We start from the raw sequence: 115343 nt of genomic DNA on the forward strand, positions 1-115343 counted from the left end.
TGTCAGAACCCTCCCCGAAAGACCCCGCGCCTGCAGAGGACACAGACCCCGAGCCGCGGCCGGGGCGCGTGCGCAAGCCGATCGGCTGGTCGACCATCATCATTGCGGTCCTGGTGGCGGTGAGCGCGGGCATGGTCTGGCGGCGTGACGGCACCGAAGGTGTCCTCGAGATTCTCACCCACGACCTTTCGCTGTTCTCAGGCATCCTGCCGCGCGTGCTGGCCGGCTGCCTGCTCGGCGCGTTCATCTCGGAGATCCTGCCGCACGAGAAAGTCTCGCGGTCGCTCGGGCCGAAATCCGGCCTGATGGGCCTTCTGATCGGCGCTGCCTTCGGTGCGATCCTGCCGGGCGGCCCCTTCACCGCCTATCCGGTCGCGAGCGCGCTGCTCGCAGTCGGCGCCGATTTCGGCGCCACCATCGCCATGGTCGTGAGCTGGACCCTGATCGGCTATGGCCGGGCGGTGGCCTGGGAGATCCCGATCATGGGCACGGATTTCACGCTGTGGCGGATCGTCATCTCGCTGCCGCTGCCGGTGCTGGCCGGCGCGCTCGGCCGCTTCGTCTACGTTCGGCTCTATCCGAAGCCGGCCATGAAGGACGACGAAACTTGAGCGCCGCGCTTCTGATCGACATCCTGCTTTGGGGCTCGGTTCTCGGCGTTGGCCTGATCGCTTTCCGCCGCGGACCTGCCGTGTTCAAGGCGTCGCTGCGCGAAGGGTCCATGGACTTCATCAACATCGTGCCGCGGATCGCGCTGGGTGTGATCGGCTCCGGCTACATCGCCGCCATCATCCCGCAGGAGGTGATCACGGGCTGGCTGGGCCCGGACAGCGGCTGGCTCGGGGTCGCAACTGCCGTGGTCGCCGGCGCCGCCACGCCCGGTGGTCCCGTGATCGGCTTCTCCATCGGTACGGTGGCGCTGAAGTCGGGCGGCGGGGCGCCCCAGGTGGTCGCCTATGTCGTGGCCTGGGCGCTGTTCGCCTTCCAGCGGGTGATCTTGTGGGAGATCCCGTTCATGCCGGCCCGTTTCGTCTGGTTCCGCTGCGCCGTCTCGCTGCCGTTCCCGTTCGTGGCCGCCGCCATCGCCATGATTATCGGCAAGCCGTGACCTCGTCGTGGACAGGGGTAATGTTATAATATAACGTGCCTATTATGGTTCCCGCTGCGTCTCACGCCCATCATCACCCTGCCCACGGCCACTCCCATGCCCACGGGCATCCGCACGGGCACGATCACGGCCATGATGCGACGTCTCCGCATCCGGCCCAGGCGGCGCCCTGGTCGATCCTGCGCATGACCATGGCGGGCCGGCTCGTGGCTGCGCTTGCGGTCTGTGCGGTGCTCTGGGGGATCGTCTTCCTGGCGATGAGGTGAGGATGGCGGCGCTGCATTTCCACAACGTTACGCTGGGCTATGACCGGCACCCGGCCGTGCATCATCTCAGCGGCGAGATCGCGCCGGGTGCGCTGGTCGCCGTGGTCGGCCCGAACGGCGCCGGCAAGTCGACCCTGCTGCGCGGCATCGTCGGTATCCTCAAGCCGCTCGACGGCAGCATCCATCTCGGCGCCCTCGACAACCGGGATATCGCCTATCTGCCGCAGAGCGCGGAGATCGACCGCAGCTTTCCGATCTCGGTGTTCGATTTCGTCGGCACCGGGCTGTGGCGCGGCACCGGCCTGTTCGGCGGCATCGGCAAGGCCGCGCGCGAGAAGATCTTGCGCGCGATCACCGCCGTTGGTCTCAATGGTTTCGAGAATCGCCCGATCGGGACGCTCTCCGGCGGCCAGATGCAGCGCGTGCTGTTCGCGCGGGTGCTGCTCCAGGACGCAAGTCTGATCGTGCTCGACGAGCCCTTCAACGCCATCGACAGCAAGACCACGGCCGATCTGCTCGCGCTGGTGAAGGAGTGGCACGCCGAGGGCCGCACCGTGCTGGCCGCGCTGCACGACATGGAGATGGTGCGCAACCATTTCAGCGAGACGCTGGTGCTGGCGCGGGGCCCGGTGGCGTGGGGACCGACTGCCGAGGTGCTGACGCCGGACAACCTGATGGTCGCGATGCGGATGTGCGAGGCCTTCGACGACACTGCCGCGGCCTGCGCGGACGACGATATCAGCTCGCGGGCGGCTTGATATGCGATGATCTATGACGCGCTGATCGGTCCGTTCACAGAATTCGAGTTCATGCGGCGGGCGCTCGCCGCCGTGATCGCGCTGGCGCTGGCGGGCGCGCCGATCGGCGTATTCCTGATGCTGCGGCGGATGAGCCTCGTCGGCGATGCCATGGCGCACGCGATCCTGCCCGGCGCGGCCGTCGGATTCCTGCTGTCCGGTCTGAACCTGTTTGCGATGACGGCCGGTGGCCTGATTGCCGGTTTCGCCGTCGCGATCCTCGCCGGGGTGGTCGCGCGCTCGACCGGGCTGAAGGAGGATGCTTCGCTCGCGACCTTCTATCTCGCTTCGCTGGCCCTCGGCGTCACCATCGTCTCGATCAAGGGTACCAACATCGACCTGCTGCACGTGCTGTTCGGCAACATCCTCGCGATGGACGACCAGACGCTGCTGGTGGTCGCCTTCAACGCCACGGTGACGCTGCTGGTGCTCGCGGTGATCTATCGTCCGCTGGTGATCGAGAGCGTCGATCCCCTGTTCCTGCGCACCGTGAGCCGGGCCGGGGGACCTGCGCATCTCGCCTTCCTCGCGCTCGTCGTCATCAACCTCGTCAACGGCTTCCAGGCGCTCGGCACGCTGCTTGCGGTCGGCCTCATGATCCTGCCCGCGGGCATCGCCCGGTTCTGGTCGCGCGATCTCACCGCAATGATCTGCATCGCCGTCGTCGCTGCCGCGGTCTCGGGCTATGCCGGCCTCGTGTTGTCATTCCAGACCCGCGTGCCCTCGGGCCCGGCGATCATTCTCGTCGCGACGGTGATCTACGTGGTCTCCGTCCTGTTCGGCCGGGTCGGCGGTATCGTCCGGCAGCTGTTTCCCGGCCGGCATCTGGAAGCGTGACGATGCGGCTCATCCTGCTTTGTGCGCTGTTGCTGATCGCCTCGCCGCTGCAAGCCGCGGAGCGGCTCAACGTCGTCGCGAGCTTCTCGATCCTCGGCGACTTCGTCCGCAACGTCGGCGGCGACCGCATCAACCTGACGACGCTGGTCGGCGCGGACGGCGACGTCCATGTCTATACGCCGGGGCCCGCCGATGCGAAGCGGATCTCTTCCGCAAAGCTCGTCATCGTCAACGGGCTCGGCCTCGAGGGCTGGCTGCCGCGCCTCGTGCAGTCCGCGGGCAGCAAGGCCCAGGTCGTGATTGCGAGCGCCGGCATCTCGCCGTTGAAACTCGGCACCGCCGCCGACCCCCATGCCTGGCAATCCATCCCCAACGCCAAGGTCTACGTCACCGACATCGCCAATGCGCTGGCGACCGCCAGTCCGGATGATGCGGAGTTCTTCCGCGCCCAGGCCAAGGCCTATCTGGAAAAGCTCGAAACGCTGGACCGCGAGGTCCGCGACGCCGTGGCGACAATCCCACGGGAGCGGCGCAAGGTGATCTCCACCCACGACGCCTTCGGCTATTTTTCCGCCGAGTACCGTATCCAGTTCATCGCCCCCCGGGGCGTCTCCACGGAAACCGAACCCAGCGCGCGCGACGTGGCGGCCATCATCGGCCAGATCAAGGCCCAGAAGATCCCGGCCGTGTTCCTGGAGAATATCAGCGACGACCGGCTGATCCGCCGGATCGCGGCCGAGACTGGCGCGAGGGTCGGCGGGACCCTGATTTCGGACGGTTTGACGGGCGAAAAGGGGCCTGCACCCACTTACATTGACATGGTCAGGCACAATATAAAGGCCCTGACCAGCGCGCTTGACCATTAGGCAGGGGCCACCCCGCCTCGCGTCGCGCGAAAAGCCCGAAGTCCGGAGTTGTTATGTCTGACGCGACCTCCCAAAAGATTCCCGTGACCGTCCTGACCGGCTATCTCGGTGCCGGCAAGACCACGCTGCTCAACCGCATCCTGTCCGAAAACCACGGCAAGAAATACGCCGTCATCGTCAACGAATTCGGCGAGATCGGCATCGACAACGACCTCATCATCGGCGCCGATGAGGAAGTGTTCGAGATGAACAATGGCTGCATCTGCTGCACCGTGCGCGGCGACCTCGTCCGCATCATGGATGGCCTGATGAAGCGCAAGGGCAAGTTCGACGCCATCATCGTCGAGACCACCGGCCTTGCCGATCCCGCGCCGGTCGCCCAGACCTTCTTCGTCGACGAGGACGTGCAGAAGAACGCGCGGCTCGACGCGGTGGTCACGGTGGCCGACGCAAAGTGGCTGTCCGACCGGCTCAAGGATGCGCCCGAAGCCAAGAACCAGATCGCCTTTGCCGACGTGATCGTGCTGAACAAGACCGATCTCGTTACCAAGGGCGAGCTCGCCGAGGTCGAGGCCCGCATTCGCGGTATCAACCCCTATGCGAAACTCCACCGCACCGAGCGTTGCGCTGTGGCGCTGGGCGACGTGCTCGACCGCGGGGCGTTCGACCTCGACCGCATCCTCGACATCGAGCCGGACTTCCTGGAGGCCGATGATCATGACCACGATCATGATCACCACCATCACGGCCACGACCATCACCACCATGATCACGGTCACGGCCTGAAGCACTATCACGATGAAGAAATGCAGTCGCTCTCGCTCAAGACCGACAAGCCGCTCGATCCGAATGTGTTCATGCCCTGGCTCCAGAACCTGGTGCAGGTCGAGGGCGGCAAGATCCTGCGCTCCAAGGGTATCCTCGCCTTCCACGACGACGACGACCGCTACGTCTTCCAGGGCGTCCACATGATGCTGGAGGGCAATCACCAGCGGAAGTGGAAGGAGGGCGAGCCGCGCGAGAGCCGCCTCGTCTTCATCGGTCGCGAATTGCCGGAAGAGGCGATCCGCAAGGGTTTCGAGAGCTGCATCGTCTCGTGATGAAAGAGTTTACGCCGCCTCCCGATTCCGCCTCGATCGTCTCCGTCACCGACCGCGTCAAGCCGGTCGAACTCGGCATGGCCGTGACCTCGGTGCATTTCCTTGGTCCGCGCGCCGCTTTCGTCGGGGGCGAGGAAAACGTCGCGTTCGTCGACGACAAAGGTGAGATCACCACTGTCGCCGTGCACAACGGCGGCATTCTCTCGACCGCCTCCGACGGCAAGCGGCTCGTGTTGGGCGGTGACGACGGCAAGGTCGTCTCGCTCGACGCCAAGGGTGAGGTAACGCTGCTCGCCACCGATCCGAAGCGGCGCTGGATCGATGCGGTGGCGCTCCATGCGGACGGCGCCTTCGCCTGGTCGGCCGGCAAGACGGCCACCGTCAAGAGCGGCAAGACCGAGGAGAAGTCGATCGAGGTGCCGTCGACCGTCGGCGGACTCGCGTTCGCGCCGAAGGGCCTTCGGCTCGCGATCGCGCATTACAACGGCGTGACGCTGTGGTTTCCGAACATGGCGGGATCGGCCGAATTCCTGCCCTGGGCCGGTTCGCATCACAGCGTCACCTTCAGCCCGGACAACAAATTCCTGGTCACCGCGATGCACGAGCCGGCCCTGCATGGCTGGCGGCTCGCCGACAACAGGCACATGCGCATGACCGGCTATCCCGGCCGCGTTCGCTCGATGTCGTGGAGCGCAGGGGGCAAGGCGCTGGCGACTTCAGGCGCCGATACGGTCATCATGTGGCCGTTCGGCAGCAAGGACGGCCCGATGGGCAAGGAGCCCGCGATGCTCGCCCCGCTCCAGGCACGCGTGTCCGTGGTCGCCTGCCATCCGAAGAACGACATCCTCGCCGCCGGCTACAGCGACGGCACCGTGCTGATGGTGCGCCTGGAGGACGGCGCGGAGATCCTGGTGCGCCGTAACGGCACTCCGCCCGTCGCCGCGCTCGCCTGGAATGCCAAGGGCTCGCTGCTGGCCTTTGCCGATGAAAATGGGGACGGCGGCCTGCTGGAGCTTTAATCTGTCATGGATCCCGCCGTATAGGGAACCATGCGATTTCTGACGACATTCCAGCTTGCCGACTTCGCGGATACCCTGGTCAGCCTGATCACGGCCTTCGTGCTGGGCACGCTGATCGGCGCCGAGCGGCAGTACCGCCAGCGCACCGCGGGCCTGCGCACCAACGTGCTGGTCGCGGTCGGCGCCGCGGCTTTCGTCGACCTGGCGATGCATCTGGACGGCGCCGAGGGCGCGGTCCGTGTAATCTCCTACGTCGTCTCAGGCATCGGCTTCCTAGGGGCCGGTGTCATCATGAAGCAGGGCATGGACGTCCGTGGGCTCAACACCGCGGCGACGCTCTGGGCATCGGCCGCCGTCGGCTCCTGCGCCGGGGGCGACATGGTCGCGCAAGCGGCGGCGCTCACCTTCTTCGTCATCGCCGGCAACACGCTGCTGCGTCCGCTGGTCAACGCCATCAACCGTATTCCGCTGAACGAGAAGACCTCGGAAGCGACCTACTACTTCAAGCTCGCAGTGGCGACTGACGCCCTGCCGGATATGCGCGACCGGCTCATCGACAAGCTCGAGGCCGCCAAATATCCGGTGGCCGATGTCGACGTGGTCGAGATCGGCGAGGATGTTCTGGAGATCGTCGCAAGGCTGGTCGCGAGCGCGGTCGATCCAAACGAGCTGAACGCGGTGGCGACGGATTTGCAGCATTTGCCGGGCGTGCGGCACGCGACGTGGGAGGTCAGCACGACCGATTAGCGCGGCGTTTTGGCGCGCGGCGGTCGGGTTCCCCTCTCGGCCTGCTGCGGAACTGCCGTCGCGCAATTTCGTTGATCCTGCTGAAAAGGCGGTGATCGACATGACCGGCAATGGAAATCGCAGACTCAAACGCGACCTGATAGTCGCCTGCTCCCTGTTCGCAGCAGGTGTCGTGGTGTCGGTGATGTCACTCGCTCAAATCCGTGCCGAAAGCCGGATGGAGCTGGCACAGGCGACACCACCGCTCCAGGGCACCCCGTCCAACGATCAGAGCAAGACGCCCGCGGAATCCAAGCCCGGCGGGGACCGTCCGACCACGCCGGCCCCAGAGCCCGCGCGGCCGGATTCCGAGACGCAGGGCGCCGCGACCAGGCCGGCGTTGCCGCCGGCTCCGGCCGAGAAGGTCGGGCCGCCCATCAGGGAGAAATAGTTTTCTCGCCGTCATTCCGGGGCGCGCGTAGCGCGAGCCCGGAATCCGTTCATCTGCACGTACTGTCGCCCGATGGATTCCGGGCTCGGCGCTGCGCGCCGCCCCGGAATGACATGTTGCCTCACCGCACCAGAACGTTCCGGAACTGCCAGGGATCGCTCGTGTCGATATCTTCCGGAAACAGTCCCGGCCGATCCGTCAGCGGCGTCCAGTCGGTGTAGAAGCCCTTCACCGGGCCGAGATAGGGCAACTGGATTTCCAAGAGACGATCGAAATCCATCTCGTCGGCCTCGACGATGCCTTCGTTCGGGTTCTCCAGCGCCCACACCATGCCGCCGAGCACGGCGGAGGTGACTTGCAGGCCGGTGGCGTTCTGATAGGGCGCGAGCTTGCGGGTTTCTTCGATGGAGAGCTGCGAGCCGTACCAATAGGCGTTCTTGTCATGGCCGAACAGCAGCACGCCGAGCTCGTCGATGCCGTCGACGATCTCGTTCTCATCGAGGATATGGTGCTTCTCCTGCATCTTCCCGGCGCGGCCGAACATTTCATGCAGTGACAGCACGGCATCGTCGGCCGGATGGTAGGCATAGTGGCAGGTCGGCCGATAGACCGCCGCGCCCGATGCGTCGCGCACGGTGAAGTAATCCGCGATCGAGATCGACTCGTTGTGGGTGACGAGGAAGCCATATTGCGCGCCGCGGGTCGGGCACCAGGTGCGCACGCGCGTGTTGGCGCCGGGCTGCATCAGATAGATGGCGGCGCCGCAGCCGGTTTGGTGGGTATGTGCATTCTCGGGCATCCATTTCTCATGGGTGCCCCAGCCGAGTTCGGACGGCTGCATGCCTTCCGACAGGAAGCCTTCCACCGACCAGGTGTTGACGAAGACATCGGGCTCCTTCGGCTTCTTGGAACGCTGGGTGTCGCGCTCGGCGATGTGGATGCCCTTGATGCCGGCCTGCCGCATCAAATCCGCCCACTCCGCCTTGGTCTTCGGCCTGGGAGCATTGAGCTTCAGATCGGCGGCGACATTGAGCAGCGCCTGCTTGACGAAGAAGGAGACCATGCCGGGGTTGGCGCCGCAGCAGGAGATGGCCGTCGTCGAGCCCGCCGGGCGCGCCTTCTTGGCGGCCAGGGTGGTTTCGCGCAGGGCGTAGTTGGAGCGCGCTTCGGGCCCCTTCGACGAATCGAAATAGAAGCCGAGCCAGGGCTCGTTGACGGTGTCGATGTAGAGAGCGCCGAGCTCGTTGCACAGCTCCATGATGTCGGTCGAGCCGGTATCGACCGAGAGGTTGACGCAAAAACCCTGGCCTCCGCCCTCGGTGAGCAGCGGGGTCAGCACCTCGCGATAATTGTCCTTGGTCAGGCCCTTCTGGATGAACCTGACATTGTGCTTCTCGCAAAGCGCCTTGCGGCCCTCGTCCTTGGGATCGAGCACGGTGATGCGCGACTTGTCGTAGTCGAGATGCCGCTCGATCAGCGGCAATGTGCCTTTGCCGATGGAGCCGAAGCCGACCATGACGATGGGACCGGTGATCTTCGCGTAGATCTGCGAGGCGGGGCTCATGGGATGGTTTCTCCGGAAAGTGCTGGCAGACAGGGGGAGGGGTGGATCAGGCGCTGCGGCGCTTTTTAGACGCCGCGGCGCTTGGCGGTGACTTCGATCTCGACCTTCATCTCGGGCTTGGCGAGGGCGGCGACGACCAGCAACGTCGCCGCCGGCCTGATGTCACCGAGAACCTCGCCGCAGACGGCGAAGTGGGCATCGATGTAGCTTGCGTCGGTGACGTAGTAGGTCGCACGGACGATATCGGCCATCTCGAATCCGCCCTCCTTCAGGGCGGCTTCGATGGTCTTGAAGCAGTTGCGTGACTGGCTCGTGACATCGGCCGGCATCGTCATCGTGGTGTAGTCATAGCCAGTGGTCCCCGCGACGAAGGCAAAATCGCCGTCGATCACGGCGCGGCTGTAGCCGACGGTCTTCTCGAGCGGGGAGCCGGTGGAGATCAGGCGACGGGACATGGTCGTGGGCCTCGACGGATGGGATGTTTCGCGGGGTTAAAGGGCGTTTCCCTCGCCTGCGCAACCCCAAAGGGAGCCAGCGCAGGCGCGTTTGGGCGCTGCCGCTCAGTACGGCTGCGCCCTTCGCTATGAAGGCGATCCCTCAGGCCGCGTGCGCCTGGAGGGCGCGAACCGCCCTCCGTTTGGGCAGGGCCGTGCCGGTCGCGACGATCATCCCTTCGGCACCAGCGAGCGCGCCGTCGGCGAATTCGATCGCGAGCAACCGATCGCGCTCGAACGGGCCGGGCAGCGACAGCGCGCCGGTCTTCTCGGCCGAGAAGCCGAAACGGGCATAATAGGGCGCGTCGCCGAGCAGGATCACGGCGGCATGCCCGCGTGCCCGGGCGGCGGCCAGCGCCTGATGCATCAGCGCGGCGCCGATCCCGAGCTCGCGGAAGGCAGGGTCGACCGCCAGCGGTCCGAGGACCAGAGCGGGCCTGCCTCCGGCGCTGACGTGCCACAGCCGCACGGTTCCCACCAGCTTACCCTCGCGCATCGCCGACAGGGCAAGGCCTGCGGCGGGTGCACGTCCGTCGCGCAGGCGCTGGCAGGTGCGGCCGTGGCGGTTCTCGCCAAAGCAGGCATCGAGCAGCGCTTCACGCATCGCGACGTCGGCAGCACGTTCCGCGCGGATCACGAACGGAGCGGCTTTCGAGGTGAGGGCGAACTGTGGCTTCCGAGGAGCAGTCATGGCGCGTCAATCCCCGCTTGAACGGGCACGCGCGAGGCACGCCAGTCCAAGACGTCGTCAGAAATCGAAGATGTGAGGGAGGAGCCGGCACGCCGGCTCCCGGGGTTCGTCAGGCCTCAGACGGAGAGGCGGATCAGATGTGGTACGTCTTCAGCGGCGGGATACCGTTGAACGCCACCGACGAGTAGGTCGACGTATAGGCCCCGGTGCCTTCGATCAGAACCTTGTCGCCGATCTCGAGCGTGACCGGAAGCGGATACGGGTTCTTCTCGTACAGCACGTCGGCGCTGTCGCAGGTCGGACCTGCGAGCACGCACGGCGTCATGTCCGCACCGTCGTGACAGGTGCGGATGGCATAACGGATCGACTCGTCCATCGTCTCGGCGAGACCGCCGAACTTGCCGATGTCGAGATAGACCCAGCGCACCTCGTCCTCGTCGCTCTTCTTCGAGATGAGCACGACCTCGGATTCGATGATGCCGGCATTGCCCACCATGCCACGGCCCGGCTCGATGATGGTCTCCGGAATCTGGTTGCCGAAGTGCTTGCGCAGCGCGCGGAAGATCGAACGGCCGTAGGTGACCACCGGCGGCACGTCCTTCAGGTACTTGGTCGGGAAGCCGCCGCCCATGTTGACCATGGACAGGTTGATGCCGCGCTCGGCGCAGTCGCGGAACACCTGCGAGGCCATCGCGAGCGCACGGTCCCACGCCTTCACCTTGCGCTGCTGCGAGCCGACATGGAAGGAGATGCCGCACGGCTCCAGCCCCAGGCGCTTGGCGAGGTCGAGCACCTCGACCGCCATTTCCGGGTCGCAGCCGAACTTGCGCGACAGCGGCCACTCGGCGCCGGCGCAGTCATAGAGGATGCGGCAGAACACCTTCGCGCCGGGGGCGGCACGGGCGACCTTCTCGACCTCGGCGGCGCAGTCGACCGCGAACAGCCGGATGCCGAGCGCGAACGCGCGCGCGATGTCGCGCTCCTTCTTGATCGTGTTGCCGAAGGAGATGCGGTCGGGCGTCGCACCCGCGGCCAGCGCCATCTCGATCTCGGCGACCGTTGCGGTGTCGAAGCAGGAGCCCATGGAGGCGAGCAGGCTCAGCACTTCCGGCGCCGGGTTCGCCTTGACGGCATAGAACACGCGGCTGTCGGGCAGCGCCTTGGCGAAGCTCTGGTAATTGTCGCGCACGACCTCGAGGTCGACGACGAGGCACGGCTCGGTGTCGAGGCCATCCTTGCGGCGGTTGCGCAGGAATTCCTGGATACGTTCGGTCATAGCACTCTCCAAAGCGGCCCCAGCGACGGAGCTCGTTCAAAGTGGTTCTCGGACGAGGGTGCTACGCCGCTGCCGCACGATGGAGGCGCGACAGGGCCAAGAACCCTAGACCGAATTGTGCTGCCGTGGATTGGTTGGGAATTTTCCCGCCCGCACACCTGGCAATGAAGGACAAGCCTTTTCAGTAGCCCGCGCCGGCGTTGGACTGCCGGTAGAGACCAAAAAAGCCCGATCCGTCGTTGCTTTAAGTCGCGTCCCCCGTTGAGAGCGGGGTGCGCCGGTTCGCCTCCGGCTGCCAGTCACGGTTGCAAAAAGTGAAGTCACCTTCGACAAGGCATCTCTTGAGAGAGATGCTGGACGCTCCGGGTTTGCCTTCCGTCGTTCGACTTCTTCAGTCTCGCGACTTCCGCACTTCCGAAGAGCCCCTCGGCTTCTTCACCCCTTGGCGGCTGTCCGGCCTCTTGTCCGGATACCTACCGACTGACACACGACCACAGGCACGTGCGAAATTGGGCAAGAGCGCACATAAGCGTTTTGACTCTGCTTCGCAAGAATTTTTTTAGGCTGAGAACAGAATTGCCTAACATCTGCTTGCGCAGTGTTGCGCGAGCGACGCGGAAGATGAACGGGCGTTAAGTTTTTCGCGGCGCGCGGAGTCTCTCGCGCGCGAGAAGCGTCAGCCGCGCTTCGTGAAGGGCTCGATGCGCTGCGCTGCGCGGATGAACGCGGTCATCACGAACACGCCGAGTGCGAACAGCACCGCTTGTAGGATGTGCGCACCCTGGTCGCCGAGTCCGAACAGGATCGCGAGCGCCCAGCCGCCGGCAAAGGCCGCGCCGAACACCTCCGCGCCGATCAGGATGGCGGCGCTGATGACGGTGATGACGCTGGGCCAGACGATCTGGCGGGACGAGGAGGCGGGCGCGTTCATGAGCTCAGGGTCCGTAGCTTCGAGGGCCGCAATCTCCCCGAAAAGACGGCCGGGAGCAAGGGCAAACGGCCCAAAAAAGCCCCATCGCGTGCTATAGCTAGCCGCAACAATCGAGCCAGGAAAATCGGACTTGTGATGTCAGAATCCCGCCAAATTACGGACACCGAGACCAACCCGCTGCTGAAGGCCTGGGTGACGCCGTTTGCGACCCCGCCTTTCGACGAGATCAAGCCGGAGCACTTCCTGCCGGCCTTCGAGCAGGCCTTTGCCGACCACGCCGCCGAGATCGCGGCGATCACCAGTGACCCGGCGGCACCCGACTTCGCCAACACCGTCACGGCGCTGGAGCGCTCAGGCAAGCTGCTGAGCAAGGTCGCCTCGGTCTTCTACGACCTCGTCTCGGCGCATTCCAATCCGGCCATCCTGGAGATCGACAAGGAGGTCTCCTTGCGGATGGCGCGGCACTGGAATCCGATCATGATGAACGCCGTGCTGTTTGGCCGCATCGCCCAGCTGCACGAGAACCGCGCCGATCTTGGGCTGACCCCGGAGCAGCTTCGCCTGCTGGAGCGCACCTACACCCGCTTCCACCGCTCCGGCGCCGGTCTCTCCGAGGAGGCCAAGACGCGGATGGCCGAGATCAACGAAAGGCTCGCCCAGCTCGGCACCGGCTTCAGCCACCATCTGCTCGGCGACGAGCAGGACTGGTTCATGGAGCTCGGGGAGGCCGATTGCGAGGGCCTGCCGGAGAGCTTTGTCGCCGGTGCCAAGGCTGCGGCAGAAGAGCGCGGCATGGAAGGCAAGGCCATCGTCACGCTGTCGCGCTCCTCGGTCGAGCAGTTCCTGAAGAGCTCTGCCCGGCGTGACCTGCGCGAGAAGGTCTACAAAGCCTTCATCGCGCGTGGCGACAACGGCAACGCCAATGACAACAATGGAACCATCGTCGAGATCCTGAAGCTGCGCGAGGAAAGCGCCAAGCTCCTGGGCTACCCGACTTTCGCCGCCTACCGGCTCGAAGACTCCATGGCCAAGACGCCGGAAGCGGTGCGGGGCCTGTTGGAGCGGGTCTGGAAGCCGGCGAGAGCACGCGCGCTCGCCGACCGCGACGAGATGCAGGCGCTGATCGCGGCCGAGGGCGGCAATTTCAAGCTCGCGCCCTGGGACTGGCGCTTCTACGCCGAGAAGCTGCGCCTTCAGCGCGCCAATTTCGACGACGCGGCGATCAAGCCCTACCTGTCGCTCGACAACATGATCGCCGCCGCCTTCGATTGCGCGACGCGCCTGTTCGGCGTCACCTTCGAGGAGCGCAAGGACGTTCCGGTCTGGCACCCCGACGTCCGGGTCTGGGAGATGAAGGGCAGGGACGGCAAGCACAAGGCGCTGTTCTATGGTGACTACTTCGCCCGGCCCTCGAAGCGCTCCGGCGCCTGGATGACCTCGCTGCGCGACCAGCAGAAGCTCGACGGCGACGTCGCGCCGCTCGTTCTCAACATCTGTAATTTTGCCAAGGGGGCCGGCGGCGAGCCTTCGCTGCTGTCGCCCGACGATGCCCGCACCCTGTTCCACGAGTTCGGCCATGGCCTGCACGGCATGCTCTCCAACGTGACCTACCCCTCGCTGTCGGGCACCTCCGTGTTCACCGACTTCGTCGAGCTGCCGTCCCAGCTCTACGAGCACTGGCAGGAGCGGCCCGAGGTGCTGCAGAAGTTCGCGCGCCATTACCAGACCGGTGAACCGCTGCCGGACGAGCTGCTGCAGCGGTTCCTCGCCGCGCGAAAGTTCAACCAGGGCTTTGCCACCGTCGAGTTCGTCTCCTCGGCGCTGATCGACCTGGAATTCCACACCCAGCCGGCCGCCGCCGCGCAGGATGTCCGCGCCTTCGAGAGACGCGAGCTGGAGAAGATCGGCATGCCCGAGGAGATTGCGCTGCGTCACCGGCCCACGCAGTTCGGCCACATCTTCACCGGCGATCATTATGCCGCGGGCTATTACAGCTACATGTGGTCGGAGGTGATGGACGCCGATGCCTTCGGCGCGTTCGAGGAGACCGGGGACATCTTCGATCCCGCGGTCGCCAAGCGTCTGCACGACGACATCTACGCCTCGGGCGGATCGGTCGATCCGGAGGCCGCCTATGAGGCCTTCCGCGGCCGCCCGCCGGAGCCGGACGCGCTGCTGCGCCGGCGTGGTCTGCTCGATACCCCCAAGGCGGCCTGATGGGCATGCGCGTCCTTCTCGGTCTGCTGCTTGCCGCCGGTCTGTCACTCGCGGCGGGCGCGGCGCGCGCGCATCCGCATGTCTGGATCACCGCGACCAGCGAGCTGCTCTATGCCGCCGACGGGACCATCACCGGCGTCCGCCATGCATGGACCTTCGATGACATGTTCTCGGCCTATGCGGTGCAGGGGCTCGAGAGCAAGACCAAGGGGGCCTATACCCGCGAGGAGCTCGGGCCGCTGGCGCAGACCAATGTCGAGTCGCTCAAGGAATACGCCTACTTCACCTTCGCGCGAGCGGACGGCAAGAAGGAGCGATTCCAGGAGCCGGTCGACTATTTCCTCGACTACAAGGACACGGTGCTGACCCTGCACTTCACGCTGCCGCTGAAGAATCCGGTCAAGCCCAAGCAGCTGGTGCTCGAAGTGTTCGACCGCTCCTTCTTCATCGACTTCAAGATGGCCAAGGACAATCCGATCAAGCTGGTCGGCGCGCCCGCGGGCTGCCAGATGAAGCTCGAGCGGCCGAACGACGGCACCGCGAGCGCGCAGAAGCTGAACGAGCAGACCTTCCTGAACGGCGAGAATTCGAATTTCGGCATGATGTTCGCCAACAAGATCACGGTGGATTGCCCTTGAAGCCGCAACTCTCTCCGCTCGCGCGCGGGCTGACCGCCTGCGCCGCCGTTCTGGTGGTCGTGGTCGCGGCTGATGCCGCGCTTCACGATCTGCTGGCGCAAAATCCGTTCGGCGCGCCGCGCACGCAGCAGGCGGCCGCCCCCGAGGCGGGTGGCCTGATCGGCTGGCTCCTGGCAAAACAGTCGGAATTCTATCGGCAGATGTCGTCGACCATCCGCGCGGCGAAGTCCGACGGCTCGGCGGTGTGGACGCTGCTGTTCATCTCCTTCGCGTATGGAATCTTCCATGCCGCTGGCCCGGGTCATGGCAAGGCGGTGATCGCTTCTTACGTGGTCGCCAACCGCGAGACGGCGCGGCGCGGCATTGCGTTGTCCTTTGCCTCGGCCCTGATGCAGTCGCTGGTGGCGATCCTCATCGTCGGCATTTCGGCCTGGATCCTGAATGCGACCGCAAAGACCATGTGCAAGGCGGAAGGCGTGATCGAGATCGCGAGCTACGCCCTGATCGCGTTGTTCGGCCTGCGCCTGGTCTGGGTCAAGGGCGGCGCCTTCATCCGCGCGCTCCAGGTGGCGCACCCGGTACCGGCGATCGCAGGCGTGCCGCATGACCATCATGCCCACGATCACCATCACCTTGATGCCCACGATCACCATGACCATGGTCACGGGCATGATCACCACCATGGCCACAGCCATGCTCACCATGACCACGACCATGGTCACGTCCATGACGAGCATTGCGGCCATTCGCACGGCCCCACCCCCAGCGAACTCGCTGGCCCCGGTGGCTGGCGGCGCGGGTTCGCTGCGATCCTGACCGTCGGCATCCGCCCCTGCTCGGGTGCGATCCTGGTCCTGGTGTTCGCGCTGGCGCAGGGCCTGTTCTGGGCCGGCGTCGCCGCAACGTTCCTGATGGGTCTCGGCACCGCGATCACGGTCGCGGCCATCGCGGTCATCGCCGTCTCCGCCAAGGAGATCGCGCAGCGTCTCAGCGCCGGGCGCGACGGCGGCGGTGCGCTGTTCATGCGCGGCGTCGAATTCGGCGCCGCCGGCCTGGTCCTGCTGTTCGGCGTCGGCCTGTTGTTCGGCTACATTGCGGCTGAACGGACGACGTGTTTCTGAGGTGAGCTCTCGTGCCCCGGCTTTGCGGGGCGTCGCAAGAGTGCTGCACCGCGTCCGGGACACGAGAGCTGTTGGCTTTGCGAACTCCCTCAGGTCCGCTATTCAAACGGACAAATCAACAGCGTTTCGGTCGGGGGGATTGAATGTCGCGCGAAGATTTCTGGTTCTTTCATCCGTTCCGGGTGCGCTATTCCGAGATCGACGGCCAGGGCGTCGTGTTCAATGCCCACTACCTGACCTATTTCGACACTGGCATCACCGAGTACTTCCGCGCGCTCGGCTTTGACCAATACGCGGACGCGCAGGCGAGCGGCATCGATTTCCACGTCGTCAAGTCCGTCATCGAATACAAGGCGCCGGTCCGCTTCGACTGGGAGCTCGACGTCGGCGTGCGCGTTGCGCGGATTGGCAATTCGAGCCTCGTCTTCGAGCTCGCCATTTTCCTGAAGGACGGCATTGACGCGCTAGTGACCGGCGAGATCGTCTGGGTTTACACCAACCAGGAGACACATCGTCCGGTCACGATCCCGGCCTCGATGCGGGCGCTGATCGCGACGCGGGAACGTCATCTGGCGGCGTGAGGCCGCCTCACACCGGCAGAAACCGCTTCAAGGCCGGCATGAAGAAGATCCCGAGATTGATTGCAAAGCCGATGCTCCAGAGGATCGACCGCAGCGTCGGGCGGTTGCCGAGATAGGTCAGCACATAAGCGATCCGCACGATCAGGAACAGCGCTGCGAGCTCATCGATCAGTCGCTGCGGCGAGTCCCTGTATTCGGCGAGCAGCACCGCGAAGGCGAAGAACGGAAAGGTCTCGATGCCGTTCTGGTGCGCGCCGAGAGCGCGTTGCGAGAGGGCGTCCTCATAGAAGGCGGGGTCGCGCGGCCGGGAATTGTCGAAGCGGCGAAACCTGATCCATTTGATCGACGCGATCGTTAAGAGGTAAAGCAGCAGCGCTCCGAGGACGCACCATTCCGCGAGTGTCATCTTTCCTCCCCGCTTGGGTGCGACCCTAGCGAACCCGGCCTCATCTTGACAAGTTCGGACCAAAGCGCGACCCACAGAGCCATGACCAGCGTCGTCCCCCTCGAGACCGCGAAACCGGTCGCCCAATCCGCAATGCCGCGCGTCGGCGTGCTCCTGATCAATCTCGGCACGCCCGATACGGCCGATGCCCGGGGGGTGCGGGTCTATCTGAAGGAGTTCCTCTCGGACGCCCGGGTGATCGAGGATCAGGGCCTGATCTGGAAGCTGGTCCTCAACGGCATCATCCTGAACACCCGCCCCCGGGCCAAGGCACGCGACTATCAGAAGATCTGGAACACCGAAAAGAACGAGTCCCCGCTCAAGACCATCACGCGCTCGCAGAGCGACAAGCTCGCCGCGGCGCTGTCGAACCACGCCCATGTCGTGGTCGATTGGGCGATGCGCTACGGCAATCCCTCGATCAAGGCGGGAGTCGACGGGCTGATCGCCAGGGGCTGCGAGCGCATCCTCACCGTGCCGCTCTATCCGCAATATTCGGCCTCGACCTCCGCAACGGTCTGCGACGAGGTGTTCCGCGTCCTCTCGCAGATGCGGTCCCAGCCCACGCTGCGCGTGACGCCACCCTATTACGAGGACGAGGCCTATATCGACGCTCTCGCGACTTCGATCGAGACGCATCTTTCGACGCTCTCCTTCGAGCCGGAGCTGATCGTCGCCTCCTTTCACGGCATGCCGAAATCCTATGTCGACAAGGGCGACCCCTATCAGAGCCATTGCGTGGCGACGACGGAGGCGCTGCGCCGGCGGATGAAGCTGGACGATACCAAGCTGCTGCTGACATTCCAGTCGCGCTTCGGCTTCGACGAGTGGCTGCAGCCCTACACCGACAAGACCATGGAGCGTCTCGCCAAGGAGGGCGTGCGCCGGATCGCGGTGGTGACGCCGGGCTTTTCCGCCGATTGCCTGGAGACGCTGGAGGAGATCGCGCAGGAGAATGCCGAGATCTTCGAGCACAATGGCGGCGAGCAGTTTTCCGCGATCCCCTGCCTCAACGACAGCGTACCCGGCATGGACGTGATCCGTACCCTGGTGCTGCGCGAGCTCCAGGGCTGGATCTGATGGGGGCCTCCTCCATGCTTCCCGTCCGGGACGTTCGCGCGCCGCCCTCGGCCGGGCCTTGCGGGCAGCAAGCGCGATACGCCCGATGCTCCGGCTTCGCCGATTTTCGCTGCCAGGTCCGGGCTCGCACCCTTTCAAGAGCCTGTCGCAAATACATATCGTGACCATCCCCTCGCTCGAAGTCTTGTGCAGAATCGCGGCTATACCGACGTGAACTGCTACCGCTGAACCGCTAGGGTGACGAACCCGACCAATGACGGCGCGGGAAAAGGCTTTTCCTGCCTTGGAGGAAATATGAGCGGTTTCGACATTTTCGCGATTGTTCTGGTGTTGCTCGTCATCGTCACGCTGGTGGCCGGCGTGAAGACCGTGCCGCAGGGCTATGACTGGACCATCGAACGGTTCGGCAAATACACCCAGACGCTGAGCCCCGGCCTCAATCTGATCGTCCCCTATTTCGACCGCGTCGGGCGCAAGATCAACATGATGGAGCAGGTGATCGACATTCCCGAGCAGGAGGTGATCACCAAGGACAACGCCACCGTGACGGTGGACGGCGTCGCCTTCTACCAGGTATTCGATGCCGCAAAGGCGAGCTACGAGGTCGCCAACCTCAACCAGGGGATCACGGTCCTCACCATGACCAACATCCGCTCGGTGATGGGCTCGATGGACCTCGACCAGGTGCTGTCGCATCGCGACGAGATCAACGAGCGCCTGCTCCGCGTCGTCGACGCCGCGGTCTCGCCCTGGGGCATCAAGGTCAACCGTATCGAGATCAAGGACATCGTGCCGCCTGCCGATCTGGTCGAGGCCATGGGCCGGCAGATGAAGGCCGAGCGCGTCAAGCGCGCCGACATCCTCGCCGCCGAAGGCCAGCGCCAGTCCGAGATCCTGCGCGCCGAGGGCGCCAAGCAGGGCCAGATCCTCCAGGCGGAAGGCCGCAAGGAAGCGGCGTTCCGCGACGCCGAGGCGCGCGAGCGTTCGGCGGAGGCCGAGGCGAAGGCCACCCAGATGGTGAGCGAGGCGATTTCCAAGGGCGACGTCGCCGCATTGAACTATTTCATCGCCGACAAGTATATCAAGGCGTTCGGGCAACTGGCGGACTCGCCGAACCAGAAGGTCATCATGCTTCCGGTCGAAGCGATGAGCATGCTGGGCTCGCTCGCCGGCATCGGAGAGATCGCCAAGGCAACATTCGGCGAAGGCGCTGCCTCTGTAGCGGGCGCCGCGCGCCGTCCTGGCTCAGTGCCGCCGACCGGCAGCACGCCGCCGGCGGTGCCGCCGCGGCAGGGATAGTGAGAGAGGTCGTATCATGACCGACATGTTCGTATCGCTCGGCACCTGGAACTGGCTGATCTTCGGCTTCGTCCTGATGGCGCTGGAGGTGCTGGCTCCGGGCATCTTCCTGTTCTGGCTCGGGCTGGCTGCGCTGCTGGTCGGGCTGATATCGTTCACGGTCGTCATATCCTGGCAGATCCAGCTGGTCATGTTCGCGATCTTCGCCGCCGCGGCCGTGCCGGTGTGGCGCCGCCTTGCCCGGCCGAAGCCGGACGCGAGCGGAAGCCCCTTCCTCAACAAGCGCAGCGAGGCGCTGCTGGGGCGCGAGTTCACGCTGGAGAAGCCGATCATCGACGGCCAAGGCACCATGCGCATCGGCGACACGGTATGGCGCGTTGCAGGCCCGGATACGCCCGCGGGAACGCGGGTGAAGGTGGTGCAGGTGGACGGCGCGAACCTGACGGTGGCTGCGGCGTAGTTTGTTTGCCCGCTCCCCACTTGCGGGGACCGGCCGGATCAAGCGCCGCTCGGTTTCTGGATGGGGGCCTCCGCGAGTCCAACTGTTACCGTCTTCGCGGAGGCTCCCCCTCTCCTCGCAAGCGGGGTGAGGGAGAGGAATTCCACCTCTCCGCAAACCTGTGCAGCGGCATGAACGTCTCGCACAATTCACGCCCCAAGGCCGTCAGCCCATAGCCTCCGCCGTCGCCCAGCTCCACGAAGCCCGCCTCGCGCAGTTCGGTCAGCCGGGCCTGCAGCACCGTCGGCGAGGCCTCGTCGCAGGCGCTGCGCAGCGCGCGCGAGGTGAGGGGCTGTTCGCGCAACTCCCATAATATCCGCAGGCTCCAGCGCCGGCCGAGCAGGTCGAGCAACGCCATGATCGGCCGACCGGTGCGCGAGCCGCGCACGCTGCGTGTCTTCGAGCCAGCCTGCTTCGCCATCGTCGCCTCTTGCGTCGTGCTACAAATAATGTAGCGTACTGCTACTGTAAATGTAGCACAGGAGCCGGCCCATGTCCGAAGCCTCACCGCGCATCGCCCCGCTCGCGCCACCTTATCCCCCGGAGATCCAGGCGCAGTTCGACCGCGTCATGCGCGGCGCGCCTCCGCTGGTGCTGTTCCGGGTCATCGCGGGCCACAGCCGCGCCTGGGACAAGTTTCGCGCCGGCGGCCTGCTCGATCCCGGCCCGCTCTCCTTGCGCCAGCGCGAGATCGTCATCGACCGCACCTGCGCGCTGAACAGATGCGAGTACGAGTGGGGCGTGCATGTCGCGATTTTTGCCGGGCCGGCAAAGCTCACCGACGATGAAGTGCGTGCGACGGTGCAGGGCGACGCAGCATCAACATGCTGGTCACCGGGCGAGCAGGCGCTGATCGCAGCCGTCGACGCGCTGCATCACCGCGCGACGTTGAGCGACGAGGAATTCGCCGCACTCTCGGCGCACTACGACGAGGCACAGATCCTGGAGATCATGCTGTTGTGCGGCTTCTATCGCACCGTGTCGTATCTCGCGAACGGGCTGCGGCTGCCCCTGGAGGAGAACGTGGCGCGGTTTCCGCAATGAAACTCCTTGCCGTCATTCCGGGGCACGCGGAGCGTGAGCCCGGAATCCATCGTGCAGCGCCCTCGGAGATGAATGGATTCCGGGCTCGCGCCAAGTGGCGCGCCCCGGAATGACACGGCGCCCGTACAGACCGCGCGCCTACGCCACGCCCGCGCGCAGCAGATCGTGCAGATGCACGATGCCGACCACCTTGCCCGCCTCCGTCACCAGCAGCGTCGTGATCTTGCGGGTGTTCAGCACCTCGATCATTTCGGTCGCGAGCATCGAGGGCGGCACGGACTTGGGCTGCTTCGTCATGATCTCATCGACCGTCACGGTCAGCAGGTCGGGCCGCATATGGCGGCGCAGATCGCCATCGGTGATGATGCCGACGGCCTCGCCCGCATCGTTGACGATGCAGACGCAGCCGAGCCCCTTGGCCGACATCTCGACCACCGCCTCCGACATCTTGGTGCCTTCAGGCTTGAGCGGAATCTCCGCGCCCGTACGCATGTAGTCGCGGACGAATTTCAGCATCGCGCCCAGCTTGCCGCCGGGGTGGAAATGCGCGAACTCCAGCGCGGTGAAGCCGCGGCCTTCGAGCAGCGCGATCGCGAGGGCGTCGCCGATCGCGGCCTGCATCAGAGTCGAGGTGGTCGGCGCCAGATTGTGCGGGCAGGCTTCGCGCGCCTTCGGCAGCTCGATCACGAGGTCGGCGGCCTGGCCGAGCGAGGAGGCCGCGTTCGACGTCACCGCGATCATGGGGATCGCGAACCGCGCCGAATAGTTCACGAGGTTCTTCATCTCCGGCTGCTCGCCGGACCAGGACAGCGCCAGGATGACGTCGTCGGCCGTAATCATGCCGAGATCGCCATGGCCGGCTTCGGCGGCGTGGACGAAGAAGGCGGGGGTGCCGGTCGAGGCCAGCGTCGCTGCGATCTTGCGCCCCATGTGGCCGGACTTGCCGAGGCCGGTGACGATGACGCGGCCCTTGGCCTGCCGGATCAGTTCGACCGCCCTCGCGAAGGTCTCGCCCAGCGGGCCGCGCAGGGCGGCTGCGAGCGCATTGATGCCGCCGCTCTCCGTCTCCAGCGTGCGGAGCGCGGATTCGACGCTATCGGGAGTGGGGCCGGATGCTGCGGTCATCAGCGGTTTCGAACTCGGCATGTTCTGGTCCAGGGAGGGGAGGCGTTCGCCCGTTGGCGCCTGCTTAGCACGCCCAAACCGGTGAGGCGACGAGCGCCCCAACACCCTCAACCGGTCATTAACCATAATTGTTTTAACTCCATTAACGATGGTTCCCGCCCCTCGGTTGGAGGCCGTCATGAAGTGTTTGATTTCGTTGGAGTTACTCAATCGTGGGGTCGTCTCCAGGCAGGGGCCGGAGCAAGCGCGGGCGTTTCCTGCGCGCCGCTTTGCCGTGCCTGGCGCTGACGGCCCTCGGAAGCGGCCCCGTGGCCGCCCAGAGCCTCACGCCCGACCTGTTCAATCCCAACCGCGGCGGCTTTGCCTCGCCCGACACGCTGCCGACGCGCCGCACGGCGGGCGTGCCGCAGGCGCCATCGGATTCATTGCCGGCGCTGCCCGATCCCAATGCCGATCCGCGCAAGGCCCGCGAGAGGCCGGCGACCTCGCGCATCGGTCAGGTCCCGACCTACGGCCTGCCCGCCGCCACCGGCGCGAGCAGCTCCGGCTACGATTCGCTCAACCGCAAGCGGCAGCAGCCAAAGCTCTATCCCGGCCAGCCGAAGCCCAAGCGCGCGGCCGGCCCCGGCTCACCGGTGCCGCCCGCACCACCGCCGGCCACTACGCTCGGCCTGCCGCGGATCGCGCCGCCGCCATCCGCGTCAGCGAACAAGGCTCCAGTGCCTGCGGCGATGGCGGGCACCGTGCCCGGCCAGCCGCTGCGTCGCCGCCTGAGGGCCGATGACGATCCTTTCGGAGCCGTCGGCGACTATGCCGGCAGCTTCCTGATCAAGGGCGGGCTCGAGCTCTCCGCGGGCTATGACACCAATCCGACGCGCCTCAACAGGCCTGTCGGTTCGCCAGCCTATGTGATCGCGCCCGACCTCCTGGTGGTGTCCGATTGGGAGCGCCATGCGCTGGTCGCCGATCTGCGCGGCTCGTTCTCGGGCTACACCAACGACATGCCGGCGACGATCAACGGCTTCGCCTCGCCGTCGCCGGTCGAGGCCAATCGTCCCAATTTCGTCGGCCATGTGGACGGCCGGCTGGACGTCACCCGCGATTTCAAGCTGACCTCGCAGCTTCGCCTGCGGCTCGCCACCGACAATCCCGGCAGCCCGAACGTGCAGGCCGGCCTGCAGAAATACCCTGTCTACGCCACCTACGGCACGACGGTCGGCTTCGACCAGACCTTCAACCGATTCCAGGTGGCCGCCGGCGCCACTGTCGATCGCACGGCGTATACCGATTCAAAACTCACCGATGGTTCGACGTTTCCCAACACCGACCGCGACTTCAACCAGTATGGCGGCATCGGCCGCTTCTCCTATGATCTCAAGCCGGGCCTGAAGCCGTTCGTCGAGATCCAGGGCGACACCCGCGTCCACGACCAGGCCGCCGACCGCAACGGCTATTTCCGCGATTCAAACGGCGGCTACGCCAAGGTCGGTTCGTCCTTCGAATTCTCGCGCATCCTCATCGGCGAGATCTCGGTCGGATATTCCGCGCGCAACTATACCGACCCGCGCCTCAGCCAGCTTGCGGGCTTCCTCACCACGGGCTCCCTGATCTGGAACGCCAGCGGCCTCACCACGGTGAAATTCTTCACCGACACGCAGATCAACGAGACCACGATCCCCGGGTCCTCCGGCGTCCTGGTGCGCACCTACGCCGCCGAAGTCGACCACGACTTCCGGCGCTGGCTCACGGCGGTCGGCAAGTTCACCTACGGCACCTACGACTACCAGGGCCAGAATCGCAACGACAAGACCTACTCGCTCGAAGGGAACCTGATCTACAAGCTCAACCGCAACATCTGGATCAAGGGCACGCTGCGCCACGACATCCTGGACTCGAACCAGGCCGGGTCGAGTTCGCAGGGGACGGTGATGCTGGTCGGGGTAAGGCTGCAGAACTAGGGGAGGACCCATAGTTCCTCACGCGAACCAGATCGGCGCCAAACACCAGATTGTCTCCGCTGATGGTGTAGCTTTCTCCCTTCAGAGCGCCAAAGCCCAGAGACGAGTTGATCTTGTTGGCTACCGACCATTTGGCCATCACGCTGGCATTATCCTTGAACAGGACGTCCACGTGCACGTTGCCAACGATGATGCCGCGTATCTTCTGGATGCCTGGACGCTTCATGATGGCGTCGACGCAAGCCTTCACGTGGCGCGGCACGGGAGCATGGCCACGGATCGAGTAGGTTCGCGGAGAGTCGATCCGGATCGTGACGCGTCGAATGAACTCGATCTCGTTCTCCTCGAGATTGAGGTCGGCCTTGGCCTTGTGCAAATGCAGCACGCGACGCAGTGAGAGATCGAAATTGTAGGTGACGCGAGTCGGAGATCTGTCTCGCCAGCTCACGTCGGATAGCGGATAGCCCGGCGGACAATAGATCGGGTCCGCCTGCCAGAGCGCGGCTTCCCTGTAGGACGCCGGCCTGAGCTCGACCGCCGACATGAGGGTACCGGGAACGAACTCGTAGTTGCGATCGCTGAGGCTCACCGAAGTGGCAGGCAAGACCTGCTGATAGCCCGGAAACCGGTCCTTGAGCACGCTGCCAAGGGTCGGTGGCCGCGCGCAAGCCCCAACCGCCACCACCAGAACGGCGGCAACGGCCCGAAGTGCGAATAAGCTCATGCGCATGAATCAGCCGCCGACTGGATCTATCGCAGTGGTGCGGGCATGGCCGTGACGGCGAAGATCTGATTGCTCTCGGTAAGCACCATCGCCGGCTTTTCGGGCGTGCCAACCTGCACGGGCGTGACGTTGAAGCCGAGATTCGCCTTCACCCTGGACGCGATGTTGAACTGAAGTGTCGCGCTGACCCCGGCGACGAAGTAGATTTTCACCGTGACATCACCTGCGATGGCTGACGTGAGCACTCTGCTGAAGGACGGGCACCGGGTCAGCGCGTCGTTGGACCAGTTCACCAGGATGTCAAACGGCGCCGTGTATTTCACCGCGTTCTTGATATCGACCGTAACGTCCTTGATGTACTTCGCATCGATGGCGGAGAGCTTAAAGATGGTGTCCTCGGGCCTTGCTCCGGACACGGTGAATTCGCCCGTGACGGTGATCTCTGTCTTGTAGCGCCAGTCTTGTATGCGCAAGGTTTTGCGCGGGGTGGGCATGACGGCCTGGTTTGGGTTGCAGTAGAGGCCCAGGTCGCCGTGCGAATAGGTCCCGCCCTGCGTCCTGCCCTTTTCCCTCGTCGCCCTCCAGACGCTGCCGAGGTAGCCGCTCTGGAAGTGAAGCGGATCGTTGCTGGGCGCTTCGATAAAGGGCGCAAACACGCTGTAGCCCGGATAGGTCTGACTGACGATGTCGGCAAAGCGCTCGAGCCCGAAGTCGCGAGCATGTGCGGTGGACACCGCCGTGCACAAGGCGACGGCGGGCAGCAAATATCTCAACATGATGCCCCCAAAAAATATCAAGTAAGAGTTGAAAGCTAGACCAGACGTTTCCCGCCGACAACCTAGAATATATGGGTTGTCCAGCCTATCGTCCCTGTTCGGTAGCGATGCCGACCCATCGATCCGGGAGTTTTGCGGAATAGACGAATTCATCTCCCGTGGCCTTCTGGAAGGCTACCGGGCTGTTCGGCGACAGCGTCCTTGCCGCGCTGTCGAGCTGTCGAGGCGACAGCGGACGGCGCGAGGCGATCGTGACGTCCACGGTGGCAACCAGCGACCGGCTGACGACGGATCGATTGCCGGACGTGGCAGCGCACTCCGCATCGGCGCCGCTCCGGGCAGAGAACTCGCTCAAGCGATCGAACGGGATGCTGAACAGCCGAGGCTGAGAAAGCTCCAGGCTATAACCTTTGAGGGAGCCCAGGGTCTCCTGGTCGAAGCCGAACAGCAGCATCGCCTCGCGGTTGTCCGATCCCGGCTCGGGTGAATGCGGCGATTGCGATTGGCGGTAGGCGAAAGTTTTTTGCCCGCTGCCATAGTCGATTCCGGAGACGGGACAAATGGTTGCGCCGGACAGGCGTAGTATCCTGCCCTTGTCCGCGAAGCTGTTGACGTCGATCCTGGTGACCACCGCGCCGGGGAATAGCGCCCGGGAGGATGTCGGGTCGAAGCGCTCCAGCGGCACGACGAGGTCCACGCCGAAGCGCCGTAGCGTACTCGCGAAGGTCCCCGCCGACACCGCGAATGTAGCACCCTCACCCATGACGGCGATGCAAATCGCGCAGACCACCAGAAGAGTACGCCGCATTCTGTGCTTTCGTCGTCGGTCATTGTTGCCCGGAAGACGGCTTGAACGTCCGCCGCAAGCATTCTCGGATTTGCGGGGCACTAAACGAAGGGCACGGCGTGGAGGTGCTTGCCCCGGAACGCGTTGTATGAATTGATCAATCTTGGCGTGTATGCGACTAATTGAACGCTGGCAAAAGCCTCGGCCGATGCGGCGAGCCTAGAGTTTCAGGAGACATTGCACAAGCAGTTGCTGAATTGGGGGCGTTTATGGATAGGTTTGTACTTTCTTGTCTTGCGTTGTTGTTCACGGTGCCGGCTCACGCGCAGAGCCTGCTCGACAAGGCTCCGATTGACGTTGCGGTCGGCACGGCCGTGAGCGTCACGCGAATTGGAAACGCGCTTGCGGTTTCGGGCAAGGCTGAGCTGGCCATGAAGCAGGCGAACCGTACGTTCGAGGCGCTGCTACCTGCGGCCAGCAGCCAGCTTCCGTGCCGCGGCGGCAACAAGGTCAAGGCCGTGACGTTGTCCAACCTCTCGCTTGGTCAGACGAACTGGGGCGCGGGGATCTCTTCGCTGCCGATCTCGGTCGATGCGCATGTCGAACTCTGCAGCGCCCTGCTGAACAATCTGTATATGCGTGTCACCGTTCCCATAGTGGTCGCCGGGCAGGGCAAGCCCGGATCGCAGTCGCAGTACGTGACCGCCGGGGAACCGGTGATCGCTCCGACGGGATTTGTATCCGCAGGCGTGGATCACTTCGCCCACGATCGCATTGTCGACATGACGAAGAGGAAGATCGATCCACTGGTCGCGCAGATGAATGCCGCCATCGGCCGCTTCGTGAAACGCGCCGGCGTGCTGGCTGGCACGCGCGCCACGATTGAATCGATCGCGCTGGAGAGCGACGGCAGCGCGCTCAGCGTGCGCGTCGCATTTTCAGGTCAGGTATCCACCAAGACCGCCAGCGGGTGGCTTGGCGGCATCTGATCGCGCATCGATCCGGACATCTCATCCGGGATCGCGGGGAACGATATGGTGTGCTCGGGCGAGGTCCGAACCTGCGGATATGAATCCTGCCGCGGAAAAACTTACCGCGGCAGGTCCGTCTTCCCCATCAGGAACGTGTCGATCGAGCGTGCGCACAGCCGGCCCTCGCGGATCGCCCAGACCACCAGCGATTGGCCGCGGCGCATGTCGCCGGCGGTGAACACGTTCGGGCGCGAGGTCTGGTAGTCGAGCGTGTTGGCCTTGACGTTGCCGCGCGGGTCGAGGTCGACCGCGAGCAGCCTGAGCAGGCCTTCGTGCACGGGATGGACGAAGCCCATCGCGAGCAGGACGAGGTCGGCATCGAGCTCGAACTCGGTGCCGGCAATCGGCTTGAACTTGTCGTCGACGCGCACGCAGTGCAGCTTCTTGACCTTGCCGTTCTCGCCCGAGAACTTCTGCGTCAGCACGGCGTATTCACGGATCGCGCCTTCGGCCTGGCTGGACGAGGTGCGCATCTTGAGCGGCCAATTCGGCCAGGTCAGGCCCTTGTTCTCGCGCTCGGGCGGGGCGGGCATGATCTCGAGCTGGGTCACCGAGAGCGCGCCCTGGCGCAGCGAGGTGCCGATGCAGTCGGAGCCGGTGTCGCCGCCGCCGATGACGACGACATGCTTGCCGCCGGCCAGGATCTCCTGGACGCCGCCGAGCGGCTCCTCGGAGACGCGGCGGTTCTGCTGCGGCAGGAAGTCCATGGCGTAGTGGATGCCGGCGAGATCGCGGCCGGGGATCGGCAGGTCGCGCGGGGCTTCGGCGCCGCCGGTCAGCGCCACCGCGTCGTACTCATTGAGCATCTCGCGGGGATCGACGTTGCCGTCTGCGCCGACATGGCTGTTGTAGTGGAAGGTGACGCCTTCGGCTTCCATCTGCGCCACACGGCGGTCGATGACGCCCTTCTCCATCTTGAAGTCGGGGATGCCGTAGCGCAGCAGGCCGCCGGCCTTGGCGTACTTCTCGTAGACGTGGACGTCGTGGCCGGCGCGCGCCAGCTGCTGCGCGCAGGCCATGCCGGCCGGGCCGGAGCCGATCACCGCGACCTTCTTGCCGGTCTTCACGGCCGCCACTTCCGGCTTCAGCCAGCCATTGTCCCAGGCGCGGTCGACGATCGCGCATTCGATGGTCTTGATGGTGACGGGGTTGTCGTCGATGTTGAGCGTGCAGGACGCCTCGCATGGCGCCGGGCAGATGCGCCCGGTGAACTCCGGGAAATTGTTGGTCGAGTGCAGGTTGCGCGAGGCCTCTTCCCAATTGCCCTGATAGACGAGGTCGTTCCAGTCCGGGATCTGGTTGTTGACCGGGCAGCCGGGCGTGCCGGGCGCCACCGAGCCGGTGCCGTGGCAATAGGGAATGCCGCAGTTCATGCAGCGCGCGGCCTGGTCGCGCACCTCCTTCTCGGACAGGGGTACGACGAATTCCTTGTAATGCTTCACGCGCTCGGCGACCGGGGTGTACTTGCGGTCGTGCCGTTCGATTTCCAGAAATCCCGTGATCTTGCCCATTAAACCCGAAGTCCCTGCCGCTTAAATTCGTCTTCTCTCTAGCCAGACCCTCATCCTGAGGAGCGGCGCACTTTGCGCCGCGTCTCGAAGGATGAAAGGCCCCGCTGGTGACCTCATGGTTCGAGACGCGCTACGCGCTCCTCACCATGAGGGCTTATTTTTCTTACGCCCCGATCGCGATTTTCGGCTCGGCGTCCGCATTGGCGGCCAGTTCGCGCAGCGCGCGCCGGTACTCGACCGGCATCACCTTGCGGAATTTGGGCAGCCATTCCTTCCAATTGGCGAGGATATCGGCGGCACGCTTGGAGCCGGTCGCCTTGGCATGGCGCGTGATCAGGACGTGCAGCCGCTCGACGTCGGAGGCGAGCAGGTTCTTGAACACGTCGACCCGGCCGTGCGCCTCGAGGTCACCGGAGGCGTGATAGGTTTCGGCGTTGATCATCTCTTCCGACAGCACCGGTTCGAGCTCGACCATCGCCATGTTGCAGAGCCGGTCGAAATCGCCGGTCTCGTCCAGCACATAGGCGATGCCGCCGGACATGCCGGCCGCGAAGTTGCGCCCGGTCTTGCCGAGCACGACCACGATGCCGCCGGTCATGTATTCGCAGCAATGGTCGCCCGCGCCTTCGACCACCGCGACCGCGCCCGAGTTACGCACGGCAAAACGCTCGCCGGCGATGCCGCGGAAGTAGCACTCGCCCTCGATCGCACCGTACATCACGGTGTTGCCGACGATGATGCTCTCTTCCGGCACGATCGCGGAGTTCTTCGGCGGCTTGACGATGATCTTGCCGCCCGAGAGGCCCTTGCCGACATAGTCGTTGCCTTCGCCCTCGAGCTCGAAGGTGACGCCGTGGGCGAGCCATGCGCCGAAGGCCTGTCCGGCGGTGCCCTTGAGGCTGACATGGATGGTGTCGTGCGGCAGGCCGGCATGACCGTAGATCTTGGCGACCGCGCCCGACAGCATCGCACCCGCCGAACGGTTGGTGCTGTTGATCGTGGCCTCGATCTTGACCGGCGCGCCGCGGTCGAGCGCGGGCTGCGCCCGCTCGATCAGCGTGCGGTCGAGCACCGCCTCCAGATGATGGTTCTGGCGCTCGGAGTGATAGATCTTCTGGCCCTTCTCTTCCTTCTGCCTGACGAACAGCTTCGAGAAGTCGAGGCCCTTGGCCTTCCAGTGCGCGACGAGCTTGGTCTGGTCGAGCAGCTGCACCTGGCCGACCATCTCGTTGAAGGTGCGGAAGCCGAGGCTCGCCATGATCTCCCGGACTTCCTCGGCGACGAAGAAGAAGTAGTTGATCACGTGCTCGGGCTGGCCGGTGAAGCGCTTGCGCAGGACGGGGTCCTGGGTCGCGACGCCGACGGGGCAAGTGTTGAGGTGGCACTTGCGCATCATGATGCAGCCGGCCGCGATCAAAGGCGCGGTGGCGAAGCCGAACTCGTCGGCGCCCAGCAGCGCGCCGATCACGACGTCACGTCCGGTGCGGAAGCCGCCGTCGACCTGAACCACGATGCGGCTGCGCAGCCGCTCGCGCACCAAGGTCTGGTGGGTTTCGGCGAGGCCGATCTCCCAGGGCGAGCCGGCATGCTTGATCGAGGTCAGCGGCGAAGCGCCGGTGCCGCCTTCGAAGCCCGCGATGGTGACATGGTCGGCTCGCGCCTTGGCGACGCCCGCGGCCACGGTGCCGACGCCGATCTCGGAGACGAGCTTGACCGAGACGTCGCCCGTCGGGTTGACGTTCTTGAGGTCGTAGATCAGCTGCGCCAGATCCTCGATCGAGTAGATGTCGTGGTGCGGCGGCGGCGAGATCAGGCCGACGCCCGGCGTCGAGTGCCGGACCCTTGCGATGGTCGCGTCGACCTTGTGGCCGGGCAGCTGGCCGCCTTCGCCGGGCTTGGCGCCCTGCGCCATCTTGATCTGCATCATGTCGGAGTTGACGAGATACTCCGTGGTGACGCCGAAGCGGCCGGAGGCGACCTGCTTGATCGCCGAGCGCATGGAATCGCCGTTCGGCATCGGCTTGAAGCGGTCGGCTTCCTCACCGCCTTCGCCGGTGTTCGACTTGCCGCCGATCCGGTTCATCGCGATCGCGAGCGTGGTGTGCGCCTCGCGCGAGATCGAGCCGAAGCTCATCGCGCCGGTGGCGAAACGCTTGACGATGTCCTTGGCCGGCTCGACCTGGTCGAGCGGCACCGGCTTGCGCTTCTCTTCCTCCGCGTTCTTGATCCGGAACAGGCCGCGCAGCGTCAGAAGCCGCTCGGACTGCTCGTTGAGGATTTTTGCGAAGGCGCGGTAGCGCTCCTGCGAATTGCCGCGCGCGGCGTGCTGGAGCAGCGACACCGATTCGGCGGTCCAGGCATGGTCCTCGCCGCGGCTGCGATAGGCATATTCGCCGCCGACATCGAGTGCGCTCTTGTAGACCAGAGCCTCGCCGAACGCGTCGGCATGGCGGCGCACGGCTTCTTCGGCGATCTCGGCGAGACCGACGCCTTCGACGCGGGTGTGCGTGCCGGCAAAGAACTTCGCGACGAAATCCGCCTTGAGGCCGACTGCGTCGAAGATCTGCGCGCCGCAATAGGACTGGTAGGTCGAGATGCCCATCTTGGACATCACCTTGAGCAGGCCCTTGCCGATCGACTTGATGTAGCGCTTGACGATCTCATAGTCGTCGAGCGAGCCGGGCAGGCGGTCCTTCATCGCGATGATGGTCTCGAACGCGAGATAGGGATTGATCGCTTCGGCGCCGTAGCCCGCGAGGCAGGCGAAGTGGTGCACCTCGCGCGGCTCGCCGGATTCGACGACGAGGCCGACCGATGTGCGCAGGCCGGTGCGGATCAAATGGTGATGCACCGCGGCGCAGGCCAGCAGCGAGGGGATCGGCACGCGGTCGGTGCCGACCATGCGGTCGGACAGGATGATGATGTTGACGCCCTCGCGCACCGCGCTTTCCGCCCGCGCGCAGAGCTCGTCCAGCACCTGGTCCATGCCGGCCGCGCCGAGGCCGGCGTGGAAGGTGGTGTCGAGCGTACGCGACTTGAAGTGCGATTCCGCCACTTCGGAGATCGAGCGGATCTTTTCCAGATCAGCGTCGGTCAGGATCGGCTGGCGCACTTCGAGGCGCTTGGTCGTGGCCATGCCCTGCAAGTCGAACAGGTTCGGCCGCGGCCCGATGATCGAGACGAGGCTCATCACCAGCTCCTCGCGGATCGGGTCGATCGGCGGGTTGGTGACCTGCGCGAAGTTCTGCTTGAAGTAGGTGAACAGCGGCTTGGCCTTGTCCGACAGCGCCGAGATCGGCGTGTCGTTGCCCATCGAGCCCGCGGCTTCCTCGCCGGTGGCCGCCATCGGTGTCATCAGGATGGTGATGTCTTCCTGGCTGTAGCCGAACGCCTGCTGGCGATCGAGCAGGGAGAGGTTCGAGCGCACGCCGGTGGTCGCAACCTTCGGCAGCTCCTCCAGCACGATCTGGGTCCGCTCCAGCCACTCCTTGTAGGGATGGCTCCTGGCGAGCTCGGCCTTGATCTCGTCGTCCGGGATCAGGCGGCCCTGCTCGAGGTCGACCAGCAGCATCTTGCCGGGCTGCAAGCGCCACTTGGTGATGATCTGGTCCTCGGGGATCGTCAGCACGCCCATCTCGGACGCCATCACGATGCGGTCGTCCTTGGTCACGAGATAGCGCGCCGGCCGCAGGCCGTTGCGGTCGAGCGTGGCGCCGATCTGGCGGCCGTCGGTGAAGGCGATCGCGGCGGGGCCGTCCCACGGCTCCATCAGCGCGGCGTGATATTCGTAGAAGGCGCGGCGCTTCTCATCCATCAAGGGATTGCCGGCCCAGGCCTCCGGAATCATCATCATGACGGCGTGCGGCAGCGAGTAGCCGCCCTGCACCAGAAACTCAAGCGCGTTGTCGAAGCAGGCGGTGTCCGACTGGCCTTCATAGGAGATCGGCCAGAGCCGGTTGATGTCCTTGCCGTAGAGCTCGGAGCTGACCGAGGCCTGCCGCGCCGCCATCCAGTTGACGTTGCCGCGCAGCGTGTTGATCTCGCCGTTATGCGCGATCATGCGGTAGGGATGCGCCAGCGACCAGGCCGGGAAGGTGTTGGTCGAGAAGCGCTGGTGAACGAGCGCCAGCGCGCTCTCGAAATCCTTCTCGTGCAGATCGGGATAGTACTTGCCGAGCTGGTCGGCCAGGAACATGCCCTTGTAGATCACGGTGCGGCAGGACATCGAGCACGGGTAATAGCCGGCAAGACCACGGTCGCGGCGCTGGTAGATCGCCTGCGAGATCGACTTGCGCAGGATGTAGAGCCGGCGCTCGAACTCGTCCTCCGACTTGGCGGTGCCGTTGCGGCCAATGAACACCTGCATGCAGGCGGGCTCGGTCGGCTTCACGGTGACGCCGAGCGAGGAATTGTCGGTCGGCACGTCGCGCCAGCCGAGCAGGGTCAGGCCCTCCTCCTTGATCTGGTCGGCGATGATGCTTTTGATGACGTTCCGCCAGGCGGTGTCGCGCGGCATGAACAGCGCGCCAATGGCGTATTCGCCCGGGTTGGGGAGCGCAAAGCCGAGCTCCTTGGCCTTGCGGCTGAAGAATGCGTGCGGGATTTGCACCAGGATGCCGGCGCCGTCGCCGGCGCGCGGGTCGGCACCGACGGCGCCGCGATGCTCGAGATTGCAGAGGATGCTCAGCGCGTCCGAGACGATCTCGTGCGACTTCTTGCCCTTGATGTTGGCGATGAAGCCGACGCCGCAGCTGTCCTTCTCCAGGCTCGGATCGTACAGACCCTCGGCCTTGGGGCGCGAATTGTGCTCCTGAATCGGATCGGTCGTTTTCGAGGCGACCGTCGCCGACAGCTCTTCTGCCACGATGTTTGCGCGCTCGAATTGCGACCCGTTCATTGTTCCGTCCTCTCCATGCGGCAAGCTGCCTCACCGCTATCTTCGGCGCACCTTGGGCGTTCCGCGGCACCCGCCTCTGGGTCACCGCTCGTCCGCCAGCGAGCCGCATTTTCTTAAATTCAAGCCCAGGCCGTTCTTCGTCCCCGAGAACGGCTTTGCCTGTTGCCTTCCCGGCGCTCGAGAGCACCGGTTCTCGCTGCAATCCCTGTGCCGGAACCGCAAGCAAAATTGAGACAGCTTTCCTGTCCTAACCATCACCTTGCCAAATTTTTGTCTAGCACACAAGCGCGCGGAAGTCCCGATTCCCGATATGTCAATCAATCGCTTTCCAAATGTTGCGCGGCCCCGGTTTTGAAGCAAACGCGCCCCGATCCGGCCCCGCGCGCGCCGAAATCCCCAATGAAGCTTCGGATCAACCCTTCGGAAGGCGCGCCACGCCGCGAGAAGCGAAAGATGGCGGCCATCGGGGGGCCTGACAGGAGCGTCTCGACCATGAAGTTTTTCACAGGATGCGTGGCCGCCGCCGCGCTGGCGCTGGCCGCAAGCGTGGGCCATGCGCAGGTTCCCGCGAGCGGTATCGCGAGCGGGGCCGTGATCGCGGTGTCGGATTTCGACGGGCCCTATGCGCCGCTGGAGGTTGCGCCGCCCCCGCCGCGGTACGGCTACGGCTATGGCTACGAGGAGCGTGGCCCGGCCCCGGCGCTTTTGCCGGCCACCGAGGTCTATGCGGTGCTGCGCGAAAACGGCTTCTCGCCGCTCGGCATCCCGCGCCTGCGCGGCAGTGTCTACACCATCGCGGTGATCGATCATCGCGGCGACGATGGCCGGCTGGTGATCGATGCCCGTGACGGACGCATCATCCGCTTCATGCCGGCCGCCGACGCCTATGGCATGGCGCCCGGCTATGACGAGCGCACGGTCGCGCCTTACGGCCCGCAAAGCGCGCTGCCGCCGCCGCGCCGTGCCGCTGCCCAAGGCCGCCCCGCGTCGCGCCGAGACGCCGGTCGCTGCGGCGAAGCCGGCCGAGCCCGTGGCGCAGCAGGTCCAATCACCGCAGGCCCAGCCTCCGCAGCAAGCGGCCGCCGTGCAAGCCAGGCCCGCCGACGCAGCGGCGCCAACCGTCGGCCAGGCCAAGCCCGCCCCGACCATCCTGCCGACGCAGGAGATGCCGGCCGCGCAGGGGCTGGACTAGCGCCGGGAGTCCGGCGCAACCGCGCCAGCCCAACTCACGCTGTCGTCCCTGCGAAAGCATGCGTTCGCAGGGACGACAGTTGGGCGAGAGTTGAGGAATCAAAAGGCGCTTGTGATGCTCAATGGCGCATTTTGCATCACAGCGATCACTGCTCAGCTCCGCGGATACCCCGCCGCTTCCAGAATCAGATTCGCCACCTCCTTCGGATGCGACACCAGCGAGAGGTGGCCGGCATCGAGCTCGATCGTGGTTGCGTTCATGCGCTTGGCGAGGAAGCGCTCGAAATCGGGGTTGATGGTGTAGTCGTTCTTCGACACCGCATACCAGCTCGGCTTGCTGTGCCATGCTGCTTCCGTGGTCCGGCCGGCGAAGATCGAAGCCGCGGTCGGCCATTGCACCGCGTAGAGCTCCTTGGCCTGCTCGGGCTTCACGCCGTTGGCGAAATACTTCAGGAAAGCCTCTTCCGAGAGTTTCGTGTAGCCGTCGCGCTCGACGATGCCGGCACGCGCAGGCCCGCTCGGAAACTGCTTCGACAGCGCCACGAAGTCCTCGTTCGCGTCGGGGGCGCGCGCGGCGATGTAGACGAGGCCGGTGACCTTCGGGTCGGTGCCGACCTGGCTGATCACGGTGCCGCCCCAGGAATGCGCGACCAGCACGGTCGGCCCGTCCTGCTCGGCCAGCGCACGCTTGGTCGCCTCGACGGAGTCCGCAAGCGACGACAGCGGATTCTGCACGGCCGTCACGTGCAGGCCCGCGGCCTGGAGGATCGGGATCACCTCGGACCAGCTCGAGCCGTCGGCCCAGGCGCCGTGCACCAGGACGACGTTCTTGGCCTTCACCGTCTGAGCTGTCTGCGCATGTGCGAGGCCGAGGGGAGCCGCCAAAAGGCTCGCGGCGACGAAGAGGCTGCGCCAGAGTGACATGATCTTTCTCCATCTTGTTTGGGTTCGATGCCCAAAGGACGGAGGCAGCGGCGGCGGCGTTACGTGTCTTCACCGTACCGTGATGCAATGCACAACGAAAAAGCGCCCCGGGGCACCGGGGCGCTCTCGCAACTTGGACGTCGCTTGCTGCTTAGGCGGCTTGCGCGGCCGAGTTCTCGATCACCTGCGCCTTGGCGCCGGCGTTGATCGCGATCTGGCGCGGCTTCTTGGCCTCGGGAATTTCGCGTACGAGGTCGACGTGAAGCAGCCCGTTCTCGAGCGAAGCATCCTTGACCTGCACGAAGTCGGCAAGCTGGAAGGCGCGCTCGAAGGCACGCGCGGCGATGCCGCGGTAGAGCACTTCGGACTTCGAGTTCTCGTTGGCGACTTTCTCGCCCTTGATCGTCAGCGTGTTTTCCTTCGCGACGATGGAGAGCTCATCCTTGGCGAAGCCCGAGACCGCAACGGTGATGCGGTAGGCGTTCTCGCCGGTGCGCTCGATGTTGTAGGGGGGATAGCCGGGGCTGCCGTCCGAACTGGCCTGGTCGAGCAGGTTGAAGAGGCGGTCGAAGCCGACGGTGGAACGATAGAAGGGGGTGAGATCGTAGCTACGCATGGTCAAGTCCTCCATTGAGCGACTGTTAGGTAACCCGCCCGCCAATCGGGCCGGGCTTTCGTCTGTGTGCAGCCTGATGTTCCGGTTCCGAAACACTGGTAGCGGCCTGCACGGAAATGATATGGGTGGAACGAGACGGCGTTCAAGAGGGCGGCATTTGCGCCTTTTCGGCGCTTTAGCCCCTTGCTTTGCAGTACTTCCCGCCTATGACGCTGGTCTCGATCCCGTCCAATCCTGTCCCCGAAAACGTCGTCAGCGGCACCATCAGGACCCCCGATGGCGCCGAGTTGCGCTTTGCGCGGTGGGCGCCGCCGGCGGGCCGCAAGGGCACCGTCTGCGTCTTCACCGGGCGCAGCGAGCAGATCGAGAAATATTTCGAGACCGTGCGCGACCTGCGCGACCGCGGCTTTGCGGTGGCGATGATCGACTGGCGCGGGCAGGGCCATTCCTCGCGCCGCCTGCGCGATCCGCGCAAGGGCTATGTGCGCAATTTCTCCGATTTCGAGATCGACGTCGAGACCTTCGTGCAGCAGGTGGTGCTGCCGGATTGCCCGCCGCCGTTCTTCGCGCTCGCTCACTCCATGGGCGGCACGGTGATGCTGCGGGTGGCGCATGCCGGCAAGCGCTGGTTCGACCGCATGGTGCTGTCGGCGCCGATGATCGACCTGCCGGGACGCACCACCTCGTTGCCGGTGCGTGCGCTGCTCAAGACGATGCGCCTGCTCGGGCAGGGCGGCCGCTACGTGCCCGGCGGCAGCGACCGCCTCACCGGGCTCGATCCCTTCATCAACAATCCCCTGACCAGCGATCCCGTGCGCTATGCGCGCAATGCCGCGATCCTGGAGGAGGATCCGACGCTCGGACTGGCGTCACCGACGGTCGCCTGGGCCGATACCGCCTTCCGCGCGATGCACACATTCAAGCGCGTGGACTATCCTTCCCAGATCCGCCAGCCGATCCTGATGCTGGCGGCCTCCAACGACACCGTGGTCTCGACCGCGGCGATCGAGGAGTTCGCCTATCACTTGCGCGCCGGCTCCCATCTCGTGATCGCCGGCGCCAAGCATGAGATCCTGCAGGAGCAGGACCGCTACCGCTCCCAGTTCTGGGCCGCCTTCGACGCCTTCGTCCCGGGCACGCCGCTGTTCAAGTGAGATGAGAGGTGGACTCGCGAAGGGGCCTCGCTCTCCGTCATTGCGAGGAGCTCTTGCGACGAAGCAATCCAGACTGACTCCGCGGAGAGATCCTGGATTGCTTCGCTGCGTTCGCAATGACGAAGTGACGTTCACTACGAAGTGACGTTCACTACAGCGTCTTCAGATACTCGATCAGGTCGTAGCGCTCGGCGTCGTCCTTGAACATGCGGCCGATGACGCCCGGCCGTTTCGGCTCGCCCTCCTTGCGCTCGAAGGAATGGCCGAGCACGCTGTTGCCCTGGATCGGCTTTCCGTCAGATGCCGTCGCGGAGAACTCCGTCTCACCCGTCTTGCAACGTTCGTTGGCAGCAACTGCGAAACCGACGGTGTCGGGGTCGTAGTCGCGGCGGCCCATGCAGAATTTTTGCGGGCGCTCGCTCGCCGGCTTCAAGAGCCAGTACAGCGAAGGCACCGAACCGTTGTGCAGGTAAGGCGCCGTCGCCCAGATGCCGTTCAGCGGCCGGGCGCGATAGCGCGGATCGGGCGCGGGATTGAGACAATTCTTGCGCGCCAGATTCCACATTTGTGCCCGTTCGGCCTCCGGGACTTTCTCGTCGTCCATCCATTTGCGAGCGACGAGATCGACCACCGTCATGAGGCCGAGCGCATAGACCATCTCGTTGGGCGAAGTGCTCGCGGTCGGAATCTCGCATTGCCACCATTTCTGCAGGTCGGCCGTGTTGACCTTCAGGAATCCGGGCACATCGACGGTCCTCTTGCTGAGCACGAGCGACTGTTCGGGATCCGTCTTGATCTCGTCGAGGGGTATCGTCACCGCGTTCAAGACCTTGCTGTCGCCGTTCGGCTCCCAATGCTTCGATGACCAGAAGGCGGGGGTGTCGACGGCCGGCAGGTGGCAGCCGGAGCACATCTCGGCGTAGATGGCGCGGCCGCGCTCGACGCGATCGGGCTTCAGTCTCCATGCGTCCCCCAGGATCTGCGAGGGCCATTTGGGCGCGAGCAGGCCGCCGAACTTCGGACCGTCGGCCGCCTTGAATGGATCGGGGCCCCTCAGCATGTCCTCGATCCAGCCGAGCGTCCTGATGTTCACCGAGGAGCGCCACAGCCTGTCCTCCGGATAGGCGTCGGACAGGTTGAGCAACGCCGTCACGCCGAGGGCTTCGCCGGCGTTGCGGATCAGCGGCTGCTCGATCGAGGCGTCGTACTGGGCGAACTTGAACCACGGCACGGTCCAGATCGCGGGGTAGCTGACCGGCGCGTCCTGGGCATGCAGGTTCTTCTCGAATCCCTTGACGCCACTCATCGCGAGGTCCTGCGAAAAGACCTGGTTGCCGATGCGGTTGAGGGCGTCGAGGCGGCCGAACCCTTCCTCCGTATCCTGCTGCTGCTTGCCGTCCCAGGTTGTCTTGCCTTCGATCGTCTTCTCGTAGTTCTTGGCCCAGTCGATCAGGAAGCTGCCGATCGCGCTGAGCTTCTGCTTGAGCGCGGCGCGGTCCGTCTGGCTGGCCTCAGGGCCGAGCACGCGATCGGCAAAGCGCTGGAAGCGGAACGGGACGTAGAGGGTGTAGGCGATCGACAGGCCGGTCGCGAGCTCGAGCTTCTTCAGGTCGGTCATCGCCGCGCCGCCGTCGAAGCGGACGTCGACGCCCTGATAGTGGATTTGGCCGGTATGGCAGGCCGCGCAGGTCAGCCCGATCATGTCCTGTTCGCGGCGGCCCGTCGCGGGATCGACGACGCCGGTCATGCGCGCGAAGCCGACCGGCAGGCCATCGACGTTCTCCGCCGGCGTCCATCGCGTCGACCAGTCCGGCACCTGCGCCGTCTCGTAGACGTTGGCATAGCCGAAGCGGCGCAGCGTTGCCGTGTCGGTCTGGATCGACCGCGGGCTCGGGATGAAGCCGAAGCGCTCGAGATAGGCGCTGTCCTTCATCATGCCCGGCTTCGAGAACAGATGAAGTTGCGGCTGCTCGAGCGCCACGAACCACTCATAGGGCACCGGGAAGGTCGCGGTGCCCTGGCTGGCATGGTGGAACCAGTGCCGGTCTTTCAGCGACCAGTTCTGTTCGAGCCAGTAGGCTGCCTTCGTTTCGGGGACCGCTGGCAGCGGCGGCGGCAGGAGATTCACCAGCACGCCCTTCTGCGGCAGCACGGCGCGGAGCTGGTTGGGGAATTCGGCGACCGCCACCAGGGCGACGAGGCCAAGGCCGATGACGAGGGCCGAGAGCGCGGCCGCCCAGCGAAAACGGAGCTGGCAAGACGACAACAGCGGCTGCGACAAGATCCGCTGGTTGATACGCTCGGGAAATTTGCGCTCTTCGAACAGCGTGCGTACGTCGGCGACGCTGAGATAGCGCTCCTCGCCCTCTTTGCCCTTGCCGATGATCTTCAGGAGGATCGGCCATTCGAACTTCATCAGCAGCGGGTAGTACCATCGCGCGGCGCTGCCGGCGCGCTTGAGGTTGTCGCGCATGAAGGTCTTGATTTCCGCGGCGTTCAGGCCGGGCTCGCTGCTGCCGGTGTTCGGGTCGGTGTAGCTCCGGCCGAAGCTCGCGAAGCGGGCGATCTCGTCCTCGTCGACCTTGCCGTCGACGCCGAGGATGCGCGAGCCGGCGCCGCGCTTGTCGAGCGGACCGCCGCGCAGCGCGTCGAGCTGCGCGCCCGACCAGATGCTCTTCAGGATGTGCTTGATGCCGTTGGCGATGAGCGCAACGCCGCGGACCTGGATGCGGGCCGAGATCTTCTTCAGCCCCGTCTCACCGGTCGCATTCGCGATGGTCTGCGACAGCGTATTGAGCGGCACGGTCCCGCCGTCGACGAAACCTTCGCCGACCAGGCCGCGCAGGAACGGGCACGGATTGTTCGGCGAGACCGGGATCGAGGGATCGAAGGGCGGCTTCGAAACGGGGGGATGCATGGCCCAAATCCTGAAAACGCGAATCGTGAAAAGAAGACGCGCCGATCAAGCGCGGAAAGTCCTAACAAAACGACAGCACGGTATACTACTTCAGCGTGCAAAGAAGTGTGGCTGAATTCACTGTCCTGTCAATAAAGGCCGGTGCGGGACGGGCGGTCTCTCAGGATTCGGCGGCGCGTTTGACGTCGCTCTGAATCAGCGTCAGCTTGCCGAGCGGCACGCCGGCCTTCAGCAATCCCTCGCGATAGTGCGCGATGTCCTCGGGCCGCTTCCAATGAAAGTTGCGCAAGTGACGATCGACACTGAGGTTCGGGTAGTTGCCCATGAGCACGCCGGCGGCCTCGCTCGCCTCGTCGCTCCGGCCCAGTTGCGCCAGCGCCGCGGCGCGGATCGCCAGCGCCTGCATGTGGTTCGGATTGATGTAGAGCTGCTCGCGGGCCCACGACAGTGTCGCGTCATATTGGCGCAACAGGTAGTGGCTGAAGGCGTTCAGCGCCGCCCATTGATAGCGCGGATCGCTGTTGTCGCGCTGCGATGCCATCGAGAACAGCTCGATCGCCTCGCGGTGCTCGCCGATGACGAAATGGCAGATGCCGAGCACGCCGCGCGCGCCGTTGTCGTAGGGGTTGAGCGCGACGGCACGCTTGGCGGCGTCCATCGCCGCCTCGTAATGCCCTTCCAGCGCATGAGCCCAGGACAGGATCGAGAACGCGAAGGAGGAGCGCGGGTCGAGCCGGACGCTGGTCTCAGCCAGGTTCATCGCCTCGGCCCACATTTCCCGCGTGCCCTTGACCCAGCCGAACTGGATGCTCTGGATCTGGATCGTGCCGAGATAGGCGTGCGCGATCGACAGTTTGGGATCGAGCCTGATGGCCTCGCGGAACAGGTCGACGGCGGCAGCCAGATCCTCCTTGGTGTGCCGGTAGTAATGCGACAGGCCCTTGAGGAAACGGTCCCAGGCGGTCACGTCGGTCGAGAGCCGCGCCGGCGCCGAGGCCTCGGCACGGACGATCTCGGTGGCGATGGCGGCGGACAAATTGGTGGTGATCTCGTCCTGCATCGCGAAGAGGTCGCCGATGTCGCGGTCGTAACGGCCGGTCCAGAGCTGCTCCCCGGTTTCCGGCGCGATCAGCTCGGCGGTGACGCGGATCTTGGCTCCGGCGCGCCGCACCGAACCCTGGATCAGATAGGTGGCGTCGATCTCGCGCGCGATCAGGCGGGTGCTCGTGTTCGTGCCCTTGAAGGCGAAGGTCGAGTTGCGGCTCAGCACGCGATAGAAGGATTGCAGCGACAGCGCGTGGATGAGATCTTCCGTGAGCCCGTCCGAGAAATACTCGTCCTGGCTGTCGCTGAGATTGGCGAAGGGCAGCACACCGACGATCGCCGTGCGGTACTGCTGCGACAGCGCCGAGGCCTCGCGGAGCTCGGGCGCAAGCGCCGGCGCGCCCTCGGGCGTCCAGGTCCAGACCCCGATCGCATCCTTGATGTTCTTGAAGCGATGGTTGCCGGCATCGGTCAGCGGCGCCGTGAGATGCTTGCTTGCCTCCCGATAGGCCTTGGCCGAGATCGCGAAACCACCGGGGCTCGCCACCGATTCCAGGCGGACGGCGATGTTGACGTCGTCACCGAAGACCTCGTCCTCGTCGGCGATAACATCGCCCATGTGGATGCCGAGCCGGAACTGCATGGCACGGTCGGCGGGCAGATGGTGGTTGCGTTCGGCCATCAGCGTCTGCATCGCGATCGCGGCCTCGGTGGCGCCGACGATCGAAGGGAACTCGAGCAGGAAGCCATCGCCGGTGTTCTTCACGACGCGGCCGCCGTGATTGAGGATGATGGGATGGATCGCTGCGCGATGGGCTTTGAAGGCGGCATGGGTGCCGGCCTCGTCGCTGCCCATCATGCGCGAATAGCCGGCGACATCGGCGCAGACGATGGCGGCCAGACGTCTTTCCATATCCGCGAAGCTCCAAGGGACAGGGGACCAGCCACGGCGTGGCGGTCGCCTCGATTCCCGCATTCCAAGAACCCTGCCTTTATAGAGCAGATGAGGCCGAGCGGAAGCATGATCCGATTTGCAAATTCGAGATAAATCCTGCGCAATCCCGGCGGTGGACGGGAACGGGCGAACCGACTAAGCGGAACCAGGACCGCCCGGCCGGGTGGCGGAGGCACCTTGCATGCTGGGCATTCATGAAATCGGGCTTTTCATCCTGTCGGGCGTGCTGCTCAACATCACGCCAGGGCCGGATTCGGTCTATGTGATCGGCCGCAGCATGCAGATGGGGTGGCGCGGCGGCGCCGCTGCCGCCCTCGGCATCAGCTGCGGCTGCGTTGTCCATGTCGCCGGCGCGGCGATCGGGCTTTCGGCCCTGCTGATGGCCTCCTCGACCGCCTTCTCGATCCTGAAGCTGGTCGGCGCGGCCTATCTGGTGGTGACCGGGCTTCAGATGCTGTGGTCGCGCCCGGTGCTGGCGTCGGCGATGGCGGAGCCGGTGCGGAGCCCGCTGCGGCGGGTCTTCCTCCAGGGTGTCTTCACCAACGCGCTCAATCCCAAGGTCGCGTTGTTCTTTCTCGCCTTCCTGCCGCAATTCGTCGCAACCGACGCGCCGCACAAGCCGCTCGCCTTCCTGACGCTCGGCCTGATCTTCATCTTTACGGGGACGCTGTGGTGCCTGGTGCTGGCGGCGTTCGCGGCAAAGGCCGCTCACCGGCTGCGTCAATCCGAGGGCGCGATCGCCTGGGTCAATCGCGCGCTCGGCGGCCTCTTCATCTATCTCGGCATCCGCGTCGCCATGCTGGAGACGCGGTAACGTCCTTCAGGCGAATTCCTTCAACAGCGCACTGCCGGCGAGATAGAGGCCGAGCAGGATCATCGCGATCAGGAACCACCGGCGAAACGATTCCGCGGGCATCCGCGCCCGCACCGACTGGCCGATGAACATGCCGGCAAAGGCCATGGCGAGGCCCACGGCGCCCGGCACGGCATTGGCGGGCGTCAGCAATCCGGCGGCGGTCAGGTTGAATGCGAGCGCCAGCGTCGCCGTCGTGAAGAACACGCCGAGCGCCTGCACCAGCTCGTCCTTTTCCATGCCGATTGCCTGCATGAACGGCATCGAGGGGATTACCTGCACGCCCGTCGATGCCGAGATCACGCCGGTGACGACGCCGACCACGCCGCCGACCCACTTCTCGTTCCCGCGTGAAACGCGGAACTGGAATTTGCTCAGGCCGATCACGGCGTAGACGACGAGGAGCGCGCCGAGCACGATCGTGCCGTAACGCGCGTGCGGGCCGGTCAGCGCGCCGGCATTGAGCCAGCATCCGACCACGGTGCCGATCATCAGCGGCCACAGCCGCCTCAGGATGTCGCGCAGATAGGGGCCGACGAAGGTCTGCCAGATGTTGGTGACGATGGCCGGCACGATGACGATGGCGATGGCGCGGCTCGGGGCCATGCTCACCGCGAGCAGGCCCATGGACACCGTCGGCAGGCCAAGCCCGACCACGCCCTTGACGAATCCGGCAAGCAGGAAGACGGCAGCGATCACGATGAGAAGCGGGTCGATCATGTCTGCACATTGACCGAAGCCGCGCGCCGGCACAATCTGGAGGTTACGGAGGGAGCCTTCGCTCCAAGCGAAGGCTAAGGGACCATCTGCCATGCGCTTCGATCTCGTCGATCTCCAGCTCTTCATCGCGGTGGCCGACCAGCGCAGCATTACGGGCGGTGCGGAGCGCTCGCACATGGCGCTGGCCTCGGCCAGTGCGCGCATCAAGGGGCTCGAGGATGCGCTCGGCGTCGCGCTGCTCAAGCGCGGGCGACGCGGCGTCGAGCTGACCGCGGCCGGCGAGAGCCTGCTCGATCATGCAAGGCTGGTCATCCACCAGATCGACGCCATGCGCGGCGATCTCGCCGGCTTTGCCAGCGGCGTCCGCGCCAGCGTGCATCTGCTCGCCAACACCTCGGGGCTCTCGGAGCATCTGCCGAGGGCGCTCGCGGGCTTCCTGCGCGCGCATCGCGACGTCGCCGTCGATATCGAGGAGCGCGAGAGCACCGACATCGCCGCCGCGATCACGGCGGGGGCCGCCGATCTCGGCTTCGCTGCCGAGCACGCGCTGCCCGAGCATATCGAGCGCTTCCTCTTCAGCGAAGATCGGCTGACGCTGGTGACGTCGAAACGCGGGCCGTTCGCCGGCCGCCGCCAGATCGATTTCCAGGAGGCCGGCGCTTGCGAGTTCGTCGGACTCACCAGCGCGACCGCACTGCAGGTGCACATTTCGAAGCACGCGGCACGACTCGGCATGCGCCCGCATTTCCGCGCGCGTCTGCGCGATTTCGATGCGATCTGCCAGATGGTCGCCGCCGATGTCGGCGTGGCCCTGGTGCCCGAAGCCGCGGCGCGGCGCTGCGCCAAGACCATGCCGCTCGCCATGGTCCGCCTCCGCGACGCCTTCGCCAACCGCAAGCTCGTGATCTGCGCCCGCAGCTTCAAGACGCTGCCGCGGCCGGCCAAGATGCTCGTGGAGCACTTGCGGGCGCAGGCGGTGTGAGGGCTCACTCTCGCGTGGAGGCTTCCTGAGCGATGGTGCAGGCGTATGAACTTTTCAAAGAGACGATGCCGGGCGGAGTACCCCCACTGGGAGCGTATCCGCACACCAGAGGGCAAATTTTGCTTCTCGATGTTTCTAGCTTCGTCGTTCGAAGGTCATGATCATTTCCCATCCGATCTGGCGCATCATTGCAGATTCAATCTCGGGGAGATTGGGAGAAAGCCTCTTATCATCCTTCAATTCTACATATCGGGGATCGTCTAAATCACCGAAGTGGCCTCCGCCCTCTTTGTTACGAAGTGCGAAGACAAGCCCTCTTCTTGAGAGTCCAAAATTGGTCCCGCGAGAAATTTTCTCTTTTTCCCACCAAGTGGGAAATTGCACATATTCGTGCGTCCAGACGTTGTTGCGACTGGTCTGAGGGCCCTCGCCCAACATGGGATGACACTTGATCCCAACCTGGGTCATTTCCGCGCTCACAAGCGGACTCCAAGCCAGCTCACTATCGCCACGGACTCGTCCAGACGACAGGAACCGAAGCGATCCCCTGATCCCAAGTTGCGTCAGTATGGAGTGATAGCTCTTTCCGTGATCATGAACGAGCGTATGAACTGTGGTGGCGATCCTCATCGCTTCCCACTTTTCGCCAGCGTCGTATGCTCTACACGAAGCTTGAAGGGCTTTGTATTGTGCCTCAAAAGCCTTCTGAACTTCCTCCAACGTTCTTTTCGATATGGTCATCAAAGCCAATCCGAGCAAGAAATCATCGAACTGAAGCCACTTAACTCACCTCCAAGGAAGCAGCAGAAGCTCGCAACTTCGCCGTCTCGACCCCGGCGTTCTTGATCACCTTCGCCCACTCCTTCATCCCATCGGTGATGAAGGTTCAAAAATGCTGCGGTTCGTACCAGTTTTCGATGCGAAGATCAGGCAGCCACTTCGGCGGTGGTCGGCACGTCGGGCGCGGTCGGCGCGCGTTCCGCCGAGCTGACCGCGATCGGCCGCAGCGCCGGCCTTGACCTGCGGCAGCAGCGCCGGGAGGTCGAGGAAGGTCATTTGCACCTGCTGGCCCAGGAGGGCTTTCACGGCGGGCGCAGAGCCGCGATAGGGCACGTGGACGATGTCGATCTTGGCCGTCAGCTTGAACAATTCGCCGGCGAGATGCGACAGGCTGCCGGGGCTGGAGGACGCGAAGTTGAGCTTTCCGGGCTGCGCTTTCGCCAGCGCGATCAATTCGCCGACGTCCTTGGCGGGCACGTTGGCCCCCACCACCAGCATTTCCCGAACGGTGGCCACCAGTGTCACCGGCGTTAGGTCGGACTGCGTGTCGTAGGCGACCTTCTCCATGCTCGGGCCGATCGCTAGCGCGCCAGCTGAGGAGATCGCGGTGGCGTAACCGCCCGGCGCGGCCTTCGCGACCGCGTCGGTGCCGAGCACGCCGCCCTGGCCGCCGCGATTCTCGATCAGCACTGGCTGGTCCGACAGTTCCGACATGCGCTGGCCGATCACCCGCGCGATGATGTCGTTGGGACCACCGGCCGGGAACGGCACGATGAGCTTGATGGGCTTTGCGGGAAAATTCTGCGCCGTAGCCACCGACGGCAGCAGAAGCAGCAACGTAACGAGCAGCCTACGTGAAATGGGCATACAAGCCTCCCGCTCGCGTTTGCTACTGGTTCAAAAGCCTTAAGGCCTCTTCGTGAACCCGCGCGTCGCCGGCCGCGATGATACGGCCGCCGCCCTGGGCGGGCTTGCCTTCCCAGGTGGTGACGACGCCGCCGGCGCCGGTGACGATCGGGATCAGGGCCGCGATGTCGTAGGGCTTCAGCTCGGTCTCGACCACGAGGTCGACATGGCCGGCCGCCAGCATGCAATAGGAGTAGCAGTCGCCGCCATAGCGCGACAGCCGCGCGCCCTGTTCGATGCGGCCGAAGATGGCGCGGTCGCGCTCGTTCATCAGCAGCGGGCTGGTCGTGTAGGTCGTGGCCTCCGACAGCGAGGCGCAGCGGCGGACCTGAAGCCGGCGCTCGCCGGAGGGCCCTTTATAGTTGGCCGAGCCATTGTCGCCGGAAAAGCGCTCGCCGATGAAGGGCTGGTGCATCATGCCGTAGACCGGCGCGCCCTTGTGCAGCAGCGCGATCAGCGTCCCCCAGATCGGAAAGCCGCCGATGAAGGATTTGGTGCCGTCGATGGGGTCGAGCACCCAGACATAATCGGAGTCCTCCCGCTCGTTGCCGAATTCCTCGCCGACGATGCCGTGCTGGGGGAAGTTGGCCTTGATCAGCCGCCGCATCACCGCCTCCGCGGCGCGGTCGGCCTCCGTCACGGGATCGAAATCCTTGGTCTTGCTCTTGTCGTCGATCGACAGCGAGGTGCGGAAGAACGGCAGGATGGTTTCGCCGGAGGCGGAGGCGAGCCGACCGATGAAGGCGGAGAAGTCGATCACCGTCACGGGAATCCTCGATGCGAAGGTTGGATGCAGCTCGCCCTGCCTAGCTCAATTCGCCTCCGCATGCAGCGCTGTCTTGATTTTGCTCCCTGGTATTTTGGATGCTGAGCCCTGCTGCCTCATCCCGGTCAGCGGCTGGCCAAATATCGATCATTGAGTTGAAAACTTAGTTCCGAATTTGCCTTGTTCGTATGCAAATGAAAATCAACCCATTGATTTTACTTATCAAAGAAGCTGAATCTGGGTTTCTCTGGAAGCAACTGAGCCATGTGCGAATTGCATGGGAAACGGCTCAAAAGCTCTTGCACTTTGTGCGTCGCGGTCGCATATTGTTGCGGTGCGGTAGCGCTTGGCGTTACCGCTGCCCTCCTTGGGCGTTTCCTCCCTAGACTTGGGCCGCTTCTTCATCAGAAGCGGCCCTTTTTTCTTGGGGGCCGCTTTCATCCTTTCGTTTCGGCGCGCGCAAGCTGGCGAAACGAAAACGCGCTCGCGCCATTGCTCCCGACGAATCGTGAGAACCAGCGAGCCCTATTCGGCCGCGGCCTGGAACGGGCCGAGATCCCCGAAGGGGATCGTGCTCGCCAGCACGTCGGCGAGCACGCCGAAATCGGACGCCACCTGCGCAAAGCGCGGACTGCGCTCGCGCCGCCGCTCGTCCATGTAGATCGCGCGGTTGAGCTCGATCTGTACCGCGTGCAGGCCGCTTGCGGGATTGCCGTAGTGCTCGGTGATGAAGCCTCCGGCATAGGGCTTGTTGCGGCCGATCGAATAGCCGAGGCCCGTCATGGTCTCCTCGACGCGATCGGGAAGCAGCGGCGTGCAGCTCGTGCCATAGCGGTCGCCGATTACGACGTCGGGTCGGCGCGGCTCGTCTCTGCTGACGCCGACCGAGGGCATCGAGTGGCAGTCGACCAGCACCACGGTGCCGAACTTCTGGTGCACCTTGTTGATCAGCCGGCGCAGCGCGCGATGATAGGGCTTGTACAGCGTCTCGATCCGCCCCAGCGCATCCTCGACCAGGATGCGGTCGCGATAGATCTCCTGGCCGTCGCCGACCACGCGCGGAATGGTGCCGAGACCGCCGGCGACCCGCATCGAGCGGGTATTGGCAAAGCTCGGCAGCCGTCCGCTGAACATGCGGGGGTCGAGCTCATACGGCTCGCGATTGACGTCGACATAGGAGCGGGGAAAGTTGACCCGCACGGTCGGAAAGCCGCGCGCGCTGAGATGGCCGATCAGCTCGTCCATGAACGAGTCTTCCGACCGCCGCAGCGTCGGCAGGTCGATCCGCGATGCCGCCAGGAATTCGTCCGGATAGGTCGAGCCCGAATGGGGCGAGTTGAAGATGACAGGCGCGCGCCATTCGGCGGGCTCGAAAATCTCGAAGGCTGGCGACATGTCGCCGTCAAACCGGGTCATCTTCTCAGGCTTCGTCCCTTACTCAGGCTTCGCCCCCTCGGCGCCGCACGATCCGGCAAAGCTGCGGATCCAATGATCGGCCGTTCGTGCGGTTCTTATGTGTCGTCATTGTCCGGAATCGCAACCATTCTGCCAAGCGAAAAGATGTGATGGACGTTGGAACACGTCTTAACCGTGAGGGCATCGCGGCGGGGACCTGCCGGTCGCGCTCGATTGATTCGGAGCCCGTTCCGGTTCACAAGTGCCGGCAGCGAAGCCAGCCCAAGGTAAAGATTTTCACCCCAAATTTACCCTCTGTCGGGCTTAGTGACCTCTGCTGATATCCTCTGGGGATTCGACGTTTCCTGCCATGGCAAAAATCCTGCTCGCCGAAGACGACAACGACATGCGCCGTTTCCTGGTCAAGGCGCTGGAAAACGCCGGTTTTCAGGTCTCGTCCCATGACAACGGCATGGCCGCCTATCAGCGGCTGCGGGAAGAGCCGTTCGAGATGCTGCTCACCGACATCGTGATGCCGGAGATGGACGGCATCGAGCTCGCCCGCCGCGCCTCGGAACTCGACCCCGACATCAAGATCATGTTCATCACCGGCTTCGCCGCGGTGGCCCTGAACTCGGATTCGGACGCCCCCAAGAACGCCAAGGTGCTGTCCAAGCCGGTGCATCTGCGCGAATTGGTCAGCGAAGTGAACAAGATGCTGGCGGCCTGAATCGGCCCCCTTCCGTCCTTGCGCCGGCTCCCCTGAGCCGTTATAGGGACCCACCGATGAAATGACCTCTAGGGCACGTAGCTCAGCGGGAGAGCACTACCTTGACATGGTAGGGGTCACAGGTTCGATCCCTGTCGTGCCCACCATCCTTCTTCAATCACTTGGGCGCCTTTCGCCCGGGGGCACTGAAGGGGTGGTATCCACGAGAATTTCAACGAAGGCCGATTCCGGCGCTGGCTGCCTCGTCCAGATGAGGCTGCTCCCCAAACGCGGGCGCTCGGTTTCCACACCCCTGCCGAAGCACAGCCTTGCCTACCCCGCGACTTCGGAGGCCGCGTGCTCTTTCCACGATGGTCGCGTGGAAGCGCGTGAGAACAATACGACAAATAGACATTGAGAACGTCTTCAGCTCGGTGAGCCCGTCATCGAGGATGCCCTTCGCGTGGCCCCCGAGTTCGTTGCGGCCTGTCCCCTGATCGCGCAGGGCGGCAGGTCACTCGACCAACACGTAGCTGGTCAAACTGGCACGCGCGGGCGGACAGTCTTTCAGCCAGCGGCAGACCCGCCTTCCGGCGGCATGAAAAGGCAGCGCGTTGATCACGCATTGCATGCGGCATAGGCGCGCTTGCTTGGCCAGACGGCACATTATTGCGCAGGCCTCGCTCCCCCGAGAGGCACTCTGCCAGAGAACCGGTCAAAAACCACAAATCTTGGTGCAAAAACCAGCCGATTCCGCACTGGCACGGCCCGTGCATGACCGTTTTGACCGATTTGCCGGCTGTTCTGAAAGAAGGGGAGTATCGATGCATTCGAAATTTGACCGCCGCCAGCTTCTAAAAGGTGCGGCAGCAGCCGCGGTTGCTGCGGGCTACACCCAGATCAATCCAGACTTCTTCATCTCGGCCGCGCGCGCCCAAGCCGGCAAGACGCTGACTTTCCTGTCGGCCGAGAACATCACCGGCAACTGGGACCCGACCGCCCATACGACGCTGTCGCAGAAGAACATCGAAGGCTTCGTGATGGGCTTTCTGACCCGTACGCCGATGAAGCTCGATAACCCGGGCGAGGTCGTCTACGAACTCGCAACCGACATCAAGCTGCTCGATCCCAATCGCCTGCAAATCAAGCTGCGCGAGGGCGTGGTGTTCCACGACGGCAAGCCGTTCAAGGCAGAGGATGTGAAGGCCACATTCGAATACGGATCGAAGCCCGATCGTCCGGCGCAATGGTATCCCGGCCCCAGCGAAACACTCAAGATCGAGACCCCCGACGACTACACCGTGATCGTCGATACGTCGAAGGGCGGCTATCCCGCGCATCTCTTCATGTTCCTTGCGGCCTTCCTGCCGATCATGTCGGCAAAGGACATCGCGGGCGGTCCTGGCGGCGTGCTGTCGCAAAGGCTGAACGGCACCGGCCCCTTCAAGTTCGTCGAGCAGCGCGGCAACGATACCGTGATGAAGGCCTTCGATGGCTACTTCAAGGGCAAGCCCGCCATTGCCGGAATCAATTTCGTCTTCACCGGCGACAGCACGACGCGCATGCTTTCGCTGATGAACGGCCAGGCCTCGATCGTCGAGCGGCTGGAGCCCGAGCAAGTCGACACCCTCAAGGGCAATTCCAACATCCACATCAACCGGGTGGTGTCCGTCGAGAACAAATACCTCTGGTTCCGCTGCTCCAAGCCGCCCTTCAATGATCCGCGCATCCGTCTGGCGGCGTGCCACGCCATCAACCGCGATCTCATCCTGGAGGTGCTGGGTTCGGCCGGCCATGCCTCCTCGAATTTCGTCTCCCCGGTGAAGTTCGGCTATGTCGACCTTCAGAACTATCCGAAGTTCGATCCGAAGAAGTGCCAGGCCTTGCTCGCGGAAGCCGGCTTTCCGAACGGCAAGGGGCTGCCCCCGCTGGAGTACATCACCTCGGTGGGCTTCTATCCCAAGACCAAGGAATACGGTGAGATCATCACCGCGATGTTGAACGAGCAGGGCTTCAACGTCAGCCTGACGGTGCTGGAGCCGGCGGCCTGGAACGAGCGGCTGTATCATCGCCCGGGCGGCGGTCCGGGCCATATGGTCGACTGCGGATGGTCGACCGGTTCGCCAGAGCCGGACCTGATTCTTCGCACGCACTTCCACTCGTCGTCGCACCGCATCTGCGGCATCGAGGATCCGGCCATCGACGCCAGCCTCGACAAGGAGCGCAGTGCCCCCACGCTGGAGGAGCGCAAGAAGATCCTGCAGACCGAGACGATGCCCTTGCTCGCATCGAAGATGCCGGCGCTCTCGCTGTTCACGTCCGTGATGATTCACGCGATGCAGAAGGACTTTGCGGGCCTCTACATCTATCCGGATGGATCGATGGACGCATCCAAGCCCATCGCCTGATCATGGATCGCAGCCGCGCACCGGATTCCTGCGGTGCGCGGTTGCTTGCGCTGCTTACGGAGCCCTGAAAATGTTCGTCCTGAACTTCCTGATGCGCCGAATGGCTCAGGGCGTCTTGATCATCTTCCTCGTCTCGCTGCTGATCTTCACGCTGCTGAGGGTCGTGCCGGGGGATCCCGTGCGCCTGATGGCGGGCGGAATGGCGCCGGAGGCCCTGATCGAGAAGATTGCGACCGACATGGGATTGCGCGACCCGATCGTCGTCCAGTTCGGCCGGTACATGGCGGGAGTCGTGCGAGGCGATCTCGGCCAATCATTCGTTCGGCCCGCCAATGGCGCGGCTACGGGAGGCGCGACCTTCAACGACACGACGCGCGGTGAACGCGCAAAGGTCCTGAGCCTCATTGTCGAAGCCCTTCCCATGACCCTTCAGCTCGCCGCAGTGACGCTGGTGCTTGCACTGGTCTTCTCCGCCGTGGTGGGAATCGCCGGTGGTCTCGCGATCGGCCGATGGCCGGACAAGCTCGCGTTCTACATCTCCTCCATCTTCATCTCGCTGCCGAACTTCTGGCTCGGCATCGTTCTGGCGCTGCTGTTCTCCGTCAAGCTCGGTTGGTTGCCTGCCATCGGTTACAAGGGATTTGCCTACACCATCCTTCCGGCGATCGTGCTCGCGGTCGAACTGTCGCCGGTCCTGATACGGACCCTCGTCAGCTCGGTGTCGGGCCAGATGACCGAGCCCTATGTGGCGGTGGGACAGGTGCGGGGGCTCAGCCGCAGCCGCATCATCGCCAACCATGCCCTGCGCAATGCATCGGTGCCGCTACTCAATCTGCTGGGAATCCAGTTCTCGAGCCTGCTTGGCGGGGTCATCATCGTCGAGTACATCTTCGACTATCCGGGTCTCGGGCTATTGACGATCAATGCCGTGCTCCAGCGCGACTTTCCGTTGATCCAGGGGATTGCCATCGTCACCAGTGCCATATTCGTGCTGATCAACATCGTCGTCGATCTCATCGCCACCACCATGGATCCGAGGCTCGAATACTGATGTCCGTTGCAACCGCCGCGGCCGCGCCGCTCGTGCACAAGCCGGCCCAACGCTCGATCGTCCGGCGCATCTTCGACAAGGCGGCCTCGACCCCAGGATTCCGCGTCGGTCTCGGCATCTTCGTCGTGCTGGCCCTCGCCACTGCGCTCTATCCCGAACTGAGCGGCCTTGATCCGACGAAGATGGACGTGAAGGCCCGCCTGCTGCCGCCGGTTTTTGTCGGGAGCAATTGGAGCTGGGCTCATCCGCTCGGCACCGATCAGATCGGCCGCGACATGTTGGTGCGATCGCTCGTCGGCTTGCGCTACTCGCTTCTGATCGGCGTTGCGTCCGTCATCGTCATGCTGGCGATCGGGTGTGCACTGGGCACGATCGCGGGCTATTTCGGCGGGCGCACCGACGCGGTCATCATGCGCCTGACCGATGCGCAACTCTCGATCCCCATGATCATCCTCGCCATTTCCGTGCTGGGCGTCTCGCGCCCCACCATCCCGGCGATCGTGCTGGTTCTCGGGGTGTCCAACTGGCCCGTCTATGCGCGCATCATGCGCAGCATCGTCATGACCGAACGCCAGCGCGAATATGTTCGTGCCGCGAAAATCGGCGGCTCGACCGACCTTCGGATCATCCTGACCCTGTTGCTTCCCTTGCTGCTTCCGCCGGTGCTGTTCACCTCAGTCCTGGACGTGGCACGGATGATGATCTTCGAATCGACGCTCGGATTTCTCGGGCTCGGCGTGCAGCCGCCTACGCCGACGTTCGGCAACATCATCGCGGACGGGCGCAAGTACCTCCTGAACGCGTGGTGGATCGCGACCATGCCCGGCCTGTTTCTCGGACTCACGCTGACCAGCATCAACCTGATCGGCGCCTCGCTCGAACGCGCGCGGAATACGATCCATGGGGGAGCGGAAGCATGACGCAGCCACTTCTCTCGCTCAGGAACCTCACCGTCGCGGCGGGCCGCGCGGCGTCGGCAAGAACCATCCTCGACGGTGTGTCGCTGAATCTGGCGCCGCGGGAGATCGTGGGCGTGGTGGGCGCCAGCGGCTCGGGCAAGACCGTGCTCTCGAAGGCCGTCGTCAACTGGATGGAGCCTCCGCTGACCAGGCGGTCCGGGGAGGTGCTGTTCGAGGGGCGCGACATCTATGCGTTGCGCGGCGCGGACATGCGTCTCCTGCGTCAGCGGATCTCCTATGTCGGTGCCAACCCCATGGGAGCGCTCGATCCCACTCTGCCCGTCGGCGCGCAGATCGTCGAGAAGATGCGCGCCGTCGTGCCAGGGGTGTCGCGGCGGACGGCCGAAAGCCGTGTCATCGAGCTGCTGGAGGCCGTGCGCATTCCCTCGGCGCGCAGCCGGTTTCACGATTATCCCTCGCAGTTCTCCGGCGGCATGATGCAGCGCGCCCTGATCGTGGACGCGCTGGTGACCAACCCCGCGCTCCTCGTGGCGGACAACGTCACGCAACCGCTCGACGTCACGGTCGCGGCGCAGGTCATTCGCCTGATGAGGGAGTTGACGGCGACTTTCGACACGGCAGTCCTTTTTGTATCATCCTCGTTGCCGGTCGCGCGCGAAGCCTGCACGCGCATCCTGGTGATGGACGAAGGCCGCATCGTCGAGGAGCAGTCGAGCGGGGATCTGGTGGCGCGGCCCGTCTATCCCTACACCCGCGAGCTCGTGCGGCAGACTCCGAAGATCTGGGGCGGTGAGGCCGCCTCGGCGCCCGATCGGAACGACCACCGCGAGGTTGTGCTCAGTCTGCGCGACGCTTCGCAGGTCTACAAGGTCAGGAAGAAGACCGGGTTCGGCGGCGTCAATCTGGTCCGCGCCGTGCGCAACGTCACCTTCGACATACGTCGCGGGGACAGCTTCGCCATCGTCGGCGAATCCGGCTGTGGAAAGTCGACCCTGATGCGGCTGCTATGCAGGCTCGAGCTTCCGAGCTCGGGGCAGATCATCTGTGCGGACAAGGACATCGCAACGCTCAAGGGGAGGGCGCTGCTCGAGTTTCGCAGCAAACTCCAGATGGTGCTGCAGGATCCCTTCGGCTCCCTGCCGCCGCGGACGTCGATCGGCAAGATGCTCGAGGATCCCCTGCGCACGCATGGCAGGCGCGACAAGGCCGCGATCCGCGAGCGCGTCCTCAAGGTCATGGCAGAGGTGGGCCTGCCTGCCGAGCTCTATGAGGAGCTTCCGCTCGGTCTGAGCGCGGGACAGCGCCAGCGCATCAACATCGCCCGTGCCCTCGTGCTCGAGCCGGAAATCCTGATCATGGACGAAACGCTTTCGGCGTTGGACCAGGCCGAGCAATTCAAGCTCCTCGACCTGTTCGACAAGCTCCAGAAGGAGTACGACCTCACCTATATCTTCATCTCGCACGATCTCGCAATGGTCAGGAAAGCGTGCAATCGGGTCGCGGTGATGTATCTCGGCGAGGTCTTCGAACTCGCCGACAACGAGCGCCTGTTCTTCGATCCCGGACATCCCTATACGAAGGCGCTGTTGAGCGCCATGCCGACGCTCGAGCAGCGTCGCTACAATCCTGAAGAGTGCCTGCTGGAGGGAGAGCCGCCGAGTCCGCTCGATATCCCCGACGGCTGCAGTTTCAGATCGCGTTGCCCGCAGGCCCTGAACAAATGCGGCCGGCTTCAGCCGAGCCTCACCGTCCGCTCGCGGCAGGATTTCGCTGCCTGCCACCTCGTCCTGCCGCCGACTGCGACCGGTGTCCTCGGCCAAGCGAGCCCAACCGCGGTATGAGGCAAGTGGTGGTGAAAGCGGACACGTGCCAGAAAGCGGCCGCAAGTGCCGTGACACGCAGGGAACGTTCATGAGCTTTACGGAACAGCGACTCGAGTTGATCCGGGATCTGCTGCGCCAGCATCAGCGGGTCCATGTGAAGGATCTGGTGGATCAGCTCAAAGTCAGCCAGGAATCGATCCGACGAGACCTCAGGGAGCTCGAGACCGAAGGGTTCGCTCGCCGCGTCTATGGCGGCGCCGTGCTCGACCGCCAGGAAAGCGACCAGCCCTTCGCCGACCGTCTGCGGGTCGGCGCGAGAGAAAAGGGGCGCATCGGCGAGGCGGCGGCGGCCCTGGTCAAGGACGGCATGAAGATCTTCGTCGACGAGGGCACGACCGCGCTCGCGTGCCTGAAGCACCTCGACAAACGCAAGGATCTCACGATCGTGAGCAACTCGCTCGCGGTCGCGGCCCATTTCTACTACGCATCGACGCCCAGCGTCCGCGTGCTCGGGGGGCGGCTGCGGCCGGACTATCAGGCAACTTTCGGTCCCGAAACGGCCGCGGCGATGAAGGAGCATTTCTTCGATCTCGCCATCATCGCGATCAGCGCCGTTCATGCCGAACGCGGGTTCATGGACTACGGCGAAGACGAAGCCATCATCCGCCGCGTCGCGCGTGCGCAGGCGAAGCGTTCGGTCATCGTCGCGGACAGTTCCAAGTTCGGCCGTCTCGGCTCGATTCACACCTTCGGCCTGCAGGACGTGCATGCCGTCATCACGGGTGGCGCCCTGACCAGGGACTTCACCGAGCAGTTCAACAAATCCCACGTGGACATCATCTATGCCTGACGTCTCCTCCGCCCGCGCTCCCATCGATCCATCGCGCCTTCAGGCCATGATGGATGAGCTTTCGGCCTTCGGCGGCGGGCCCGACGGATCCATGACGCGGCTTGCTCTTTCAAAGGAGGACGGGGCGGCCCGCGACTGGCTCGGCCGCTGGTTCGCCAGGAATGGCTTCGCGCAATCGGTGGACGTGATCGGCAACCAGTTCGGCACCCTCTCGGTGGCCGGAGCCAACGCGCCGGTCGTCATGGTCGGTTCTCACCTCGACAGCCAGCCGAACGGCGGCCGCTTCGACGGCGCGCTCGGCGTGGTGTCTGCGTGCGAGGCGGTGCTGGCCGTGGCGGAAAAGCTGAAGGCGGAAAAGAAGCTGCCCGTCTGCAATTTCCAGGTCGTGAACTGGACCAACGAGGAGGGGGCGCGCTTCCAGCCGAGCCTTCTGGGCAGCAGCTTGTTTGCAGGGGCGATCGAGCGCGAATGGGCTCTCGATCGCAAGGACGGGAGCGGCGTCAGCGTGCGCGACTCCCTCGCGACGATCGGGTATGCCGGCACGGACAAGGTGGCACGGCCGAGCGCGCTGCTCGAGCTTCACATCGAGGGCGACAAGGAGCTTTTCGAGGCCGGGGAGCGGTTCGGAATCTTCACCAGGTATTGGGGGGCGACCAAATATCGTGTCGCCTTCCTCGGACGGCAGGCTCACACCGGTCCGACGCCGATGGCGCAGCGTAAGGACGCCGTGCTGGGGGCTGCCTATCTTATTGCGGATTTGAGGCAGATCGCCGGCGAACACGGCCTCGATCTCCACACCTCCGTCGGACGTCTCGAGGTGTTTCCGAACTCGCCGAACACGGTCCCCTCCGAGGCCGTTCTGTTCATCGAATTGCGTTCGGGGTCGCCGGAGATTCTGGCCGAAGCCGAACGCAAGATGAAGCTGCGGATGGAAGCGGCAGCGGCGAACGCCGGCGTTTCATTCGAAGTGAGGTCGATCGATCGCCGCAACGCAGGCCGATTTTCGCAAGGACTGGTATCGCTGGCCGAGCGAGCGGCGGCAAGCTTCGGCGAGACGGCGCGCCACCTCGATACGATCGGCGGTCACGATGCGGTGGCCCTGTCCGCAGTCTGTCCCTCGGTCGTTCTTGCGGTTCGTTCGCGCGACGGTGTGATCCATCATCCGACCGAGTTCACGAGCGCGGAAGACCAGGCATTCGGGACCCAGGTGCTTGCCGACATGCTCTATGCGCTGGCGAGCGAAGGCCTCGCAGCGATCGAGGCCGCCGCATGAGAACGCTGGGTCATCCGGAAACGGCCATGGAAGCGCGGGCCGAACGCGCGATCGGTAATCTGCCGGTCATCGACGCCACCGAGGCCGTCTATGCGGTCTCCGCGTTTCCTGTGGCTTCGCCGTCCTATCATGCGGTCGAGTCGACCAGTTTCGATGTCGGACCGAGCGGCCGGGAGGCGGAGTTCTTCCTTCGGCTTGCGAATGACGAGGTCGCCGAGTTGGTGAACGACGAGGTCGCCTTTGCCGCGGCGAAGCGGTTTCACGAACTGGGGCTCTCGCCGCTGCCGGTCGGCCGCGCACCGGCCGAGAGGGCAGTGTTGTTCACGCGCCTCGGGAGCGGCTGGAGGACGGCGAAGATCGATGATCTGATGCAGCAGGCCTCGGTCGCGCGGCTCGTCGCAATGCAGAAGACGATCGCCGCCGGGGAGAAGTTCGGACGCCCCTGGTCCGTGTTCGATGGCATCGACCATCTTTGGTCCTTGATTTCGAACACGAGCGCCGTCTTTCCCGGCGACCTCGACTGGATGCTGGCCTGGATGACCTCGATACGTGAGGCGGTATCGGCGGCCGGTGTCGACTTGATGCCGGCGCATGGCGACCCGCAATCCTCCAACGTGATGCTCGGTCCGGACGGCGCCATGATGCTGGTCGACTTCGACATGGCCGGCGATATCGACCCTTATTATCAACTCGGAGTTCAGATGAACGAACTCTATCAGTTCGAGAGCCAGATGAAGCCGCTTCTGGAAATGCATGACGGCCGTTTCAGCGAAAAGGCGTTCAGCCGGTGCCGGCTCTATGCAGCCGCGGACGATCTCTACTGGGCCCTCCGAAGCCTGTTGCAGGACGTGCGGTCGCCAATTCAGGGCCTGGAGTTCCTGAAATATGCGTCGTGGCGATTTCTCCGATGCCGGATGCTGCTTGGGCACCCCGGCTTCGAAGAGCGGTTGCGGTCTCTCTAGCGAAGGTGGGGCGGAATGATGATGCAACTTGGTTCAGGTCGGACCGAAGCCGAGCGCGCGCTGGAGGCGGCCATCGTCCAGGTGGATGCCTGGAAAGGATCTCGTCTGACCTACAGGCCGGTTTCGGGCGGCATCAGCAATACCAACTTCCGGGTTGCCGTCGAAGGCCATCTGGTAAGCTATTTCGTCAAGATTCCCGGGCGTGGGACCGAGATGTTCATAGACCGTCGCGCGGCGCGTGCGGCCAGCAAGCAGGCGGAGATCATCGCGGTCGGCCCCCCGACCTTCGACTATCTGGATCACCTGGACATCGAGATATCCGAGTTTCTGGATGACCGGCGAGCCTCCACTCATCGTGACTGCGTCGATCCGTCATTCCGTGCGAGTGTCGTCCAGATGTATCGCCGTTTCCACGAGGGCCCGTCGCTTCCTCTCACCAAGACCGTCTTCGACATGATCGACGAACACTACGAGCAGGTGAGGCAGCTCGGGGGCCATTCGCCGGAGGATCACGCGTGGCTCCATCATCAGTACAGGCAGGCCCGCGCGGCACTTGAAGCGGCCGGGCTGGATCTCGTGCCATGCTTCAATGATCCGATGCCCGGGAATTTTCTGGTCGGCGAAGACAGGTCGATCAAGCTCATCGACTTCGAATATGCTTCCAACAACGACAGGCTCTATGACCTTGCAATCTGGAGCGGCGAGCATTTCTTCTCGGAGGACGTCGAGCAGGAGATCATCGAAGAGTATTTCGGCTCCTACAGAAAGCAGTGGCACGCGCGCTTCATCGTCCACAAGGCGCTCGCGGACATCAAGTGGAGCACATGGGCCATGGTGCAGAACCGCGTTTCGACGCTTGATTTCGACTTCTACAAGTACGGAATATGGAAACACATGCGGGCCCGATCCATCATCCACGATCCACGATGGCCGCTGTTCCTGAAGGCCCTGTGATGGTAATCCCCGCCGTCGCGGCCGACGACGCCCACACCTATGTGTCCTTTGCGGCGGAGCTTGCGGATCTGGTCCGGCCCGTCGTGCTGTCCTATTTCCGCACGCCGCTGGACGTGATCTCGAAGGCCGACAGCAGTCCGGTGACGATTGCCGATCGTACGGTTGAGCTGCGCCTTCGCGAGCGGATAGCGGAACGCTTCCCCGAGCACGGCGTCATCGGTGAAGAGATCGGGCGACGGCCTGGCGGCGCATTCACCTGGATCATCGATCCGATCGACGGCACCAAGAGCTTCATCACGGGCTTTCCGTTGTTTGGCACGCTGATCGCGTTGACCCATGAGGAGCAGCCGTTCTGCGGCCTGATCGACATTCCGTTCATTGGGGAGCGGTGGGTAGGAAGGCCGGGCCGGACTCTCTTCAACGGCGGATTGGCGCGGACGAGCGCGTGCCAAAGCATCGCACACGCGCGCTTCTACACGACTTCGCCGGACATGTTCGCGGGACGCGAGGCCGAGGCTTTCGAGAGGGTGTCGAGGGCCGCGCGAGTGCGCCGTTTCGGAGGTGACTGCTACATCTACGGCTTGCTCGCGTCGGGACATTGCGACATCGTCCTCGAGACGGGCCTCCAGCCGCATGACTACATGGCACTGATTCCGGTCGTGCAGGGGGCGGGGGGCTGTATAACCGACTGGGCGGGGCGCCCGCTGACACTCCGATCGGAGGGACGTGTCCTTGCGGCCGCAACGCCAAGGCTTCATGCCGAAGCGCTGGCCCTGATCCGAGAGTAACGGGATGCCATACAAGACGTCTATCGACGGGACCGTCTATCGCTTCGCCGACCTCAGGGACCTCCTGGCCAAGGCGACACCCGAGCGCTCGGGCGATCAGCTTGCAGGCATCGCCGCGGACGGCCCTGTCGAGCGACTGGCGGCGCAGATGGCGCTCGCGGACCTGCCGCTCAAGACTTTCCTCGCGGAGGAACTGATCCCGGCCGAGATAGACGATGTTTCGCGCCTGATCGTGGAGCGGCACGATCGAGACGCTTTCTCGATCGTCTCGTCGTTGACGGTCGGCGAATTCCGCGAGTGGCTGCTCAAGCCCGACACGTCCCAGCGGCAGCTCGAAGCGGTGGCGCCCGGATTGACGCCCGAGATGGTCGCCGCCGTCTCCAAGATCATGCGGCTTCAGGACCTGATTTCGGTGGCGTCCAAGCGGGAGGTGGTCACGCGCTTCCGGTCGACCATCGGCTTGAAGGGGCGGCTTTCGACACGCAACCAGCCCAACCATCCGACCGATGATTCCTACGGCATCGCGGCCTCGGCGATCGATGGCCTGTTGATGGGATCAGGGGACGCCGTGATCGGCGTCAACCCGGCGACCGATACGGTCGATGATTACATTCGCATCGTTTCATTGCTGGATGAGCTCCGCGCCCGCCTGTCCATTCCAACGCAGACATGCTGCCTCGGTCACGTGACGACCGCGATGAGAGCGATCGCAGCGAACGCGCCAGTGGATCTGGTGTTCCAGTCGATCGCCGGATCTCAGAAGGCGAATGAAGGATTTGGCGTCAGCCTGTCACTGCTCAAGGAGGCTCATGAGGCCGTGCGTGGGCTTGGACGGGGGGCGATCCATGCCAATCTGATGTACTTCGAGACGGGGCAGGGAGCAGCTCTGTCGGCCGATGCAAACTTCGGGGTCGATCAGCAGACGATGGAAGCCCGCGCCTACGCCGTCGCGCGCGAGTTCAATCCGCTGCTCGTCAACACGGTGGTCGGTTTTATCGGACCGGAATATCTCTTCAACGGCAAGCAGATCATCCGCGCAGGTCTCGAAGATCATTTCTGCGGCAAGCTGCTGGGCTTACCCATGGGCGTCGACGTTTGCTACACCAACCACGCGGATGCCGATCAGGAGGATATGGACGCGCTGCTCACGCTTCTCTGCGCCGCCAACGTCAATTTCGTCATCACGGTCCCAGGTGCCGATGACGTGATGCTGAACTACCAGTCGCTGTCACATCATGATGCCGTCTATTGCCGCGAGATCCTGAAACGGCCCCCGGCGCCGGAGTTCGAGCGATGGCTCTTCGACATCGGGCTGACCGACGGCGAGGGCCGGCTTCTGGAGGCGCCGCCGCAGCTCCTGGATCATATGGCCAATGCCCGGCTGCTCGGAGGATGACATGACGCGCGAGCTTGATCGAAAGCCGGCAGTGCCGTTCGATCTCCGGAAAATGACCGAGGCTCGGGTAAGTCTCGGCCGGTTTGGCGCGGGTTTGCCGACGTCCGCAGCGCAAGCCTTCCTGCTCGATCATGCGCGGGCAAGACAGGCCGTCTGGTCCGAGGTCGATTGGCTCTCGGTGCGAGCCGGCCTTGAGGGTTTGGATCTGGGAATGATCGAGGTCGAAAGCCAGGCTCCGGACCGGGCCACCTATGTCCGTCGTCCGGACCTCGGCCGCAAACTCTCGTTGCAGGCGGCGGAGCGCCTCGTCGGCATCCGTTCGGACTATGACATCCTGATTGTCGTTGCTGACGGATTGTCTGCGAGCGCGATCGGTACGAACGCGGGGCCGTTGACGCGGGCGATCGTCGAGCGCCTGTCAGCGCTGCACCTTTCAATTGCTCCTTTGGTTCTGGCCTCGCAGGCGCGCGTCGCACTCGGCGATCCGGTTTCGGAGATCGCAGGTGCGAGGATCTCCATTATGATCATCGGCGAACGGCCCGGCCTTTCGGCGGCCGACAGTCTCGGAGTCTATGTGACCTATGCGCCGCGGCCGGGCACGCCAGATTCAAGACGAAACTGCATATCCAACATCCGCAGCGGCGGGCTTGCCATCGACAGTGCTGCCGATGGCGTGGCATCGCTGGTCGCGGACATGCTGAGAACGGGAACCAGCGGAGTTGGATTGAAGGATGCCGTGGCGAGACTGTCGCACGACGGACGTCCAGAGGGTCTTGCTCCTCCGGTGTGAGGCGGCTCAGAATGTTGCCCCCTCCCAGAGCGCGATGACGAGTCGTCCCAATCGCATCGCGCTCCAGGCGGGTTTCTCGTCCCGTCCGATGTCACGGCCCCGGCGTGACGAAGGCGGAGATGATCGTGCCATCCCGGGCCAGCGCAATCTGCCAGTGCGAAGCACCGCCCTGATGCCAGACGGAATAGACGTCCTGCCCTTGCGGACCGACGCCGAGAAAATCGACTGAATTGATCGCTCCCAGATCGGCAAGGCCGCGTTGCAGGACCGGCAACTGCTTGCGAGTGGCCTCCGCGAGGTCCGTGCTCATCTCCGCGTAGTTCGGTTGACCCGAGGCGACGCCCTCGATGAGACGGCGAAGCGCGGCCTCGGTCCCCGGACTGGCGGAGCGGCTGCTCATGCGCTCTTCGATCGCCCGCTCCAGCGCCTGCGCTGTGTCCGCGTCGATCCGTTGCATGGTGTGATCGTTGCCATGCTGATTCAGGACCACGGCCGTGGCTGCGCCGTCTGCGCTCAGGGTGAAACGAAGCCTCGCCCCGACGTCCCTCGCAACGAACTCGGTTTCGCTCACGGCATGAAAGCGACCCGAGGCTTGTCCGCTCAGGCGCGCCGAAAGCTGGTCGTTGTCGCGGGTGACGGTGAACACGGCATTGTGGAATTGATATGCGCCGGCGTAGCGGTCGAGTACTGCCGGTGAGAGCTGAATTTCGCGGTCTCCGGAGGCGGCACCGTCCGTCGCGGCGGTAGCAGTGCCCCTGTCGGCGCCGTGGTCTGCGGATCGGATCTTGGCTGCGAGCACGTTCCAGTCGGGCAAGCCCAGGATTTTTGCAATCAGCTCCAGGCTCTCACCGACCGTGAGCGAGACGGACCTGGCGTTCAGGGCGTCGCGAAGTGTTTGCGCCATGGCTTTGGCGTCGCGGAAATCGCGCATGCGTTCGTTTCCCTTGCAGTGCGAACGGAGATTGTCAGGGCTTGCGTTGCTGACCCGTTCGCTCGAGCAAAGGGAGCGCGCGGCGATCTGATACACTTCACCATACCCCGGAGGGCGCAAGCAGCGGGCGGTATCGACCCGCTCAAATTGTGATCGAGGGTCTTACGCTTGTCAACCGAACCAACGGCATCTCTACGAACCAGGGAGATCGTCACGTTCGAGTGAAGCACTGATCCGGCATCACCCGTCGCCTTCCCATTTGCCGCTTGGCGGAGTGCGCCAGGACAGCGCGCCCGACCGGCATGCATCGCGCGCCTTCATCCGGCCCGCGCCCCTCCCCGAGATCGGGTTTGTCCCTAGGCGTAGGGACAGACTTTCTCCGCGGCCAGAGCCACACTGCGTTGGCGAAAAATAATACAAGGGAAGAAATCATGATCAGGCTCTGCCTTGCCGCATTTTGCGTTTGCACCGCAATGGTTCTCGCCATCCCCCGCGCAAATGCCGACATCAAGGTGGGAATCGTGGTTTCTGCTTCGGGGCCGGGCTCGGCGCTCGGGCAGCCGCAGATGCGGACGGTTGCTGCACTCCCGAAGGAGATTGGCGGCGAGAAGATCGTCTATATCGCCCTCGACGATGAATCGGATTCGACCAAGGGCATTCAGAACGCCCGGCGGCTCGTCATTCAGGACGGCGTCGACGTCCTCATCGGTTCCTCTCTGACGCCGGTGACCATGCCGATGATTGATGTCGCCTGGGAAGCCAAGACACCGATCATCTCGCTCGCGGCGGCGACAGCCATCGTCCAGCCGATGGACGAACGGCGCAGATGGGCCTTCAAGGTCGTTCCCAACGACGACCTGATGGCACTCGCGATCCTCAAGCACATCGCCAGGTCGGGCGCGAAGACCCTCGGTTACATCGGCGTCTCCGACGGATATGGCGAGGGCTATTACAAGGAAGTGAGCAGGCTTGCTCCAACCCTCGGCCTGACCCTGACCACGCACGAAGTCTATGCGCGCGCCGACACTAGCGTGACCGGCCAAGCTCTCAAGGTGATGGCGACGAATCCGGACGCCGTCTTCGTCGCCTCGGCGGGCACGCCGGCGGTTCTGCCGCAGCAGGCGCTTCGTGAGCGGGGCTATTCCGGCAAGATCTACCAGACCCACGGTGTGGCCACCGAGGAATTCATCAAGCTCGGCGGAGCCAGTGTCGAAGGCGCCGTCTTCACCGGCGAGGCGTTCACGATCGCGGACGATCTGCCGGCGGATGATCCGTTCCGCAAGGTCCGAGACGAATTCTTGTCCGCCTACGAAAAGGCGAACGGGCAGAAGCCGAACATCTTCGCTGCGCATCTGTGGGATTCGATGGCGCTCCTCAAGACGGCGATACCGAATGCCTTGAAGGCCGCGAAATCCGGCACGGCGGAATTTCGCGCCGCCCTTCGCGACGAGCTCGAGCGCGGCAAGGACGTGTATCTGAACAACGGCCTGTCCACGATGAGCGCGACCGATCACAATGGCTATGACGAGCGCTCGGCATTCTTGATCAAGGTGGAGGGAGGCCGCTTCAGGTTGCTGAAATAACGCCAGCCTTCGCCGAACGCGACTTCGCCGCCGAGCGGCCGCACGCCCTTGATCCGCAACGCACGATCTTGCCGCACTTGCGCCATCAGCTCGCAAAGGTGGGCGCACAAGCGGCGGCGTCGCCGTCTCCGACAGGGGGGCGTCGCTGGGATCATGCGTTGATCTTCATCAAGATGGTGGCGATGAAACGCGGGCAAGCTCAACGAGAAGATGCAGATTGGAGGATTGACCATGCGTGCTTGTCTTTTCGCGCTGGCTCTCGTGATCGCCATTCTGGCGTCGTCCTCGGCGCATGCGGGCTGCTGGCCGAGCGAGAACTTTCCGCTGGTCTGCTGGCTCGATACGAAGGGCGAGGGGTGCTCGGAGCACCACGCGCTGACCGCCGCCAAAGCAGTGATGTACCCGTATCCGAAGCAATCCATCTATGAGTTCGAAACCACCCATTGGTGGACGGGGCCGCCCATAACGGCCTGCCCGCCGAGCAAGACGATCAAGTTTACCGGCATCTGGGACCGCGAGACGGGCAAGGCGGAGGAAACGGCGTCCAATGGTTGGTCGTCCTGGTCGCGCTACGTCTATTGCAGCAACAACCCGTGGACCGGACAGGGTCCGTCGACGGTGCCGATCTGCTCCGGACCCGCCAACGACCCAAATGTGGGGCAGCCGGTGACCTCGGCGATGCTTTCGCAAAGTCAGAGACTGAATTTGCTCCAGGTCCAGGAGCCGCTGCACACGAGGTGCCTGCAGGTCGAACCGGATCCGCTGGGTTCGGAATGGCTGACGGGATACTCACTGGTCCGGGTCGTCGTTTCGCACCATGAATTCCAGAAGATCGAGTGGCACTATTTCTTCCAGGAGTTCTATTCGTTCGACGGCTGGAAGGAAGTCCCCGCACCGAAGTCGAAGCTTCCCCTGATTTCGACGAAGACATACACTGAGCGTCGCATCGCAACCACGAGCGGGCGGTTCTGGCTCAACAAGAAGGGGCGTTGGAAGATCGTCGCGGTCCCGAAGCCGACCTTGCCCGTCGCCCAGCTCGTGGCAACGACCGTAACCAACGAATGCCCGGGCGCACGATTCAACATCCAGTGAAGGCAGATCGACCAGCGGGGGCCCCTCCCGAAGTCCGTGTTGGGACATCGACAGCAGTGACCAGCACGCGAAGGTGCATCTGCGGCGACGCTTCAATCGCCTCTGCTGCCCAATTCCGCCACCCTGTCTGTTGAGTGAAGGGCCGGTCTGCGCGATGATGTCGCAGCAGAAGGTCGTGGTAGGCCGCAGCCTCTCGTCTGGCGCCATGGGGCAAGCCGCCGGTACTCTGAGCTAGATCAAGCTGTCCGGAACTCGCGTGAATATATTCAGGCGGCTTCAGTTCGGAGAGTCAAAATGGCAGTCAAGGACATCTTGCTCACTCTCACCAGCTATCCCGACCCGACCCCGGTCGCGGTGATCGACCGCGCCGTATCGCTGGCTTCTCTCCTCGGCGCCCACATCGCGGCGATCTCCTGCGAAGTTCATGTGCAGGTGCCCGGCAGCTTCCTGTCGGGGCCGGGCAATGTCGGGGCAATAGTGGCCAGCGAGGCCCACAAGAGCCGGAAGAATGCCCAGGATCTGCTGGCAACCTTCGAATCGACTGCACAAAAATCCGGTGTTGCGCACGAGATCGTTCTCGATCGTTGTTTGTCGTCCGAGGTGCCGGACGTTCTCGTGGAATATGCGCGGTTTCGCGACCTCGCCATAGTGCCGGTGCCGGAATCTTACGACCAATGGTATGCTGAAGCGATCATCTTCGGTTCAGGGCGACCAACCATAGTGCTTCCGGAAGCCTCGGCCGCCAGGGAGTTCGGACTGGACAGGGTTCTTATTGGGTGGGATTTCAGCCGCGCGGCTGCGCGTGCAGTATCTGATGCCATTCCGATCATGGAGAAGGCGCGCGAGGTCTGCATCCTCACCGTAACCAACGAGAAGGTGATTCCGAGCCGACGCTCGTCGTCCGAACTCGCCAAGAACCTGTCGAAGCATGGCATCGACGTGGTCGTTGAGGAGGTCGATGCCGCTGGACGGGCGATCGGTAGGGTTTTCGCCGAGCAGGTTGCCTCCCGCAGGGCGGATCTCCTTGTCATGGGGGCGTACGGTCATTCCCGTTTCCGGGAGTTCGTATTGGGAGGCGCGACCCGGAGCATCCTGACGAAGCCGCCGATTCCGGTGCTGTTGTCCCACTGATCACCGGGGACAAAGCACTGAAGGCGGCGAGCGGGTTACGCCCATGGACGCCCAACCGTTCGAACAGGATAACAAGAGATCCCCGGTGTTTCACGCCAGGGGTCTTTCGAAGACCTATCGAATGGGAGAGATCGAGGTGCATGCGCTGCGCGACGTCGACCTCGACATCTTCGAAGGCGAGTTCGTCGTGCTCCTAGGGCCGTCCGGATCGGGCAAGTCGACCCTGCTGAATATCCTGGGGGGCCTGGACAGCCCGACTTCGGGCGAGGCTCATTGGCGGGATCATAATCTGGTCGGGGCGACTGATGCGGAGTTGACCCGGTACCGACGTGAACACGTGGGCTTCGTCTTTCAGTTCTACAATCTCATTCCCAGCCTGACGGTGCTTGAGAACGTCGCGCTGGTGACCGAGATTGCGGACAAGCCGCTTGAGCCGCGGGAGGTGCTTGCGCTCGTCGGGCTCGAGGAGCGGACCGATCACTTCCCCTCGCAGCTGTCCGGCGGCGAACAGCAGCGCGTTGCGGTTGCCCGTGCCATCGTCAAGTCGCCGGATGTGCTTTTGTGCGACGAGCCGACGGGCGCGCTGGACTACGAGACCGGCAAGGTGGTGCTGGCGGCGATTGCGCGAGCCAATGAGCGCCTCGGCACCACGACGATCATCATCACGCACAATGCTGCAATTGCAGGCATGGCGGATCGCGTACTGCGGCTCGGCGGCGGGCGGATCGTCGGCGAGGAGCGTAATGCGCATCGGCTCTCGGCAGACGAGGTGCACTGGTGAGCCTGCTCGATCGAAAACTGCTGCGTGACATCGGCGCGATGCGGGGCCAGGTGCTGACGATCGCGCTGCTGGTCGCAGCCGGCGTCGCCGTCTTCATTGGGTCGGTCTCCACCTACGAATCGCTCAATACGGCCGTGGAGCGCTTCTACGCGGCTGCGCGGTTCCCGCAGATCTTCGTGAGGCTCAAGCGGGCACCGCTGTCGATCGTCCCGCAAATCGAAGCAATTGCCGGCGTTGCCACGGTTGAGCCCCGTATCGTTCGTGAGGTCATCGTCGATTGGCCGGCTGCATCCCAGCCGGTGTCGGCCCGGATGGTGTCGCTCAGCCATGCGGGCGACGAAAGGCTCGCCCGACTTCATTTGCGCCGTGGCACGGCGCCCGAGCCCGGCTCTGCGAGAACTGCAGCGATTAACGAAGCGTTCGCGGAAGTCAACGGAGTGAACCCCGGCGACGACGTCCGCGTCCTGCTCAACGGGAAGGTGGAAGCTTTCCACGTCTCCGGCATCGCGCTTTCGCCCGAATATGTCTATGCCGTCAAGCCGGGCCTGCCGATTCCCGACGATCGGCTCTATGCGATCCTTTGGGTCGATCGCAGTGCGGCGGAAGCCGCCTTCGATATGAAGGCAGCCTTCAATGACGCCGTCATTTCGCTGGCGCCGCGCACCGATCCGAAGCCGGTAATCGACGAACTGGACCGGTTGCTCGAACAGTACGGATCGGTCGGCGCCGTCCAGCGGCGAGATCAGCCTTCCAACCGCTTCCTCGAGGATGAACTGAACCAGCAGAAGGTGATGTCGACCACGATCCCGTTCATCTTCTTCGGGGTCGCGGCGTTCCTGCTCAACAGCGCTCTGGGGAGGATCGTGGTGGTCCAACGCGAACAGATTGCCGCGTTGAAGGCTCTGGGTTTTCCAACCTCGGCGCTGACTATGCACTATCTCAAGCTCGTTCTCGTTATCGTGTTGATTGGATCTGCGCTTGGCATTGGAGCCGGCTGGAGCTTCGGGAAAGCGATGATTGCAAGCTACCAAAGCTTCTTTCGCTTACCTGACCTGCCGTTTCGGCTGACGCCGTGGTCGTTGGCGCTCGGGATTGCGATCAGCCTGGCTGCGTCATCGCTTGGCGTCCTGACTGCTCTGCGGCAGGTCGTCCGGCTGGCGCCGGCGGTCGCCATGCGGCCGGCGGCGCCCCTGGGCTTTCGCCGCTCGTGGATCGAAGCGCTTCTGCCAAGCAACGCGATCAGATCGCGCCTGCTGATGATTTTGCGGAACACCGCCGGACGTCCATTCCGTTCGCTACTGACCGTCGCCGGGGTGGCCTTTGCCGTCCCAATGATGGTGCTGGGGATCTTTTGGCGCGACGCGATCAATGAGATGATCGATCTGCAGTTCAACCTGGTGGAGCGCGGCAACACGACGGTGACGTTTCCGCACCCCATGGACCGGGCCATAATGCGGGACCTGGCTCGCGAGCCCGGTGTCTTGGCCGTGGAAGGACAGCGCATCGTGCCGGTGCGGCTACGCGCCGGGCAGCAGAGTTATTTGACCTCGGTGATCGGTCTATCCACGGGAGACGAGCTGCGGCGGCCGCATGATGCCATGCTGCGCCCTATCGCGGTAAGCCCCGACGGGATTACGCTCACACGGCGGCTTGCCGAACGGCTCGACGCGAAGGCCGGTGACGTCCTCACGGTCGAGGCGATGGAAGGACGACGACGCAAGCGTGATCTGCCGGTCAGTGCCCTCGTCGACGAGGCGATCGGAATGGCATCTTACATGGAGATCGAGACCCTGAATCGCTTTACCGGCGAGGGTGCCGTGATTTCGGCGGCGAGCCTGTACGTTGAGCCGACTGCGATGATGGCCTTGGGGCAAAAGTTCAAGAGCTTACCGACCATCGAATCTGTGACGATGAAGACGTATGCGCTCACTTCGTTCATGGAGAAGATCGCCGGTCTCGTTTTCGTGACCGCCGGCATCCTTGCGGCCTTCGCCACCATCATCACGGTAGGAGTCGTCTACAACAGCGCGCGCATCAGCTTGCAGGAGCGCGCATGGGAGCTGGCCAGCCTTAGGGTGCTGGGCTTTACGCGCGGCGAGGTTGCGAGCATCCTGTTTGGCGAGTTCGCTATCGAGATCGTGCTGGGGATTCTGATCGGCCTGCCGCTCTCTCATGCCGTTATCGGACTGATCGCCAGATTTCACTCCAACGAGAGCTTCCAGATACCTGCCGTGATCGCCCCGCAGACCTATCTCATTGCCGCCGGCGTCGTCCTCGTTGCGGCTGCCGCCAGCGCCCGCATTGTCAAAGGCCGTGTTGATCGAATCGACTTGGTCGCAGCTCTCAAGACCAGGGAGTGAACATGCACGTCACGGGCCGTCATGTCGCGATTGTTGCCGGACTTTTGGCCGCCGCCGGAGTTGCGGCCTGGCTCCTGATTCCGGCCTCAGTGCCGGTCGAGACTGCAGCTGTGACAAAGGGGAGGTTCGCCGCCACCGTCGATGAGGATGGCAAGACGCGCGTCCGCGAGCGGTACGCGGTCGCCGCACCGCTTGCGGGGCGGCTGAGCCGGATCCGGTTCAAGGTTGGCGATGAAGTTCAGGTCGACGACGCCGTCGCCACGATCACCCCATCCCCAGCTCCCCTGATGGACCCACGGACTCGCCGAGAGGTCGAGGAAAGATTGGGAGTGGCCGAAGCCAATTTGGAGCGCGCCAGGGCGGTCGTCGAGCGGGCTAAAGCCCAGAGCGATCAAGCCAATACCGATTTGACCCGGGCGCGGACTCTGGCCCAGCAAGGAGCGGCGACGACGCAGGCGCTCGAGCGTGCAGAGCTTGTGGTGCGTCTCGCCGACCGGGATCTGCGGGCGGCGGAATTTCAGAATCATGCCGCCGAGCATGAGATCAGCCAAATGCGTGCATTGCTGGCCCGGTACGGCAACGATGGCAACGGGCGCCCGGATAGCTGGAACGTTGTGTCGCCTGTCGCCGGCGTGGTGCTGAGGGTCGCGCAGGAAAGCGAAACGATCGTGCAGCCGGGTACGCTCTTGCTTGACGTCGGTGACGCCAGCGATCTCGAAGTCGTGGCCGACGTTCTCAGCACCGATGCGGTGGAGATCCGTCCCGGAGCCGATGTCAGCATCGACCATTGGGGTGGCGAGGCGAAACTGAAGGGTCGGGTGCGCCGGGTCGAGCCGGCAGCTTTCACGAAGGTCTCGACGCTCGGAGTCGAGGAGCAAAGGGTCAATGTTCTCGTCGACATCCTCTCGCCCGCGAAGCAGTGGGCACGACTAGGGGATGGCTATCGGGTGGATGTTCAGATCACCGTCCTCGCGCGGGACGAGGCCACGATCGTCCCATCCGGCGCGCTGTTTCGTCGGGGCGAAGGCTGGAATGTCTATGTTGCGAAAGGCGGGCGGGCCGAACTGCGCCAAATCGAGCTCCTGCGCCGGTCCGGCCGCTTCGCGGCCGTCGCTTCCGGCCTCGCCCCTGGTGAAGAGGTGATCGTCTATCCCAGCGACCGAGTTGCACCGGACGTGCGTATCGCACCCCGATCACTTTGAAGAGTCCGCCGGCGACGGCGAATGCGGTCGCCCCCATACGCCGACATTGGCCGCAAGGACGAACACGTTGAGAGCCTCCGCCCTCGACCTACCCCACCAGATACTTTTTCACCGCCGCCTCGTCCCATTCGATCCCGTTGCCGGGCTCCTCGCTTGGCAGCGCAAAACCATCCTTGATCTGTAGCCGCGTCGCCAGCACTGCGTCGGCCCAGTCGACATATTCCAGCCAATGCGCGGTCGGTGTCACGCAGAGAAGATGTGCGCTGACTTCCGAGAACAGATGCGTCGACATCTCGATGCCGGCGGCGTGCGCAAGCGACGCAGCACGCAGCCAGCCGGTGACGCCGCCGATGCGCTGCACGTCCGGCATCACGTAGTCGCAGGCTTCCGCCGAGAGCGCCGCCTGCATCGCGAAGGCGCTGTCGAAATTCTCGCCGATCTGGACCGGTGTGCGTAGCGCGTCCGCGATCCGGGCGCAGCCGGCATAGTCGTCGTGGCGGATCGGCTCCTCGATCCAGCTCAAGCCCTCGTCGTCCAGCATCTCGCCGCGGCGGATCGCCTCGGTCACCGTCAGCGCCTGGTTGTAGTCGCACATCAGCGTGACCTGATCGCCGACGGCTTTGCGCACCGCGCGCACGACGGCGAGATCCTCCCGCGCATCCGGCCGGCCGACACGGATTTTGGCGGCCCGGAAACCCTCGGCCAGCAGCTTGTGGGCTTCCTCGACCGCAGCGCCGGCCGGCATGATCCCGAGCCCTTTCGAATTATAGGCCTTGACCGGCTTCGGCGCGCTGCCGAGCAGGCGCGCCAGCGGCAGGCCCTTGCTGCGGGCGAGCGCATCCCATGCCGCCATGTCGATACCGGATTGCGCCAGCCGTTGCAGGCCGGCGAGGCCGAGCAGCGTGAAGCGCTGGGCCAGCTTGCGCTCGATCTCGAATGGCAAGAGCTCGTCGCCCGCCAGCAGTTCTGACATTTCCGTGACCATCGCCGCCAGCGGCCTCAAGGCAGAGGGCGTGATCGAGAACAGATAAGCGTGGCCCACCGCGCCCTGGTCGGTCTCGCAGTCGATCAGCACCAGCGGGGCCTTGGCGACCGCGCCGGTCGAGGTTTGCAGCGGCAGGTTCATCGGTACGATCACGGGCCGCGCATGGAAGCGCTTGATGCGGATGGTCTCGGTCATGGGGTTTCTCCCGGCGGAGCGGATGCAGGTCGGTGCCGAACTTGAGCATCCGTGATCAAACGAAAGGGCACCGAGCCGGACTACCATAAAATGGGGTTGCGTCGGCCGGCAAATATGGGCTCTGTGCCGCCGCATTCTTCGCCGCGGATTCGGACGGGCCTTGCGACAAAATCGCACACAACGGAGCCACAATTTGAAACAAGAGATCTCCGAAGAACAGCGCAAGAGCGGCATCCTGACCGGAGCCGTGATCGTCTTCCTCCTGCTTGCCCTGCCGCTCGCGGTGTGGCTGGACCTGACCGAGCTCAACAAGACGGGGCTGCGCCGGCAGGCGATCGATCTCAATTCGGTGATCACGAGCGTGCGCGGCTATTACGCGACCAACGTGGTCGGGCGGATCCTCGCCAACCGCGATGGCACCACCAAGGTCGTGCACAATTACGAGTCCGTCCCCGGCGCGATTCCGATTCCGGCGACGCTGTCGCTGGAGCTCGGCCGGGTGATCGGCGCGCAACAGGAGAACATCACCTACCGCTTCGTGTCCGACTTCCCGTTCCAGAACCGCGCGCCGCACCAGCTCGACAAGTTCGAGAGGGATGCGATCGACGCGCTGCGCCGGGATCCCGAGCAGAAGATCGTCGATACCGAGACCTCGCTGTTCAACGACAAGGTCCGCCTGGTCGCCCCCGTCACCATGGGGCCGGCCTGCGTCAGTTGCCACAACAGCCACCCCGAAAGCCCGAAGAAGGACTGGAAGGTGGGCGATGTCCGCGGCATCCAGGAGGTGATCATCGCCCAGCCGATCGCGGCCAACATCTTCTCGTTCAAGTACCTGCTCGCCTATTTCGTGATTGCCGCCGGCAGCGGACTGGCGTTCCTGTCGCTGCAGCGCCGCCAGGCGCGCCGCATCAAGGGCATGAACAAGGAGCTCGAATCCGCCAACGACTTCCTGGCGTCGCTGTCGATGAAGATCTCGCGCTACATCCCGCCGCAGGTCTACAAGTCCATTTTCAGCGGCCAGAAGGACGTCACGATCCATACCGAGCGCAAGAAGCTCACCATCTTCTTCTCCGACATCCAGAACTTCACCGCGACGGCGGAGCGGCTCCAGCCGGAGCAACTGACGCAGCTGCTGAACGAATATTTCACCGAGATGTCGGCGATCGCCCACGAGTATGGCGGCACCATCGACAAGTTCATCGGTGATGCCATGCTGATCTTCTTCGGCGACCCCGAGACCAGAGGCGACCGGGCCGATGCGCAGGCCTGCCTCCAGATGGCCTGGCGCATGCAGCAGCGCCTTGCCGAGCTCAATGCGAAATGGCGCGCCTCCGGCGTCGAGCAGCCGTTCCGCTCGCGCATGGGCATCAATTCCGGCTATTGCAACGTCGGCAATTTCGGCAGCACCGACCGCATGGACTACACCATCATCGGTGCGGAAGCGAACCTCGCCGCGCGCCTGCAATCGATCGCCGAGCCCGGCGGCATCGTGCTGAGCTACGAGACCTTTGCCCTCGTCAGCGACATCGTCCGCGCCCATGCGCTGCCGGCGATCACGATGAAGGGCATCAGCCGCGAGGTCATTCCCTATTCGGTCGACGCGCTGACCGACGCGGCGGCGGAAAGCAGCGGCATCATCACCGAGCGCGCCCCGGGGCTCGAGCTCTATCTCGATCCCGCGGTGGTGAAGTCGGGCGATGCCGCGCGCGTGCGCTCGCTGCTGGAGAACGCGCTGGCCTCGCTCAAGCCGGCGTGATGCGACGCGAAGGTTGATCTCGTTCCCCAACCGCGGGCCACGGATACGGCGCGCTCCCTCTCCCGCTCGCGGGAGAGGGCCGGGGAGAGGGTGTCTCCTCAATGGGACAATCCCAAGAGCACTCACCCGCGCCTTCGGCGCCGACCTCTCCCGCAAGCAAGCCGGAGAGGTTGTGACCCCGGCTCCGTCTGTTTGCCCGCCAAGGCCAGGCCGCTACGGCAACCCCCGCGCCTCCAGCTGCTTCACCAGCAGCAGCGTCGGCTCGGCGAGGCTGTCGCCGGAGCCGTCGAGGCCGAAAGCGCTGGCGATGCCGTCGCGGCTGCGCAGCAGCGCGCTGCGCGGGCAGTGGCCGGCGCCGCAGAGCGTCTTCTTCAGCGTCTCGCCCTGCGCCACGATTGCAGCAGGATCGTCCGCCGCCCAGGCCAGCACGATCGGCACGTCGACGTTGATGATGCCGGGAAAGACCGATCGCGCGTTATACTGGCTTGAATCCGTGCCGAGATAGGCCTTCTCGCTGTCGCTCGCGTCCTTGCCCGCGCGATAGATGCCGGACACCAGCACGACCGCGGCGACATCGGCGCGGTCGGCCTGAAACTCGGGATGCGCCAGCAGGGTCGCGACGTGGAAGGCGCCGGCGCCATAGCCGATTGCGACGATCTCGCGAGCATCGCCGTTGAACAGATCGATATTGCCGTGGACCCAGGACAGCGCCGCCGCCACGTCGGTGGCCCCCATCGGCCAGGCCGCCGCGGGCGCCAGGCGGTAGTTGACGCGCACGCCGATCATGTCGTTGCGCGCGGCAAAGCACATCGCCTGGTCCTGGATCTGCCGGGCCAGCTCCGGCGCCGCGTGGTCGCCGGTGAAGCTGTCGCCGGTCACGAACAGCAGCACTGGCCGCGGCGTATCCGCCTTGGTTGCGCTGGTGGCGACGTCGAGCACATTGGCTTCGCTCTCGCCATAGCGCAGGCCACGCGAGAAGGTGACCTGCTCGCACAGCCGCGCCGTGCCTCCGGCGGTCGTGTCGGAATCGGTGAGGCCCACGCGCACGAGATCGGACGGCGCGGAGAGCCGGGCCGGCAAAGGTCCATGCGCGGAGGCCGTGCTCATGGTCAGAAGCAGAAAAAACGTCAGAAAATTCTTCATGATGATGCCGGCCGCCTTGCGGGGCTCATATTGGCTCGCTGATGTGACCTGTCTTTTCAATTCGCCTCATTAGTAGTCGGCTGGCCTTGAGGCGAATTCGCGGCACTGTCGGCCGGCCGGCAGCCGGCGCCGAACATGCGTCTTACTTCGCAGGCGCCTCATTTCGAACGCAAGTCGCCGGCCACGGGACGATTGCGGGGCGCGGCCAGTTTGTCTCGATACCTCAAGCCCTTGCCGGCGCCGGCCAGTCTCGCGCCGGAAACGGCTTTCTACTGTGCATGGGGTTGTTTTCGCAGTTTTTGTTTTGGACGACCCGTCAGGCCCGCTTCATCGTCCGGAAGGTGGCGGAGTAACGGTGCACAGCACTTGCCGGACGCCGCCGTCCGGTACGCGCCCACGCCTCGACCTGACGCACGATCGGCGCCAGCCAGCCGGTCGGCCCCGCCTGCGGCTCTGCGAACAAGCCGAGCTGCGTCATTCCTCGCACGTCTGTGATGGAACCTAATGGTGGCTGATGCGACTTACATATGACGCGGGGAGTAATGTGCGAGGCTGTCATGGCAGAGAAGCATACCGCCGATCCGGTAGAGATCATGCGGGCGACCGGTCACCCTGAGCTGGAATATGCCGCGGGCTGGACCATCGCCGGTCTCGTCACCATCGGCGCCATCGTCGCCGCCTGGGTGTTCGCCATCTAGGCTGCGGGAAACTGGAGTTCGAAGGCCGCGCCTTCGTCGGTCGGCTTCAGCGTGATCGAGCCGCCATGGCTCGCCATGACCGCACGCGCGATCGCCAGCCCCATCCCGGTGCCGCCCTGGTCGCGACGGGTGGTGAAGAAGGCATCGAAGATTCTGTCGCGGTTTGGCGCCGAGATCGGCTCGCCGTCATTGCTGACCGTCAGCAGCAGGGTCGTCCGCTCGTCCACCGCCTCCAGCCTGATCGTCCGCGACTTGTGCCGCACCGCGTTGTCGACGAGATGCGACAGCACGATCAGCGCCTTCTCGCCGGACATGCCGATCGCCCGGTCGAGGCTGCCGCTGGCGTCGATTGAGCTTGCCGGAAACCTGCTTCTGAGGTCGGCGATCACGGGCGCCAGCTCCGTGCGCTCGTTCTGCGGCAGGCTTTCGGCGCGGGCGAGCTCGCGCAGCCGCTGCGCCATCGCCTCCAGCCGCTGGGTGTCGGACAGGATGTTGGCGATGAATGTCGTCTGCTCGGCGGGCGTCAGGCTGCCCGATTTGCCTTGAACCGAATCCTGCAGCAGCTCGGCCGCGCCCTTGATCGAGGTCAGCGGCGATTTCAGCTCGTGGGTGAGGTGCGCCGAGAACGTCGCGATGTAGTCCGAGCGGCGCGCCAGCTGCTCGGCCATGCCGAGGAAGCTGTGCGAGAGCTGGGCGAACTCCCGCGTGCCGTAGTGCCGGAGGGGCCGGAACGCCTCGCGGTCACCGCGGCCAATTCGTGCGGCACGATCGATCAGCTCGCGCATCGGCAGCGTGATGGTGCGCGAGAACACGAGTCCGATCGCGATCGTGCCGAGGATCACGGCAAGCCCGGCCAGCACGAACTTGCCTCGCTCCTGGTAGAGATGGTCGAAGATGTTGCTCGGCGTCCGCGTGGTGTAGATCACCCCCGCGACGCGGTTGTTGACGATGACCGGCATGGCCGAGAACACGTGCACGCCGAGGCCGCGGCTGAAGGAATAGATCGGCGGCGGCGGCTTGTCCGGAACGCGGTTGCGTAAGGTGGCGCGGTATTGGCCGTGCAGCGCGTCCGCGACCTCCTCGATATGCGCAAGCGATTGCCCGACCTCCTGCCGGCCGGCGATCACCACGCCCTGCGGATCGAGGATGCGGAAGCCCGCCAAAGTCACCTTCTGGGTTTCGCGGATGATCGGCGTCAGCCTGGCGCCGATCTCGACATAGGCGGGTTGGGCCGGCTGTGGCGCAGCCTGGGCATCCGGCCGCCGCCGCAGCAGGTCGTTCGCAGTGAGGTCGAGCGCGGGACGGATCGGCGTGACCTGGTCGCCGGGATCGGGCAGCACGCCCGGCGGCACCTCGGCGCCCAGCGTGAGGCCGCCGTCGAGCCTCGCCGTGACCTCCTGGGCATAGATCGTCGCCAGCACGCGGCTCTGCGCGATCAGCTCGGCCTGAGTCTGGCGGATCAGCTGATTGTCGTAAAGGCGGAAGAAGAACAGGCCGACCAGCGGCAGCACGCCAACGGTGGTCAGCACCGTGAAGATGACGAGCCCCAGCGACGGCCGCCATTTGTCGGGTGCCGTGCTCATGCCTCTTTCTCGCAGCGGCCGAGCTTGAAGCCGACGCCGTGGATGGTTTCGATGACGTTCTCGCAATTCAGCGCCGCGAGCTTGGCGCGGATGTTGCGGATATGGCTGTCGATGGTGCGGTCGGAGACCTGGATGTTGAGCTGATAGGCCGCCCGCATCAGCTGCTCGCGGTTGAACACCGAGGTCGGGCGGGTCAGGAAGGCGCGCAGGATGCCGAACTCGATCGCCGTCAGTTTGAGCGGCGTTCCCGCGAAGGACGCCACATGCTGCTCGGGATCGATCAGGAGACTCCCCTGCGTCAGAGCGGCCGCGCCGGCCTTGATCTCGCCGTTGCGGGGACCGAGCCGGCGCAGGATGACGTTGACCCGCGCCACCAGCTCGCGCGGGCTGAACGGCTTGGTCACGTAATCGTCGCCGCCGATCTCGAGCCCGAGGATGCGGTCGATCTCCTCGTCGCGCGCCGACAGGAACAGGATCGGCACGTCGGAGGACTTGCGTACCTCGCGACAGACGTCGAGGCCGTCGAACTCGGGCATGCCGATGTCGAGCACGATCAGATCCGGCCTGTCGGCGGCAAAGCGGGCGAGCGCCTCCTTGCCGTCGCGCGCCTCGATCACGTCCATGCCGGCCTTCTTCAGGGCAACACGGATGACCTCGCGGATGTGACCCTCGTCGTCGACGATGAGAATGCGATGTGCCAAGAAACTCTCCGCTGCCTCGTCAGCCAGCCGGCTGGCTGCCGGACCGGGCTTTCGCCTGGGCGTCCAGCCTGCGCTGGAGCCGCAAGCTTCGGAAGCCCCAGCTCCGCCAGGCCAGGTCCCGGCGCAGCTGTTCTACAAGCCTGTCTCGCTGTGACACAAGGCAGCCCTCGCCGGCCGCGGGCCGCAGCGCGATTGCCTTGTCGATGGCCGGCAGTGCCTGCGGCCCGAGCGTCAGGAGATAGTCGATATCGATCTGCACGCCCTTGCCCGATGCCTCCCGGCTGTGAGCAACATTGTAGTCGGCGATGAAGGCGTCGAAGTTCACGAGCGAGCATCCGTAGAGCACGATCGTCAAAGCGATCAGGTTGGCGCCGATCAGCCATTGGTTGGACCTCCCGAGCACGATGCGAGTAACGATCAGGATCAGTCCCAGCGCCACCAGCCCCATCCAGATGAAGGCCGCGATGCGCCAGTAGGTCAGCATGTAGATGTCGACATAGAGATCCAGCCGGAGGATGGACGAGGCGACCAGCAGCACGTTCTGTCCCACCCAGAGATAGACCAGCGCGCGGATCACCTTCGATTTCTCGGCCGGCCCGCCCGGACGCATCGCGATCAGCACGAAGGCGGCGGCGAGCAGGGCGGTCGCGATCAGCGGATAGGCGCCGCGATGGGCGTAGGTTGCATAGGTCAAATTGTCGGGCAGCGCCACGTGGCCCCAGAGATAGATGCCGTCGAGAACGGACTGCGCTGCGAACAGCAGATTGAACAGGATCAGCGAACGCAAGATGGTCGAGGAGCCCAGGAATTCGATGGGGACGAAAGGCGGGAGCGGCTGCGGCTCTGGGCTTTCGACGATGGCTGCGGCGGCAGCCTTCTTGCTTCGCCAGCGCACATGGATGAAAGGCCAGACCAGCGCCAGCATCGAAGCCCAGAACAGCGTGCGCCAGACGCTGACATATTCGAAGACGACCCGTGGATTGAGCAGGGACACCCATTGTTCGATCACCGGATTGGCCGCCGCGAACAGCGCAAGGAACACGGTGCTCAGTGCCGCCGGCAGCAGCCATAGCGCAATGCCGCGGGTGAATGCGGACAGGTTGAATATCTGGAGCGCATCGGGAAAGAACCGCCAGAAGCCGAACAGAACGAGGTTTCGTAGCGCGCGAGCGCGGTCGGCGAGCCCGGTCGTCTCCGGATTGGTCGCGAGCAGCAGGGCGACGACCAGCGCCGTGACGAGGATCACGAACGAGAGCGCAGTGAGCTCCTCCACGGCCGGCACAAGACCGAGAGCGACGACCGCGCCGCCGATCACCCCGCGCCGAAGGTCCAGCGTGGCGTGATTGGCGAGCAGTGAGGCGCAGGTGATTGCGATGGCGAAGATGATCAGCGACAGTCCGACCCGGTGGCCATAGAAGAGCCAGTCGGCGAGCGCGGCGAGCAGCAGCGCCATTGCGAGCTTGGCCGACAGCGAGGAAGGCCTGATCGGTTGAATGTCCGTCGTCGAGGTCGAAGCCAGGCTCGTCATGTCCAGAAGATTCTCCGTGAAGGTGCATCACGAATTCTGGACGGCGCTTGTGCAGAAGCCGGGATCATGGTCTGCACGGTTTCAGGAGTCTTTTGCAGTTTTCGTGCAGGCGCACGTTTGTCTCTCGCGCGGCGTCACCCGCTTTGATAGGTGCGAAGCATTCGCTCCAATCGCGTGTGATGCATCATGCAATTTCTCAATCGTCTCGGCCTCATCCTGCTCTGGCTCGCCGCGCCGCTCGCCGCATTCGTGGCGGCGAACAAGAACGATCCCTATTTGCTGGTGCTGCGCGGCGCCGGAAACATCGCGCTTGTCGTCACAAGCATCTTGGTCGTCATCGTCCTGCTGCGTCGCGGGCATTGGCGCAGCATTGCGGGCAAGCTCCTCGTCTTGCTCTGGTGCCTGCCGCCGGTTCTGATGTCTGCGGCGCATGTCAGGTTCGAGCTGCGCAAGCACGATGTCCTCGGCGTCAGCGCCGCTGAGGCTCGCCAGCTCGGACCACATTTCATGGTCGGATACTCGTCCTTTCCAGAAGTTGCGCGCCTTGCTGAGCTGGGATTGATCGGCGGCGTCTATGTCACCCGCCACAACATCCGGGGACGGACGGTCGAGGCGTTGCGCGCCGAGCTCGCGGCGCTTCAGGATATCAGGCGGGCAGCCGGCCTGCCACCGCTGGTTGTCGCAGCAGACCAGGAAGGCGGCATCGTCGGGCATCTCGCGCCACCGCTGACCAAGGTGCCGGCGCTGGCGACCCTCACCGGCCTTGCTCCCGACGATCAGCAGGCCAAGGCCGAAGAGTTCGGCCGCATCCACGGGCGGGAGCTCGCGGGGCTCGGCGTCAACCTCAATCTCGCTCCGGTGCTCGACCTCAAGCCTCCGCCGCGGCGCAATCGTCTCGACTTCCACACGCTGATCGGGCAGCGCGCGATTGCCGCCGACCCCGTCGTCGTCAGCACGATCGCGAGCGCCTATGTTCGCGGGCTGGAAGAGTCGGGCGTCGGTGCCACCCTCAAGCATTTTCCCGGCATCGGCCGCGTGCACAGCGACACCCATCACTTCAGCGCCAATCTCGATACGCCAGTGACCGAGCTGGAAGCAACGGACTGGCTGCCGTTCCGCGAGGTGCTGTCGCATTCGCGCAGCGCGCTGATGGTCGGTCACGTCACGTTGACCGCCGTCGATCCCGGCCGCGCCGCCTCTCATTCGAAGCTGGTCGTCCAAGGAATCATTCGCGACAAATGGGGGTACCGGGGCATGGTGATGACCGACGACCTCGTGATGGGTGCGATCTACCAGAACGACGTCTGCAAGGCCGTGGTGGAGGCGATCAATGCCGGTGTCGATCTGCTGCTGGTCGCCTATGACGGCACGCAGTTCTACCGCGTCTTCGCCTGCGCTCTCGACGGATCACGGCGGGGCAGGCTGGATGAGGCGATGCTGCGTGCGAGCGAGGCGCGCCTGAAGACGGGTTTTGCGGCCGAGCAGGCGCGCGCCGTCTCACGCGGTGACACTTCACGCGAAAAAACGCATACCGCCCCCCGCGTATTGGCGAGGGGCGGTTGAGTGCGGTGTGGCTGCGCGTGCGACAGTGCTTCTATTCGGCCTGCTCCAGCGGCGCGGGCATCTTCGCCACGGACATCAGCGAACGCGCTACCTGATTCAGCAGGAGATCGGCGTTCTCCTCCTCCGCGAGTGACTTCGAGAGCAGAGCGACGATCGCGCTGTGCCGGAGTTGCTGCGCCAGGTTGCGTGCCGTGGTGTAGCCCGACATCTCGTAATGCTCGACGCGCTGGGCCGCTGAGATCAGCGCGAGGTCGGCGGCGGCGTCCTCCTTCTCCTCGCCTTCCTTCATGACCTCCTGGCCTTCCTCGATCAGGCCCATCATGCCCTTGCATGGCTTGGCCCGCGCACTCTCGCCGAGCAGCTGGAAGCATTCATTGATGCGCTCGACCTGGTTCTCCGTCTCGGCCAGATGCTGCTCGAACAGTTCGCGCAGCTGGTCGAAGCGCGCGGCCTGGGCCATCTTGGGAAGCGCCTTGGTCAACTGCTTCTCGGCATGGAGGATGTCGCGCAGCTCGTGAAGCAGAAGGTCGGTCAGGCCCGACTCGTCGACGGGCGACGAGCTCTCCGCGACGATCGACGGGGCTGAACCGGGATCGGAAGACTGGAGGGCAGGCGATTCCGTGAATACCCAGTCTTCGCCTTCGTTCCAGGGGCCGCGGGTGTCGATCTCGCCGTGATCACCGCTGCCGGTGGAATCGTTGAAATACTGGTTCACGAGACCCGGCGTCGGAGCAATCCTGCCGATACTGAAGGCCGGCTTCGACAGGCTTTCGAGCGCTCGCGCGAACGCCTTCATATGCGTGATCTCTCGTGTCATCAGGAACTGCAGCGCGTCCTTGCTGCCGGCGTCATCGCAGAAATTGATCAGTCGTTCGTAGACGATTTTTGCACGCGCCTCGGCGGCGATGTTGCTGCGGAGATCGACGTCGAGCTCGCCGGTGATCTTGAGATAGTCGGCAGTCCAGGGATTGCCTTGCGAGTTGAACAGATTGACGCCGCCGCCGCCGGCAATCGCAATCAGCGGATCGGCTTCGGCCGCCTGTCGGTCGTTCTTCGAAGGCGCAAGGTGCATCCGGGCAAGGCAACCGACGACTTCGAGATGGCTGAGCTCTTCGGTGCCGATGTCCATCAGCAGGTCCTTGCGGTCTGGATCCTCGCAATTCAGCCCTTGAATCGAATACTGCATCGCCGCCGCAAGTTCGCCGTTGGCGCCGCCGAACTGCTCGAGGAGCATATTGCCGAAGCGCGGATCGGGTTCGTCGACGCGCACGGTGAACATCAGCTTCTTGACGTGGTGATACATGGGACGGCTCGCGCTATGAGGGAAACTACGGCGACAACGGGCCCTTGGAATGATCGTTCCTCGCCATCCTGGAGATTCAGGCTTGCGACGACCAAGAAGTCGCGCGAAGCGCGAATGCGCCTTCGCTGTTGCCGGCGAACTCTGCTGATCGCCTTTAAGCGGCCCGTCCGACCAGTCCGTCAATCATTGCGCGCACGAGCGTCGCGATCTCCTTGCGCAGCGCCGGCAGCGGTACAGCGACGAGCTTCTGCTCCAGTCCCAGCGCCACCATGCCATGCACGGCCGAGAACAGGCTGCGCGCCGTAATGCCGAGTTCCTCAGGGCTGCGCTCTGGAAACAGTGCGGCGAGCGGCTGGTAGATGTGGCGGAACAGCTGCATCTGGTCGTTGACGGACCAGTCGGGGACGACCTTGTCGGCCTCCATTCGATGCTCGAACAGCGCGCGCCAGAGTTGGAGATTCTCGGCGGCGAAATCGCAATAGGCGATCGCGATGCGGACCAATGCCTCCCGCGGCGATAGGTCGCCCGCGCTCACCGCCAAGCTGAGCGTCTCGTCGAGCCGGATCAAGGTGCGCGAGCCGACCCGCAGAATCAGCTCGTCCATGTCGGCCACGAGATTGTAGACCGCGCCATTGGCGCAGCCGATCTCGCGGGCCAGATCGCGGGTTTTCAGGCCGGCCAATCCCCGGGTCGCGATCATCCGCTCCGCGGCCTGGATCAACTCCAGTCGCAATTTCTCGCGTCGTTCCAAGGCCTTAGTCATTTTTTTATCAAATTCATGAGCGATGCTCAAAATTATCTTGAACGATGTTCAAGTTGCCTGCTACAAACCATCCGTGAGCAACGCTCATAACAGGGAGCAGCATATGTTCAAGACTGTAGTGACACTCTTCCGCGGCAGCGTAGCTGCGGCGGGCGAGGAGCTGGAGGAACGCACGGCCCTTCTGATCCTGGATCAGCAGATGCGCGACGCGGCCGCCGCCGTCGAACGCAGCAAGCGGACGCTGGCGCTGGCAATCGCACAGGACCAGCAGGAAGGCCGCAAGCTCGAGGCGACCGTCGCCCGCATCGCCGATCTCGAGACCCGTGCGGTCGCGGCGCTCGACGGCGGCCGCGAGGATCTCGCCCGGGACGCGGCCGAAGCCATTGCCGGCCTGGAGGCCGACCGCGATGCCGCGATGACGGCGCGCGCGCTGTTCGCGACCGAGATCGCCCGGTTGAAGTGGCATGTCGCGAACGCGCAGGCGCGCATCACCGAGCTCGATCGCGGCCGTCGCGTCGCCCGAGCCTCGGAGGCGGTGCACTCGCTTCGCCGCAGCGGCATCGAGGCGGCACGTCCTTACGAATCCACGCTGCCCGAGGCGGAGAGCACCTTGCGGCGCCTGCGCGAGCGGCAGATGGAGGCCCAGGCCGCCGACGATGCGCTGGTCGAGCTCGATGCGGCTACCGGTCCGCTCGCCACCGCCGAGAGACTCGCCGAGCAGGGTTTTGGTCCGCGGCTCAAGACCACTGCGGACGACGTGCTGGCACGGTTGAAGTCCAGGCATACGCCGACGGTCTGATCTCACACCCAAACCTCGATCGAACAACAGGAGACCATCATGAACCAGAACGGCCAGCCCCACAGCAGCGCCTGGGTGACCTTCACTTACGTGTCCTTCGCAGCCTCCGCGTTCCTCTTGGCCGTCGGCGTCTTCTTCCTGCCGATCGACCTCTGGATGAAAGGCTATCTCACGATGGGCATCGTGATGTTGATCCAGACTTGCATCACCCTGACCAAGACCGTGCGCGACAATCACGAGAGCAGCCGGCTGGTGAACCGTATCGAGGACGCGAAGGCCGAGCGTTTGCTGATGGAGGTTTCCAAGGCGGCCTAAAGGCCGCTTGAACCGGCCCGGACGAGGAGCAAGAGAGCCGCGGAGCAACACGCTTCGCCGCTCTCGCGTCTGGAACCATCCGGAATGACGTCTTGATGGGCCGGCGGTCCTCATCACGATTGTGATTCGAATGCAGGTGCGTTATGGCTCTCGCGCTTTCCAGAGGCGGAGACGAGCTTTGTCGAAACAATCCTTGCGCGAAGAGGCCGAACGCCTGATCCGCGAATCGATGGAAAAGAAGACCGTCGTCGTCAAGCAGGGCACGACCCGCATCGAGGCGGTTTGCGGCAAGTGCGGCGCCCCGAACCGGGTCCAGGCGGAAAAGGGACAGGCCAGGGTCAAGTTTGCGTGCAAGCAATGTGGGCACAAGCAGGAGACCTTGTAGTCGGGCCCTCTGATCTCACGGTGCTGTCGCGCTCCAGCTCCTCAAGCTGAGGAGCGGCACTTCGAGTCGCATCGACGGCCTCGCGCCCCATGAGGTTTCGACAGTCAGTCACTCTCCACGAATGTCTTGAATGCATCCGCGTAATCCGGATGCCAGCGCGACAATGGCGGGCGGTTCTCGACGATGTCGCCCGCGGCCCAGAGCATACGCTTCTCGTCGAGGGCGCGCGGCACGTCGTTGTCCGGGCACAGAATGTAGAAATCGCCCACCTCGAGCCGCGCCAGCATGAAATCGACCGTCTGTTCCGGCGTCCAGGCGCCGGCCGGCTTCTCGGTCCGTCCCTTCGCGGTCAGGCCGGTGAACACGAAGCCCGGGATCAACAGATGTGCCGTGATGAGGCAGCCCTTCGTGTTGCGCAGCTCGTGTTGGAGCGCCTCGGTGAACGCTTTCACGCCGGCCTTCGAAACATTGTAGGCGGGGTCGCCCGGCGGCGTGGTGATGCCCTGCTTGGAGCCGGTGTTGATGATGAGGCCGCGCCGGCCGCGTGCGATCATGTTCGGCGCGAAGATTCGCGAGCCGTTGATGATGCCCCACATGTTGACACCGATGATGCGCTGCCAATGGTCGGGCTCCCCGAACAGCGTGCTGCCCGGTTGGATGCCTGCATTGTTCATGAGGATGTCGGTGCCGCCGAAGCGTTCGCGCACGGCGCGTTCCAGTTCCGTCACGCTCTCGGCCTTGCTGACATCGACGGCGGCGGTCATCACGTTTGCCGAAGCCGTGACGGATGACAGTTTTGTTGCAGTCTCCGCCAGCCGTGCCTCGTCGACATCCGCGACACACACCTTCATCCCGGCGCGCGCAAAGGCGGTGGCGGCAGCAAATCCGATGCCGGATGCACCACCCGTGATCACGGCAACATTATCTTTGACGATGGCGGGATGTGGCATGGATCGTCTCCGTGGAGGGCTCTCGGTCGAGTTATAACATGGCAGCAGTCCGACCCTGTACAAGTCGGCATGGGAGCTCTTCGTCCTGCGCTGCCTTTACGCCTATCCGGCACGGCTGTATCCTCGACCGAGCGATCCCGCCCAGATCGAGCCAATCAATCACCTGACAGGGAGTGCAGCCATGGCTGTGTCGCAGGCTATTCCGATCACGCGCCATCCGTTCGCCAACGGTTCCTACAAGCAGATGCTGATCGACGGGAAGTGGGTCGATGCCGCCTCCGGCAAGCGTTTCGAGACCCGCAATCCCGCCACCGGCGAGCTGCTCGCCACCGTCGCCGAAGGCGACAAGGAAGACATCGATCGTGCGGTTGCCGCCGCCCGCCGCGCCTTCGAGGGCCCCTGGAGCAAGGTCAAGCCGTTCGAGCGGCAGAACCTGCTCTTGAAGCTCGCTGACCTCGTCGAGAAGAATTTCGACGAGTTGTCGCAGCTCGACACGCTCGACATGGGCGCGCCGCTCAGCCGCACCCGCGCCTATCGGCTGCGCGCCGTCGGCATGCTGCGCTACTATGCCGGCCAGGCCACCGCAATCCATGGCGAGACCATCGAGAACTCGCTGCCGGGCGAAATCTTCTCCTACACGCTGAAGGAGCCGATCGGCGTCGTCGGCGCCATCATTCCCTGGAACGGTCCGCTCACAGCGACGATCTGGAAGATCGGTCCTGCAATCGCGACCGGCTGCACCGTGGTGCTCAAGCCCGCTGAGGAGGCGCCGCTGACGTCGCTGCGCATCGCCGAACTGGCGATGGAAGCGGGCGTGCCGCCCGGCGTCATCAACGTCGTGCCCGGCTATGGCGAGACCGCGGGCGCTGCGCTCGCCTCGCATCACGACGTCGACAAGGTCGCCTTCACCGGCTCGCACGTCACGGGCCAGTCGATCATCCGAGCCTCCGCCGGCAACCTCAAGCGCGTCTCGCTCGAGCTCGGCGGCAAGTCGCCGGACATCGTGTTCGCGGACGCCGACCTCGATGCCGCCGTGCCGGGCGCGGCGATGGCGGTGTTCGCCAATTCGGGGCAGATCTGCAGCGCCGGTACACGCCTGTTCGTCGAGCAATCGATCTATGACGAGTTCGTCGGCCGCGTCGCCGAGTTCGGCAAGAAGCTGCAAGTCGGCAACGGCCTCGATCCCAACGTACAGATCGGACCGCTCGTCTCCGAGCAGCAACTCGAGCGCGTCACCGGCTATCTCGACATCGGCCAGAAGGAAGGCGCGAAGGCGCTCGCCGGCGGCGGCCGCGTCACCGAAGGCGCGCTGTCGAAGGGCTTCTTCGTCTCACCGACGGTATTCGCGGGCGTTGAGGACAATATGCGCATCGCGCAGGAGGAGATTTTCGGTCCCGTCATCTCCGCGATCGCGTTCAAGGACATGGATGAGTTGGTCAAGCGCGCCAACAACACCACGTTCGGCCTCGGCTCCGGCCTGTGGACGCGTGACGTCAGCAAGGCCCATGCGGTGGCGAAGCGCCTGCGTGCCGGCTCGGTGTGGGTCAACTGCTACCAGGCGATGGACCCGGCCGTGCCGTTCGGCGGTTACAAGATGAGCGGCTACGGTCGCGAATCCGGCAAGCAGCACGTCGAGGAGTATCTCAACGTGAAGGCGGTCTGGATCAAGACGGCGTAAGGGCTGTTCCTCCGCGTTCCGCGAGGGGGAATATCTGCTTCTTGTGGGGCGGCGCCTTTGCCGGTGGCCGCCCCACGCTATATGATCAGCATCCTTCCATAGAAAATCGGTGCCAGCATGAAATTTCCGGCGTTGTTCAAACCGTTGCAGGTCGGTCCGTACAAGCTCGCGCATCGCGTCGCGATGGCGCCGCTCACGCGCATGCGGGCCGAGCGTGAGAGCTTTGCGCCGCGGCCGCTCAACGCCGAATATTACGGCCAGCGCGCAACGCAAGGCGGCCTGATCGTCGCCGAGGCCTCGCCGGTGCTCTCGCACGGACGCGGCAATCCGGCAACGCCCGGCATCTATTCGGAGGCGCAAATCGCGGGCTGGCGCAAGGTGGTCGATGCCGTTCACGCCAAGGGCGGCATCATCTTTCTCCAGCTCTGGCATGTCGGCCGCGTCTCGCATTCCTCCTTTCACGGCGGCGCGCTGCCGGTGTCGGCTTCCGCCATCCCGATCAAGGCGGAAGGCATGAGAGCGATGACGGCCGACGGCAAGATTGCCGACTACGAGACGCCGCGCGCGCTGGAGACCGAGGAGGTCAAGGGCATCGTCGAGGCGTTCCGGCAGGGTGCGAAGAACGCGCTCGCTGCCGGCTTCGACGGCGTCGAGATCCACGGCGCCAACGGTTATCTGCTCGAGCAGTTCCTGCAATCGCGCAGCAACCAGCGCACCGACCAATATGGCGGCTCGATCGAAAACCGTGCGCGGCTGCTGCTCGAGGTCACGCAGGCGGCGATCGACGTCTGGGGGGCGAACCGCGTCGCCGTCCGGCTGTCGCCTCACGGCATCGCCAATGATTCCGGCGAGCCCGATCCGATGCCGCTCTATACATACGTCGTGAAGGCGCTCGACAAGCTTGGTCTCGCCTATCTGCATTTCATCGAGCCGCGCTCCAGCGGCGCCGGCCGCGCCGACGTGCACTGGGAGAACGTGCCCTCGGCAATGGTGCTGTTTCGCCCGCTTTACAGCGGCGTGCTGATGACGGCGGGCGGCTTCACCGGCGAAACCGCGAATGCGGCGATCGCCGACGGCCATGCCGACATCATCGCCTTCGGCCGCATCTTCATCTCCAATCCCGATCTGCCGCGCCGGCTTCAGCACGGCTATCCGATCACGCCGTACAACCGCGCGACGTTCTATGGCGGCGAGGAGAAGGGATATACGGACTATCCTGTTTATGACGAGCTGACGCCGGCCTAGGTCTCGCTGTCATTCCGGGGCGCCGCGTAGCGTCGAGCCCGGAATCCATTTCGCCCTCCGGCGTGCCGCCTGATGGATTCCGGGCTCGCGACTTCGTCGCGCCCCGGAATGACGATCGTATTGTCGCACGCGCAATGCCGATGGAGAGACAGGCCATGGCCAAAGCCGCAGCCGCCGCAGGGATCGCAACCGGGCAATGTCTCTGCGGCAAAATCACCTTCGAGATCGACGTGCCGGCGCGTTGGGCCTGGCACGATCATTCCGCCGCCAGTCGCCGCGCCCATGGCGCGGCTTACGCGACCTATGTCGGCAGCTGGAAGAAGCGCTTCCGCATCACCAAGGGCCAGACGGCTCTCACCCGCTACGAGGACAAGGCCACGAAGACCACGCGCAGCTTCTGCTCGCATTGCGGCACGCCGATCGCCTATGAACGTCCGCGCGGTCCGCACATGGTCAACATTCCCCGCGCGTTGTTCAAGGAGCGCACCGGCCGCCAGCCGCTCTATCACATCGCGATCGAAGAGCTGCAGGAATGGGCCTATAGCGGCGAGCCGCTGGTGCCGCTGAAGGGTTTTCCGGGTGTGGTCTGGCAGCGCTCGAAAAAGAAGAAGCGGGCGAGAGGCGAAGATCCGTTCGAACTGGGGCGGGAGGAGATGTAGCGCGCTGCGTTCCCACGCAACGCAGCCATGACCGCGCTTCCTTGCGTGCCTCCCAGGACTTCGGCCATCATGCGCCGTCCTTGCGGCAACGCCCGCTCCTGGAGGAAACATGAAGAACAAGATCACCGGCCGCTCCGCCTTTCTCGCGCTGCTCAAGGATGAGGGCATCACGCATCTGTTCGGCAATCCCGGCACCACCGAGCTGCCGATCATGCACGCGCTGAAGGATCATCCCGATCTCACCTATGTGATGGCGATGCAGGAGAGCCTGGTGGTCGCGATCGCCGATGGCTACAGCCGCGCCTCCGGCAAGCTCGTCGCCTGCAACGTGCACGTCGCACCGGGCCTCGGCAACGCGATGGGCTCGCTCTACAACGCCCAGTTCACGGGCACGCCGATGATCCTCACCGCCGGCCAGCAGGAGCAGGGCCATGGCCTGATGGAGCCGGTGCTTTACGGTCCCCTGGTGCGCATGGCCGAGCCGCTGGTGAAATGGGCGGTCGAGGTGACGCGTCTGGAAGACCTGCCGCGCATCGTTCGCCGCGCCGCCAAGGTCGCGACCACGCCTCCGACCGGCCCCGTGTTCATCTCGCTGCCCGGCGACATCCTCAACAGCGAGGCCGGAATCGATCTCGGCCGTTCCACGCGCATCGACGCCCGCACCAAACCGTCGGATGAGGCGCTCAGGGCCTTTGCGGCGCGCCTGCTCAAGGCCGAACGTCCCGTGATCGTCACCATGGACGAGGTGGTCAAGAGCGACGCGCTGAAGGAAGCGGCGGAGCTCGCCGAACTGCTGGGTGCTGCCGCCTATCAATCCTCGACGCCCTATGGTTCGCACTTCCTCTCGGAGAGCCCGAGCTTCGTCGGCACGCTTGCGCGCGTGCAGAAGGTCGCGCGCGATACACTCGCGCCTTACGATCTCCTGATTGCGCTCGGCGGCGATCCCTTGCGGATGTCGGTGTATAGCGAGGTCGATGCGCTGCCGGACGGTCTCGGCATCGTGCAGGTCGGCCTCGCCGATTGGGAGATCGCGAAGAATTACGGCGCCGAGATCGCGCTGAAGGCGGATCTCAAAGAAACGCTGCGTGCGCTGATTCCGCTGCTGAAGGAGATGGGCGGCGCTGCACTGGCGCAACGTGCAAGACAGCGTCTCGCCGAGCTTGCGCCCAAGAACTGGACCGCGCTCCGCGCCGCGCTGGTGGAGCAGATCGGCAAGAGCGAGGGCCGCAGCCCCATCGATCCGGACTTCCTGGTGCTGCAGATGGTCGAGGCCATGCCGGACAATGCCATCCTCGTCGACGAAGGACTCACCTCCAGCCGCCAGATCACGGCGCTGCGTCCGCACCGCGACCGCTACGGCTATCACGGCCTCGCCTCCGGCGGCATCGGCTGGGGCCTGCCGGCGTCGGTCGGCGCCAGCATCGCCAATCCGGACCGGCCCGTGGTCTGCTTCTCGGGCGATGGCAGCGCGATGTATTCGATCCAGTCGCTCTGGACGGCGGCGCATCACAAGCTGCCGCTCAACGTCGTCATCGTCAACAATGGCGGCTACCGCATCATCAAGCAACGCCTGCTCGCCTTCCATGGCGATGACAATTACGTCGGCATGGATTTCGTCGATCCGCCGGTGGATTTCGCCGGCGTCGCCAAGGCGCTCGGCTGCGAGGCGATCAAGGTCAGCGACCCCCGCGAACTAAAGGCGACGCTGTCGTCGGCGTTCAGCCGGCCGGGGACGAAGCTGATCGAGGTGATGGTGGACGGGAAGGTGTAGGACAGCGCCTACACTGTCATTGCGAGGAGCGCAGCGACGAATCAATCCAGGCTGTTTCCGCGGAGGGTTTCTGGATTACTTCGCTTCGCTCGCAATGACGAGGAGGCAGCTACCCTTTGTTCCCCACCCGATACCCGGCCGCCGGATGCTTGGCATCGAGCCTTGCCCGGCCCGCGCCGAACAGCTTCTCCCGCAGCGTCCCCTTCGCATACTCCTTCTTGTAACGTCCGCGCCGGGTCAGCTCCGGCACCAGCATGTCCGCGATGTCCTCGAAATCGCCGGGTGAGATCGCGAACGCGACATTGAGCCCGTCGACGTCGGTCGCCTCGAACCATTGCTCGATCTTGTCGGCGACCATCTCGGGCGTGCCGACCACGACCGGGCCGGCGCCGCCGATGCCGACATGCTCGATGACGTCGCGCACGGTCCAGACACGGTCCGGATCGGCGCGGGTGACGTTGTCCATGGCGCTGCGGCCGGCGTCGTTCTGGACGTGGCGCACCTGCTGGTCGAGGTCGTAGCCGGAGAAGTCCACGCCGGTCCATCCCGACATCAGCGCGAGCGCGCCCTCGGGGCTGATGTGGCGGCGGTAGTCGGCGTATTTCTCCTTCGCCTCGGCTTCGGTCCGCCCGAGGATGATCGTCATCATCGAGAACATCAGGATCTCGGCCGGGTCGCGGCCGAGCGCGGCGGCCTCTTGCCGGATGGCGGACACACGCGGTGCGATCACCTTGGCCGACGGCCCCGACATGAACACGCATTCGGCATGCCTGGCCGCGAATTGCCGCCCCCGCGGCGAGGTGCCGGCCTGGTACAGCACCGGCGTGCGCTGCGGCGACGGTTCGCTGAGATGAATCGTGTTGTTGATGCGGTAGTTCGTGCCCTCGTGATGGACGCGATGAACCTTCGCGGGATCGGTGAAGATGCCGCGCTTGCGGTCCCGCAGCACGGCATCGTCCTCCCAGCTTCCTTCCCAGAGCTTGTAGACCACCTCCATATATTCGTCGGCGATGTCGTAACGGTCGTCGTGCCCAGTCTGCTTGTCCTTGCCGGCGCCGCGCGCAGCACTGTCGAGATAGCCGGTGACGACGTTCCAGCCGATCCGCCCCTCGGTGAGGTGATCGAGCGTCGACATCCGCCGTGCGAACGGGTAGGGCGGCTCGAAAGACAGATTGCTGGTGACGCCGAAGCCGAGATTTTGCGTCACCGCGGCCATGGCCGAGAGCAGCAGCAGCGGCTCGTTCGACGGCGTCTGCGCCGCGTTGCGCAAGGCTGCGTCAGGGCTGTTGCCATAGACGTCATAGACGCCGAGCACGTCGGCCAGGAACAGCCCGTCGAAACGGCCGCGCTCCAGCGTCTTGGCGAGATCGATCCAGTAGGGCAGGCGGTTGTAGTCGGCGGTGCGGTCGCGCGGGTGGGTCCACAGGCCCGGTGACTGGTGTGCGACGCAATTCATCGCAAAGGCGTTGAGCCTGATCTCTTTGGCCATGCTGGTCCCCTCGGCGCCCTGTACTGAGGGCTCTTCGAATGCTAGATGTGCGCCCCAACTTGGCGAAGTTCTTGCATATGTTTGGGTCTTGGCAAGGTCAAAATCGGCGGTGCCGCCGCGCGTGGCAAGCCAATCTCGAGCGAGCAACAGCGAAATCCCAAGTCAACGTCCAAGACAACCTCCAAGCCAACTTCCAAGACGTGCCCAAGCCCCCGCCATTCGACGGCTCACGTAGCCCGCTACGTTCGCCCGTGTCGAAACCTTGAAAACGAAAGCAATGACCAGAGCCGACGCCATCGCCCGTGCCCGTGACGATTTCAAGTCCGGTGCGTTTCTCGCCGAGCTCGACCGCCGCGTCGCGTATCGGACCGAAAGCCAGAACCCGTCGCGCGGCACCGAGCTGCGCGCCTATCTGGAGCAGGAGATGCAGCCGGCCTTCGCCGCGCTGGACTTTTCCAGCCGTATCGTGGAATCGCCGAGCGGCAAGGCGCCGTTCCTGTTTGCCGAGCACCGCGAGAGCGATTCAGCGCCGACCGTGCTGGTTTACGGCCATGGCGATGTCGTCGATGGCATGGAAGGCGAGTGGCGCGATGGCCGTGATCCCTGGCGCACCACCGTTTCGGGCACGCGGCTCTACGGCCGCGGCACCGCCGACAACAAGGGACAGCACAGCATCAACATGGCGGCGTTGCGCGCCGTGCGAGATGCCCGCGGCGGCAAGCTCGGCTTCAATGCCAAATTCATCATCGAGATGGGCGAGGAGATCGGCTCGCCCGATCTCGGCAAGGTCTGCGATCTCAACCGCGGTGCGCTCGAGGCCGACCTGTTCATGGCCTCCGACGGGCCTCGCCTGTCCGCCGACCGGCCGACGCTCTTTCTCGGCTGCCGCGGCGGCATCCGCATCCATCTCGACGTGAATCTGCGCGATGGCGGCCACCATTCCGGCAATTGGGGCGGTGTGCTCGCCAATCCCGCGACCATCCTGGTCAACGCGATCTCGACGCTGGTCGATGGCCATGGCCGTCTCCTGCTCGACGCCTTGAAGCCGCCCCGGCTCACCAACCAGATCCGCAGCTATCTGGCGGACGTGGAGGTGGTGCCGACCGCGGACGAGCCCGCGCTGGCCGAGAACTGGGGCGAGGAGGGCCTGTCGGCGGCCGAACGGCTCTATGCCTGGAACACGCTGGAGGTGCTGGCGATGTCCTCGGGCAATATCGAGAAGCCGGCGAACGCCATCCCTGGCCATGCCAATGCCGTTCTGCAGCTGCGTTTCGTGGTCGGGACGAAGGTGGAGGGCCTGATCGAGGCGATCCGCGCGCATCTGGTGGAAAAGGGTTTTCCGATGGTCGAGGTGCGGGCGGCCCAGAGCTTTGCTGCATCGCGCACCGATTTCGACAGCCCCTGGATCAAATGGGCAGCGGAATCGGTCAGGGAGACCACGGGAAAGGCGCCGGCCGTGCTGCCGAATTTCGGCGGCTCGCTGCCGAACGACGTGTTTTCCGAGATTTTGGGCCTGCCGACGATCTGGGTCCCGCACTCCTATCCCGGCTGCTCCCAGCATGCGCCCAATGAGCACATCCTGCTGCCATTGACCGAAGAGGCCTTGACGATGATGGCCGGGCTGTTCTGGGATCTCGGCGAATTGCCAAGACCGCTGACAGGCCCGTTAACCTGAGGCATTGGTCCAGCCGAAAGTCACATTCAAATCCGGCCCGATTTGTGCTTGCATCCGGCCGCATCATCCTGAAAGGGGAAGAAGAAAGTGAAACATTTCCGTAGCATCGGGCTCGCGCTCGCCGCGACCTTCGTCGTCAGCCAGGCCGGGGCGCAGGAGCTGACCGGCACGCTGAAGAACATCAAGGACACCGGGGCGATCACGCTCGGCTTCCGCGACTCCTCGATTCCGTTCTCCTATCTGGACGACAACCAGAAGCCCGTCGGGTTCGCGATGGACATCTGCTACAAGATCGTCGACGCAGTGAAGAAGGAGCTCAAGCTCGACAAGCTCGAGGTCAAGCTCAACCCGGTGACGTCGGCGACGCGTATCCCGCTGATGGCCAACGGCACCATCGACCTCGAATGCGGCTCGACCACCAACAATGCCGAGCGCCAGAAGCAGGTCGCCTTCACCAACACCCACTACCTGACGGCCAGCCGCTACGTCTTCAAGAAGGCGAGCGGCCTGAAGTCGATCGACGATCTCAAGGGCAAGACCGTCGTCTCGACCGCTGGCACCACCAACATCAAGCAGCTCACCGAAGCCAACGTCGCGAAGGGCCTCGGCGCCAACATCATTCCGGCCAAGGACCACGCCGAAGCCTTCCTCATGGTCGAGACCGACCGCGCGGTCGCCTTCGTGATGGACGACATCCTGCTGGCGAGCCTCGTCGCCAGCTCGAAGAACCCGGACGACTATGTCATCTCCAAGGATGCGTTCTCCAAGCCCGAGCCCTACGGCATCATGCTGCGCAGGGACGATCCCGCCTTCAAGAAGGTGGTCGATGCGGCGACGGCGGCGCTCTATACGTCCGGCGAGGCCCAGAAGATCTACGACAAGTGGTTCACCCAGAAGATCCCGCCGAAGGGCCTGAACCTCAACACGCCGATCTCGGCCGAGCTCAAGAACGAGTTCGCCAAGCCGACGGACTCGCCGAACCCGGACGACTACAAGTAAGATCAAACCTCGATCTTTCGATCGGGATCATGTCCGGCCACTCTTGACACCAGGGTGGCCGGACATTTGCATAGGCGCTCAGGACATCCATGACTGGCGCGTTCGCGCGGGGGACACGTGAACTATAACTGGAACTGGGGAATCTTTTTCCAGCCGAACCCGATGGGGACCGGCACCTATCTCGACATGCTGCTGTCGGGCTTGGTGCTGACCCTCAAGACCGCGGCGCTGGCCTGGGTCATCGCGCTGATCACCGGCTCGATCGTCGGCGTGATGCGCACGCTGCCCTCGAAGGGGGCGAACTGGTTCGGCTTTGCCTATGTCGAGTTCTTCCGCAACATGCCGCTGCTCGTGCAGCTCTTCCTGTGGTACTTCGTGCTCCCGGAGCTGCTGCCGAAAGCTGCGGGCACTTGGCTGAAGCAGTTGCCGAACGCGCCGTTCTGGACGGCCGCGATCGGCGTCGGCTTCTTCATGTCGGCCCGCGTCGCCGTGCAATTGCAGGCCGGCATCGGTTCGCTGCCGCGCGGGCAGAAGATGGCCGCAACCGCCCTGGGTCTGACCACGGTGCAGACCTATCGCTACGTGCTGCTACCGATGGCATTCCGCATCATCCTGCCGCCGCTCACCTCTGAATTCCTCAACACCATCAAGAACACGGCGGTCGCGATCACGATCGGCCTGCTCGAGCTGACCGGACAGGCGCGCTCGATGCAGGAATTCTCGTTCCAGGTGTTCGAGGCCTTCACCGCCGCAACCATCCTCTACCTCCTCGTCAACGCCGTCGTCGTGACCGGAATGCGCTTTCTCGAGCGCTGGGTCGCGATCCCCGGCTACATCACGGGGAAATAAGCGATGTTCGGCAATCTCGATTTCGATGTCATCCGCCGCGCACTGCCCTATCTGTTCCTCGAGGGCATGACCTTCACGTTGACGCTGACGGGGCTCGCGGCCTTTGGCGGTCTCGTCTTCGGCACGGCACTCGCGCTGATGCGGCTCTCCGGCTTCAAGGTCCTCGGCCGCATCGCCGGAATCTATGTCGACTTCATGCGCTCGCTGCCGCTGGTGCTGGTCATCTTCTGGTTCTACTTCCTGGTGCCCTATATCGGGCAGTGGGTGACCGGGGCCGCGCGGCCGATCAGCGTCGGCGCCTTCGCCTCCTCGCTCATCACCTTCATCATGTTCGAGGCCGCGTATTTCTCCGAGATCATGCGTGCCGGCATCCAGTCGATCTCGCGCGGACAGCCGGCTGCTGCCAGCGCGCTGGGGCTGACCTACGCGCAGTCCATGCGCTACGTCGTGCTGCCGCAGGCTTTCCGCAACATGCTTCCGGTCCTGATCACGCAGACCATCGTGCTGTTCCAGGACACCTCGCTGGTCTACGTGCTGTCGATCACCGACTTCCTGGGAGCGGCCAGCAAGGTGGCGCAGCGCGACGGGCGCCTGGTCGAAATGTACCTGTTCGCAGCAGTCGTCTACTTCACCATCTCCTGTATCGCGTCCTATGGCGTCCGCCGCCTCCAGGCGCGCATCGCCATCATTCGCTAGGTGGAATGTGGGTTTGACTTATCACCATGCGGTGCCCTTCACCTCTCCCATCGGGAGAGGTCGGATCGCGTCAGCGATCCGGGTGAGGGGCTTCGCGCCGAAGATTGACCTGAACCCCTCACCCGGCGCTTCGCGCCGACCTCTCCCGGTGGGAGAGGTGAACCGAGTCTGCCGCAGGGCTTGAGAGACATGATCGAAATCAGCCACGTCAACAAATGGTACAGCCCGAGCTTCCAGGTGCTGACCGACTGCACCACCAGCGTCACCAAGGGCGAGGTGGTCGTGGTCTGCGGCCCCTCCGGCTCGGGCAAGTCGACGCTGATCAAATGCGTCAACGCGCTGGAGCCGTTCCAGAGCGGCGACATCCTGGTCGACGGGACCAAGGTCAACGATCCCAAGACCAATCTGCCGAAGCTGCGTTCGCGCGTCGGCATGGTGTTCCAGCACTTCGAGCTGTTTCCGCATCTCAAGATCATCGACAATCTCTGCCTCGCGCAGGAGAAGGTGCTGGGCCGCTCGCGCGACAAGGCGCAGACCAAGGGCATGCAACTGCTGGAGCGCGTCGGCCTCAAGGAACAGGCGCAGAAGTTTCCCGCGAACCTGTCCGGCGGCCAGCAGCAGCGCGTCGCTATCGCTCGCGCGCTCGCGATGGATCCGATCGTGATGCTGTTCGACGAGCCGACCTCGGCGCTCGATCCCGAGATGGTCAGCGAGGTGCTCGACGTCATGGTCGATCTCGCCCGCGAAGGCATGACCATGATGGTCGTGACCCACGAGATGGGCTTCGCCCGCAAGGTCGCCAACCGCGTCATCTTCATGGACCGCGGCGAGATCGTCGAGGACGCGGCGAAGGACGATTTCTTCGGCAAGCCGCGTAGCGACCGCGCGCAGAAGTTCTTGTCGAAGATTCTGTCGCACTGACCGGTCGTCATCCCGGGGCGCGCGTAGCGCGAGCCCGGGATCCATCAGGCCGCGTGCGCGGGGCGAAATGGATTCCGGGCTCGTCGCTTCGCGCCGCCCCAGAATGACGGAACGAGGGGTGCTCGGCGCCCCCGATTCGCGTATAACCGGCCAATTCCCTTCCTCCCCAGGAGACCTGCCTTGGACTCGATCGCCTACGTCAACGGCTCATTCGTCCCGCTTTCGGAAGCCAAAATCTCGGTGCTCGATCGCGGCTTCCTGTTCGCCGATGGCATTTACGAGGTCTCGGCCGTGCTGGACGGCAAGCTGGTTGACAATGCTTCGCATCTGGCCCGGCTGGAGCGTTCCGTCGGCGAGATCAAGCTGAAGCTCCCGGAGACGATCGAGCGCATCACCGAGCTCCAGAAGGAGTTGATCGCGCGCAACAAGCTCGAGAACGGTCTCGTCTACCTCCAGGTCACGCGCGGTGCCGACAAGGGGCGCGACTTCCCGTTCCCAAAGGGCGACGTCAAGTCGAGCCTGGTGATGTTCACCTCGGAGAAAGACATCATCAACGCGGCGGCGGCGAAGACCGGCATCAACGTCATCACGGTGCCCGACATCCGCTGGGAGCGCCGCGACATCAAGAGCGTGGCGCTGCTGGCGCAGGTACTGGCGAAGCAGGCCGCAGCCGAAGCCGGCGCCGGCGAAGCCTGGATGCTGCAAGACGGCTACGTCACCGAGGGCGGCTCGTCGTCGGCGTTCATCCTCACCAAGGACGACGTCATCGTCACCCGCAAGAATTCCAACGCGATTCTGCCCGGCTGCACCCGCAAGGCGGTGATCGCGCTTGCCGAGGAGCGCCAGCTCCGCGTCGAGGAGCGGTCCTTTACGGTCGCCGAAGCGCTTGCTGCCAAGGAGGCGTTCATCACCAGCGCGTCCTCGTTCGTGCAGCCGGTGGTCGCCATCGACGGCAAGACCGTCGGCGACGGCAAGCCGGGTCCGATCGCAACGCGCCTTCGCGAGATCTACGTGGAGTTCGCCAAGGCGACGGCCGTTTAAGTCGAACGCTCCGCGAAAGGCGAGTCGCAGGCAGGGAATCACCAAAGTCAGGTGTCATCGCCGGATTGACCGGCGATCGTGGACACCGGCGGCGACCGGCCCGGTGATCTCGGTATGGGACAGGTTCAATATCGCCTGACGCGCGGGCGCGTCTGATCAACCCCTACTCATGATCGGCGCGGCGGCGGCAATCGTCCGAATAGGGTCTCCAGCGCCATTCCAATGGCAAGCAGGCGACGGTCGCTTCCTGCCGGGCCGTCCAGCTCCAGCCCGATCGGCAATTGGCTGGTGCCGCCGAGCGCGACCGGGATCTGAACTCCGGGAATACCGGCATTGCTACCGGGATCGGTGTTCTGGATGAAGAGGGCGAAGTTTTCGAGGCTGCTGGAGTCGGCATTGGAGGCAATCGCGACGCGCGGCGTTGTCGGGAAGGCGATGGCGTCGAGTTTGTTGCCGGAAAACGTGTCGCTGTACAGCGCTTGAAGTGCAGGGCGCGCGATCTCGATCGCGGCATCGTATATCGGCTTGGCGTCAATCAGCGTGTCGTCGGGGCCCGGCAGCTTGCGCGGGATGACGAGGCCATCATAGGTGCCCTTCACGTCGGGGCTCGAGATTTCCTTCGCCAGCGCTTCGATGCTGAGGCCGGTGCCGGTGTGCTTCAGATACGCGATCATGTCGTCATAGGCTTCATACATTGCGACCGGGAAGCCGACCTGACCGTTGAGCCCGGCCAGTTGAGGCATCTCGATCTCGACGATCGTGATGCGCTGAGCCTTCATCTTCGCAATTGCCGCGTGGAAGGCGACCTCGGTGTCGGCATCGAGATTGGTCAGCATCGACTTGACGATGCCGATCCGGACCTGCGTCAAATCGGCCGGCGCAATCTCGTCTCCACCGGCGATGACGCGGTCGAGCAGCGCGACGTCGGCCATCGTCGCGGCCATCGGGCCCGCGGTGTCTCGGGTATGCGAGATCGGGGCGATCCCTGCTTGCGGATAGCGTCCGACGGTCGGCCGCAGCGAGGCGCATCCGTTCAGCGCAGCGGGCACACGCACCGATCCTCCCGTGTCGGTGCCGAGCCCGCCCGCGACGATCCGTGCGCCGATCGCGGCACCCATCCCGGACGAGGAGCCGCCGGCGATCCGCGCGCGGTCATAGGCGTTGCGCACGCCGAACTCGGTGCCGGTCTTGAACGCGGTGTTGTAGCCGGAAATGCCGAAGGCCAGTTCGTGCATGCTGGTCTTGCCGATGATGACCGCTCCGGCGGCACGCAGCTTTGCCACGACGGGCGCATCGGCTTTCGGAATGTAGTCCTTCAGCGCCGAGGTGCCGGCGCTACAGGGCAGCCCGGCCACCTCGATATTGTCCTTGATCGCGATAGGCACGCCGCCGAGCGGCTTGCTGCTGTCGCTCCTTGCGTCGAACGCCGCGGCGGCCTCCAGGGCACCGGCCTCGTCCAGCGTGATGAAGGCATTGAGATCGGCATTGGCGTTGGCACGGGCGAGCGCTTCCGTCGTGAGCGCGCTGCTCGTGATCTTCCCGGCGCGGAGGTCGGCCGTGGCCTGGGTCAAGGTCAACTGGTCGTAATTCATGATGCGTCACCCGATTGCAGAGGTGCCATCAGGGCGTCCCCCGACACGGAAGCTGAAGCCTCGCGGGCGCCGCGTCAACCGGTGGCGTGCATCTTTGCCGGCGATGGCGTGCCCAGTTCGGTCAACAGCCGCTCGACTTCCGCCGTCACCTTGCCGATCGCGGCATCCTTCACCGGGCCATAACCGCGGATATCCAAGGGCGCTCTGGCAATCGCGACGAGATCCGGGAGGCGCGCTGCGTCGAAGTCGACGAGCATCCGGTCGATCAGGCCTTCATACCAGGCGATCAGCTCGCGTTCGGCGCGGCGCTCCGCGCTGTAGCCGAACGGATCGAACGGCGTTCCGCGCAGCCGCTTCAAGCGCGCGAGTATGCTGAGAGGCATCTGGATCCACCGTCCGAAGGCGCGTTTGCGCGGACGTCCGCGTGCATCGCGACGCGACGGCAGGAACGGCGGGGCGAGGTGATACTGGATCTTGAAGCCATCCTCGAATTCGCGTTTCAGCTCGTCGAGGAAGCCGCTCTGCATGTGCAGCCGCGCCACCTCGTACTCGTCCTTGTAGGCCATCAGCTTGAACAGGGTGCGCGCGACGGCCTCGGTCAGCGCCTCGCTGTTCAGGCTCGCTTCGGCATCGCGGACGTCGGTGACGACCCTCCGGTAGCGCGCCGCATAGGCCGCGTTTTGATAGGCGGTCAGGAAATCCACGCGCCGAGAGATGAGCTGGTCGAGCGTCTCGGCTTCGGGCGCAGACTCCGTGCTCGGGAGGAAGTCCGGGTCCGCCGCTGCGATCCGGCCCCAGGCGAAGGCCTGCTTGTTGCGTTCGACGGCGACGCCATTGAGCTCGATCGCGCGCAGCAGCGCCTGCAGCGAGACCGGGACGAGACCGTGTTGCCAGGCAAAGCCCAGCATGATGATGTTGGCATAGACGGCATCGCCGAGCAGCCGTTCTGCCAGCGCATTCGCGTTGATCGTGTCGAGATTGCCGTCGCCGATGACCTGCCGGATTGCGCGCAGGCGGGCAGGGGAGGCGAGATCGGCGTCGCGGAAGCGGACCACGTCGCCGGTCGGCATCTCCGCGGTGTTGACGATTGCGCGCGTGCCCCGGCGATAGGTGCCCGACGCCTTCGGCGAGGAACTGACGACGAGGTCGCAGCCGATCAGCGCATCGGCCGAGCCCTGGTCGATGCGGACCTGATGCAGTGCTTCTGGGCTCGCGGCGACGCGGATATAGCTCAGCACCGGACCGAACTTCTGCGCAAAGCCTGTAAAATCCAGCACCGAGACGCCCAAGCGTTGGAGATGAGCGGCCATGCCGACCAGCGCGCCGACCGTGATCACGCCGGTGCCGCCGACGCCGGTCACGAGCAGGTCATAGGGGCGCTCGAGCGTTGCGGGCGTGGGCAGGGGCAGCGTAGCGGCGCGGCCGACCGCGTCGACCTGGCTCGCGCTTTTCTTCCGGCGCGTCGCGCCTTCGACGGTCACGAAGCTCGGACAGAAGCCGTTGAGGCAGGAGAAATCCTTGTTGCAAGCCGAGAGATTGATCTGCCGCTTGCGGCCGAACGGCGTCTCCTTCGGCTCGACGCTGAGGCAGTTGGATTCGACCGAGCAGTCGCCGCAGCCCTCGCAGACGAGGTCGTTGATGTAGGCGAAACGCTTGGGATCCGCCATCTGCCCGCGCTTGCGCCGGCGCCGCTTCTCGGTGGCACAGGTCTGCTGATAGATCAGCACTGAGACGCCGGGGATCTCGCGCAGCTCGCGCTGCACGGCGTCCATCTCTTGGCGCGGATGTATGGTGACGCCGGCCGGCAGGTCGGCGGGCGAGAATTGTGCGGGATCATCCGACACCAGTGCGATACGCCCCACACCTTCGGCGCGGACGCTGTGCGCGATGGCATGGACGCTGACGGGCCCGTCGACCGGCTGGCCGCCGGTCATCGCCACCGCATCGTTGAACAGGATCTTGTAGGTGATATTGGCCTTGGCGGCGATCGCCTGCCGGATCGCCATCGAGCCGGAGTGGTAGTAGGTGCCTTCACCGAGGTTCTGGAACACATGCTTGTGGCCGGTGAATCGCGACGATGCCGCCCAGTTCACGCCTTCGCCGCCCATCTGGATCAGTGAGGAGGTTTCGCGGCCCATCCAGCTCGCCATGAAATGGCAGCCGATGCCGGCGAGGGCCTTCGATCCCTCCGGTACCTTCGTTGACGTGTTGTGCGGACATCCCGAGCAGAAATAGGGTGTGCGCGTCGCGCCCGAGACGTTGATCGTGCGTGCGGCCTCCGGCATCAAGGCGGCCGCGCGTGCTGCGAGATTGAGCCCAGGGAACATCGGGTCGAGCCGGCGCGCGAGCACGCCGGCGAGCGCGCGCGGCGACAATTCGCCGATCCAGGAGATCAGCCTTGCCCCTTGCTCGTCGTGCTTGCCGACCATGCGCTCCGGCTTGCTGCCGGGATAGTCGTAAAAATATTCCTTGAACTGGCTCTCGATGATGCCGCGCTTCTCCTCGACCACGAGGATCTCGCGCTTGCCCTTCACGAAGTCCATGGCGTCGTGCAGCGCCAGCGGCCAGACCATGCCGACCTTGTAGACGTCGATCCCGATGCTGCGGCAGGCTGCTTCATCCAGGCCCATCAGCCGCAGAGCTTCCATCAGGTCGAGATGCGCCTTGCCCGTGGTGACGATGCCGTAGGTCGCGTTCTGAATGTCGTAGATGTGCCTGTCGATCGGATTGGCCTTCGCAAAGGCGTAGACCGCGTGCTTCTTCGCCTCCAGCCGCTCCTCGATCTGCGGGCCCGGCAAGTCGGGCCAGCGATAGTGCAGGCCACCCGGCGGCGGCGTGAAGTCGGGCGCGCGGAAGCCGCGATCCGGGCACAGCGCGACGGATGCGGCCGATTCCACGATCTCCGAAATCGCCTTGAATCCGACCCACATGCCGGAGAAGCGGCTCAGCGCGTAGCCATATTCGCCGAACGCGAGATATTCGCTCACGCTTGCGGGGTGCAACGTCGGCATGAACCAGCTCATGAAGGCGACGTCCGACTGGTGCGGCATCGAGGACGAGACGCAGCCATGGTCGTCGCCGGCGACCACCAGCACGCCGCCATGCGGCGAGGAGCCATAGGCGTTGCCGTGCTTGAGCGCATCGCCGGAGCGATCGACGCCGGGTCCCTTGCCGTACCAGAGCCCGAACACGCCATCGACCTCGCGATCGGCCTGCGTCTCCACCTGCTGCGAGCCGAGCACCGCGGTGGCGGCAAGGTCCTCGTTGACCGCGGGGAGGAATTCGATGCGGTCCCGCTTCAGCCGCTCCTGGATGCGCCACAGCTCGAGATCGACGCCGCCGAGCGGTGAGCCGCGATAGCCCGAGATGAAGCCCGCGGTGTTGAGGCCGCGGGAGCGGTCGCGCCTGACCTGGTCGAGCGCGATGCGGACGATGGCCTGTGTGCCCGTGAGGAAGACGCGCCCCTCCGCGCGGTCATAGCGGTCTGAGAGCTCGTAGGCGTCGAGTGATGGAATGGCGTCCATGGCGGACCTCGCAGGGCACTCTGCCCATGGGCGAAGGTTAAGCCCGGGCGGCTGGTAGGTCTTACCTATTCGTTCTATCTTCGCCCATAATTCGGTAGGATTTTTTGATTCTTGGGCAGTTTTGGTAGAGTCTATCGAATTGAGGTGCATTCATGATCGAAGAGCAGGACGCGCGGATTCTCGCCCACCTCCAGAAGGACGGTCGCGCCACCAACCAGCAGCTCGCGGACGAGGTTGGCATGTCCACCTCGGCCTGCTGGCGTCGGGTGCGCGCACTGGAGGAAGCCGGCATCATCCAGGGCTATGCGGCGCTGGTTGCGCGCGAGCAGGCGGGCTTTGCGATGTCGGCCATTCTCCACGTCTCGCTGGAGCGGCACGACGCCAAGTTCGTCGACGAGTTCGTGGCGCGCGTGACGAAACGGCGCGAAGTGCTGGAGTGTTTCGCGACCACGGGCGATGCCGACTATCACCTGCGCGTCGTCGTGCAGGACATGCCCGCCTACAACCGCTTCCTCGACGAGTTCATGTTCCGCATTCCCGGCATCCGCTACGTCCGCAGCAATGTGGTGCTGAAGGAGATCAAGGCGGGTGTGGCGCTGCCGTTTTGATGTTGCCGCCATCGCGCGGCACAAACCGGCGCCGTCAGGTTGCAGGGGAGCAACTGGTCGGGATCGCGCCGGCCTTGCCGGCCTCTCAAGCTTTGCTGCGAATATCAATCTTCCGTAAACCAATACGGGGCCGGAAATTCGTGAAGGGAGCGGCCTTGGCTCGAGTTTGGCCGTGCGGCGGTATTATAGACAATTTGGCGTCCCACATTCGCAGCTCGTTCACTTTGATGGACGGTTTGCAGCGCGCAATAACGACCACTTAGGCGGTCGCCTCCCATAAAGTTACCCGGGAGAAATAGGCAGAATGCCCGGGAGCTGAGATCGTGCCGACGACACTCGCGCGCACATTTGCGGCGTTGAGCGCCATTAACGAAGCGATCCTTTACGCGAAATCCCCGGACGAGCTGTACCAGAAGGTCTGCGACGCCGGGTTTTCGAGCGGGGATTTCTTGGCCGTTGCGGTGTTCCTGGTCGAGCCGGATGGCCGGCGGCTGTGTTTTGCGGCCGGCTGCGGCGAAGACATTGCGCGGCTGCGTTCGATCGTGATCACGACGGAAGCCGGTACTCCCGAAGGATCGGGCGTCGGAGGCGAGGCATTTCGGGACCAGAAGCTGTGCATCAGCAACGACTATCTGAACGATCCGCGTTCGCTGGCATGGCGTGACGGAGCGGCCCCAGCCGGCATCGGCGCGGCCGCTGCGCTGCCGCTGCTCTGCAACGGCAAGAGTGTCGGCGTGCTCTACGTCACCCGCCGCGAAGCAAATTCGCTCAATGAGCAGATGGTGTCGCTGTTCGAGCGCATGTCGGCCAACATCTCCTATGCGCTGGACAATTTCGCGCGAGAGACCGCGCGGCAGGCCGGCGAGCGGGCGACACGGCGGCTGAACCGCATGTTCGGCGCCATCAGCGCCACCAACGAGGCCATCCTTCGCGCCAAGACGGAGCAGGAGCTATACCAGCTCGTCTGCGACGCCGCGGTTTATGGCGGCAAGTCGCTGGCGACCATCGTGCTGCTCCGCGAGCCGAATTCGCACTGGATGAAGCCTGTCGCTGCAACCGGGCAGAATCTGGAGCTCGTCACCCAGGCACGCTATTCGATCGATCCGGCAAACCCCTATGGCCGCGGCGTATCCGGCGAGGTATTCCGGACGCAGAAAGCCATCGTCGAGGACGATCTCGCCAGCCGGACCAAGGGCACGCCGTGGGAGCAGGCCAACGTCAACACCGGAGTCGCCGCCTGCGTCGTCGCGCCGCTGATCAGGTACGGCGAGAGCGTCGGCGTGCTGCTGTTCTTCATCAGCCGTTCCTGGGCCAAGGATGAGGAGATCGTCGCCCTGCTGCTGCGCATGGCGGAGAACGTTTCGTTCGCCATCGAGAATTTCGACCGCGAGGCCGAGAAAGCCAGGATCGCCGCGGAAGAAGAGTGCCTGGCGCGAATGTATGCGGCGCTCAGCGCCACCAACGAGGCGATCCTGCGGGCGCGGTCGCGGGCCGAGCTGTTCGACCTTGTCTGCGAGGCGACCGCGAAGGGAGCCAAGTTTACCTCGGCCACCATCGCGCTGTTCGACCATCAGGCCGAGCTGCTGCGCGTCGTCGCCTGCTACGGACCGAATGCGGACCAGGTTCGTAACTTCACGTTCTCCAGTTCCGACCGGGTGCCCGAAGGGCGCGGACTGACGGGTACTGCGTTCCGCACTCGCCAGCCCGCCGTCAGCAACGATGTGCTCGCCGACGATCGCATCGCGCCGTGGCATGCTAGCGCGCGCCGCAACGGCATCGCCTCCTCCGCGGCTTTGCCGCTGTACAACGGCGACCGGGTCGAGGGAATCTTCCTGTTCAATTCCCCGGAGCGCGGCACTTTCACGCCCGAACTCGTCGAGTTACTTCGCAAGCTCCAGGCCAATGTCGCCTTCGCGCTCGAAAGTTTCGACCGTGCTGACGAGAAGGCGCGAGCGGACAAGCAGCGCAATCGTCTGAGCGGCATGTTCGAGGCGCTGAGCGCAACCAACGAAGCCATCATGCGCGCCAAGACGCGCGATGAGTTGTTCGAGGCGACCTGCCAGGCGGCTGTGCTCGGCGATCTGTTCGCCTCCGCGACGATCGGCATCATCGATGAAGAACACGAGCTCGTTCGGGTCGTCGCCGTGAAGGGCCGCCTGCAGGAGCGAATGGTGGGGCGCACCTGCGCAATTTCCCCGGATCATCCCGAGGGCCAGGGAATCATCGGGACCTCGCTGCGCACGGGCCGGCCCAGCGTCATGAACGAATATCTGAACGAACCGCGGTCCGCACACTGGCGCACAAAGGCCCTCGAAGATGGGACGAGGGCTGCGGCGTGCTTCCCGCTTCTGAAAGCGGGGCGGAAGCCCGTCGGCATTCTGCTGTTCCTCGCATCGGAGGAAGACACGTTCACGCCCGATCTGGTCCAGCTGCTCGGACGCCTCGCAGAGAACGTCTCTTTCGCGCTCGACAATTTCGATCGCGCCGAGGAGAAGATCCGCACCGAAGCGCAGAAGGAGCGCCTGAGGCGCATGTTCGCGGCTCTGAGTGCGACCAACGAAGCGATCATGAGGGCGAAGTCGCGTGCCGAGCTGTTCGACCTGGTGTGCGTTGCTGCATCGAATGGCGCGAAGTTCAACTCGACCACGATCGCGCTGGCCAGAGCCGGCACGGACCAGCTCGAAATCGTAGCCGCCGCCGGTCCGTCCGCCGCCACCACGCGCAGCGTCCGTCTCTCCATCGATCCCGAGCGGCCGGAAGGTCGCGGAATGAGCGGCACTGCGTTCCGGACGCGGCAGCCCTGCATCAGCAACGACTATCTCAACGACGAACGCGTCCGCGTCTTCCATGCCGTCGTGCGTGGGGACGGTGCACGGTCGGGTGCCGCGTTTCCGCTCGTCGCGCACGACCAGGCGGTGGGCGTCATGATTTACATGTCGACCGAACCGGGCACCTTCACGCCCGAATTCGTCGAGCTGTTGCAGCGTCTGGCGGACAACGTCTCCTTCGCAATGGAGAACTTTGATCGCGCCGACGAGAAGAACAAGGCGGACGAGCGGATCGAATACCTCGCCTCGCATGACAGCCTGACCGACCTGCCGAACCGCGAGACGTTCAACGAGCTGCTGCACGAGGCGATCGAAGCGGCACAGCGCCACGATCACCGCTTTGCGGTGCTGTTCATCGATCTCGACCGCTTCAAGGTCATCAACGATTCGCTGGGGCATGAGGCCGGCGACCTGCTCTTGCTCGAAGTGGCAAATCGCCTGCGCGGCGCGTTGCGCACGAGCGACGTAGTGGCGCGCCTTGGCGGGGACGAGTTCGTGGTGATCCTCGACCAGTGCGGCGAGGTCGACGATGTCCAGCGCATCGCGACCGAGCTGCTCGCCACGCTTGCGGAGCCCATGGAGCTGGCCGGGCACGAGTGCCATACCACGGCCTCGATCGGCATCGCGATGTATCCGGCCAACGGCTCGGACGCGCAGACGCTGACCAAGAACGCCGACATGGCGATGTATCTCGCCAAGGAAGACGGGAAGAACGGCTATCGCTTCTTCTCCAAGGAAGTGAAGACGCAGTCGATCGAGCGGCTGTCGCTCGAAAGTGCGCTGCGCCGCGGGTTGGAGCGCGAGCAGTTCTCGCTGAACTATCAGCCCAAGGTGGACATGGAGACGGGCCAGATTACCGGGGTGGAAGCGCTGCTGCGCTGGAGCCATCCCGATCTCGGCAACGTCTCGCCCGCACAGTTCATTCCGCTCGCGGAGGAAACCGGGCTGATCGTGCCGATCGGTCGCTGGGTGCTGAATGAGGCCTGCGCGCAGGCGATGGCCTGGCAACGCCGCGGCCTGTTGCCGGTATCGATGGCGGTCAACCTGTCGCCGCGGCAGTTTGCCGACGAACATCTGTTGCAGGACGTCGACGAGGCGCTGGCGGCCTCCGGCATGTCGCCGGTGCTGCTCCAGTTGGAGGTGACCGAGAGCATGATGATGCGCAACGTCGGCCGCGCGCTCAAGGTGCTCGACTCCATCCAGAGCCGCGGCATCCGTCTGGCCATCGACGATTTCGGCACCGGCTATTCGTCGATGTCGCTGATGAAGCACTTTCCGATCGACACCATCAAGATCGACCGCTCCTTCGTGCGCGACCTGCCGCAGGATTCGGAGGATCAGGCGATCGCGCAGGCGATCATCAGCATGGGCAAGGCACTCGGCATGACGGTCGTCGCCGAAGGCGTGGAGAATGCCGAGCAGGAAGCGTTCCTGCGGGCCCATGGCTGCGACGAGATGCAGGGCTTCCTCATCTCCAAGCCGCTGCCGGCGCAGCAGATGGCCGAGTTGCTGCGACCTGTTCTGCTACCGGTCGCGCCGCCGCTCCAGCCGGAACCGGCCGGGGAAGGCGCGGCGTTACGGTTGAAACGCGCTGTCGTCTGACGGTTGCGGGTGCAGCTCGCGCACCTCGTGTTCGCCTCCGTCGGCCTTGCTCGGAAAATCCTGGGGATCCGTGAGTGACGTCTGCTCGACGAACAGCGCGAGAATGGTGCGCGCGCCCTCGGCGAAGCTCGTTCCTTCGCACAGATTCAACGCGCGGCAGCATGTTTCGCTCATCGGCTCCCGATCGTCGACCATTGCCATGGCAGGCCCCCACCACCAGGCAGGCGCGGGCGAGCGCTCGCCCTCTGGCACGACATGCCAGCGGACGAACTCCTCCATCACGCGCTCGAATTCCAGGCGTGCAGCCTGATACATGTGGTCGATGCTCCTTGAATCCGCGCCTCGATGACGGGTCGACACGGGTATTTGGCCATCGCTTCGCTCGGAAAAATCGGCTGGCGGCAATGGGCCGAGCCATGCAAGCCGACATCGTCGTCGGCAATGCGAAGCGTGCGGCCGTCGGCGATACGCCCGGGCGGCCGCAAGCATGCATTCTACCCGCTCGAGGGCAGGGCAGGCAAGCAATGGGAGCAGCGTTTGCCTAACGCGATCTGAACGGATGCGCCTTCTGGTGCCAGGCCCAGGCCGTGCGGATGACCGTAGGCAGGTCGGAGTGACGCGGCACGAAGTTCAGCACCTTTCTCGCGGCAGAGGGATCCGCGACCAGATAGGTGGGGTCGCCGGCACGGCGTGGCTTGACTGTGTGGGGCACCTCGCGCCCGGTCTCCAGCCTGATCGCGTCGAGGATCTCGCGCACCGAAAAGCCGGAGCCGGTGCCGAGATTGAAGCTGCCGCCGGCATGTCCGTCTTCCAGAAGCTTCAGCGCCGCGAGATGCGCCGCCGCAAGGTCCGTGACGTGGATGTAGTCGCGGATCGCGGTGCCGTCGGGCGTGTCGTAGTCGTTACCGAACACCGCGAACTCGACGTGGCCCTGCAGCGCCATCATGGCGCGGGGAATGAGGTGGGTTTCGTTGTCGCGCATTTCGCCGATGCCGCCGGCCGGATCGGCGCCGCTGGCGTTGAAATAGCGCAGGCAGAACGCTCCGAAGCCGTAGGCCGTGCGGTAGTCGGCGAGCATGCGTTCGATCATCAACTTCGAGGCGCCGTACGGATTGATCGGCGCGCAGGGAAAGTCCTCCGGCAGCGCTTTGGAATCGGCGTTGCCGTAGACGGCGCCGGTCGAGGAGAACACGATGCGATGGCAGCCCGCGTTTCGCATGGCCTGCAGCAGCGACAGCGTGCCCTGGACGTTGTTGATGTAGTATTTCTGCGGGTCGGTCATGGACTCGCCGACGAGGCTCGCCGCAGCGAAATGCATCACCGCGGTGATCTTGTGGTCGGCGAAGGCGCGCGCCAGCATCGCGCCGTCGAGCAGATCGCCCGTCACCAGCGGGCCGGATACGAAGCTGCGATGACCTGTCGAGAGATTGTCATAAACGACGGGCTGATAGCCGGCGGCGGTCAGTGCGCGGCAGGCATGCGAGCCAATATAGCCCGCGCCCCCGGTGACGAGGACGGTCGGTCGGTCGGTCATGTCGTCTTTTGCTCTATTCTTAGCGGACGGTACGGTTGCGGCTGAAGAGAAGATAGAGCGCACGGGGGTTGGTGGTCAAATAGCGCCAGAACAGACGACGTGGTTCGAGCAATGTGCGCCAGGCCCATTCGAGTCCGATCTTCTGCATCCATTGCGGCGCGCGGGAACGGCTGCCTGACAAGAAATTGAACAGGCCGCCGGATGTCTTGATGACGCCAACATTGGTCAGATGCGGCGTGAACTCTTGCACGAATGCCTGCTCGTTGGGTACGCCGAGCGCGACCCACAGATAGTCCGGCGCGAGGGCATTGATCTCCTCGACTTTGGCGCGCAGCGCCTCGCCTCGCAGATAGCCGTGGCTGCGGCCTACGATCTTGAGATGCGGATACATCTTCTGCACGTTCTCGACCGCAGCGGCGTTTTCGGCCTCGCTGGCACCGAACATATAGAAGGTGCGGCCCAGGGCTTCGGCCTTGCGCGCGACGACGTGGAACAGGTCGGTGGTCGCGACGCGCTCCGGCAGCGGGAACCAGGACTGCAGCTTCGAGGCGGCGACCAGCGGCTGACCGTCGGCGTTGATCAGGTCGGCGGCGCGGAACAGCCGCTCGGTCTGCGGTTCGGTCGAGCAGCGCGCCAGCACCTCGCCATTGGCCGAGGTCAGGAACAGTGGACGGCCGATGCGACTGTCAGGGTTGGTCGCCTCGATCATGAAATCGGCGGTGGCTTCCAGGTCGAGCGCGGCCATGCGAAGCCCGCCGACGGTGAGTCTCGGCACGTCGGCGGTCGCCGCCCGTCCGTCGATGTTGACGCGGCGCTCAAGCATATTGTTTGCCTCGCTGGCGCGTTTGCATGGCGGGAGTCAGTTCGTCGAGCACGACCCCGACGAGCTTCCGCTCGGCGGAGCCGAGCGCGGACAGCACCTCTTCCAGGCTGTCGTTGACGTCGAGGCTGGTCGGCAACACGGCCACCAGCGAGTCGATGTCGTCGAGCAGCTTGCGACCGCTGGCCGAGAGCGGCATCGCCGGGCCGTCGAGGACGACGAGATCATAGCCTCCGGCGGAACGGGCCTGGGCAATCGCCTTGCGGATCGCGTCGCCAGTCTTGCCGGCGTCACCCTCCGCGGACGGCAGCACCGAAATGCCGTTGACCGTCTTGATCTCGCGTGCGCCTTTGCTGCCGATCGAGAGCCAGCCGAGCCTGCTCGGCTCGTTCTTGCCGGGACGGACGACCTTGTTCGAGAGCGAGCGGACCTGATGGTCGGCATCGATCATCAGCACGCGGGCGCCGTCGCGCGCGGCCGCCAGAGCGAAATTCAGCGCGGTCACGCTCCGTCCGGTGGTCGTGCCGGCACCGACGAGCGCGATGACCGGCATCGGCTTGCCGCCGGCGCGCCGGGCCGCTGATGCGCGCATGTCGCGCCAGGCGTTGAGCAGCGTCGTCAGCGGAAAGCCGGGACGGAGCGTCGGCCAACCCAGCCGCGTGAGGTCGATGCCGCCGCCGGTGGCGAGGATGGCGCCGAGCGTACGGATGACGTCGGCCTCCTGGAAGCGTGCGATCAGCGGTCGCTCGATCAGGGGCTCTTCGACCATCGAAGGCTGGAGCGGGGGCGCGGCAAGTTCCGGCGGCATCTGCTCGACTTCCGGAACTAGCGCGGTCGGCTGAGGCGGCAAGGCCTCTGGGCGCGCGCGCTGCGGAGCCCGCGCTGCATCCGGCGCCAGCGCGCGCTGCGGACGGGCGGGCGTCGGTGCCGGTGCGGTTGCGCCGAGCAGGAGCTCGGCCGCGACGAACCAGCTTGACGCGGCGATCGCGCCGAAGATGAAGCCGATCATCGCGAACAGGCTCATTGCCGGCGGGAACGAGCGCCGCTGCGGCACCGTCGCCTCGCCGATGACCCGGGCCGCCGAAGTATTCAGACTCTCCTGTTCCTCGGTCTCGCGGGAGCGCTTGAGAAAAGACTGATAGACGTCGCGGCTGGCATCGGCTTCGCGCTCGAGCTCGCGCAAGCGCACGGCGGCCTGGCTGAGCTGCACGCTCTGCCGTTTCTGCGCTTCCAGCGCCCGGTTGAGCGAGGCTTCGAAATCGCGGGCGCGCGTCAAATCGTTCTTGGCGGACTGAGCGAAGCGGTCGATCTCTTCGGCGATGGTGCGCTTGAGGTCCTCGACCTGCTTCTCCGTCTGGCGCAGCGCCGGATGGCGTGGTCCGAGCTCGCCGGCCTGCTCCGCATATTTCTTGCGGGCGTCGGCATATTGCGCGCGCAGGTTCGCGATGGTTGGCGATTGCAGCGCTTCCGGAATCGCGCCGGCATCGGCAGCGGTACGGCGGCTCGCCTCGATCTGGTCGAGCCGCGCCTGCGCGTCCATGGTCGCTGCGCGTGCAGCGGAAAGGCGCTGGTTGCTGGCGGAAAGCTGCTGATCGCTGATCAGCGCATCCTGGGTGCCGACGAAATTGTTCTGGGCCTTGTAAGTCGCAAGCGCGGTCTCGGCGTTGCGCAGCCGATCGCGCAGCTCCTTCAGCCGGCTGGAGAGATCGTTAGTCGCGCGCCGTGCGGCCGAAGCCTGCGAGTTGCGGGATTCGGCGAGATAGGCATTGGTCAGCGTGTTGGCCAGCATCGCCGCTTTTGCGGGATCCGTCGACCAGACCTCGATGTCGACGATGAAGCTCTTCTCGGTCTTGCGGACGGTGATGTGCCTGTTCAGCGCCTCGAGCGCCGCAAGCTGCACTTCCTTCGCCTCCGCGGCGGAGGGCGCGCGAGGCTGAAGGCCGATGAGGCCGAGCAGCGACGACATCAGGCTCTTGCCGTCACCGCCGCCGAACTCCGGATCCTTCTCGAGGCCGGCCTGCTGGATCACCTGGAGCAGCACGCTGTTGGAGGTGATCAGGCGCGCCTGGCTCTCCACCACCATGGACATGCCGGAGACGTCCTGCGCGCGGGGCGTGAGTTCGCGGTCGACGAGTTGAAGCTCGCGCGGGTCGACATAGAGCTGGGCGGTGGCGGTGTAGCGGGGCGTCACGCTCTTGCCGATGGTGACTGCAAGCATCGCGCCGAGCAGGGCGGCCGCGGTGATCGCTACCTTTCGCCGCCAGAGCAGATTGGCGAGCTCCAGCACGTTGAAGCCGGCCTGAGGCTTCCGTTGCGGGGCCTCCGGTCCGGCCCGGTCGATCGGCTGGCTATAGTCAAGCATGATCCCCAGCTTTCATTCCAACTGCCGCGGGCTGAGGGGTTACTCTTCGCTCTACGCCACGCACCCGGGATATGGGTGTCCAGTCAACGCAACAGGGAAAATTAACCATACTCACGGGGGGACTATTCACCGAAATGGCAAACAAAGCGTTTAAGCGCGTGCGCCTGTTCAGCTCGTTCCTGTCAGGCTCGCGATGCCGGAATTTTCCAGGAATTAATGGTTCGTTACCGCGCGCAGCATGGCCGCGAGCTTCCGCTCGTCCAGTGATGGGCCGCACGCGTGCCATGCCCGTCAGCGCTTCCTCAGGATGACGTGATAGTCGCCGCGGCGGACGTCGGTGCCGCGCGGAAGCACAGCGTTCAGCATCGCGGCGCCGGCGTCGACGAGGGCCGCGAACAGCGGCTTGCGCCGGCGCATCTCAGGGTAGCGCGGGCTCTCGACTTCACGACGATAGATCATGTCGAGGCCGTTGGCGGCCGCGAATGCTACGAGCCGGGGCAGCGTCACAAGCGGATGGAAGAACGTCGGGAACGGCGGTTCGCCGGGCAGGCCGGCATCCTTGATGCCGCGGATGTGCCGGTAGAACCAGACGTGGAACCAGTGCGGCGAGTATTTGGTGACGACCCCGGAGAGCGAGCGCGGGTTGGGCGCGCCGATCAGGATCATCCCGCCGCGCTTGAGCGAGTCGCGGAAGTTCAAGAGCGCGGCGTCGACCTT

Annotated in this window: 98 protein-coding genes, 1 tRNA gene and 2 pseudogenes (1 of these 101 running past the window's edge); 61 read left to right on the forward strand and 40 right to left on the reverse strand. The window is 64.6% G+C overall.

Features of this window, described 5'->3' with window-relative positions; genetic code table 11:
• From AX729_RS22910 to AX729_RS22955, 10 genes are all read left to right on the forward strand, one after another.
• The coding region (locus AX729_RS22910) for a permease (protein ID WP_061026691.1) at positions 1 to 611 on the forward strand (611 nt) is incomplete at its 5' end.
• Positions 608 to 1108 carry a hypothetical protein gene (locus tag AX729_RS22915; protein WP_061026560.1) on the forward strand — a complete coding sequence of 167 codons (501 nt, stop codon included), beginning with the start codon at positions 608 to 610 and terminating at the stop codon, positions 1106 to 1108. The genes AX729_RS22910 and AX729_RS22915, both read left to right, overlap by 4 nt.
• Before the next feature lie 44 nt (positions 1109 to 1152).
• Entirely contained in the window at positions 1153 to 1374 is a 222-nt protein-coding gene (locus AX729_RS22920; RefSeq protein WP_061026561.1) for a hypothetical protein, read from the forward strand.
• A gap of 2 nt (positions 1375 to 1376) precedes the next feature.
• Complete coding sequence (locus AX729_RS22925; RefSeq protein ID WP_061026562.1) at positions 1377 to 2132, forward strand: metal ABC transporter ATP-binding protein; 756 nt, start codon at positions 1377 to 1379, stop codon at positions 2130 to 2132.
• A gap of 6 nt (positions 2133 to 2138) precedes the next feature.
• Positions 2139 to 3008, forward strand: coding sequence for a metal ABC transporter permease (locus tag AX729_RS22930; protein ID WP_061026563.1), 870 nt, complete (start codon positions 2139 to 2141; stop codon positions 3006 to 3008).
• 2 nt (positions 3009 to 3010) lie between these two features.
• Positions 3011 to 3874: a metal ABC transporter substrate-binding protein gene (locus AX729_RS22935; RefSeq protein ID WP_061026564.1), complete on the forward strand. Its 864-nt coding sequence runs from the start codon at positions 3011 to 3013 to the stop codon at positions 3872 to 3874.
• Positions 3875 to 3927: 53 nt separating this feature from the next.
• Positions 3928 to 4974, forward strand: a complete 1047-nt coding sequence (locus AX729_RS22940) for a CobW family GTP-binding protein (protein ID WP_061026565.1) — start codon at positions 3928 to 3930, stop codon at positions 4972 to 4974.
• Entirely contained in the window at positions 4974 to 5993 is a 1020-nt protein-coding gene (locus tag AX729_RS22945; RefSeq protein ID WP_061026566.1) for a WD40 repeat domain-containing protein, read from the forward strand. Before AX729_RS22940 ends, AX729_RS22945 begins: the two co-directional genes overlap by 1 nt.
• Positions 5994 to 6023: 30 nt before the next feature.
• Positions 6024 to 6740, forward strand: a complete 717-nt coding sequence (locus AX729_RS22950; RefSeq protein WP_061026567.1) for an MgtC/SapB family protein — start codon at positions 6024 to 6026, stop codon at positions 6738 to 6740.
• Between the two features lie 100 nt (positions 6741 to 6840).
• A complete protein-coding gene (locus AX729_RS22955) occupies positions 6841 to 7170 on the forward strand; it encodes a hypothetical protein (protein WP_061026692.1) in 330 nt (109 codons plus the stop codon).
• A 121-nt stretch (positions 7171 to 7291) separates the two neighbouring features.
• On the opposite strand, the gene AX729_RS22960 is transcribed toward AX729_RS22955, so the two are convergent.
• The 5 genes from AX729_RS22960 to AX729_RS22980 form a co-directional block, all read right to left on the reverse strand.
• Positions 7292 to 8734, reverse strand: coding sequence for a homospermidine synthase (locus AX729_RS22960; RefSeq protein WP_061026568.1), 1443 nt, complete (start codon positions 8732 to 8734; stop codon positions 7292 to 7294).
• A 65-nt stretch (positions 8735 to 8799) separates the two neighbouring features.
• Positions 8800 to 9189, reverse strand: coding sequence for a RidA family protein (locus AX729_RS22965; protein WP_061026569.1), 390 nt, complete (start codon positions 9187 to 9189; stop codon positions 8800 to 8802).
• Positions 9190 to 9331: 142 nt separating this feature from the next.
• The gene (locus AX729_RS22970) at positions 9332 to 9919 is read right to left on the reverse strand and encodes a GNAT family N-acetyltransferase (protein WP_061026570.1); all 588 of its coding nucleotides are present in this window, start codon (positions 9917 to 9919) and stop codon (positions 9332 to 9334) included.
• Positions 9920 to 10052: 133 nt separating this feature from the next.
• Positions 10053 to 11195, reverse strand: coding sequence for a type III PLP-dependent enzyme (locus AX729_RS22975; RefSeq protein ID WP_061026571.1), 1143 nt, complete (start codon positions 11193 to 11195; stop codon positions 10053 to 10055).
• Positions 11196 to 11871: 676 nt separating this feature from the next.
• A complete protein-coding gene (locus AX729_RS22980; protein ID WP_061026572.1) occupies positions 11872 to 12126 on the reverse strand; it encodes a hypothetical protein in 255 nt (84 codons plus the stop codon).
• A 135-nt stretch (positions 12127 to 12261) separates the two neighbouring features.
• Between AX729_RS22980 and AX729_RS22985 the strand changes: the two genes are divergently transcribed.
• From AX729_RS22985 to AX729_RS23000, 4 genes are all read left to right on the forward strand, one after another.
• Entirely contained in the window at positions 12262 to 14343 is a 2082-nt protein-coding gene (locus AX729_RS22985) for a M3 family metallopeptidase (protein WP_061026573.1), read from the forward strand.
• Positions 14343 to 14981, forward strand: coding sequence for a DUF1007 family protein (locus AX729_RS22990; RefSeq protein ID WP_061026574.1), 639 nt, complete (start codon positions 14343 to 14345; stop codon positions 14979 to 14981). The genes AX729_RS22985 and AX729_RS22990 overlap by 1 nt, the downstream gene beginning before the upstream one ends.
• Positions 14978 to 16102 (forward strand): nickel/cobalt transporter, encoded by a 1125-nt coding sequence (locus AX729_RS22995; RefSeq protein ID WP_197433652.1) that lies wholly within the window; start codon positions 14978 to 14980, stop codon positions 16100 to 16102. Before AX729_RS22990 ends, AX729_RS22995 begins: the two co-directional genes overlap by 4 nt.
• Before the next feature lie 143 nt (positions 16103 to 16245).
• Entirely contained in the window at positions 16246 to 16683 is a 438-nt protein-coding gene (locus AX729_RS23000; RefSeq protein WP_061026576.1) for an acyl-CoA thioesterase, read from the forward strand.
• Between the two features lie 7 nt (positions 16684 to 16690).
• On the opposite strand, the gene AX729_RS23005 is transcribed toward AX729_RS23000, so the two are convergent.
• On the reverse strand, positions 16691 to 17089 hold the full coding sequence (locus AX729_RS23005) for an MAPEG family protein (RefSeq protein ID WP_061026577.1): 399 nt from the start codon (positions 17087 to 17089) through the stop codon (positions 16691 to 16693).
• 81 nt (positions 17090 to 17170) lie between these two features.
• On the opposite strand from AX729_RS23005, the gene hemH reads away from it, so the two are divergent.
• The 3 genes from hemH (at position 17171) to AX729_RS23020 (ending at position 19967) form a co-directional block, all read left to right on the forward strand.
• Entirely contained in the window at positions 17171 to 18208 is a 1038-nt protein-coding gene (gene hemH, locus AX729_RS23010) for a ferrochelatase (protein ID WP_061026578.1), read from the forward strand.
• Positions 18209 to 18502: 294 nt separating this feature from the next.
• Positions 18503 to 19507, forward strand: a complete 1005-nt coding sequence (locus AX729_RS23015) for an SPFH domain-containing protein (RefSeq protein ID WP_061026579.1) — start codon at positions 18503 to 18505, stop codon at positions 19505 to 19507.
• A 16-nt stretch (positions 19508 to 19523) separates the two neighbouring features.
• Positions 19524 to 19967 (forward strand): NfeD family protein, encoded by a 444-nt coding sequence (locus AX729_RS23020; RefSeq protein ID WP_061026580.1) that lies wholly within the window; start codon positions 19524 to 19526, stop codon positions 19965 to 19967.
• A gap of 85 nt (positions 19968 to 20052) precedes the next feature.
• Here AX729_RS23020 and AX729_RS23025 read toward each other — a convergent pair whose 3' ends face one another.
• Positions 20053 to 20427 carry a winged helix-turn-helix transcriptional regulator gene (locus AX729_RS23025; protein ID WP_061026581.1) on the reverse strand — a complete coding sequence of 125 codons (375 nt, stop codon included), beginning with the start codon at positions 20425 to 20427 and terminating at the stop codon, positions 20053 to 20055.
• Positions 20428 to 20498: 71 nt separating this feature from the next.
• Here AX729_RS23025 and AX729_RS23030 point away from each other — a divergent pair, with 71 nt between their 5' ends.
• Positions 20499 to 21050 carry a carboxymuconolactone decarboxylase family protein gene (locus AX729_RS23030; protein WP_061026582.1) on the forward strand — a complete coding sequence of 184 codons (552 nt, stop codon included), beginning with the start codon at positions 20499 to 20501 and terminating at the stop codon, positions 21048 to 21050.
• 138 nt (positions 21051 to 21188) lie between these two features.
• Here AX729_RS23030 and AX729_RS23035 read toward each other — a convergent pair whose 3' ends face one another.
• Entirely contained in the window at positions 21189 to 22196 is a 1008-nt protein-coding gene (locus AX729_RS23035; RefSeq protein ID WP_061026583.1) for a KpsF/GutQ family sugar-phosphate isomerase, read from the reverse strand.
• 191 nt (positions 22197 to 22387) lie between these two features.
• Here AX729_RS23035 and AX729_RS23040 point away from each other — a divergent pair, with 191 nt between their 5' ends.
• Complete coding sequence (locus tag AX729_RS23040) at positions 22388 to 24133, forward strand: outer membrane beta-barrel protein (protein ID WP_061026584.1); 1746 nt, start codon at positions 22388 to 22390, stop codon at positions 24131 to 24133.
• On the opposite strand, the gene AX729_RS39885 is transcribed toward AX729_RS23040, so the two are convergent.
• The 3 genes from AX729_RS39885 to AX729_RS23055 form a co-directional block, all read right to left on the reverse strand.
• Positions 24036 to 24857, reverse strand: coding sequence for a hypothetical protein (locus tag AX729_RS39885; protein ID WP_156457158.1), 822 nt, complete (start codon positions 24855 to 24857; stop codon positions 24036 to 24038). The two genes, AX729_RS23040 and AX729_RS39885, sit on opposite strands and share 98 nt — an antisense overlap.
• Before the next feature lie 26 nt (positions 24858 to 24883).
• Positions 24884 to 25633 (reverse strand): hypothetical protein, encoded by a 750-nt coding sequence (locus AX729_RS23050; protein ID WP_061026586.1) that lies wholly within the window; start codon positions 25631 to 25633, stop codon positions 24884 to 24886.
• An 85-nt stretch (positions 25634 to 25718) separates the two neighbouring features.
• Positions 25719 to 26441, reverse strand: coding sequence for a hypothetical protein (locus tag AX729_RS23055; RefSeq protein WP_061026587.1), 723 nt, complete (start codon positions 26439 to 26441; stop codon positions 25719 to 25721).
• Positions 26442 to 26602: 161 nt separating this feature from the next.
• Between AX729_RS23055 and AX729_RS23060 the strand changes: the two genes are divergently transcribed.
• The gene (locus AX729_RS23060; RefSeq protein ID WP_156457159.1) at positions 26603 to 27409 is read left to right on the forward strand and encodes a hypothetical protein; all 807 of its coding nucleotides are present in this window, start codon (positions 26603 to 26605) and stop codon (positions 27407 to 27409) included.
• A gap of 101 nt (positions 27410 to 27510) precedes the next feature.
• On the opposite strand, the gene AX729_RS23065 is transcribed toward AX729_RS23060, so the two are convergent.
• Positions 27511 to 28962 (reverse strand): glutamate synthase subunit beta, encoded by a 1452-nt coding sequence (locus AX729_RS23065; RefSeq protein WP_061026589.1) that lies wholly within the window; start codon positions 28960 to 28962, stop codon positions 27511 to 27513.
• 163 nt (positions 28963 to 29125) lie between these two features.
• Positions 29126 to 33859: a glutamate synthase large subunit gene (gene gltB, locus AX729_RS23070; RefSeq protein ID WP_061026590.1), complete on the reverse strand. Its 4734-nt coding sequence runs from the start codon at positions 33857 to 33859 to the stop codon at positions 29126 to 29128.
• 492 nt (positions 33860 to 34351) lie between these two features.
• Here gltB and AX729_RS23075 point away from each other — a divergent pair.
• Positions 34352 to 35051, forward strand: a pseudogene (locus tag AX729_RS23075) (hypothetical protein).
• A gap of 152 nt (positions 35052 to 35203) precedes the next feature.
• On the opposite strand, the gene AX729_RS23080 reads toward AX729_RS23075, so the two are convergent.
• Positions 35204 to 35974 carry an alpha/beta fold hydrolase gene (locus AX729_RS23080; RefSeq protein ID WP_061026591.1) on the reverse strand — a complete coding sequence of 257 codons (771 nt, stop codon included), beginning with the start codon at positions 35972 to 35974 and terminating at the stop codon, positions 35204 to 35206.
• A 151-nt stretch (positions 35975 to 36125) separates the two neighbouring features.
• Positions 36126 to 36590 (reverse strand): Hsp20 family protein, encoded by a 465-nt coding sequence (locus tag AX729_RS23085; RefSeq protein WP_035997846.1) that lies wholly within the window; start codon positions 36588 to 36590, stop codon positions 36126 to 36128.
• A gap of 206 nt (positions 36591 to 36796) precedes the next feature.
• Between AX729_RS23085 and AX729_RS23090 the strand changes: the two genes are divergently transcribed.
• Positions 36797 to 37744: an alpha/beta fold hydrolase gene (locus AX729_RS23090; RefSeq protein ID WP_061026592.1), complete on the forward strand. Its 948-nt coding sequence runs from the start codon at positions 36797 to 36799 to the stop codon at positions 37742 to 37744.
• A gap of 151 nt (positions 37745 to 37895) precedes the next feature.
• Here the strand turns inward: AX729_RS23090 and AX729_RS23095 are convergent, their stop codons facing one another.
• Both AX729_RS23095 and AX729_RS23100 read right to left on the reverse strand, forming a co-directional pair.
• Positions 37896 to 40661, reverse strand: coding sequence for a di-heme-cytochrome C peroxidase (locus AX729_RS23095; protein WP_061026593.1), 2766 nt, complete (start codon positions 40659 to 40661; stop codon positions 37896 to 37898).
• Positions 40662 to 40821: 160 nt separating this feature from the next.
• Positions 40822 to 42618, reverse strand: coding sequence for an adenylate/guanylate cyclase domain-containing protein (locus AX729_RS23100; protein ID WP_061026594.1), 1797 nt, complete (start codon positions 42616 to 42618; stop codon positions 40822 to 40824).
• Between the two features lie 223 nt (positions 42619 to 42841).
• Here AX729_RS23100 and AX729_RS23105 point away from each other — a divergent pair, with 223 nt between their 5' ends.
• Positions 42842 to 43474 (forward strand): LysE family translocator, encoded by a 633-nt coding sequence (locus AX729_RS23105; protein WP_061026595.1) that lies wholly within the window; start codon positions 42842 to 42844, stop codon positions 43472 to 43474.
• Between the two features lie 6 nt (positions 43475 to 43480).
• On the opposite strand, the gene AX729_RS23110 is transcribed toward AX729_RS23105, so the two are convergent.
• Positions 43481 to 44233, reverse strand: a complete 753-nt coding sequence (locus AX729_RS23110) for a sulfite exporter TauE/SafE family protein (RefSeq protein WP_061026596.1) — start codon at positions 44231 to 44233, stop codon at positions 43481 to 43483.
• 91 nt (positions 44234 to 44324) lie between these two features.
• Here AX729_RS23110 and AX729_RS23115 point away from each other — a divergent pair, with 91 nt between their 5' ends.
• A complete protein-coding gene (locus AX729_RS23115) occupies positions 44325 to 45215 on the forward strand; it encodes a LysR substrate-binding domain-containing protein (RefSeq protein WP_061026597.1) in 891 nt (296 codons plus the stop codon).
• A 135-nt stretch (positions 45216 to 45350) separates the two neighbouring features.
• On the opposite strand, the gene AX729_RS23120 is transcribed toward AX729_RS23115, so the two are convergent.
• The 5 genes and pseudogenes from AX729_RS23120 to AX729_RS23135 all read right to left on the reverse strand — a co-directional run bounded on the left by AX729_RS23120 (position 45351) and on the right by AX729_RS23135 (position 49083).
• Positions 45351 to 45956 (reverse strand): hypothetical protein, encoded by a 606-nt coding sequence (locus AX729_RS23120; RefSeq protein ID WP_061026598.1) that lies wholly within the window; start codon positions 45954 to 45956, stop codon positions 45351 to 45353.
• Positions 45957 to 45996: 40 nt separating this feature from the next.
• Positions 45997 to 46862: pseudogene (locus AX729_RS23125) on the reverse strand (Bug family tripartite tricarboxylate transporter substrate binding protein).
• Positions 46863 to 46884: 22 nt separating this feature from the next.
• Positions 46885 to 47667: a histidinol-phosphatase gene (hisN, locus tag AX729_RS23130; RefSeq protein ID WP_061026599.1), complete on the reverse strand. Its 783-nt coding sequence runs from the start codon at positions 47665 to 47667 to the stop codon at positions 46885 to 46887.
• Between the two features lie 222 nt (positions 47668 to 47889).
• A complete protein-coding gene (locus AX729_RS39890) occupies positions 47890 to 48108 on the reverse strand; it encodes a hypothetical protein (RefSeq protein WP_156457161.1) in 219 nt (72 codons plus the stop codon).
• An 84-nt stretch (positions 48109 to 48192) separates the two neighbouring features.
• A complete protein-coding gene (locus AX729_RS23135) occupies positions 48193 to 49083 on the reverse strand; it encodes an N-formylglutamate amidohydrolase (RefSeq protein WP_061026600.1) in 891 nt (296 codons plus the stop codon).
• Between the two features lie 349 nt (positions 49084 to 49432).
• On the opposite strand from AX729_RS23135, the gene cpdR reads away from it, so the two are divergent.
• The 13 genes from cpdR to eutC all read left to right on the forward strand — a co-directional run bounded on the left by cpdR (position 49433) and on the right by eutC (position 62986).
• Entirely contained in the window at positions 49433 to 49792 is a 360-nt protein-coding gene (cpdR, locus tag AX729_RS23140; protein WP_028179810.1) for a cell cycle two-component system response regulator CpdR, read from the forward strand.
• A 71-nt stretch (positions 49793 to 49863) separates the two neighbouring features.
• A tRNA-Val gene (locus AX729_RS23145) sits at positions 49864 to 49938 on the forward strand.
• Positions 49939 to 50595: 657 nt separating this feature from the next.
• Positions 50596 to 52179, forward strand: coding sequence for an ABC transporter substrate-binding protein (locus AX729_RS23150; protein ID WP_061026601.1), 1584 nt, complete (start codon positions 50596 to 50598; stop codon positions 52177 to 52179).
• 70 nt (positions 52180 to 52249) lie between these two features.
• Positions 52250 to 53230, forward strand: a complete 981-nt coding sequence (locus AX729_RS23155; RefSeq protein ID WP_061026602.1) for an ABC transporter permease — start codon at positions 52250 to 52252, stop codon at positions 53228 to 53230.
• Positions 53230 to 54150 carry an ABC transporter permease gene (locus AX729_RS23160; protein WP_061026603.1) on the forward strand — a complete coding sequence of 307 codons (921 nt, stop codon included), beginning with the start codon at positions 53230 to 53232 and terminating at the stop codon, positions 54148 to 54150. The genes AX729_RS23155 and AX729_RS23160 overlap by 1 nt, the downstream gene beginning before the upstream one ends.
• Positions 54147 to 55991 (forward strand): ABC transporter ATP-binding protein, encoded by a 1845-nt coding sequence (locus tag AX729_RS23165; RefSeq protein ID WP_061026604.1) that lies wholly within the window; start codon positions 54147 to 54149, stop codon positions 55989 to 55991. Before AX729_RS23160 ends, AX729_RS23165 begins: the two co-directional genes overlap by 4 nt.
• A 70-nt stretch (positions 55992 to 56061) precedes the next feature.
• Entirely contained in the window at positions 56062 to 56823 is a 762-nt protein-coding gene (locus AX729_RS23170) for a DeoR/GlpR family DNA-binding transcription regulator (RefSeq protein ID WP_061026605.1), read from the forward strand.
• Entirely contained in the window at positions 56816 to 58096 is a 1281-nt protein-coding gene (locus AX729_RS23175) for a Zn-dependent hydrolase (protein WP_061026606.1), read from the forward strand. The genes AX729_RS23170 and AX729_RS23175 overlap by 8 nt, the downstream gene beginning before the upstream one ends.
• Positions 58093 to 59058 (forward strand): phosphotransferase, encoded by a 966-nt coding sequence (locus AX729_RS23180; RefSeq protein WP_063817278.1) that lies wholly within the window; start codon positions 58093 to 58095, stop codon positions 59056 to 59058. Before AX729_RS23175 ends, AX729_RS23180 begins: the two co-directional genes overlap by 4 nt.
• Before the next feature lie 18 nt (positions 59059 to 59076).
• Positions 59077 to 60012: a phosphotransferase gene (locus AX729_RS23185; RefSeq protein WP_061026694.1), complete on the forward strand. Its 936-nt coding sequence runs from the start codon at positions 59077 to 59079 to the stop codon at positions 60010 to 60012.
• A complete protein-coding gene (gene hisN, locus AX729_RS23190; RefSeq protein WP_061026607.1) occupies positions 60012 to 60800 on the forward strand; it encodes a histidinol-phosphatase in 789 nt (262 codons plus the stop codon). Before AX729_RS23185 ends, hisN (AX729_RS23190) begins: the two co-directional genes overlap by 1 nt.
• 4 nt (positions 60801 to 60804) lie before the next feature.
• Positions 60805 to 62196 carry an ethanolamine ammonia-lyase subunit EutB gene (locus AX729_RS23195; protein ID WP_061026608.1) on the forward strand — a complete coding sequence of 464 codons (1392 nt, stop codon included), beginning with the start codon at positions 60805 to 60807 and terminating at the stop codon, positions 62194 to 62196.
• Between the two features lies 1 nt (position 62197).
• The gene (gene eutC / locus AX729_RS23200; protein ID WP_061026695.1) at positions 62198 to 62986 is read left to right on the forward strand and encodes an ethanolamine ammonia-lyase subunit EutC; all 789 of its coding nucleotides are present in this window, start codon (positions 62198 to 62200) and stop codon (positions 62984 to 62986) included.
• Positions 62987 to 63077: 91 nt separating this feature from the next.
• Here the strand turns inward: eutC and AX729_RS23205 are convergent, their stop codons facing one another.
• A complete protein-coding gene (locus tag AX729_RS23205) occupies positions 63078 to 63917 on the reverse strand; it encodes a glyoxalase superfamily protein (RefSeq protein WP_061026609.1) in 840 nt (279 codons plus the stop codon).
• A gap of 473 nt (positions 63918 to 64390) precedes the next feature.
• On the opposite strand from AX729_RS23205, the gene AX729_RS23210 reads away from it, so the two are divergent.
• The 6 genes from AX729_RS23210 (at position 64391) to AX729_RS23235 (ending at position 72066) form a co-directional block, all read left to right on the forward strand.
• Entirely contained in the window at positions 64391 to 65500 is a 1110-nt protein-coding gene (locus AX729_RS23210; protein ID WP_156457169.1) for an ABC transporter substrate-binding protein, read from the forward strand.
• Between the two features lie 231 nt (positions 65501 to 65731).
• Positions 65732 to 66592 (forward strand): hypothetical protein, encoded by an 861-nt coding sequence (locus tag AX729_RS23215; RefSeq protein WP_061026611.1) that lies wholly within the window; start codon positions 65732 to 65734, stop codon positions 66590 to 66592.
• A 294-nt stretch (positions 66593 to 66886) separates the two neighbouring features.
• Positions 66887 to 67723, forward strand: coding sequence for a universal stress protein (locus AX729_RS23220; RefSeq protein WP_061026612.1), 837 nt, complete (start codon positions 66887 to 66889; stop codon positions 67721 to 67723).
• A gap of 43 nt (positions 67724 to 67766) precedes the next feature.
• On the forward strand, positions 67767 to 68504 hold the full coding sequence (locus tag AX729_RS23225) for an ABC transporter ATP-binding protein (protein WP_061026613.1): 738 nt from the start codon (positions 67767 to 67769) through the stop codon (positions 68502 to 68504).
• The gene (locus tag AX729_RS23230) at positions 68501 to 70864 is read left to right on the forward strand and encodes an ABC transporter permease (RefSeq protein ID WP_197433653.1); all 2364 of its coding nucleotides are present in this window, start codon (positions 68501 to 68503) and stop codon (positions 70862 to 70864) included. Before AX729_RS23225 ends, AX729_RS23230 begins: the two co-directional genes overlap by 4 nt.
• Before the next feature lie 2 nt (positions 70865 to 70866).
• The gene (locus tag AX729_RS23235; protein WP_061026615.1) at positions 70867 to 72066 is read left to right on the forward strand and encodes an efflux RND transporter periplasmic adaptor subunit; all 1200 of its coding nucleotides are present in this window, start codon (positions 70867 to 70869) and stop codon (positions 72064 to 72066) included.
• A gap of 88 nt (positions 72067 to 72154) precedes the next feature.
• On the opposite strand, the gene AX729_RS23240 is transcribed toward AX729_RS23235, so the two are convergent.
• Positions 72155 to 73246: an enolase C-terminal domain-like protein gene (locus AX729_RS23240; protein ID WP_061026616.1), complete on the reverse strand. Its 1092-nt coding sequence runs from the start codon at positions 73244 to 73246 to the stop codon at positions 72155 to 72157.
• Positions 73247 to 73439: 193 nt separating this feature from the next.
• Here AX729_RS23240 and AX729_RS23245 point away from each other — a divergent pair, with 193 nt between their 5' ends.
• The gene (locus AX729_RS23245) at positions 73440 to 75002 is read left to right on the forward strand and encodes an adenylate/guanylate cyclase domain-containing protein (RefSeq protein ID WP_061026617.1); all 1563 of its coding nucleotides are present in this window, start codon (positions 73440 to 73442) and stop codon (positions 75000 to 75002) included.
• 213 nt (positions 75003 to 75215) lie between these two features.
• Here the strand turns inward: AX729_RS23245 and AX729_RS23250 are convergent, their stop codons facing one another.
• A complete protein-coding gene (locus AX729_RS23250; RefSeq protein ID WP_061026696.1) occupies positions 75216 to 76145 on the reverse strand; it encodes an alpha/beta hydrolase in 930 nt (309 codons plus the stop codon).
• Between the two features lie 557 nt (positions 76146 to 76702).
• On the opposite strand from AX729_RS23250, the gene AX729_RS40595 reads away from it, so the two are divergent.
• Positions 76703 to 76843: a hypothetical protein gene (locus tag AX729_RS40595; protein ID WP_164936762.1), complete on the forward strand. Its 141-nt coding sequence runs from the start codon at positions 76703 to 76705 to the stop codon at positions 76841 to 76843.
• Here the strand turns inward: AX729_RS40595 and AX729_RS23255 are convergent.
• The 3 genes from AX729_RS23255 to AX729_RS23265 are packed head-to-tail and all read right to left on the reverse strand — an operon-like array spanning position 76840 to position 80655.
• Positions 76840 to 78426: an ATP-binding protein gene (locus tag AX729_RS23255; RefSeq protein ID WP_061026618.1), complete on the reverse strand. Its 1587-nt coding sequence runs from the start codon at positions 78424 to 78426 to the stop codon at positions 76840 to 76842. The two genes, AX729_RS40595 and AX729_RS23255, sit on opposite strands and share 4 nt — an antisense overlap.
• Positions 78423 to 79127 carry a response regulator transcription factor gene (locus AX729_RS23260; protein WP_061026619.1) on the reverse strand — a complete coding sequence of 235 codons (705 nt, stop codon included), beginning with the start codon at positions 79125 to 79127 and terminating at the stop codon, positions 78423 to 78425. The genes AX729_RS23255 and AX729_RS23260 overlap by 4 nt, the downstream gene beginning before the upstream one ends.
• Before the next feature lie 19 nt (positions 79128 to 79146).
• Entirely contained in the window at positions 79147 to 80655 is a 1509-nt protein-coding gene (locus AX729_RS23265) for a DUF4153 domain-containing protein (protein WP_061026620.1), read from the reverse strand.
• A 186-nt stretch (positions 80656 to 80841) separates the two neighbouring features.
• Here AX729_RS23265 and AX729_RS23270 point away from each other — a divergent pair, with 186 nt between their 5' ends.
• Positions 80842 to 82218 carry a glycoside hydrolase family 3 N-terminal domain-containing protein gene (locus tag AX729_RS23270; RefSeq protein WP_061026621.1) on the forward strand — a complete coding sequence of 459 codons (1377 nt, stop codon included), beginning with the start codon at positions 80842 to 80844 and terminating at the stop codon, positions 82216 to 82218.
• Between the two features lie 31 nt (positions 82219 to 82249).
• Here AX729_RS23270 and AX729_RS23275 read toward each other — a convergent pair whose 3' ends face one another.
• Both AX729_RS23275 and AX729_RS23280 read right to left on the reverse strand, forming a co-directional pair.
• Positions 82250 to 83521, reverse strand: a complete 1272-nt coding sequence (locus tag AX729_RS23275; RefSeq protein WP_061026622.1) for a DUF892 family protein — start codon at positions 83519 to 83521, stop codon at positions 82250 to 82252.
• Positions 83522 to 83675: 154 nt separating this feature from the next.
• Complete coding sequence (locus AX729_RS23280) at positions 83676 to 84284, reverse strand: TetR/AcrR family transcriptional regulator (RefSeq protein WP_082770520.1); 609 nt, start codon at positions 84282 to 84284, stop codon at positions 83676 to 83678.
• A gap of 103 nt (positions 84285 to 84387) precedes the next feature.
• On the opposite strand from AX729_RS23280, the gene AX729_RS23285 reads away from it, so the two are divergent.
• From AX729_RS23285 to AX729_RS23295, 3 genes are all read left to right on the forward strand, one after another.
• Positions 84388 to 85083 (forward strand): PspA/IM30 family protein, encoded by a 696-nt coding sequence (locus tag AX729_RS23285; protein ID WP_061026623.1) that lies wholly within the window; start codon positions 84388 to 84390, stop codon positions 85081 to 85083.
• A gap of 39 nt (positions 85084 to 85122) precedes the next feature.
• The gene (locus AX729_RS23290) at positions 85123 to 85398 is read left to right on the forward strand and encodes a YiaA/YiaB family inner membrane protein (RefSeq protein WP_061026624.1); all 276 of its coding nucleotides are present in this window, start codon (positions 85123 to 85125) and stop codon (positions 85396 to 85398) included.
• Positions 85399 to 85576: 178 nt separating this feature from the next.
• Positions 85577 to 85783 carry a hypothetical protein gene (locus AX729_RS23295; RefSeq protein ID WP_061026625.1) on the forward strand — a complete coding sequence of 69 codons (207 nt, stop codon included), beginning with the start codon at positions 85577 to 85579 and terminating at the stop codon, positions 85781 to 85783.
• Positions 85784 to 85887: 104 nt separating this feature from the next.
• On the opposite strand, the gene AX729_RS23300 is transcribed toward AX729_RS23295, so the two are convergent.
• Positions 85888 to 86733 carry an SDR family NAD(P)-dependent oxidoreductase gene (locus AX729_RS23300; protein ID WP_061026626.1) on the reverse strand — a complete coding sequence of 282 codons (846 nt, stop codon included), beginning with the start codon at positions 86731 to 86733 and terminating at the stop codon, positions 85888 to 85890.
• Positions 86734 to 86914: 181 nt separating this feature from the next.
• On the opposite strand from AX729_RS23300, the gene AX729_RS23305 reads away from it, so the two are divergent.
• From AX729_RS23305 to AX729_RS23320, 4 genes are all read left to right on the forward strand, one after another.
• Complete coding sequence (locus AX729_RS23305; protein ID WP_061026627.1) at positions 86915 to 88411, forward strand: aldehyde dehydrogenase family protein; 1497 nt, start codon at positions 86915 to 86917, stop codon at positions 88409 to 88411.
• Positions 88412 to 88528: 117 nt separating this feature from the next.
• A complete protein-coding gene (locus AX729_RS23310) occupies positions 88529 to 89656 on the forward strand; it encodes an alkene reductase (protein ID WP_061026628.1) in 1128 nt (375 codons plus the stop codon).
• Between the two features lie 155 nt (positions 89657 to 89811).
• Positions 89812 to 90315 carry a GFA family protein gene (locus AX729_RS23315; RefSeq protein WP_061026698.1) on the forward strand — a complete coding sequence of 168 codons (504 nt, stop codon included), beginning with the start codon at positions 89812 to 89814 and terminating at the stop codon, positions 90313 to 90315.
• A 109-nt stretch (positions 90316 to 90424) separates the two neighbouring features.
• Complete coding sequence (locus AX729_RS23320; protein ID WP_061026629.1) at positions 90425 to 92086, forward strand: thiamine pyrophosphate-binding protein; 1662 nt, start codon at positions 90425 to 90427, stop codon at positions 92084 to 92086.
• A gap of 109 nt (positions 92087 to 92195) precedes the next feature.
• Here the strand turns inward: AX729_RS23320 and AX729_RS23325 are convergent, their stop codons facing one another.
• Positions 92196 to 93575 carry an LLM class flavin-dependent oxidoreductase gene (locus AX729_RS23325; RefSeq protein ID WP_061026630.1) on the reverse strand — a complete coding sequence of 460 codons (1380 nt, stop codon included), beginning with the start codon at positions 93573 to 93575 and terminating at the stop codon, positions 92196 to 92198.
• 277 nt (positions 93576 to 93852) lie between these two features.
• On the opposite strand from AX729_RS23325, the gene AX729_RS23330 reads away from it, so the two are divergent.
• From AX729_RS23330 to AX729_RS23355, 6 genes are all read left to right on the forward strand, one after another.
• On the forward strand, positions 93853 to 95250 hold the full coding sequence (locus AX729_RS23330) for a M20 family metallopeptidase (protein ID WP_061026631.1): 1398 nt from the start codon (positions 93853 to 93855) through the stop codon (positions 95248 to 95250).
• Between the two features lie 87 nt (positions 95251 to 95337).
• Positions 95338 to 96249 carry an amino acid ABC transporter substrate-binding protein gene (locus AX729_RS23335; protein WP_061026632.1) on the forward strand — a complete coding sequence of 304 codons (912 nt, stop codon included), beginning with the start codon at positions 95338 to 95340 and terminating at the stop codon, positions 96247 to 96249.
• Positions 96250 to 96366: 117 nt separating this feature from the next.
• Positions 96367 to 97098 (forward strand): amino acid ABC transporter permease, encoded by a 732-nt coding sequence (locus tag AX729_RS23340; RefSeq protein WP_061026633.1) that lies wholly within the window; start codon positions 96367 to 96369, stop codon positions 97096 to 97098.
• Positions 97099 to 97101: 3 nt separating this feature from the next.
• Positions 97102 to 97794 carry an amino acid ABC transporter permease gene (locus tag AX729_RS23345; RefSeq protein WP_061026634.1) on the forward strand — a complete coding sequence of 231 codons (693 nt, stop codon included), beginning with the start codon at positions 97102 to 97104 and terminating at the stop codon, positions 97792 to 97794.
• Between the two features lie 189 nt (positions 97795 to 97983).
• Positions 97984 to 98715 (forward strand): amino acid ABC transporter ATP-binding protein, encoded by a 732-nt coding sequence (locus AX729_RS23350; protein ID WP_061026635.1) that lies wholly within the window; start codon positions 97984 to 97986, stop codon positions 98713 to 98715.
• Positions 98716 to 98895: 180 nt separating this feature from the next.
• Positions 98896 to 99756, forward strand: a complete 861-nt coding sequence (locus tag AX729_RS23355; protein ID WP_061026636.1) for a D-amino-acid transaminase — start codon at positions 98896 to 98898, stop codon at positions 99754 to 99756.
• 167 nt (positions 99757 to 99923) lie between these two features.
• Here the strand turns inward: AX729_RS23355 and iaaH are convergent, their stop codons facing one another.
• On the reverse strand, positions 99924 to 101348 hold the full coding sequence (iaaH, locus tag AX729_RS23360; protein ID WP_061026637.1) for an indoleacetamide hydrolase: 1425 nt from the start codon (positions 101346 to 101348) through the stop codon (positions 99924 to 99926).
• Between the two features lie 74 nt (positions 101349 to 101422).
• Positions 101423 to 104872, reverse strand: coding sequence for an indolepyruvate ferredoxin oxidoreductase family protein (locus tag AX729_RS23365; RefSeq protein WP_061026638.1), 3450 nt, complete (start codon positions 104870 to 104872; stop codon positions 101423 to 101425).
• Positions 104873 to 105024: 152 nt separating this feature from the next.
• Between AX729_RS23365 and AX729_RS23370 the strand changes: the two genes are divergently transcribed.
• Entirely contained in the window at positions 105025 to 105480 is a 456-nt protein-coding gene (locus tag AX729_RS23370) for an Lrp/AsnC family transcriptional regulator (protein WP_061026639.1), read from the forward strand.
• Between the two features lie 323 nt (positions 105481 to 105803).
• The gene (locus AX729_RS23375) at positions 105804 to 109910 is read left to right on the forward strand and encodes a bifunctional diguanylate cyclase/phosphodiesterase (protein ID WP_061026640.1); all 4107 of its coding nucleotides are present in this window, start codon (positions 105804 to 105806) and stop codon (positions 109908 to 109910) included.
• Here the strand turns inward: AX729_RS23375 and AX729_RS23380 are convergent.
• The 5 genes from AX729_RS23380 to AX729_RS23400 form a co-directional block, all read right to left on the reverse strand.
• On the reverse strand, positions 109884 to 110225 hold the full coding sequence (locus AX729_RS23380; RefSeq protein WP_061026641.1) for a hypothetical protein: 342 nt from the start codon (positions 110223 to 110225) through the stop codon (positions 109884 to 109886). The two genes, AX729_RS23375 and AX729_RS23380, sit on opposite strands and share 27 nt — an antisense overlap.
• A gap of 226 nt (positions 110226 to 110451) precedes the next feature.
• A complete protein-coding gene (galE, locus tag AX729_RS23385) occupies positions 110452 to 111444 on the reverse strand; it encodes a UDP-glucose 4-epimerase GalE (protein WP_061026642.1) in 993 nt (330 codons plus the stop codon).
• 19 nt (positions 111445 to 111463) lie between these two features.
• Positions 111464 to 112267 carry a WecB/TagA/CpsF family glycosyltransferase gene (locus tag AX729_RS23390; RefSeq protein WP_061026643.1) on the reverse strand — a complete coding sequence of 268 codons (804 nt, stop codon included), beginning with the start codon at positions 112265 to 112267 and terminating at the stop codon, positions 111464 to 111466.
• Entirely contained in the window at positions 112260 to 114626 is a 2367-nt protein-coding gene (locus AX729_RS23395; protein WP_061026644.1) for an exopolysaccharide transport family protein, read from the reverse strand. Before AX729_RS23395 ends, AX729_RS23390 begins: the two co-directional genes overlap by 8 nt.
• A 291-nt stretch (positions 114627 to 114917) precedes the next feature.
• A protein-coding gene (locus AX729_RS23400) for a class I SAM-dependent methyltransferase (protein ID WP_061026645.1) crosses the window boundary here: on the reverse strand, positions 114918 to 115343 show its 3' portion. It continues 375 nt past the right edge of the window; the window shows 426 of its 801 coding nt (coding positions 376-801); its start codon lies off the right edge, out of view; the stop codon is at positions 114918 to 114920.

This window comes from Bradyrhizobium sp. CCH5-F6, assembly GCF_001556045.1.
Taxonomy (GTDB): domain Bacteria; phylum Pseudomonadota; class Alphaproteobacteria; order Rhizobiales; family Xanthobacteraceae; genus Bradyrhizobium.

Bases quoted from the DNA above. Each gene is read 5' to 3' on its own strand.
- AX729_RS23055 (WP_061026587.1), bottom strand. From the start codon at position 26,441: ATGCGGCGTACTCTTCTGGTGGTCTGCGCGATTTGCATCGCCGTCATG.
- AX729_RS23165 (WP_061026604.1), top strand. From the start codon at position 54,147: ATGACGCAGCCACTTCTCTCGCTCAGGAACCTCACCGTCGCGGCGGGC.
- AX729_RS22925 (WP_061026562.1), top strand. From the start codon at position 1,377: ATGGCGGCGCTGCATTTCCACAACGTTACGCTGGGCTATGACCGGCAC.
- AX729_RS22920 (WP_061026561.1), top strand. From the start codon at position 1,153: ATGGTTCCCGCTGCGTCTCACGCCCATCATCACCCTGCCCACGGCCAC.
- AX729_RS23065 (WP_061026589.1), bottom strand. From the start codon at position 28,962: ATGGGCAAGATCACGGGATTTCTGGAAATCGAACGGCACGACCGCAAG.
- AX729_RS23370 (WP_061026639.1), top strand. From the start codon at position 105,025: ATGATCGAAGAGCAGGACGCGCGGATTCTCGCCCACCTCCAGAAGGAC.
- AX729_RS23020 (WP_061026580.1), top strand. From the start codon at position 19,524: ATGACCGACATGTTCGTATCGCTCGGCACCTGGAACTGGCTGATCTTC.
- AX729_RS23240 (WP_061026616.1), bottom strand. From the start codon at position 73,246: ATGACCGAGACCATCCGCATCAAGCGCTTCCATGCGCGGCCCGTGATC.
- AX729_RS22940 (WP_061026565.1), top strand. From the start codon at position 3,928: ATGTCTGACGCGACCTCCCAAAAGATTCCCGTGACCGTCCTGACCGGC.
- AX729_RS23285 (WP_061026623.1), top strand. From the start codon at position 84,388: ATGTTCAAGACTGTAGTGACACTCTTCCGCGGCAGCGTAGCTGCGGCG.
- AX729_RS23000 (WP_061026576.1), top strand. From the start codon at position 16,246: ATGTCGCGCGAAGATTTCTGGTTCTTTCATCCGTTCCGGGTGCGCTAT.
- AX729_RS23155 (WP_061026602.1), top strand. From the start codon at position 52,250: ATGTTCGTCCTGAACTTCCTGATGCGCCGAATGGCTCAGGGCGTCTTG.
- AX729_RS23195 (WP_061026608.1), top strand. From the start codon at position 60,805: ATGCCATACAAGACGTCTATCGACGGGACCGTCTATCGCTTCGCCGAC.
- galE (WP_061026642.1), bottom strand. From the start codon at position 111,444: ATGACCGACCGACCGACCGTCCTCGTCACCGGGGGCGCGGGCTATATT.
- AX729_RS22950 (WP_061026567.1), top strand. From the start codon at position 6,024: ATGCGATTTCTGACGACATTCCAGCTTGCCGACTTCGCGGATACCCTG.
- AX729_RS22960 (WP_061026568.1), bottom strand. From the start codon at position 8,734: ATGAGCCCCGCCTCGCAGATCTACGCGAAGATCACCGGTCCCATCGTC.
- cpdR (WP_028179810.1), top strand. From the start codon at position 49,433: ATGGCAAAAATCCTGCTCGCCGAAGACGACAACGACATGCGCCGTTTC.
- AX729_RS23320 (WP_061026629.1), top strand. From the start codon at position 90,425: ATGAAGAACAAGATCACCGGCCGCTCCGCCTTTCTCGCGCTGCTCAAG.
- AX729_RS23205 (WP_061026609.1), bottom strand. From the start codon at position 63,917: ATGCGCGATTTCCGCGACGCCAAAGCCATGGCGCAAACACTTCGCGAC.
- AX729_RS23160 (WP_061026603.1), top strand. From the start codon at position 53,230: ATGTCCGTTGCAACCGCCGCGGCCGCGCCGCTCGTGCACAAGCCGGCC.
- hemH (WP_061026578.1), top strand. From the start codon at position 17,171: ATGACCAGCGTCGTCCCCCTCGAGACCGCGAAACCGGTCGCCCAATCC.
- AX729_RS23350 (WP_061026635.1), top strand. From the start codon at position 97,984: ATGATCGAAATCAGCCACGTCAACAAATGGTACAGCCCGAGCTTCCAG.
- iaaH (WP_061026637.1), bottom strand. From the start codon at position 101,348: ATGAATTACGACCAGTTGACCTTGACCCAGGCCACGGCCGACCTCCGC.
- AX729_RS23035 (WP_061026583.1), bottom strand. From the start codon at position 22,196: ATGCCGAGTTCGAAACCGCTGATGACCGCAGCATCCGGCCCCACTCCC.
- AX729_RS23025 (WP_061026581.1), bottom strand. From the start codon at position 20,427: ATGGCGAAGCAGGCTGGCTCGAAGACACGCAGCGTGCGCGGCTCGCGC.
- AX729_RS40595 (WP_164936762.1), top strand. From the start codon at position 76,703: ATGGCAGAGAAGCATACCGCCGATCCGGTAGAGATCATGCGGGCGACC.
- AX729_RS23220 (WP_061026612.1), top strand. From the start codon at position 66,887: ATGGCAGTCAAGGACATCTTGCTCACTCTCACCAGCTATCCCGACCCG.
- AX729_RS23390 (WP_061026643.1), bottom strand. From the start codon at position 112,267: ATGCTTGAGCGCCGCGTCAACATCGACGGACGGGCGGCGACCGCCGAC.
- AX729_RS23275 (WP_061026622.1), bottom strand. From the start codon at position 83,521: ATGTATCACCACGTCAAGAAGCTGATGTTCACCGTGCGCGTCGACGAA.
- AX729_RS23270 (WP_061026621.1), top strand. From the start codon at position 80,842: ATGCAATTTCTCAATCGTCTCGGCCTCATCCTGCTCTGGCTCGCCGCG.
- AX729_RS23215 (WP_061026611.1), top strand. From the start codon at position 65,732: ATGCGTGCTTGTCTTTTCGCGCTGGCTCTCGTGATCGCCATTCTGGCG.
- AX729_RS22975 (WP_061026571.1), bottom strand. From the start codon at position 11,195: ATGACCGAACGTATCCAGGAATTCCTGCGCAACCGCCGCAAGGATGGC.
- AX729_RS23080 (WP_061026591.1), bottom strand. From the start codon at position 35,974: ATGTCACTCTGGCGCAGCCTCTTCGTCGCCGCGAGCCTTTTGGCGGCT.
- AX729_RS23305 (WP_061026627.1), top strand. From the start codon at position 86,915: ATGGCTGTGTCGCAGGCTATTCCGATCACGCGCCATCCGTTCGCCAAC.
- AX729_RS22970 (WP_061026570.1), bottom strand. From the start codon at position 9,919: ATGACTGCTCCTCGGAAGCCACAGTTCGCCCTCACCTCGAAAGCCGCT.
- AX729_RS22985 (WP_061026573.1), top strand. From the start codon at position 12,262: ATGTCAGAATCCCGCCAAATTACGGACACCGAGACCAACCCGCTGCTG.
- AX729_RS23310 (WP_061026628.1), top strand. From the start codon at position 88,529: ATGAAATTTCCGGCGTTGTTCAAACCGTTGCAGGTCGGTCCGTACAAG.
- AX729_RS23225 (WP_061026613.1), top strand. From the start codon at position 67,767: ATGGACGCCCAACCGTTCGAACAGGATAACAAGAGATCCCCGGTGTTT.
- AX729_RS23265 (WP_061026620.1), bottom strand. From the start codon at position 80,655: ATGACGAGCCTGGCTTCGACCTCGACGACGGACATTCAACCGATCAGG.
- AX729_RS22980 (WP_061026572.1), bottom strand. From the start codon at position 12,126: ATGAACGCGCCCGCCTCCTCGTCCCGCCAGATCGTCTGGCCCAGCGTC.
- AX729_RS23105 (WP_061026595.1), top strand. From the start codon at position 42,842: ATGCTGGGCATTCATGAAATCGGGCTTTTCATCCTGTCGGGCGTGCTG.
- eutC (WP_061026695.1), top strand. From the start codon at position 62,198: ATGACGCGCGAGCTTGATCGAAAGCCGGCAGTGCCGTTCGATCTCCGG.
- AX729_RS22935 (WP_061026564.1), top strand. From the start codon at position 3,011: ATGCGGCTCATCCTGCTTTGTGCGCTGTTGCTGATCGCCTCGCCGCTG.
- AX729_RS23365 (WP_061026638.1), bottom strand. From the start codon at position 104,872: ATGGACGCCATTCCATCACTCGACGCCTACGAGCTCTCAGACCGCTAT.
- AX729_RS23110 (WP_061026596.1), bottom strand. From the start codon at position 44,233: ATGATCGACCCGCTTCTCATCGTGATCGCTGCCGTCTTCCTGCTTGCC.
- AX729_RS23255 (WP_061026618.1), bottom strand. From the start codon at position 78,426: ATGAGCACGGCACCCGACAAATGGCGGCCGTCGCTGGGGCTCGTCATC.
- AX729_RS23015 (WP_061026579.1), top strand. From the start codon at position 18,503: ATGAGCGGTTTCGACATTTTCGCGATTGTTCTGGTGTTGCTCGTCATC.
- hisN (WP_061026607.1), top strand. From the start codon at position 60,012: ATGGTAATCCCCGCCGTCGCGGCCGACGACGCCCACACCTATGTGTCC.
- AX729_RS22965 (WP_061026569.1), bottom strand. From the start codon at position 9,189: ATGTCCCGTCGCCTGATCTCCACCGGCTCCCCGCTCGAGAAGACCGTC.
- AX729_RS23210 (WP_156457169.1), top strand. From the start codon at position 64,391: ATGGTTCTCGCCATCCCCCGCGCAAATGCCGACATCAAGGTGGGAATC.
- AX729_RS23180 (WP_063817278.1), top strand. From the start codon at position 58,093: ATGAGAACGCTGGGTCATCCGGAAACGGCCATGGAAGCGCGGGCCGAA.
- AX729_RS23135 (WP_061026600.1), bottom strand. From the start codon at position 49,083: ATGACCCGGTTTGACGGCGACATGTCGCCAGCCTTCGAGATTTTCGAG.
- AX729_RS23120 (WP_061026598.1), bottom strand. From the start codon at position 45,956: ATGACCATATCGAAAAGAACGTTGGAGGAAGTTCAGAAGGCTTTTGAG.
- AX729_RS23250 (WP_061026696.1), bottom strand. From the start codon at position 76,145: ATGAAGAATTTTCTGACGTTTTTTCTGCTTCTGACCATGAGCACGGCC.
- AX729_RS39890 (WP_156457161.1), bottom strand. From the start codon at position 48,108: ATGAAAGCGGCCCCCAAGAAAAAAGGGCCGCTTCTGATGAAGAAGCGG.
- AX729_RS23050 (WP_061026586.1), bottom strand. From the start codon at position 25,633: ATGTTGAGATATTTGCTGCCCGCCGTCGCCTTGTGCACGGCGGTGTCC.
- AX729_RS23395 (WP_061026644.1), bottom strand. From the start codon at position 114,626: ATGCTTGACTATAGCCAGCCGATCGACCGGGCCGGACCGGAGGCCCCG.
- AX729_RS23345 (WP_061026634.1), top strand. From the start codon at position 97,102: ATGTTCGGCAATCTCGATTTCGATGTCATCCGCCGCGCACTGCCCTAT.
- AX729_RS23315 (WP_061026698.1), top strand. From the start codon at position 89,812: ATGGCCAAAGCCGCAGCCGCCGCAGGGATCGCAACCGGGCAATGTCTC.
- AX729_RS39885 (WP_156457158.1), bottom strand. From the start codon at position 24,857: ATGAGCTTATTCGCACTTCGGGCCGTTGCCGCCGTTCTGGTGGTGGCG.
- AX729_RS23300 (WP_061026626.1), bottom strand. From the start codon at position 86,733: ATGCCACATCCCGCCATCGTCAAAGATAATGTTGCCGTGATCACGGGT.
- AX729_RS23185 (WP_061026694.1), top strand. From the start codon at position 59,077: ATGATGCAACTTGGTTCAGGTCGGACCGAAGCCGAGCGCGCGCTGGAG.
- AX729_RS23175 (WP_061026606.1), top strand. From the start codon at position 56,816: ATGCCTGACGTCTCCTCCGCCCGCGCTCCCATCGATCCATCGCGCCTT.
- AX729_RS23100 (WP_061026594.1), bottom strand. From the start codon at position 42,618: ATGGAAAGACGTCTGGCCGCCATCGTCTGCGCCGATGTCGCCGGCTAT.
- AX729_RS23235 (WP_061026615.1), top strand. From the start codon at position 70,867: ATGCACGTCACGGGCCGTCATGTCGCGATTGTTGCCGGACTTTTGGCC.
- AX729_RS23030 (WP_061026582.1), top strand. From the start codon at position 20,499: ATGTCCGAAGCCTCACCGCGCATCGCCCCGCTCGCGCCACCTTATCCC.
- AX729_RS22930 (WP_061026563.1), top strand. From the start codon at position 2,139: ATGATCTATGACGCGCTGATCGGTCCGTTCACAGAATTCGAGTTCATG.
- AX729_RS23330 (WP_061026631.1), top strand. From the start codon at position 93,853: ATGACCAGAGCCGACGCCATCGCCCGTGCCCGTGACGATTTCAAGTCC.
- AX729_RS23005 (WP_061026577.1), bottom strand. From the start codon at position 17,089: ATGACACTCGCGGAATGGTGCGTCCTCGGAGCGCTGCTGCTTTACCTC.
- gltB (WP_061026590.1), bottom strand. From the start codon at position 33,859: ATGAACGGGTCGCAATTCGAGCGCGCAAACATCGTGGCAGAAGAGCTG.
- AX729_RS23095 (WP_061026593.1), bottom strand. From the start codon at position 40,661: ATGCATCCCCCCGTTTCGAAGCCGCCCTTCGATCCCTCGATCCCGGTC.
- AX729_RS23085 (WP_035997846.1), bottom strand. From the start codon at position 36,590: ATGCGTAGCTACGATCTCACCCCCTTCTATCGTTCCACCGTCGGCTTC.
- AX729_RS22955 (WP_061026692.1), top strand. From the start codon at position 6,841: ATGACCGGCAATGGAAATCGCAGACTCAAACGCGACCTGATAGTCGCC.
- AX729_RS23280 (WP_082770520.1), bottom strand. From the start codon at position 84,284: ATGACTAAGGCCTTGGAACGACGCGAGAAATTGCGACTGGAGTTGATC.
- AX729_RS23170 (WP_061026605.1), top strand. From the start codon at position 56,062: ATGAGCTTTACGGAACAGCGACTCGAGTTGATCCGGGATCTGCTGCGC.
- AX729_RS23115 (WP_061026597.1), top strand. From the start codon at position 44,325: ATGCGCTTCGATCTCGTCGATCTCCAGCTCTTCATCGCGGTGGCCGAC.
- AX729_RS23325 (WP_061026630.1), bottom strand. From the start codon at position 93,575: ATGGCCAAAGAGATCAGGCTCAACGCCTTTGCGATGAATTGCGTCGCA.
- AX729_RS23090 (WP_061026592.1), top strand. From the start codon at position 36,797: ATGACGCTGGTCTCGATCCCGTCCAATCCTGTCCCCGAAAACGTCGTC.
- AX729_RS23290 (WP_061026624.1), top strand. From the start codon at position 85,123: ATGAACCAGAACGGCCAGCCCCACAGCAGCGCCTGGGTGACCTTCACT.
- AX729_RS23150 (WP_061026601.1), top strand. From the start codon at position 50,596: ATGCATTCGAAATTTGACCGCCGCCAGCTTCTAAAAGGTGCGGCAGCA.
- AX729_RS22945 (WP_061026566.1), top strand. From the start codon at position 4,974: ATGAAAGAGTTTACGCCGCCTCCCGATTCCGCCTCGATCGTCTCCGTC.
- AX729_RS22990 (WP_061026574.1), top strand. From the start codon at position 14,343: ATGGGCATGCGCGTCCTTCTCGGTCTGCTGCTTGCCGCCGGTCTGTCA.
- AX729_RS23380 (WP_061026641.1), bottom strand. From the start codon at position 110,225: ATGTATCAGGCTGCACGCCTGGAATTCGAGCGCGTGATGGAGGAGTTC.